A 112,177-nucleotide genomic window follows, 5' to 3' on the forward strand; every position below is an offset into this window, starting at 1 on the left:
AGCCCAGGGTGCCTTCAGCACCGATAAACAGCTGGCGCATGTCGTAGCCGGTGGCGTTCTTGATCAGGTCGCGGTTGAGCTCCAGCACATCACCCTTGCCGGTGACGACCTTCATGCCGGCCACCCAATTGCGGGTCATGCCGTAGCGAATGACCTTGATCCCGCCGGCATTGGTGCCGATATTGCCGCCAATCTGGCTGGAACCGGACGAAGCGAAGTCCACCGGGTAATACAGGCCGTTTTCTTCGGCGACGTTCTGCAATTGCTTGGTGACCACGCCCGGCTGGCACACGGCGGTGCGGTCGGTGAGGTTCACGTCGAGGATCTGGTTCATGTAGTCGAACGACACCACCACTTCGCCATTCGCGGCAACGGCCGCCGCCGACAAGCCGGTACGCCCACCGGATGGCACCAGCGCCACCTTGTGTTCATTGGCCCAACGGACAATGGCCTGTACCTGCTCAATGGTCTTGGGGAAGACGATAGCAGTCGGCGCGGGGGCGAAATGCTTGGTCCAATCCTTGCCGTAAGCCTCCAGGGAGTCTGCATCGGTCAGCACTTTGCCGGGCTCAACCAGGGTCTTTAGCTCATCAATCAGGGCAGGATGGGTCATCGACAGAACTCTCGAACAATTCATGGTCATCCTGAGAACGCTTCACGTCGCAGGAATGAGTGTTTAGCGGGGCGCGTATGCTAGCATACCGCCCCCGCAGGACAGAGCCCAAGGGCGTTTCTGCGGTGACGGCTTTCCTGCCGTCCGGGTCAGCTTAAGCGATCCGATTCCCTGCCATTTTTCTCCGGGATACAGGTTTACGCAGATGAGCAAGACTTCTCTCGATAAGAGCAAGATCAAGTTCCTTCTTCTGGAAGGCGTCCACCCATCGGCCGTCGACGTCCTAAAGGCCGCCGGGTACACCAGCATTGAGTACATCACCAGTTCTCTGCCGGAATCCCAGCTCAAGGAAAAGATCGCCGACGCGCACTTTATCGGCATTCGCTCCCGCACCCAGCTGACCGAAGAAATCTTCGACCACGCCAAGAAGCTGGTAGCTGTCGGCTGTTTCTGCATCGGCACCAACCAGGTTGACCTCAATGCAGCGCGCGAGCGCGGTATCGCAGTGTTCAACGCCCCGTACTCCAACACCCGTTCCGTGGCGGAGCTGGTATTGGCCGAGGCCATCCTGTTGCTGCGCGGCATCCCTGAGAAGAACGCTTCCTGCCACCGTGGCGGCTGGATCAAAAGCGCGGCCAACTCCTTCGAAATCCGCGGCAAGAAGCTGGGTATCGTCGGTTACGGTTCGATCGGCACGCAATTGTCGGTACTGGCCGAAGGCCTGGGCATGCAGGTGTTCTTCTATGACACCCTGACCAAGCTGCCATTGGGCAACGCCACCCAGGTGTCGAGCCTGACCGAGCTGCTGGGCATGTCCGATATCGTGACCCTGCACGTGCCGGAAACCGCTGAGACCCAGTGGATGATCGGCGAAAAGGAAATCCGCGCCATCAAGAAGGGCGGGATCCTGATCAACGCCGCTCGCGGCACCGTGGTCGAGCTGGATGCCCTGGCCGACGCGATCAAGGACAAGCACCTGATCGGCGCCGCCATCGACGTGTTCCCGGTGGAGCCGCGCTCCAACGACGACATTTTCGAAAGCCCGCTGCGTGGCCTGGACAACGTGATCCTGACCCCGCACATCGGCGGTTCCACCGCTGAAGCCCAGGCCAACATCGGTCTGGAAGTAGCGGAAAAGCTGGTCAAGTACAGCGACAACGGTACGTCGGTGTCCTCGGTCAACTTCCCGGAAGTGGCCCTGCCGGCTCACCCTGGCAAGCACCGCCTGCTGCACATCCACCAGAACATCCCGGGTGTGATGATGGAGATCAACAAGGTCTTCGCGGAAAACGGCATCAACATCTCCGGTCAGTTCCTGCAGACCAACGAGAAGGTTGGCTACGTGGTAATCGACGTCGACGCCGAGTACTCGGACCTGGCGCAAGAGAAGCTGCAGCACATCAGCGGTACTATCCGTAGCCGCGTGTTGTTCTAAGGTTTCAGACGCACCACGAAGAAGGGAGCCCTCTGAGGGCTCCCTTTTTTTCGTCTGAACAAATCTTACTTGACGGTAACGGTGATCACTTTTGAAGCTACAGTAGGTTCAAACTGACGGTGAACGTTATCGCCCGCCACCAGTTGCAGGGTGTGCTTGCCTGGGGCCAGGGTCAGTTCAGTCTTGGTTTGTGCCTTGCCGAAATGGATCACGGTATCGGTGGCGGGAATCGGCTGGCTTGGGTCGGGCAACTCCTTCTGATCAACCAGCAAGTGGTGATGGCCGGCACCCGGGACTTGCTTGTCGATAGGTTCCAGGTCCATGCCCTTGATGCCAAACTCAACGGTGAAGGTCTTGTCGACGGTAGCGCCATCCTTAGGCGAGACAATAAACACTTCAGCACCCTTGGGCGCAGGTGTACGTGGGACATCGGCGGCTGACGCCAGCATGGAAGCCCCCAGCAGCAGGCTGGCCAGGGTTGCACGAGACAAAATGGCTTTCATTAACTTCTCCAGTTTTTCTGTGAAATCTGTAGGGTTATGACAACTTAGTGACGAAACGTTGTCCAAGGCACTCGACACCATAGCAAAGCGAGCCTGAACCGCGTCTCGCACCTTCGAATTCTTTAGGAGTGACCATGCGTTTTTTGCCTGGCCTGTTACTTGTGCTGCCTTTTTTGAGCCCCTTGGCTCACGCCGAACTGTTTGACGACGTGTTTGACCGTGGGGAACTGCGCATTGCCCTGGAGGCCGACACGCCGCCCTTCAACTTCAAGGAAGGCGACAAACTCACCGGTTTTGAAGTGGAACTGGGTGAGTTGCTGGCTCGGGAAATGGACGTACGCGCCTCCTTTATCACCACCGACGAAGCAGACTTGCTGCCCGGCGTGGAAAGCGGCAAGTACGACGTGGCGATCAACCACATCGCTGTGACTGCGCAATTGCGCGATCGTTTCGATTTCAGCGCGCCATATAGCTATGCCAATGCCCAGATGCTTGCCAACAAGCAGCAGAAACCCCTGTTGAGTGGCCTGAATACCCTCACCAGCAGTCAATTTGCCGCCAAGCCCACCGAGGGCGTGGATCTGCGCAGCCGTGTCGATGCCAAGGCCACGTTGACCCTGGCCATCCCCTTCCAGAAGGGCAACCCGGCGTTCAAATCGAGCCTGGACATGGCGTTGGAACGGATCAAGGCCGATGGGCGGCTGACGGCGCTGTCGGAGAAGTGGTTCGAGGCTGACACCAGCAAACCCACCAAATAACCAATGTGGGGCCAGGTTTGTGTGGGAGCGGGCTTGCTCGCGAAAGCGGTGTGTCAGTCAACAAATCTGGCACTGATAAACCGCATTCGCGAGCAAGCCCGCTCCCACAAAAGGCTGGTCCTACATGGGATTTAAGCGGGGTTTGAGAGCTGGTCCAGGGCTACCACCGCCTCGGCCAACTCCAACTCGCTGAACACCTGCACCCCATGGCGCTTGAGCAACGCTGCCGTCACCCCTTCACCCGTGACTTTCACCCCACTGAACGTGCCGTCATAAGTCAGCAGGTTGCCGCATGACGGGCTGTTGGCCTTGAGCACCGCGATACGGATGCCGTGGCGCTGCACCAGAGCCAGGGCCTGGCGCGCCCCATCCAGGAAGGCTTCGCTGAAGTCCTGGCCATCGGCGGTCAACACTTGGGCGCGGCCTTCCCACACATCCATCCCCTGCCCGCCCGGAATCTCGGCGGATGGGCGTGGCGTAGGCAGGCCGCCAGCGACCTCTGGGCACACCGCAACCACTCGCCCTTCGGCCTGCCAGGCGGCCAGTTGGTCGAACGGCCCGCTGGCCCCACCGTCATAACGCACGCGATGCCCCAGCAGGCAGCGGCTGACCAGAATCTTTTGCATGCTCAAAACGGCTCGTTGCCCCGCCGGCGAAACCAGCCCGTCAGCGACAGGCGCTCGCGGTGGGCGGGCAGGACTTCATGGGGCACTTCCCCCGACAGGAACACCACCAGGCAACCGCCGGTGGGGTCCACATCGTGTTCAATGCCATCCTTGAGGTACATGCGCAACTGGCCGCCGTGCTCGGGCAGCCAGTCCTGGTTCAGGTAGACCACCGCCGAGACCATCCGCCGGTCATCATCGCGAAAACGGTCAAGGTGCTTGAGGTAGAACGCTCCCGGCGGGTACATGGCGAAGTGGCATTCAAACTCTTCCAGCCCCAGGAACAGCCCCCGGTTCATCGCCAGCCGCAGGCTATCCATCAACACCAGGTAGCGGTCGCAGATAGCCGCCTGGCCGGGCTCCAGCCATTGGATATGATCGCCACGAATCCCCTCGCGAATCTCCTGGGCCGGTCCGCGTCCGACAGCGGCCGGTGCCAATTCACCTTCAGCGGCACGTTTATGGCACTCAGCCGCCAGTTCCAGGGTCAGAGCCTCTGGCAGGAAGATGTTCTGCTGCGACCAGCCTTTCACGGCCAGGTCGTCGACGATGCGTAGCAGCAGCGGGTCATCAGGGGATATTTGCATGGCGCGCATAGTATCCATACGCCTGGCAAACCGACAGCGCCGCCTAGCGCCTAAATACACTTTAGTCAGGCGATTGATAGGACTTCTCGACAAATCCTACGCCCGACACGGACAATAGTGGCCGACTGACAGGAGTCCCTATGCGTCGTTTGTTTTTATCCTTGCTGATGTTCTGCGTGTTGCCCGCCTGGGCAGACAGCCATGACCAGTTGTACGCGGTCGCCGGCTGGCCGGAACAACGTGCGCATTTTAATGACGCCTTGAGTGCCGCCCAGCAGCGCTACCGCAACAGCTTGCCGCCGGCGGTGTACCAGGCGCTGGTGGACAACAGCAATAAACGCTTCGCCCCCAAGGCCATGGATCAGCGCGCCGAAGCCCAGTTGCGCCAGAACCTGGCCGATCCAAAACCCGCGCTGGCGTTTTTCCAGTCGCCGCTGGGGCGCAAGATTGTCGCCGCCGAGTTGCTGGCGACCCGCCGCGACCAATTGGCCAAGAACGCCCAGGGCTTGCCGCAGATCCAGGCCGACGCCACCCGTAGCCTGATCATCGGCCACCTGGCCCAGGCGTTGCCCGCCCGCGAAGCCGGGGCCGAGGTCAGCCTGGCGATTGCCGGCGTGGCAGCAGACAGCCTGAGCCAGATGATCCCCGGCCTGTTGGGCGGCGGTCAGGCGCAAGGCATGCTCAACGGCCAGCGCGAGCGGTTGATGCAGCAGATCGGCAATGACCTGAACAACACCTTGCTGTACGTGTATCGGGACCTGTCAGACCCGGAGCTGGAAGAGTTCGCCACGTTTGCCGAATCGCCGGAAGGCAAGGCGTATTATCAAGCGGCGCTGGCAGCGATCCGCGCCGGCCTGGCGGTTGGCCAAAGCACCTCCAGCCTGGCCCCCTGACGCCCCTCCCCCTGTAGGAGCGAGCTTGCTCGCGAAGAACGTCAACGATAACGCGTGCTGCCTGGTTAGACGCGGCGTCCTTGAGTTCTTCGCGAGCAAGCTCGCTCCTACAGGGGGGAGGGTTATTTCAGGTGATCGGTGAGGAACTTGAAGTATTGCTCGCGGATTTCAGGCAGCTCATTGGCCATGTGATGCCGCCCACGCGGCACCATCAGGACCTGCGGCTGATCGAACTTGCCGCGTAGCACCTGCAAGTTGTGCTGCCAATCCACCGTCATATCCTCCTCGCCCTGCACGATCAGTGGCCGCCGCGTGCTGCGCGGGGCGGCTTCGATGCGCTTGATCCAGCGCGCCAGCGCACCCACCCAAGCGGTAGGCAGTTGCCGGGGCTGCAAGGGGTCGGCTTCGAGGAACGGACGAAACGCCGGGTCGTTGCTGTTATCGCTGAAGCGCCGGGCGATGCCTTTGACGAACGGCTTGAGCAGGTAATAACTGAGCTGCGACCAGCCCCAGGCTCGCGGCCGCACCAGCGGCGACAACAGGAAGGTCTGGCCTTGCGCCGGGCTGTCCGGGCCATGGTGGAGCAGATGGTCCACCACAATCGCCCCGCCGGTGCTTTGCCCGAACAGATGCCAGGGCTTGGGCAGTTGCAGCGCGTCGGCCTGTTCGAACAAGCCGTTCACCACCTGCTGGTACACCGCGAAATCATCGATGCTGGCCCGCGCGCCACTGGACAGGCCATGGCCCGGCAAGTCGCAGGCAATCACCACGAAGCCCTGGTCCAGACCCCACTCCACCACGCTGCGGTACAGCCCCATGTGGTCGTAGAAACCGTGGAACATAAACAGTGTGGCCACCGGTTTCGCCGGCCACCAGACCTGGCTGACCACCGCGAACCCGTCCACCTCGAAGCGCCCCAGGCGACTGATCACAGGCTCTTTGCGCGCAGCCAGGTCCAGCCCATAGAAGCGCTGGTAGACCCTGGCCTCGGCCGAAAGCGGTTGCGCGTCCACCAGGGGCCGCAAGCTTTCGCGCAGATGATCGGGGTCAAAGGTAACGGGCATAAGAACTTCCAGACTAGGGCTTCACAGCATTGAACAGATGAATATCGAGTCGCGATATTCATCTGTCAGGGCAAGCATGGCAAGCTACGCCACCGTCGAGGATTGTTCTGAATGCGAAAACCCTACCGCACTGCCCTGCTCGCCAGCCTGATCATGCTGATCTGCGCCGCCGTGCTGTGGGCCGCGTATGACTGGTTCCAGGGTCGCTATCTGCGGGCATTCAGCGAGCATACGGCGGTGTTTTCCGGCGACCTGCTGCGCCTGCCGGACGACCTGGCAGGCCCCGGCCCGATCCGCCTGGTGCACTTCTGGGACCCGGCCTGCCCGTGCAATGTCGGCAACCAACAGCACCTGAGTGAACTGATCGAGCAATACGCGCCCCAGGGCGTGGAATTCTATGCCCTGCAAAAAACCGGCAGCCACGGCCAATTGCCCGCAACCCTTGGCGCCATGAAAATCCTCACCACCTTGCCCGGCGCCGACCAAGTGCCCGCCAGCCCGGCGGTGGGCATCTGGGACAGCAATGGCAAACTGGCGTACTTCGGCCCTTACAGTGAGGGCCTGACCTGTAATTCGAGCAACAGCTTTATCGAACCGATCCTGCAGGCGCTCAAGAGCGGGCGGGCGGTGAATGCGACCCACACCCTGGCGGTGGGCTGCTATTGTTCCTGGCCACAAGGCTAAAAGTCCCACTTCTAATAATAAGGATTGTTCATGAAGCGCGTCTTGTCGGGTCTCGCGGCCCTGCTGGTGTTGATCGCCCTCGGGGCCGGCTGGTATGTCTACAGCAAGCAACCCACCCGCCAGGGCACGGTGGAGCTGGCCAACCTGCAGGGCTCGGTCACGGTGCGCTACGACGACCGGGGCGTGCCGCACATCCGCGCCGAGAACGAGGCCGACCTGTATCGCGCCCTGGGTTATGTGCACGCCCAGGACCGTCTGTTCCAGATGGAGATCATGCGGCGCTTGGCCCAAGGCGAGTTGGCCGAAGTGCTCGGCGTCAAGTTGCTGGATACCGACAAACTGTTCCGCAGCCTGCGCATCCGCGAGCGCGCCACGACCTATGCAGCGCAGATGGACCGCCAGTCGCCGCACTGGAAGGCCCTGCAAGCCTATCTGGACGGGATCAACCAGTATCAGGACAGCCACGCCAGCCCCATGGAGTTCGACGTGCTGGGCATCCCCAAGCGGCCATTCACCGCCGAAGACACCATCAGCATCGCTGGCTACCTGGCCTACAGCTTTGCCGCAGCCTTTCGGACCGAGCCGTTGCTGACTTATGTGCGCGACCAACTGGGCAGCGACTACCTGAAGGTGTTTGACCTCGACTGGAAGCCCAAGGGCGACCTCGGCCTGGCCGCCGCCGACTGGCAAGGCCTGAGTGCCATCGCCCGCCTCAGCGAGCAGGCCCTGGCCGACAACGGCCTGCCGCAGTTCGAGGGCAGCAACGCCTGGGCCATCAGTGGCAACCGTACCAAGAGCGGCAAGCCGTTGCTGGCGGGCGACCCGCATATCCGCTTCTCGGTGCCGTCGGTGTGGTACGAGGCGCACTTGTCGGCGCCCGGCTTCGAACTCTACGGTTATCACAACGCTCTGGTCCCGGTGGCGTTCCTGGGCCACAACAAAGCGTTTGGCTGGAGCCTGACGATGTTCCAGAACGATGACCTCGACCTGATCGCCGAGAAGGTCAACCCGGACAACCCCAACCAGGTGCGCTACCACGACCAGTGGGTCGACATGACCACCAGCGAGCAACAGATCGCGGTCAAGGGCCAGGCACCGGTGACGCTGACGCTACGCCAGTCGCCCCACGGCCCGATCATCAACGACGTGCTCGGCGCCAATGCCGGCACCACGCCGATTGCCATGTGGTGGGCGTTCCTCGACACCGAAAACCCGATCCTCGACGGGTTCTACCAACTCAACCGCGCCGACACCCTGGCCAAGGCCCGTCAGGCCGTGGCCAAGGTACATGCACCGGGGCTGAATATCGTGTGGGCCAATGCCAAGGGCGATATCGGCTGGTGGGCCGCAGCGCAGCTGCCGATCCGCCCGGCCGGGGCCAATGCCGGGTTTATCCTCGACGGCAGCACGTCTCAGGCTGACAAGCTGGGCTTCTACCCGTTCAGCGCCAACCCCCAGGAAGAAAACCCGGCGCGGGGTTATGTGGTCTCGGCCAATGCCCAGCCGGTATCGCCTACTGGCATGCAGATCCCCGGCTATTACAACCTGGCGGACCGCGGCCAACAGTTGAACGCGCAGTTGAGCGACAACCAGGTCAAATGGGACCTGGACAACAGCCAGGCCCTGCAGCTGGGCACCACTACCGCCTACGGGCCCCGCCTGTTGGCGCCGCTGTTGCCGGTGCTGCGTGAGGTGGTCAAGGAGCCGTCCGAGCTCAAACTGGTGGAGCAGTTGGCAGGATGGAAAGGTGATTACCCGGTGGAGTCGATCCCGGCCACGTTGTTCAACCAGTTGCTGTATGACCTGACGGACGCCGCCTTCCGCCCCAAGCTGGGCGACGACATGTTCAAGACCCTGATCACCACCCGCGTGGTCGACGCCGCCCTGCCACGCCTGGCCGCCGCCGCCGATTCGCCGTGGTGGAACGGGCAGCGTGCCGAGACGGTCAAGCGCGCCTGGGACAAGAGCCTGGCCCACCTGAAAACCACCTTCGGCGACGACCCGGCGCAATGGCAATGGGGCAAGGCCCATACCCTGACCCATGGCCATCCGCTGGGCATCAAGAAGCCGCTGGACCAAATCGTCAATGTCGGCCCGTTTGCCTCACCGGGCAGCCACGAAGTGCCGAACAACCTGTCCGCAATCATTGGCCCGGCGCCATGGCCGGTGACTTATGGCCCGTCCACCCGACGCCTGGTCGACTTCGCCGACGCCGCCCACGCCCTGACCATCAACCCGGTGGGACAGAGCGGCGTGCCGTTCGACAAGCACTATGCCGACCAGGCCGAGACCTACATCGAAGGCGGGTACGAGCAGGCGCATTTTGATGAAGAGGAAGTCCAGGCCAATACTCGCGGCACCCTCAAGCTATTGCCGGCCCGCCCCCCACAACAGCCCTGACGAAACACGGCTTAAAAAATGTGGGAGGGGCGGTGCGACGATTCGACTTGCTCGCGAATGCGTAGTGTCAGTCACCACATGTATAGACTGATCCACCGCATTCGCGAGCAAGCCCGCTCCCACACTTTAATCTCCCACAGTTTTAATCTGCGTTGCGCATTCGACCGGGGGCCTGGCCATACGCCTCCTTGAATTTCTTGCTGAACGCCGCCTGGGATTGATAACCCACCCGGGCGGCGATATCCGTCAGGCTCAACCGCGACTGCTGCAACAGGTTGAACGCCAGCTCCATGCGCAACTGGGTCAGCAGCACCCACGGCGATACGCCCGCCACTTTGACAAACGCGCGCATGAACGTGGCCCGGGACATCGACGCCGCGCCGGCCAGGCTGTCGATGGTCCAGTCATGCCCGGGCTCGGCCAGCATCGCCTGCCAGGCGCGGCCCAGGCGTTTGTCGGTGAGCAAGGCAAACGTCCCCGCCAGCGGGGCCTGTTGTGCCAGCCAGGTGCGCACCAGCAAGGTGAACAGGGCCACCGACAGCGCATCAATGAACGACCGCGCACCGAGCCGTTCGCCATCCGCTTCGCTGCGCATCAGGGCAATCAGGGCCGCCAGTTGCCCATCGGCCTGCCATTGCCGGCTGGACACCACCAGATACGTCGGCAAGGCCGCGAACAGCAACGACTGGCGGTTGTAGTGAAAGCTGCCACAGAGCATCTCCACCTCCGGCTGATCGCCACCCAGGCGATGCACCGTGAGGACACCGTCGTCGATCACCCTGGGCAACATCGCCGGCACCGTCGCGCCCTGGCTACGCAACAGGTGAGTCGCGCCGCCGGGCAACAGCAGGATGTCGCCCTCCTCCAGGGTCACTCGTTGCCCAGCCGAAAGTTCGGCGCGGCAAGTGCCACTGAGCACAATGTGGTACGGCGCCACGCCCAGGGCCTCGGGCGCATGGTCCAGGGCCCAGTCGCCCTGGAACTGGCAACGTACATCGAGGTTGCCGCGCAGGTTGGCCAGGGTGATCAGGGTGTCGATAGCGTTCATTTGCGAATATCGGTCAAAAAGTTGAGCGGATCGAACAATACCGCCAAACCCGAACGGCACACACTGGCTTCACACCCAACCCGTTCAGGAGTCATCGCAATGTTCAATAACTGGTCCGACTTGCTGCCTACCGTGAAGAAAGCCTTTGGCACACTGGGCAAGAGCAACCCGAAGATGGTCAAAGCCTACATGGCGCTTGGCGAAGCCGCCGAGGAAAACAACGTCCTGGATGCCAAGACCCGCGAACTGATCTCGATTGCAGTGGCGATCACCACGCGCTGCGACGGTTGTATCGGCGTACATGCCGACGCCGCGATCAAGGCCGGTGCCACCCGCGAAGAAGTCGCCGCAACGCTGGCCACTGCCATCTCACTGAATGCCGGCGCCGCCTACATCTACTCGCTGCGCGCGCTGGAAGCCTACGACACGCTTAAACCGGCGCCGCAAAGTTGAGCCGAAACTGCTGCGGCGTCACGCCCAGCCGGCGGTTGAACACACTGCGCAGGTGCTGGGCGTCACGAAAGCGGCATTGATAGGCCACGGTCTTGAGCGGCGCGCTGCTGCTTTCGAGCATCACCCGCGCCGCATCCACCCGCGCCCGCTCGACAAATTCCGCCGGGGTGATCCGCGCCTCCCGGGCAAATACCCGCGAAAAGTTGCGCGCACTCATGTTGGCCGCGCGGGCCAGGTCGGCAATGCCCAGGTCACCGGTCAGGTTCGCCAGCACGTACAACTGCACCTGCGCCACGGCCGAGGAAGATTCGGCATGGGGCGTCAGGAACGGGCTGAACTGGGACTGCCCGCCGCTGCGCTGGGTAAACACCACCAGGCGCTTGGCCACGCTCAAGGCCACTTCCGGGCCGTGGTCCTGGGCCAGCAGGTACAACGACAGATCGATGCCCGCCGTGACCCCGGCCGAGGTGTAGAGGTTGGCGTCTTGCACGTACAGGCGGTCGGCGTCGACCCGGGTCGAGGGGCACAGTCGCGCCAGATCCGCCGCGTCGCCCCAGTGCGTGGTGACCGTGCGCCCCTCCAGCAAACCGGCACGCGCGAGCATGAACGCGCCATTGCAGATCGAGCCGAAACGCCGAGCCCTGGCACTGGCGCCCTGCAGCCACTGATTGAACCCCGGGCCGAAATCCTCGAAGGGCAACTGCGGGCCACCGGCTACCAGCAACAGGTCATAGGCTTGCAATGCCTCGCTGTAGTGGATGTGGGCCTGCAATGACAGGCCGTTGGAACAGGCGATCTGGCCCTGGACCTGGCCGATGACTTCGAGCTGGTAATGATCCGCAGGCGCCAGGAAGCGATTGGCCTCGCAGAACACGTCCATGGGACCGGTCACATCCAGTGACTGGACGCCGGGGAAGATCAGGATCGCGACGGTCTTGTGCATGGATGGCACACCTTTCTACCGGAATAAACGAAGAAACAAATGTGGGAGCGGGCTTGCTCGCGAAAGCGGTGGATCAGTCTATACATCTGGTGACTGACACTGCGCATTCGCGAGCAAGCCCGCTCCCACATTTGGATTGTTGCAGGCTTCAAGGGATAGCAGTGCCTGCTACACCCTAGCCGATTTCACGTGGCACGATGTGACCGCACATTGGCCGGGATCGCATCCTCACCCCGATGGCCCTCGCGCACAGGCGCGTCCAGACTGCACTCACCAGCGCCAACCCGGCGCCCTCGTGAGGAGCATGACCATGAGCACCACCATCGCCGGCATCAAAATCCCCGACAGTGCCCTGGCCAAGGCTACCACCGAATACATCCGCGACATTGAATCCGACCTGCTCTACCACCACTCCCGTCGCGTCTTCCTGTTTGGCGCCCTGAGCGGCGAGCGCAAGCAATTGACCTACAACTCGGAGCTGCTCTACGTCGGCGCAATGTTCCATGACCTGGGCCTGGTGGCAGGCCATCGCAGCGACAACGAGCGTTTTGAAGTGGACGGCGCCAACGCTGCCGCCGCCTTTCTCAAGCCCTATGGTTTAAGCGACGACGATATCGAGCAAGTGTGGCTGTCCATTGCCCTGCACACCACGCCGGGGGTACCTCAGCACCTGCGCCCTACCGTCGCCCTGGTGACCGCTGGCGTGGAGATGGATGTGCTGGGCATGGACTACGCCGCGTTTACCCACGTGCAGCGCGAGGCAGTGGTGCATGCGCATCCACGGGGCGAAGGGTTCAAGGAATGCATCATCTGCGCGTTTGCCGACGGCTTGCGCCATCGCCCGCAGACCACGTTTGGCAACGTGAAGACCGATGTGTTGGTGGATCAGGAGCCGGGGTTCAAGCCGCTGAACTTTGTCGAGGTGATTCGCCAGTCGCCGTGGACTGCCTAATCAACTTGAAATGCAATCAAATGTGGGAGCTGGCTTGCCTGCGATAGCGATGGATCAGTCACATCTTCAGTGACTGACGCACCGCTATCGCAGGCAAGCCAGCTCCCACATTTTGACCGAGTACCGGGCTTTAGACCGGTACGGGCGCGCGGCGTACATCCGGCTGTTTCCAGCCATCCGCTGCCGCTTCTTCGATGGCTTGCTGGATCGCCTTCTTGCGCCGCTCTTCAGCGCGACGGCTGAAGTACCACACCAGGAATGTCACCAGCGACACCGCCAGCAGGATCAGGCTGGCCACGGCGTTGATCTCGGGTTTGACCCCAAGGCGCACCGCCGAGAACACTTCCATCGGCAAGGTGGTGGAGCCCGGGCCCGAGACGAAGCTGGCCAGTACCAGGTCATCCAGGGACAACGCGAACGACATCATGCCGCCCGCCGCCAACGACGGCGCGATCATCGGGATGGTGATCAGGAAGAACACCTTCCACGGCCGCGCACCGAGGTCCATGGCCGCTTCTTCGATCGACAGGTCCAACTCACGCAGGCGCGCCGACACCACCACCGCCACATACGCCGCACAGAACGTGGTGTGGGCGATCCAGATGGTGACAATGCCACGCTCCTGGGGCCAACCGATCATCTGCGCCATGGCCACGAACAGCAGCAACAGCGACAGACCGGTGATCACTTCCGGCATCACCAGCGGCGCCGTCACCAGGCCGCCGAACAGCGTGCGGCCCTTGAACTGGCTGATACGGGTCAGCACAAACGCCGCCAACGTACCCAGCGCCACCGCCGCCACCGCCGTGTAGCAGGCGATTTCCAGGGAGCGCGCCACCGAGCCCATCAACTGGGTGTTGTCCAGCAGGCCCACGTACCACTTGATCGACCAACCGCCCCACACCGTCACCAGTTTCGATTCGTTGAACGAATAGATCACCAGGATCAGCATCGGCAGGTAGATGAACAGCAGCCCTACGACCAGCATGAAGCTGGAGAAACTGAAGCGCTTCATACCTTGCCCTCCATCTCTTTGGCTTGGCTGCGGTTAAACAGAATGATGGGCACGATCAGGATCGCCAGCATCACCACCGCCAGGGCAGAGGCTACCGGCCAGTCGCGGTTGTTGAAGAACTCTTGCCACAACACTTTACCGATCATCAGGGTTTCCGGGCCGCCCAGCAGTTCCGGGATCACGAACTCGCCCACCACCGGGATGAACACCAGCATGCAGCCGGCGATGATGCCGTTCTTGGACAGCGGCACGGTGATTTTCCAGAAGCTGTTGAAGGTGCTTGAACCCAGGTCCGATGCCGCTTCCAGCAGGCTCTGGTCATGTTTGACCAGGTTGGCGTACAGCGGCAGGATCATGAACGGCAGGTACGAATAGACCACGCCGATATACACCGCAATGTTGGTGTTGAGGATCTGCAACGGTTCGTTGATCAGCCCCATGGACATCAGGAAGCCATTGAGCAAGCCGTTGTTGCTGAGGATGCCCATCCACGCATACACGCGGATCAGGATCGCGGTCCAGGTCGGCATCATGATCAGCAGCACCAGCACGGTCTGCATCTCTTTGCGCGCACTGGCGATGGCGTAGGCCATCGGGTAGCCGATCAGCAGGCACAAGGCCGTGCTGAAAAACGCCATCTTCAACGAGCCCAGGTAGGCGGCGATGTACAGCTCGTCGCCGGCCAGCAGGCTGTAGTTGGCCAGGTTGAGCACCACCTCCAGCTTCTGCTCGATGTAGGTGTAGATCTCGGTGTAGGGCGGGATCGCCACGTCGGCTTCGGCAAAGCTGATCTTCAGGACGATGAAGAACGGCAGCATGAAGAACAGGAACAGCCACAGGAACGGAATCCCGATGACCACCTGCTTGCCGCTGGGAATTATTCGGTGCAGTCGCCGTTTGAATTTCTTCATGTTCATGAGCGAAGTACCACGCCGCTGTCGTCTTCCCACCACACGTAGACCTGGTCACCCCAGGTCGGCCGCGCGCCACGGCGTTCGGCGTTGGCAACGAAGGACTGCACCAGCTTGCCGCTCGGCAGTTCGACGTAGAACACCGAGTGGCCGCCCAGGTAGGCAATGTCATGCACCTTGCCGCTGGACCAGTTGTGCTCGCAGGTCGGCATTTCGGTGGTGACCAGCAGTTTTTCCGGGCGGATGGCGTAGGTCACCGACTTGTCTTCCACCGACGTGGCGATGCCATAGCCCACGTAGATATCGCGGTCCAGGTCGGCACACTTGAGCACCGCATGGCCTTCGGCGTCATCCACCACCACGGTGTCGAAGATGTTGACGTTGCCGATGAACTCGCACACCAGGCGGCTGGTGGGGGTTTCGTAGATATCGATCGGGCTGCCGATCTGCGCGATCCAGCCCAGGTGCATGATCGCGATGCGCTCGGCCATGGTCATGGCCTCTTCCTGGTCGTGGGTCACCATCACGCAGGTCACGCCGACGCGCTCGATGATCTCCACCAACTCCAGTTGCATCTGCGAACGCAGCTTCTTGTCCAGGGCGCCCATCGGCTCATCGAGCAACAGCAGTTTCGGGCGTTTGGCCAAGGACCGGGCCAGGGCCACGCGCTGACGCTGGCCGCCCGACAGCTGGTGCGGCTTGCGCTTGGCGTACTGGCTCATCTGCACCAGCTTGAGCATCTCGGCCACGCGGGCCTCGACCTCGGCCTTGGGGATCTTGTCCTGTTGCAGGCCGAAGGCGATGTTCTGCGCCACGGTCATGTGTGGGAACAAGGCGTAGGACTGGAACATCATGTTGATCGGCCGCTCGTAGGGCGGCATGTCGGTGATATCCACACCGTCGAGGAAAATCCGCCCTTCGGTCGGGCGCTCGAAACCTGCGAGCATGCGCAGCAAGGTGGACTTGCCCGAACCCGAACCGCCGAGCAAGGCAAAGATCTCGCCTTTCTTGATTTCCAGGGACACATCGTCCACGGCAATCGTCTCGTCGAACTTCTTCGTGACCCGGTCGATTTTGACCAACACCTTTTTCGGTGTCTGGTCGCCCTCGAGGGCTTTCTTATAGGCGCCGGAGGCAACTGCCATTTACGAAACTCCCAGAAAAAAAGAGTGCAGAACGTCCAATACGGACGAACGTTGGATAGTTTGAGCCTTACTTGCCCGTCTTGACCTTGGTCCAGCTACGGGTCATCAAGCGTTGCACTTTCGGGGGTAGCTCGAAGTTGACAAACGTCCGGTCGAGAACCGCCTGCGGTGGATAAACCGCTTCGTCGGTGCGTATCGATTGCTCCATCAGCGTGTCCGCCCCTGGGTTAGGGTTGGCGTAGCCGACGTAATCACTGACCTGAGCGATCACTTCAGGTTGCAGTAGATAGTTGATGAAGGCGTGGGCCTCTTTGACGTTGGTCGAGTCCTTGGGGATCGCCAGCACGTCAAACCACAGGTTGCCGCCTTCCTTGGGAATCGCGTAGGCGATGTTCACGCCCTTGCCAGCCTCGGCCGCCCGGGCCTTGGCCTGGAACACATCGCCGGAGAAGCCCGCGGCCACGCAGATATTGCCGTTGGCCAGGTCCGAGATGTATTTGGAGGAGTGGAAGTAGGTCACGTAGGGCCGCACTTTCAGGAGTTTTTCCTCGGCCTTTTTATAGTCAGCCGGGTTGGTGCTGTTCGGGTCCAGGCCCATGTAGTTGAGCACCGCCGGCAGCATTTCATCGGCCGAGTCCATGAAGGACACACCGCAGCTGGCCAGCTTCTTCATGTTTTGTGGCTCGAACAGCACGGCCCAGGAGTCGATCTTGTCGACGCCCAGCACTTCCTTCACTTTATCGACGTTGTAGCCAATGCCGTTGGTGCCCCACAAATAAGGCACGGCGTATTGGTTGCCCGGGTCGTTCTTTTCCAGGCGCTTGAGCAGCGCCGGGTCGAGATTGGCGTAGTTGCCGAGCAACGACTTGTCGATCTTCTGGAACGCGCCCGCCTTGATCTGCTTGCCCAGGAAGTGGTTGGACGGCACGACCACGTCATACCCGGTGCGCCCGGCCAGCAACTTGCCTTCCAGGGTTTCGTTGGAATCGAACACGTCGTAGACCGGCTTGATGCCGGTGGCCTTTTCAAAGTTGGCCAGGGTGTCGGGGCCGATATAGTCCGACCAGTTATAAACATGCACGGTGGAAGCTGCCTGCACGCTGACTGCCAACGTGAGGCCCGCCCCTACCAGCAAGGCTTTGCGAAATAAAGAAATTGGCAAGTGGAGGTCCTCTTAAATAGTTGGGCCCGAAGTTGTTGCCCGGCAACAAAACCGGCGCGCAACTTACCCTCGATAAACCGATCCGGCAAAACTTTCTGTCATTTAATTTGTGGGAGCGGGCCTGGGTGGGAGCGGGCTTGCTCGCGAAGGGGGCGTGTCAGCCAGCATTTATATCTACTGATACACCGCTTTCGCGAGCAAGCCCGCTCCCACACAAGCTCGCTCCTACAGGTTCGTGCTTATTTACCCGATTTGATTTTGGTCCAGCTGCGCGTCAGCAGACGCTGGGTCGCGGCTGGCAGATCGCTGATTGCATACAGCTTGGCCTTCACATCATCCGACGGATAGATGCTCGGATCGCCCGAGATATCCTTGTTCACCAGCGGCGTGGCGGCCTTGTTACCGTTCGGGAAACGTACGCTGTTAGTGATTGCCGCCATGACTTCAGGCTTCATCAGGTAGTTCATGAACTGGTAGGCGGCGTCCAGGTTCTCGGCATCTTTAGGGATAGCGACCATGTCGTAGAAGCTGCCTGCGCCTTCCTTGGGAATGGCATAGGAAACCTTGACCTTGCCGCCGGCTTCAGCCGCGCGGGACTTGGATTGTTCCAGGTCACCCGAATAACCCACGGCTACGCAGATGTTGCCGTTGGCCAGGTCCGAGATGTACTTGGAGGAGTGGAAGTAGCCCACCGAAGGACGGATCTTGAGGAACAGTGCTTCGGCTTCAGCCAGTTGCTTCTTGTCCTGGCTGTCGGTCGGGTAACCCAGGTAGTGCAGGGCCACCGGGATCATTTCGGTTGGCGAGTCGAGGAAGCTCACGCCACAGCTTTTGAGTTTCTCGATGTTCTCGGGCTTGAACAGCACGTCCCAAGAGTCGATCTTGTCTACGCCCAGCGCAGCCTTGACCTTGTCCGGGTTGTAGCCGATGCCGATGGTGCCCCACATGTACGGGAATGCGTGCAGGTTGCCTTTGTCACTGGCATCGCCCACGGCCTTGAGCAGGTCGGTATCGAGGTTTTTCCAGTTTGGCAGCTTGGACTTGTCCAGCTCCTGGTACACACCGGCCTTGATCTGCTTGGCCAGGAAGTTGTTCGACGGCACAACCACGTCGTAACCGGACTTGCCCGCCAACAGCTTGGCTTCCAGGGTTTCGTTGCTGTCGAAAACGTCGTACACCACTTTGATGCCGGACTCTTTCTCAAAGTTGGCAATGGTGTCCGGTGCAATGTAGTCGGACCAGTTATAGACATGCAGTACTTTGCTGTCCGCCTGGGCCGCGCCCGCCATCACGCCCATGAGGGACAAGGCCAGGAGGGTCTTGCCAGCGTTCTTCAAACCTAATGCCTTCATTCGGTCATGCTCCAATTTTTTCTTTTTTGGGCCACATTTTTCTACGTTTCATGGCCCGTCGAAGGGCAACAAAACAGGGCGACAGTCTGGCAAGTTCAGGGGCCGGCTTTCAACCAAAGCCCCGCATTTATCATTGCCCGAATGCAACAGCCGCAAGCCGCTGCATTCTGAGCCTAGCACTTAGCCCTGCAATGCCGCCAAAGTCAGGTCCAGGCACTGGCGAGCCTTGGTCACCAGCTCGTCAATCTCGGCCTTGCTGATCACCAGCGGCGGCGAAATGATCATGGTGTCGCCCACGGCGCGCATGATCAGGCCATTCTCGAAGCAGAAGGTGCGGCAGATCATGCCCACGCCCTTGCCTTCGTAACGCTTGCGCGTGGCCTTGTCCTGCACCAGCTCGATCGCACCCAACATACCGACACCACGGACTTCGCCCACCAACGGATGATCCGCCAGCTCGCGTAGACGCTTTTGCAAATACGGTGCCGTTTCGTCATGTACACGGCTGACAATTTTCTCATCGCGCATGATGCGGATGTTTTCCAGGGCCACCGCAGCCGCCACCGGGTGCCCGGAGTAGGTGAAGCCGTGGTTGAAATCGCCACCTTCGTTGAGCACTGCCACCACTTCGTCGCGCACGATCAGGCCGCCCATGGGGATGTAGCCCGAGGTCAGGCCCTTGGCGATGGTCATCATGTCCGGCTTGAGATCGTAGAAATCGCTACCGAACCACTCACCGGTACGGCCAAAGCCGCAGATCACTTCGTCGGCGACAAACAGGATGTCGTACTTGGCGAGGATTTCCTTGATGCGCGGCCAGTAGGTCGCTGGCGGCACAATCACGCCACCGGCGCCCTGGATCGGCTCGGCAATAAAGGCACCGACGTTGTCCACGCCGACTTCCAGAATTTTCTCTTCCAGTTGGTTGGCCGCCCAGATCCCGAACTCTTCGGGGCTCATGTCGCCGCCTTCGCCGAACCAGTAAGGCTGCGCGATATGCACGATGCCCGGGATCGGCAAGTCGCCCTGCTCGTGCATATAGGTCATGCCGCCCAGGCTCGCGCCGGCCACGGTAGAGCCGTGGTAGCCATTCTTGCGGCTGATGATGGTTTTCTTGTTTGGCTGGCCCTTGATCGCCCAGTAGTGGCGGACCATGCGCAACATGGTGTCGTTGCCTTCGGAGCCGGAACCGGTGAAGAACACATGGTTCATGCCGGCGGGGGCGATATCGGCGATGGCCTTGGCCAGTTCCAGCACCGGCGGGTGGGCGGTCTGGAAGAACAGGTTGTAGTAAGGCAGTTGTTTCATCTGCTTGGCGGCGGCGTCAGCCAGCTCGTCGCGGCCATAACCGATGGCCACGCACCACAGGCCGGCCATGCCGTCGAGGATCTTGTTGCCTTCGCTGTCCCACAGGTACACGCCCTTGGCGTTGGTGATGATGCGCGGGCCTTTCTCTTTCAACTGCTTGAAGTCGCTGAACGGTGCCAGGTGATGCTCGTTGCTCAGGGCTTGCCATTCACGGGTTTGCGGGTTGTTGCTGGACATACCAATCTCCAATAGGTAGGTGAAGGTGCGGCGTATCCCGGCCGCACCCGGCGCATCAGACGGCGAAGAGCAGGAATTCCCGCTCCCACGAACTGATCACGCGCTTGAAGTTTTCATGCTCGGCCCGCTTGACCGCGACGTAGCCAGTGATGAATTTGTGACCCAGGTATTTCTCGATGGTCTTGCTGTTTTCCATGCGTTCCAGCGCGTCTTCGATGGTCAACGGCAGGCGCAGGTTGCGCCGCTCGTAACCACGCCCCACAACAGGCGCGCTTGGGCTGATGCCTTCGACCATGCCGATATAGCCACACAGCAGGCTGGCGGCGATCGCCAGGTACGGGTTGGCATCGGCGCCCGGCAGGCGGTTTTCCACGCGACGGTTCTGCGGGCCGGCATCCGGTACGCGCAGGCCGACGGTGCGGTTTTCTTCGCCCCATTCCACGTTCACCGGCGCCGAGGTGTCGGGCAGGAAGCGGCGGAACGAGTTGACGTTGGGCGCGAACAGCGGCAGCAGCTCGGGGATGAACTTCTGCAGGCCGCCGATGTGGTGCAGGAACAGCTCGCTCTTGGAACCGTCCTCATTGGAGAACACGTTCTTGCCGGTGGCGATGTCGATGATGCTCTGGTGCAGGTGCATGGCGCTGCCCGGCTCACCGGTCATGGGCTTGGCCATGAAGGTGGCGGCCACGTTGTGCTTGAGCGCGGCTTCACGCATGGTGCGCTTGAACACCAGGATCTGGTCGGCCAGGGACAGGGCATCGCCGTGACGGAAGTTGATTTCCATCTGCGCCGTGCCGTCCTCGTGGATCAGGGTGTCGAGGTCCAGCTCTTGCAACTCGCACCAGTCATAGACGTCTTCGAACAACGGGTCGAATTCGTTGGCCGCTTCTATAGAGAAGGACTGGCGACCGGTTTCCGGGCGGCCAGAGCGGCCAATCGGCGGTTGCAGCGGGAAGTCCGGGTCTTCGCAGCGCTTGGTCAGGTAGAACTCCATCTCCGGCGCCACGATGGGCTGCCAGCCTTTGTCGGCGTAGAGCTTGAGGACTTTCTTGAGCACGTTGCGCGGCGACAGCTCGATCGGGTTGCCTTGCTTGTCGTAGGTGTCGTGGATCACCTGGGCGGTGGGCTCAATGGCCCAGGGCACGAGGAACACGGCGTTCTGGTCGGGGCGGCAGATCATGTCGATGTCGGCCGGGTCGAGCAGTTCGTAATAGATGTCGTCTTCGACATAGTCGCCGGTCACGGTCTGCAACAGAACGCTCTCGGGCAGGCGCATGCCTTTTTCGGCGATGAACTTGTTGGTCGGCGAGATCTTGCCCCGGGTGATCCCCGTGAGGTCGCCAATCATGCATTCGACTTCTGTGATCTTGTGGTCTTTCAACCAATCGGTGAGCTGGTCGAGGTTGTTACTCATAAATGCCTCTGGGCTGGGTTTCCTGACATCCATTAAAGGTCAGGCGTTGTTTGACGCGTGCGCGTCTCTTTGTTTCGCCCGCGTTCGGCAGGCATCGCCAAATGCCTGGAAGATCGCGAGGTAGTACGGGTTGGAGCTTACCTGCCATTCAGGGTGCCATTGCACTCCTAATGCAAAAGCGTCTGCAAAAGCCTTGCCCTGTTTGAGCGAAAAAGCCTCGATCAGGCCGTCCGGCGCGCTCGCTTCGACCTGCAGGCCGGGCGCCAGGCGGTCAACGCCCTGGCTGTGGATCGAGTTGACCTGGATCGTGTCCGGCAAGCCCAGGCTCGCCAGCACACCGCCCGGGGTGATCGCCACGGCATGCGCCGGGCCGTACTGGACGTCCAGCGGCTGGGTGTCGTCTTCGCGGTGATCCATCATGCCCGGCAGTTCATGAACCTTCTGGTGCAGGCTGCCGCCCAGGGCCACATTCATTTCCTGGAAGCCCCGGCAGATCCCTAGCACTGGGACGCCCGCGGCGATCGCGGCGCGAATCAGCGGCAGGGTGCTCTGGTCACGGGCAGGATCATGAGCAGTCCCAGGCGCGCTGGCCGGACCGTCATAATGAAAGGGTTCGATATTGGAAGGTGAGCCGGTAAAGAGAATGCCGTCCAGACCGTCAAGAATATTGGCCGGTTCGAACAGGTCCGCCAGGGACGGAATAATCAATGGCAGGCCCTTGGCAGCGATGGCCACGGCGCGGACGTATTTGTCGCCACTGATGTGATAAGCATGCAGACCAACCTGTTTGGAGCAGGCGGTGACGCCGATTAACGGCAGGCCAGACATGAAGCACCCCGGTATTATTGCTGTTATGGGTTTGAATCGAGCTTAGCCTTGTTCATTTTTTTACACAACACCCCCGTAAAAAATACAACACGGCCCGCTCAAGCCTGCTAGTCCCAAGCCGGGCAAACCGATAAAACTGCCCAAAAAAGCCGCAAAAAAGCCCTCAAGGCGCTTTTTTAGGGCAAAAAAGGCCTCGCTTGACTTCGGCATGCCGTTCGGGTTGACTGAAACCAGAAAAGATCAATGATTGATATTTTTAACAACAAAGGTGTTGCATCATGTCGGTACCCCCGCGTGCCGTTCAGCTTAACGAAGCGAACGCGTTCCTTAAGGATCATCCTGAGGTTCTGTACGTAGACCTTCTAATTGCGGATATGAATGGTGTGGTGCGCGGTAAGCGCATCGAACGCACCAGCCTCCACAAGGTTTACGAGAAAGGCATCAACTTGCCTGCCTCTTTATTTGCCCTGGATATCAATGGCTCGACGGTGGAAAGCACCGGCCTGGGTCTGGACATCGGTGATGCTGACCGAATCTGTTATCCAATCCCCGATACCCTGTGCAATGAACCCTGGCAAAAGCGCCCTACCGCGCAACTGCTGATGACCATGCACGAACTTGAAGGTGAACCTTTCTTCGCCGATCCGCGCGAAGTGCTCCGCCAAGTTGTAACCAAGTTTGACGATATGGGCCTGACCATCTGCGCAGCCTTCGAGCTTGAGTTCTACCTGATCGACCAGGAGAACGTGAACGGCCGCCCACAACCTCCCCGCTCGCCGATTTCCGGCAAACGCCCGCACTCGACACAGGTCTACCTGATCGACGACCTCGACGAATACGTCGACTGCCTCCAGGACATTCTGGAAGGTGCCAAAGAGCAAGGCATCCCTGCCGACGCCATCGTCAAGGAAAGTGCCCCGGCGCAGTTCGAAGTGAACCTGCACCACGTCGCCGACCCGATCAAGGCATGCGACTACGCGGTACTGCTCAAGCGTTTGATCAAGAACATTGCCTACGACCATGAGATGGACACCACCTTCATGGCCAAGCCTTACCCGGGCCAGGCAGGCAACGGTTTGCACGTGCATATTTCGATCCTGGACAAAGACGGCAAGAACATCTTTGCCAGCGAGGATCCCGAGCAGAACGCCGCATTGCGTCACGCGATCGGCGGTGTGCTGGAGACCCTGCCTGCACAAATGGCTTTCCTGTGCCCCAACGTCAACTCCTACCGTCGTTTCGGCGCACAGTTCTACGTGCCGAACTCGCCGTGCTGGGGCCTGGACAACCGCACCGTGGCGATTCGCGTACCTACGGGTTCGTCCGACGCGGTACGTATCGAACACCGCGTGGCCGGCGCCGATGCCAACCCTTACCTGCTGATGGCTTCGGTCCTGGCGGGCGTGCACCACGGTCTGACCAACAAGATCGAACCTGGCGCACCGGTGGAAGGCAACAGCTACGAGCAGAACGAGCAAAGCCTGCCGAACAACCTGCGTGATGCCCTGCGCGAGTTGGACGACAGCGAGGTGATGGCCAAGTACATCGATCCGAAATACATCGATATCTTCGTCGCCTGCAAGGAAAGCGAGCTGGAGGAGTTCGAACACTCCATCTCCGACCTTGAGTACAACTGGTACCTGCATACCGTGTAAGCGGATTGTGGTGAGCGGGCTTGCTTGTGGTGAGCAGGCTTGTCTGTGGCGAGCGGGCTTGTCTGTGGCGAGCGGGCTTGCCCCGCGCTGGGCTGCGAAGCAGCCCTCATTCAAAAACACCGCGATGCATCTGATGCATCGCGGTGTTTGTTTTGGGGCCGCTTCGCAGCCCAGCGCGGGGCAAGCCCGCTCGCCACAGACAAGCCTGCTCACCACAACAAGCCCGCTCGCCACAAACAAGCCCTAGCCACAACAGGCCCACTCACCACAAACAAACCTGCTCCCCACAACAAGCCCTATCTGTACCGATATGGATCTCTGCGTACAATGCGCTCTGCCTTGTAGGAGACTTCCATGACCACCCGCCCCGCCGCCCCTCGCAAACCCCGCGCCCGCAGCCAGGCCCGGATCGACGCGATCCTCGACGCCGCCCGCACCTTGCTGGCAGCCGAAGGCGTGGCCAGCCTGTCGATCTACAGCGTGGCCGAACGGGCGCAGATTCCGCCGTCATCGGTGTATCACTTTTTCGCCAGCGTACCGGCCTTGCTCGAAGCACTGACGGCTGACGTACACGCCGCATTCCGCGCCGCGCTACAAGCCCCCATCGACCACGACAGCCTGCATCACTGGCGCGACCTGTCGCGCGTGGTGGAGCTGCGCATGCTGACCATCTACAGCAACGACGCCGCCGCCCGGCAATTGATCCTCGCCCAGCACGGCCTCACCGAAGTGACCCAGGCCGACCGCCAGCATGACCTGGAGTTGGGGGACTTGATGCTGCAAGTGTTCAACCGCCACTTTGAAGTGCCGGTGCTGCCGGCAGATGTGGACGTGTTTGCCCTGGCGCTGGAGCTAAGCGACCGCGTTTACGCGCGCTCGGTGCATCAGCATGGGCAGATCACCCCGCGCATGGCGGAGGAAGGGATGCGGGTGTTTGATGCGTATGTGGGGCTTTATTTGCCGGTGTTTTTGCCTAAGCGATAAGGGTTGTGGTGACTGGGCCGGCCTCTTCGCGGGCAAGCCCGCTCCCACACTTTAAATGCATTCGCAGATCGAAATGTGGGAGCTGGCTTGCCTGCGATAGCGGTCGAAAGCCGATCACAGCTTGGCGATCGACACCTCGGTGGACTTCACAAACGCAATCACTTCACTGCCAATCACCAACTCCAGTTCTTTCACCGAGCGGGTGGTGATCACGGAGGTGACGATGCCGGACGCGGTCTGCACGTCGATTTCCGACAGTACGTCGCCTTCGACGATTTCCTTGATGGTGCCTTTGAACTGGTTACGCACGTTGATCGCTTTGATAGTCATGGTGTTACTCCTTAAGGGACAAGTGAGTTATTGCGCCCAACGCAATTGCGTAGGCAACGGTGAAACAGGTTCCGGCTCCGGCGGCGTGCCGGGCAGTGACAGCACACGGTTGAGGACTTCGGTTTCCAGGGCCGCCAGGCGATGGGAGCCACGGACCCGCGGGCGTGGCAGTTCCACATGCAGGTCGAGGCCGATTTCGCCGTCTTCGATCAGGATTACCCGGTCGGCAATGGCCACGGCTTCGCTGACGTCATGGGTCACCAGCAACACGGTAAAACCGTGCTTGCGCCACAGGTTTTCGATCAGTTGCTGCATCTCGATGCGGGTCAGGGCATCCAGCGCACCCAAGGGTTCATCCAGCAGCAACAGGCGCGGCTGGTGAATCAGGGCGCGGGCCAGGGCCACCCGTTGTTTCTGGCCACCGGACAACGCCGCCGGCCATTCATCGGCACGCTCGGCCAGGCCGACCGCTTCCAGCGCCTCAAGCGCCTGGGGGCGCCAGTTGCCTTTTAGGCCCAGGCCGACGTTATCGATGATCTTTTTCCACGGCAGCAGGCGCGCTTCCTGGAACATCAGCCGCGTGTCTTCGAGCGCTTCGCTCAGGGGTGCAGAGCCTGCAAGCAACTCGCCACTGCTGGCGCTATCAAGGCCGGCCAGCAGGCGCAGCAAGGTACTTTTGCCACAGCCACTGCGGCCCACTACAGCCACGAACTGGCCCGCCGGGATGTGCAGGTCAATCTCGCGCAGGACTTCCCGCGCGCCGAACGCCTTGCGCAGCTTGCGCACCGCTAACGGAATGCCCCGCAGCAGGCGTGGAGGTTGTTGAGCGGTCATGCCGCACCTCCTTTGTGTACTTGATAGGCCGGATGCCAGCGCAGCCACACCCGCTCCAGGCCACGCGCCGCGAGGTCCGCCAATTTGCCGAGCACCGCGTACAGCACAATCGCCAGTACCACCACGTCGGTTTGCAGGAACTCCCGGGCATTCATCGCCAGGTAGCCGATACCGGAGCTGGCGGAAATGGTTTCCGCGACGATCAGCGTCAGCCACATAAAGCCCAGGGCAAAACGCACCCCCACCAGAATCGATGGCAACGCGCCCGGCAGGATCACCTGGCGAAACAGGCTGAAACCCGACAAGCCATAACTGCGCGCCATCTCCACCAGTGCCGGGTCGACGTTGCGGATGCCGTGATAGGTGTTGAGGTAGATGGGGAACAGCGTGCCGAGGGCGACCAGGAAAATCTTCGCCGTCTCATCAATGCCGAACCACAGAATCACCAGCGGGATCAGCGCCAAGTGCGGCACGTTACGAATCATCTGCACCGAGCTGTCCAGCAGGCGCTCGCCCCATTTCGACAGGCCGGTGATAAAACCCAGGGCCAGGCCAATGCCGCCGCCGATCACAAAACCCAGGCCCGCGCGCCAGCCGCTGATGGCCAGGTGGGTCCAGATCTCACCGCTACTGACCAGGTGCACGCCGGCCGCAATCACTGCGCTGGGGGCCGGCAAAATCCGCGTCGACAGCCAGCCCGCCGACACCGACAACTGCCACACCGCCAGCAACAGGACCGGCAGTGCCCAAGGCGCCAGCCGATGCAGAATCCGTTGACTATTCATGACGGCGCCTCAGCTCTGCGACGCGGCTTTGGGAAGAATGTCGTTGGCCACCATCTCGCCAAACGGGCTGACGTAACCGGCACTTTTCGGCAGCTCGGGACGTTCGATATCCAGGTGCGGGAACAGCAACTCTGCAACCCGGTACGACTCTTCCAGGTGTGGATAACCGGAGAAAATAAAGGTGTCGATGCCCAGGTCCGCGTACTCCTTGACCCGAGCCGCCACGGTCGGCCCATCGCCCACCAGTGCCGTGCCGGCGCCGCCGCGTACCAGGCCGACGCCAGCCCACAGGTTGGGGCTGACTTCGAGGTTGTCGCGACTGCCACCATGCAAGGCGGCCATGCGCTGCTGGCCAACCGAATCAAAGCGCGACAGCGAGGCCTGGGCGCGTGCGATGGTGTCGTCGTCCAGATGGGAGATCAGTTTGTCGGCGGCTTTCCATGCCTCCTCGTTGGTTTCACGCACGATCACATGCAAGCGAATACCGAAGCGCACGGTGCGCCCAAGCTTGGCCGCCTTGACCCGCACCTGCTGGATTTTTTCCGCAACTGCCGCTGGTGGTTCGCCCCAGGTCAGGACCATTTCCACTTGTTCGGCTGCCAGGTCCTGGGCCGCTTCGGAAGAACCGCCGAAATACAACGGCGGGCGTGGCTGCTGGATCGGTGGGTAGAGCAACTTGGCGCCTTTGACGCTGATGTGCTGGCCGTCGTAGTCCACGGTTTCGCCTTCCAGCACGCGCCGCCAGATACGGGTGAATTCCACCGAGGCCTGGTAGCGCTCCTCATGGCTGAGGAACAGGCCATCACCGGCCAGTTCTTCTGGATCACCACCGGTCACCAGGTTGAACAGCGCCCGTCCACCAGACAGCCGGTCCAGGGTCGCTGCCTGACGCGCCGCCACCGTCGGGGAAATGATCCCGGGGCGCAGGGCAACCAGAAATTTCAGACGCTGGGTCACCGGGATCAGTGAAGCGGCCACCAGCCACGAGTCTTCGCAAGAGCGACCGGTGGGGATCAGTACCCCGCCAAAGCCCAGGCGATCAGCGGCCTGGGCCACCTGCTGCAGATAACCGTGGTCTACGGCGCGAGCGCCTTCGGCGGTGCCAAGGTAATGGCCGTCGCCGTGGGTAGGCAGGAACCAGAAAATATTGAGGCTCATGGAGTTGTCTCCTGAAGAAGTCGGATTACGGCGCTTTGGCAACGGTCGCAGGTGGCGTCCAGATCACGTCCTTGATGCTCAAGGGCTTGGGAATCAATTTGAGCTGGTAGAAGGTGTCAGCGATTTTCTGCTGCGCGGCGACCACTTCCGGGGTCAGGAACAGCGCGCCGTAGCCCTGGCGTTTGACCGAGGTCAGGGTGATGTCAGCCGGCAGGCCGAGCAGCGGCGCAACTTGTTGGGTGACTTCCTGGGGGTTGGCCTTGGACCATTCGCCTACGGCCCGTACTTCTTCCACCAGCGCCTTGATCACCTCCGGATGTTTTTCGGTATAGGGCTTGGTGGCCAGGTAGAACTGGTGGTTGTCGGCAATGCCGGTGGCGTCACGTAGGGTGCGGGCTTGCAGTTGTTGCTCGGCGGCCGCCTGGTACGGGTCCCAGATGACCCAGGCGTCGACACTGCCACGTTCGAAGGCGGCACGGGCGTCGGCGGGCGGCAGGAACACGGTCTGTACGTCGGTGTATTTCAGGCCGGCGTCTTCCAGGGCGCGCACCAGCAGGTAATGCACGTTGGAGCCTTTGTTGAGCACGACTTTCTTGCCCTTGAGCTCGGCCACCGATTTGATCGGCGAGTCCTTGGGTACCAGGATGGCCTCGCTGGTCGGCGCTGGCGGTTCGTAGGCGACGTAGAGCAGATCGGCACCGGCGGCCTGGGCGAACACCGGTGGGGTTTCGCCGGTGACGCCAAAGTCGATGGAGCCGACATTCAGCCCTTCGAGCAACTGCGGGCCACCGGGAAACTCGGTCCACTGCACGTTCACGCCCTGGTCGGCCAGGCGTTTTTCCAGGGTGCCCTTGGCTTTGAGCAGCACCAGGGTGCCGTATTTCTGATAACCGATCCGCAGGGTTTCAGCGGCCTGGGCTTGAACAATGGCGCCGAAGGACACAGCCGCAGCAAACAGTGCGACCAGGCCCCGACGCAAGATGATAGTGCGCATGGCGCTCTCCAAATTGACGATTAGGGTTGTGGCTGCACCTGCTTGGCCGTTGGCGGCTGAGTAAGGTGAGGGTTTTGTATTCGGGTGTGGCTTATATCCGGGTGTGGCTTAGATGCTCCAGCGAGCACTCAACAAACGTTCATTCAACACATGGGGGTCCAGCGGTTGCGGGCGGCGGGCCATGGCGCTGTAGAACTGCTCCAGGGCTTCGCTCAAGCGTTGTTCAAGGATCGGCACCAGCTGCGCCTGGGCACTGCCTTCGCCATAGGCGATCTGGCTGTCCTCGGCAAAAATCCCGTGCAGCAGCTCCTGGGCTTTGAGCGCCGACAGCACAGGCTTCAAGGCGTAATCCACCGCCAGCATGTGGGCAATGCTGCCGCCGGTGGCCATGGGCAATACCACTTTGTGGGCCAGGGCGCGTTCCGGCAGCAGGTCGAGGACGGTTTTCAGCGCGCCGGAAAACGACGCCTTGTACACCGGCGTGGCGATCAGCAAACCATCGGCATTGGCCACCTGGGCCAGCAGGTCGAGGACCTTCGGGCTGTCGAAGCGGGCATACAACAAATCTTCGGCCGGGAAGTCCCGTACCTGATAACTCACCACTTCCACGCCTTGCTGCTGCAACCAGCGCCGGGAGTGATCCAGCAAGACCCCGGAGCGGGAACGCTGACTGGGACTGCCACCAAGTGTTACGACCAGCATCGGGAGTTTCCTTGAGCAAGTGTCGGCGGTTCGCGGTGCGGCGATGGCGCCAAGATGGAACAGACCTTATCAGCAGATTTATATATCTATAAATCTTATTTTTTCATTTGTTTATTCTTAAATTGCATATAAGAAAAATCATTTATCAGGCGAAAAAAAAGGCCGTCGAGACGGCCTGAAAACCCCTGCTATGTGAGCACTGAAATGCGATCAACCTGTGGGAGCGGGCTTGCTCGCGAATGCGGCGTATCAGTCAGCACATTTCTTGCTGATCCACCGCATTCGCGAGCAAGCCCGCACACACATTGGATTCAGGTTAACGATTAGGCTGTGGGGTCAGCCGCAGATACGGCTTGACCGCGCGATAGCCCTTGGGAAAGCGCTGCTTGATCTCATCCTCATCCTTGAGCGACGGCACGATCACCACTTCATCACCGTCCTGCCAGTTGGCCGGAGTGGCAACTTTGTAGTTGTCGGTCAGTTGCAAGGAGTCGATCACCCGCAGGATTTCGTGGAAGTTGCGCCCGGTGCTGGCCGGGTAGGTGATGGTCAGGCGAATCTTTTTGTTCGGGTCGATCACGAACAGCGAACGCACGGTGAGTGTGTCGTTGGCATTGGGGTGGATCAGGTCGTACAGGTCCGAGACCTTGCGGTCGGCATCGGCCAGGATCGGGAAATTGACGAGGGTGTTCTGGGTTTCGTTGATGTCTTCGATCCACTTGTGGTGGGAGTCCACCGGGTCCACCGACAGGGCAATGGCCTTGACCCCACGCTTGGCGAACTCATCCTTGAGCTTGGCGGTGAAGCCCAGCTCGGTGGTGCACACCGGGGTGAAGTCCGCCGGGTGGGAAAACAGCACGCCCCAGCTATCGCCCAGCCACTCGTGGAAACGAATCTTGCCGGCGCTGGAATCCTGTTCAAAGTCGGGGGCGATATCGCCCAGTCTGAGGCTCATGGTGTGGCTCCTGATGAGTGCTTATGGAACCCACTGTGCCTGCGCCGATGAGATTTTAAAAAGAATAAATATCGATTTATTTAGACGATATAGGAATATTAAAAATCTGTTCACTGGACCCTGCAAAAGGCGCACGCCAACATGCCGCCCAAGGTTCGAGAAGGCCTTGAGACGCTGTAAAAAGAGGGATTCAGGAAGGGCTTGCGGGGGTTGAGCCCGACTTGAAAGCAACAGCACCTTGCCCGGCGTTGCGCCGGGCAAGGTTTTTAGCGTGTCTTACAGCAGTGGCAGCGAGTAGCTCAGGATCAGACGGTTTTCGTCCTGGTTACGCGTGCTTGCGATGTCGCTACGCCACATGGCGTTTTTCCAGGTCACACCAAGGTTTTTCAGCGGACCTTCTTGCACTACGTACGCAACAGTGATGTCACGTTCCCACTCGGACTGACCGGTGAACTCGGCACGGGTGCCGGAAACAGTGTCGATATCGTCACCCTTCAGGTAGATAACACCAGCGGTCAGACCAGCCAGGCCCACCTTGGCAAAATCGTAGGAGTAACGAGCTTGCCAGGTACGCTCGCCAGCGCGGGCGAACTTCTGGATTTGCATATCCGTAGTCAGGTAGGCCGACGAACCATCACCCTGGTTCAACCAAGGGAAGTCGCTGCTGCCATTGCTGACCTGGTAACCACCACCAAAGGTATGACCGGCAACGGAGTACAAGAACAGGCCGCTGTACAGGTTGTTATCAACCTTGCCGCGACCGGAGTTGACACCGCTGTAGTTACCCGACGAGAAGTAGGCGGCCTGATTGCCGTTGTTACCGTCATCGGAGCTGTTGAAGTAACGCAGGTCAGACTTCAGTACGCCTGGGCCGATGGACCAGTTATGGGTCAGACCCAGGAAGTGTTGCTTGTAGAAATCTTCCAGGTTGCCGTAGTAGTACTGGGCAGTCAGGTCCTTGGTGAGCTTGTAGTCACCACCGGCATAGATGAATTTGTTGCTGTCGCGCCAGCTAGCGCCACGGCTGTTAGCGCCGGAGATCGACAGGTTTTCGTTGTTGCTGGAGTTACGACCCTTGGCTTTTTCGATCTGACCGCCAACCAGCGTCAGGTCGGTGATTTCGTTAGTGGTGATCTGACCACCTTGGAAAGTCTGCGGCAGCAGACGACCATCGTTGGTGACGATAACCGGCAGCTTGGGCTGCAAAGTCCCCAGTTTCAGCTCGGTTTGGGAGATCTTGGCTTTGGCTGTCAGGCCCAGGCTCGAGTAGTTATCAACAGCTTTGCCGTTGGACTCGCTTGGGAAGATAGTGCCGCCGTAAGCGCTGCCGCTATTGCCGTTGGTGCCGCCGCCCGAATCAAGACGGATGCCCAACAGGCCGATAGCATCAACACCGAAACCTACAGTGCCTTGGGTGTAACCGGAGGTGAAGCGCAGATCGAAGCCTTGGCCCCACTCTTCGTTCTTGTTCGCGCCAGCGCCTTCACGGTTGTCGGAGTTGATGTAAAAGTTACGCAGACCCAGTGTGGCCTTGCTGTCTTCAACAAAACCAGCGGCGCCAGCTTGCTGAGCCAAAACCCCAGCCGCGACGGCGAACGCCAATGTGGACTTCTTCATGTACCGCTCCTCTCGTTTCTAATTTTTGTAGTTCTTTGGTCTCGGGTCTGACGCCCTCGATCCACAGATGCGCGATTAGCGCCAGATCGTGACTGACAAGTCAATCGTAACCTTGTGTGTCTACTACCTTCGTCTAACCGCAGTTGATTTGGTCCCTGCAGGGTAATGAGTTTTTCATACACCCAAAAAGAATTATTTCATCCTTTTTCATACTATTCAGGAATAACACTTTCCATGATGCGACGATCCCGCAGCGGGATATCGCTCCATAAGCTAATTCCTAAAGGGTATTTATTGGCCATTTTTTAGATCGTTTAGTGTGAGCAAAATCTCGCACACGTCACTCACGATCAAAAAGGCGACGCCATCATGGCCAAACGCGCATCCTCTAGTCAATTTGTTACAGTTTTACTATCGCTTACACTTTCTTTTGGCGTGCAAGCGGCCAATCTCACCATCGGTTACCAAACCGGGATTGACCCCAGCAAAGTGCCCCAGGCCGACGGTGTTTATGAGCAAGTCATCGGCCAGCAGATCGACTGGCGCCGCTTCAACAGCGGCCCGCAAGTGGTCACCGCGATTGCCTCCGGCGATGTGCAGATCGGCAACCTCGGCTCCAGCCCGTTGGCGGCCGCCGCATCCCGTAACCTACCCATCGTAGCGTTCATCGTATCGGCCCAGATCAATAGTTCTGAAGCTTTGGTAGTGCGCAACGACAGTCACATTGACGCACCCAAGGACCTGATCGGCAAAACCATCGCCACGCCCTTTGTCTCCACATCCCACTACAGCCTGCTCGGGGCCTTGAAACACTGGGGCCTGGACACAAAGCAGGTCAAAGTGGTGAACCTGCAACCAGGCGAAATTGCCGCAGCCTGGAAACGCGGGGATATCGACGGCGCGTTTGTCTGGTCGCCGGCCCTGGGGGAAATCCGCAAGACCGGCAGGATCCTCACCGATGCTGCCCAGGTCGGCCAATGGGGCGCGCCGACGTTCGAGGTGTGGGTGGCGCGCAAGGATTTTGCCGAGAAGCATCCTGAGGTGGTGGCCAAGTTTGCCAAGGTCACCCTGGATTCGTTTGCAGAGTATGCGGCGCACAAAGCCGAGTGGACGGTGGATTCGGTACCGGTGCAGAAAATCGCCAGATTGACGGGCGCAAATGCCGCAGATATCCCCGAATTGCTGGAGGGCAGCACCTTCCCGGACGCCCAGGCACAACAGACGGACGCCTTGCTCAATGGCGGAACGGCCAAGGCCATTGGCGAGACGGCGAAGTTTCTCAAGGAACAAGGGAAAGTAGAGACAGTGCTACCGGACTATTCAGCCTACGTGACCGGAAAATTCATCAAAGAATAAACACGAACAAAGAATGTGGGAGCGGGCTTGCTCGCGAAGGCGGTGTGCCAGTCAATAAATGTGCTGACTGACACACTGCCTTCGCGAGCAAGCCCGCTCCAACATTAGGTATTGGGTGTACCGAATACCGTGTTTACAGGGTCTTCTCGAAGATCTTCGAATTACGCTGGAAGTTGTACAGCGAAGCCCGCGCCGACGGCAGGCGATCCACGCTGCTTGGCACGAAGCCGCGCTCGCGGAACCAGTGGGCGGTACGGGTCGTCAGCACGAACAGGGTCTTCAAGCCTTGGGTGCGGGCGCGGGTTTCGATGCGCTCGAGCAGCTCATCACCACGGCCGCCATGGCGATATTCCGGATTGACCGCCAGGCACGCCAGCTCACCCGCCTCCGAGTCGGCAATGGGGTACAGCGCGGCGCACGCGATGATCATGCCTTCGCGCTCCACCACGCTGAACTGTTCGATTTCCCGCTCCAGCACTTCCCGCGAGCGGCGCACCAAAATGCCCTGCTCTTCCAGTGGGCTGATCAGGTCCAGCAGGCCGCCGACGTCTTCAATCGCCGCCTCCCGCACCAGTTCGAATTGCTCCTGGGCCACCAGCGTACCGCCGCCGTCCCGGGTAAAGAGTTCGGTCAACAGCGCACCGTCTTCGACATAACTGACGATATGGCTGCGCCCCACGCCCCCACGACAGGCCTCGGCCGCCGCATCCAGCAGTTCGGCCTGGTAGTTGTTGCCCAGGCGTTGCAGGTGCGCCGGTACTTGCTGCGGACGCAGCTCGCGCACCAGTCGGCCGTTTTCGTCGATCAGGCCCAGGTCGGCGCCAAACAACAGCAGCTTGTCGGCGCCCAGGTCGATGGCGGCGCGGGTGGCGACGTCTTCACAGGCCAGGTTGAAAATCTCCCCGGTCGGCGAATAGCCCAATGGCGACAGTACGACAATGGAGCGTTCGTCCAGCAGGCGGTTGATGCCCTTGCGGTCGACCCGGCGCACTTCGCCGGTATGGTGGTAATCGATACCGTCCAGCACGCCGATCGGCCGTGCGGTCACCAGGTTGCCACTGGCTACCCGCAGGCGCGAGCCCTGCATTGGCGAAGACGCCATGTCCATGGACAGTCGTGCTTCGATAGCAATACGCAAGTGGCCGACCGCGTCGATCACGCACTCCAGGGTCGCGGCATCGGTGATGCGCATGCCATCGTGGTAATGCGGGGTCAGGCCGCGAGCGGCGAGGCGGGTTTCGATTTGCGGGCGCGAACCATGTACCAGCACCAGGCGCACGCCGAGGCTGTGCAGCAGCACCAGATCGTGGACGATGTTGCCGAAGTTGGGATGATCCACACCGTCGCCCGGCAGCATGACCACAAAGGTGCAGTCACGGTGGGCATTGATGTAAGGCGAAGCGTGACGAAGCCAATTGACGTATTCGGGCATAAACCTGGGCCTGTTATAAAAAGCAGCCAAAAAAGGATGAATCGCTAAACGCACAGCGGGCTGATGGTTATCGTCGGAACAGGCTTGGCGACACGCTCGCTCTCCTTCTAAGTACGGGATGCAATGGGGTTAATTTATGCAGGTTTGAGGCAGTAGTGTTCAATCAATTCCCGCAATAGACGCACTGTAGGCGTCAAGCGTGACATTTCAAGGTACTCGCCCGGCTGGTGGGCGCAGGCAATATCCCCAGGGCCGAGCACCAGGGTTTCACAACCAAGGCGCTGAAGATAAGGCGCTTCAGTGCCGAACGCTACTGCTTCGGCACGATGGCCGGTCAATCGTTCCGCGACCCGCACCAGCTCGGCATCTTCAGGCTGCTCGAAAGGCGGCACTTCGGGGAACAGCGGCGCATAGTCGATCTGCACCTGATGGCGTTCGGCGATGGGCCGCAGTTTCTGCTGGATGGCGTCGCGCAGCACCTGCGGATCCATGCCGGGCAAGGGCCGCAGGTCGAATTCCAGGGAGCATTGGCCGCAAATGCGGTTGGGGTTGTCGCCGCCGTGGATGCAGCCAAAATTCAAGGTGGGCTGGGGCACGCTGAACTGTGGGTTGCGATACTCCCGCTGCCATGCCAGGCGCAGGCCGCGCAGTTCGCCCATGGCGTCATGCATGGCTTCGAGGGCGCTGTGGCCCAGGCTTGGGTCTGACGAGTGACCACTGCGCCCGAGGATGTCGATACGTTCCATCATCACGCCCTTGTGCAAGCGGATCGGTTTGAGGCCCGTGGGCTCGCCAATCACCGCAGCCCGCCCCAGCGGGCGACCGGCCGCAGCCAGCGCGCGGGCGCCGGCCATGGAGCTTTCTTCATCACAGGTGGCAAGGATCAACAGCGGCTGCTTGAACGGTTGGTCGAGCAGCGGCAGGACCGCTTCGATGGCCAGCGCGAAAAAGCCTTTCATGTCGCAGCTACCCAGTCCTACCCAGCGCCCGTCCACTTCCGTCAACTTCAAAGGATCGGTCTGCCATAGCGCTTCATCGTACGGCACGGTATCGCTATGCCCTGCCAGCACCAGGCCGCCGGGCCCGCTGCCGAAGCTGGCCAGCAGGTTGAACTTGCCAGGGCTGACCTGCTGGATCTCGCAGGCAAAGCCCAGGTCGCCAAGCCAGGTGGCGAGCAGATCGATCACCGGGCGGTTGGTCTGGTCGAGAGACGCTTGGGTACAACTGACAGAGGGCGCGGCAATCAGAGCGGCAAATTGTTCTTTCATGGACGGTAAAGGCATGCGCTGTCTCTCAACTTCCACAGATGAAACCCATCATAGAACCATCTGCGCTGCACAATAAACCCGTTGCGGCACGTTGCAGGGCTCAGTCCTGTACACTGCACGACCTTGGCAGCCACATTTTCCCCCGGCTGCACTCCCGATCCTGGATGTTCCGGCCATGCAAAAAGAAACCGAAATCAAGCTCCGCGTCAGCCGCGAGACCCTCGCTGCGCTGCGTGAGCACCCGCTCCTGAAAAAACGCAACAAAAGTGGCTGGGAACGCCGTGAGTTGATGAATCAGTACTTCGACACCCCCGAGCGCGACCTGGCCCAGGCCAAGGTTGCCCTGCGCCTGCGCAAGGATGGCGACGAAGTGATCCAGACCCTCAAGACCCGCGGCCACAGCGTTGCCGGCTTGTCGGAACGTAATGAATACGACTGGAAACTGCCCAAAGCCAAGCTCGACGTGAAGAAACTCGACGGCGAATGCTGGCCCGAGCAATTGGCCGAGCTGGACAAAAAGACCCTCAAGCCAATTTTCACCACCGACTTCGTGCGCGAACGTGCCGAGATCGCCTGGGGCCGTGGCAAGGCCAAGGTGGTGATCGAAGCCGCCCTGGACCTGGGCCATGTGATTGCCGGCAAGCAGAAGGAAGAAATCTGCGAGCTGGAACTGGAATTGCGCGAAGGCGAACCCGCCGCCCTGCTGGAACTGGCTGCCGAACTGGCCCAGACCCTGGCGCTGATGCCGTGCGATATCAGCAAGGCCGAGCGCGGCTACCGCCTGTTCGACGCCAGCAGCTACTCCCTGAGCCTGCCGGCCCCACAACTGCAACCACAAATGCCTTTGGATGACGTCTTCGCCGCGCTGACCTGGCACCTGCTGGGCAGCAGCCAGCGCCTGGCCGAGCAGTACCGTTTCAACGGCCACTGGCGCCTGTTGCAGGACTGGGTGGAAAACCTCGCCGAAATGCGCGCCCTGATCGGTAGCCTCGGCCAGGCCGCACCACGTCAATCCACCAGCGAACTGCGCAGCGCGCTCGACGCCCTGCTGGAAGACTGGCGCCCACTGGTCCAGGCCGGTGAAGACGATGAAGACGTGCGCAAGGCCGCGCCGGAACAGTTCCTCGAAGAATTGACCGACGTGCGCTGGGGCCTGTTCTCACTGAACACTTCGCGCTGGTTGCTGGCCCGCACCTGGACCCAGGACCGCAACGTGCGCGGCAACCGCCAGGGCGCCGCCCAGGTCGCCAACTGGCTGCCGCGCCTGCTGGCCGACGAAGCCGTCGCCCTGCGCCTGCCGCGCTACCAGCAACAGCCCGAAGACCTCGCCGAGCAACTGCCGCGCATCGAGCGTCTGCAGGCTTGGCTGCACCATGCCCGGCACCTGCTGGAAATCCCGGAGCTGGATCGTTTGTACGGTGAGCTGAACAAGTTGGCGGCCCTGGCCAACCTGCCAATCACCGACGAATCGCTGGATGCGCGGATGCATCAGGTGATTGCGGTGTATCAGAATCGTGCGTGGAAGACTTTGCTGCGTCTGTAAGCGCCCTCTGGCTTGCTGTGGAGAGCCGACTTCTTGTGGAACAGGCTTGTCGTGGCGAGCGGGCTTGCCCCGCGCTGGGCTGCGTAGCAGCCCCAACCAAGACCAACTTATTTTTCAGGTGGACCGAGGCGATAGGTTTTGGGGCTGCTACGCAGCCCAGCGCGGGGCAAGCCCGCTCGCCACGACAAGCCCGGTTGCCACAAGCCGCCGCTCAGCGCAACACTGGCAGGCTGGTGGTCGACTTGATTTCCGACAACGCCACAATCGAGTTGACCTCCTGTATCCCCGGCACCATCGACAACTTCTCAAAGAAAAACCGCTCATACGCCTCGATATCCGAGGTGACAATGCGCAACAGAAAATCCACCGCCCCCATCAGCACATAACACTCCAGCACCTCCGGGAACCCGCGGATCGCCTCGGTGAACTCCGTGAAGTTGGACCGCCCGTGGGCATTGAGTTTGACCTCGGCAAAGATCTGCGTGTTGAGGCCAATCTTCTTGCGGTCGAGCAACGTCACCTGGGCGCGAATCACCCCTTCTTCCTTGAGCCGCTGGATCCGCCGCCAGCAAGGCGACTGCGACAGACCGACCTGTTCGGCAATCTGCGCGCTGGAGAGTGACGCGTCTTCCTGCATCAGTGCCAGGATCCGGCGGTCGTAAACGTCCAACTCACTGCGCATAAAAATACCCTTTAATCCCGCATGCTCGAATTGTGCTATTCATTTATAAGGCATATCACTCAAACATAGATAAGAAATACCCCACAGGTCATGTAAAAATTTCTCCAGTCAAATTTGGAGAACGGCCATGCATTCAGTCCCAGCCAGCCCCACCCGCGTCGATGCCTGGGCAGTCAGCAATAGCCATTGCCAGGCGCGCTACCAGATCCTCGCCGAAGCCGAGCCCGATGTGCTGTGCCGGATCCTGAACTACTTCGCTTTGCAGTTCCTCGTGCCGCAACAGGTGAACGTGACACGCGACGATGACCTGCTGAACATCGACGTAGTGATGGACGGCCTGAGCTGGCACCGCGCCCAGGTGATCGGTGAAAAACTTCGTAACCTGATCAGCGTGTGCTCGCTGGAGCTGCAACCTGTTGAATCCACAAGGTTGCAGACCGTACAAGCGATGGCTCAGTAAAAACCGGCAATAACCCTCTGGGCGACAGCGACCAGGATGGAACTAGCCTTGGCGCTACCGCATGAAACCGCCCAGGAAACCGCCATGCCCGTTGCGCCACAACGCCAGGATCGCAGGCTTTGCCTCGACGAACTGCTGCCCGCCCTCACCGCCCATGGCTTGATCGACACTGCCCTGGCCGAAAGCCTGCGGCGCACTCCGGCCAATGGCCTGCACCCGCTGGAGTTTCTCGCCGGCCAGTCACTGCCCGACCCCGCGCGGCCCGGCCTGGCGCTATCACTGGAACGGCTGACCCAATGGCTCGCCAGTCATGTAGACCAGCCCTATCTGCGCATCGACCCACTGAAAATCGATGTGGCGAGCGTGGTGCCGCTGATGTCCCACGCCTTCGCCCAGCGCCACCATATCCTCGCCGTCGCCCTGGATCGCGACAGCGTGACGGTGGCCAGCGCCGAACCCTACCTGCGCGAGTGGGAAGCGGGGCTAGCTCATGTGTTGAAGCGCTCGATCAAGCGCGTGGTCGCCAACCCCCAGGCGATCCGCAGTTGTACCCAGGAGTTCTTCCGGCTGGCCAGGTCGGTCAGCGGGGCCGACCAGACCAACCCCACGGCGCCCCCTGCCGAGCAGTTGCTCAACCTCGGGGCCGGCGATCAGGAGCCCGACGCCAACGACGCGCATATCGTCAATATTGTCGACTGGCTGCTGCAATTTGCCTTCGGCCAGCGCGCCAGCGATATCCATATCGAACCGGGCGGCGACCAGGGCCGCGTGCGCTTCCGTATCGACGGTTTGCTGCACGATGTCTATCAGTTTCCGCCCCAGGTCACGACCGCCGTGGTCAGCCGCCTGAAAAGCCTCGGGCGGATGAATGTCGCCGAGAAGCGCAAGCCCCAGGATGGCCGGGTCAAGACCAAGACGCCCACGGGTATCGAAGTGGAATTGCGTCTTTCGACCCTGCCCACGGCCTTCGGCGAGAAGCTGGTGATGCGGATTTTCGATCCCCAGGTGCTGCTCCAGGATTTCCAGCAACTGGGGCTGTCGGCCGATGACCTGCAGCGCTGGCAGCACATGACCGCCCAGGCCAACGGTATCATCCTGGTCACCGGCCCCACCGGGTCAGGCAAGACCAGCACCCTCTATACCACCCTGCGGCAACTGGCTTCCCGCACGGTGAACCTGTGCACGGTGGAAGACCCCATCGAGATGGTGGAGCCGGCCTTCAACCAGATGCAGGTCCAGCACAATATCGACCTGACCTTCGCCAGCGGCATCCGCGCGCTTATGCGCCAAGACCCGGACATCATCATGATCGGCGAGATCCGCGACCTGGAAACCGCTGAAATGGCGATCCAGGCGGCCTTGACCGGTCATCTGGTACTGTCGACCCTGCACACCAACGACGCCCCCAGCGCGATAAGCCGCCTGCTGGAACTGGGCATTCCCCATTACTTGATCAAGGCCACTCTGCTTGGGGTCATGGCCCAGCGCCTGGTGCGGCGGTTGTGCCCACACTGTAAAAGCCCGACGGCGTTGAACCAGGACGCTTGGCACAGCGCTACCCAGTCTTGCGTGGCACCACCCGCCAGCGTCTACCGCGCCAATGGCTGCGTAGAGTGCCGCGAAAGTGGCTATCGCGGGCGTATCGGGGTCTACGAAATCATGCTGATGAATGACGGGGCCAGGGCCCTGGTCAGTGCCGACACCGACTTGCAGGCACTGCGCCGCGAAGCGCTCAACGGCGGCATGCACAGCCTGCGTCTGGCAGGTGCGCACAAGGTGGCTGCGGGGCTGACCACACTGGAGGAAGTGCTACGGGTTACACCAGCGAACGAGTAAACCGTTCTTATCTGCGGCAAGCCCGTTACAATCGACAGACTTCGCGTCACCGCCACCACCAGACAAGGAATCGTTATGCAGATCGGAACAGTGCTTCTCCTCTTCGTAGGCTTGGCCATCGCCATCCTGTTCATGGGTTTCAAGGTCGTGCCCCAGGGCTACCAGTGGACCGTGGAACGCTTCGGCCGCTACACCAACACGCTCAAGCCTGGCCTGAATATCATCATTCCTGTGATGGACCGCATCGGGCGCAAGATCAACGTGATGGAAAGCGTGCTGGATATTCCGCCCCAGGAAGTGATCACCGCCGATAACGCCACAGTGCAGATCGACGCGGTGTGTTTCTTCCAGGTGGTGAACACCGCCCAGGCGGCCTATGAGGTCAACAACCTCGAACATGCGATCCGCAATCTGCTGCAAACCAACATCCGTACGGTGCTCGGCTCGATGGAACTGGATGCCATGCTCAGCCAGCGCGACGGCATCAACGAGAAGCTGCTGCGCACGGTCGATGAAGCCACCGCACCTTGGGGCATCAAGATCACCCGTATCGAGATCAAGGACATCAGCCCGCCCGCCGACCTGATGGCCGCCATGTCCGGCCAGATGAAAGCCGAGCGTATCAAGCGTGCCCAGATCCTCGAAGCCGAAGGCCTGCGCGCCTCCGCCATCCTGACCGCCGAAGGCAAGAAGCAGGCGCAGATCCTCGAGGCTGAAGGTGGTCGCCAGGCCGCATTCCTTGAATCCGAGGCCCGTGAACGTCAGGCCGAGGCAGAGGCCCGTGCCACGCAGGTGGTATCGGAAGCGATCGCCACCGGTAACGTGCAAGCCATCAACTACTTTGTCGCACAGAAGTACATCGACGCCCTTGGCAAGCTGGCCTCGGCCAACAACAGCAAAGTCATCCTGATGCCGCTGGAAGCCAGCCAGGTCATTGGCGCAGTGGGAGGCATCGGCGAAATCGTCAAGGCCACCTTCGACAACAAGAAAGCCTGAGGCCCGCACCATGTGGGAATTCCTGCAACACCTGTCGTTCTGGGATTGGCTGGCGCTGGGCACGGTGCTGCTGATTCTTGAAGTGTTTGGTGCCGGCGGTTATCTGCTGTGGATGGGGATCGCGGCGGCGGCCGTTGGTGTGCTCAAGTTCCTGATCCCGGGGCTTGGGCTGGAGCTGCAACTGCTGCTGTTTGCGGTGCTGTCCATCCTGACGGCGGTGTACTGGTGGAAGCGCCAGCGCAGCAGCGCCAAGGCCAGCGACCAGCCGGGCCTGAACATGCGCGGTTCGGAGCTGATTGGCCGCACCTTTGTGGTGCATCAGGCGATTATCGACGGGCGGGGCAAAATCAAGGTCGGCGATGGCGTATGGATGGTCACCGGGCCTGACGCACCTGTAGGGGCTCAAGTACGGGTGATTGGCCAGGATGGCGTGATTATGCGCATTGAAACTGTTTAGTCAGCCATGGAACTCGACCGGGTTATCTACAATCAAACTGTTCAGATAACCCAGTCGGAGTCACCCATCATGCGTCTCAAATATGCTGTCGCCACCCTCGCCGTGCTTTCCCTCCCAGTTGGATCGGCCATGGCCGACAGCTTCTGGCGTAATGTCATCTCATCGGGCGCCACCACCGGCTCGACGTACCTGACCTTCAAGGACCACAAGCTGGTCGTCGCCGCCCAGGACGACGCCGGCAGCTTCGTCGCCAGTGACGGCGGTATCCGTGGCCCATACCTGGAAGCCGCCATGCAGAAAGTGCGGGCAGACAATCCAGGCCTGAAAGCCACCGACATGGAGTTGGCCAACGCCATCCTGGCGAAAAACGCAGTTGCTGCCGAGTAAATCCGGTGCGTGAAAAAGCCGCTTTAGAGCGGCTTTTTTTTGCCTGTTTTTCGACGATACGTTTACAGGCGACAGGCTATATTCAGTTGCCCCGTGCGACGATGCCGGGGTTGATTTGAGTTTTTATTCTTGGTCTTTCTCCTGCGGGTACCTTCAACATCATGAGCCAACTGCCTTTCCTGCCGTTTTCAAAACCCAGCATTGACGAAGCCACCATTGCGGCGGTCGGTGATGTGTTGCGCTCGGGCTGGATCACCAGCGGGCCAAGGGTGCAGGCGTTCGAAGCACAGCTATCGGAGTACTTTGGTGGACGGCCGGTGCGCACCTTCAACTCCGGCACCTGCACCATGGAAATTGCCCTGCGCATCGCCGGGGTTGGTCCAGGGGATGAAGTGATCACCACACCGATTTCCTGGGTGGCGACCGCCAACGTGATTCTGGAGGTGGGCGCCACGCCGGTGTTTGCCGATATCGACCCCGTGACCCGCAATATTGACCTGGTCCAACTGGAAGCCGCTATCACACCGCGTACCAAGGCGATTATCCCGGTGTACCTGGCCGGCCTGCCGCTGGACATGCCGATGCTCTACGCCCTGGCCAACAAGTACGGGCTGCGTGTCGTCGAGGATGCCGCACAGGCGCTCGGGGCCAGCTGGGATGGCCAGAGGATCGGCGCCACCGGGGATTTTGTCTCGTTCAGCTTCCAGGCAAACAAGAACATCACCTCTTGCGAAGGCGGCTGCCTGGTGTTGAACAACGCCGAAGAAGCACGCCTGGCGGAAAAGTACCGGCTGCAAGGCGTGACTCGCAGCGGCTTCGATGGCCTGGATGTGGATGTGCTGGGCGGCAAGTTCAACATGACCGATGTCGCCGCAGCGGTTGGCCTGGGCCAATTTGCCAACATCGAGCAGATCACTGCCCATCGACAGGCCCTGGCCCGGCATTACTTCGAGTGTTTTGGCAGCGATTTCGAGGCGACATACGGTGCGCAGTTGCCACCTGCCGACTTCGAAAACAGCAACTGGCACTTGTTCCAGCTGGTACTGCCCGAGCGCCAGGATGGCCTGCCAGCCCGCGCCACGTTCATGGAGCAGATGCAGACCCAGGGCGTGGGCATTGGCTATCACTACCCGCCGATCCATCTGCTGAGTTTGTACCGGGCACAGGGGTTCAAGGAAGGCATGTTCCCGGTGGCAGAACGAGTCGGGCGTTTGATTGTGTCGTTGCCGATGTTTACGGCGATGACCAAGGCGGATGTAGAGCGCGCGGTTGCGGCGGTGAAGCAGGTGCTCAAGCCCTGACCTTTGTTGTAGGAGCCGGCTTGCCGGCTCCTACACAGGGGAGGGTGTTATTCGCCGATGGCGGCCTTGTAGCCGGCGGCATCCAGCAGTTTTTCCAGTTCGGCGGTATTGCTAGGCTTGACCTTGAAGATCCACGCCTCATACGGCTTTTCGTTGAGCGACTCAGGGGCATCGGTCAGATCCTCGTTGACCGCAATCACTTCACCCGACACTGGCGAGTAAATATCCGAAGCAGCCTTCACTGATTCCACGACGCCCGCTGCGTCGCCTGCAGCAAATACCTTGCCCACTTCAGCCAACTCAACGAAGACCACATCACCCAGTGCTTCCTGGGCGTGATCGGAGATCCCGACGGTCACCGAGCCATCAGCTTCCAGGCGAGCCCATTCGTGGCTTTCGGCAAAACGCAGTTCGGCAGGGATATTGCTCATAGTCTGTGTCCTCAAAAGAAATGTCAGCGGCCATTGGCCTGCCGGAAAAGGTTAGATCAAGGTTTTGCCATGGCGTACGAAGGTCGGTTTGACCACTCGCACCGGGTACCATTTGCCGCGAATCTCTACCTCGGCGCGGTCGGCGGTTGCCATCGGTACACGCGCCAGGGCAATGGATTTACTCAGCGTAGGAGAGAAACTACCACTGGTGATCTCTCCTTCGCCAACATCGGCGATACGAACCACCTGGTGAGCGCGTAAAACCCCACGCTCCTCCAGCACCAGACCCACCAGTTTGAGCTGAACCCCAGCCTCACGCTCGGCTTCCAGAGCCGCACGCCCGATGAACGCGCGGCTGGCGGGTTCCCAGGCGATGCTCCAGGCCATATTGGCGGCCAGAGGGGACACCTTCAGGTGGATATCCTGGCCGTAAAGGTTCATGCCGGCCTCCAGGCGCAGGGTGTCGCGCGCGCCCAGGCCGATGGGCGAGATGCCTGCCCCGACCAGGTCGTTGAAAAAACCCGGGGCCTGGTCGGCGGGCAGGACGATTTCCAGGCCATCTTCGCCGGTATAGCCCGTGCGCGCGATGAACCAGTCGCCGTCGGCACGGCCCTCGAAGGGCTTGAGCTGGTGGATCAACACGCCACGAGACTGGGTGACCAGCTCGGCAATCTTGTGTCGGGCCTGGGGCCCCTGGATAGCCAGCATGGCCAGGTCCGGGCGCTCACGCATCATCACCTGGTAGCTGCCCAGCTGGGCCTGCATCCAGGCGATATCCTGGTCGCGGGTGGCCGCGTTGACCACCAGCCGGTAACCGTCTTCGGTGCGGTAGACAATCATGTCGTCCACCACCCCGCCCTGCTCGTTGAGCATGGCGCTGTACAGCGCATGGCCGCAGCCATGCAAACGACCGACATCATTGGCCAGCAGGTACTGTAGCCACTCCCTGGCCTGATGGCCCGAGATGTCGATCACGGTCATGTGGGAAACATCAAACACCCCACAGTCACGGCGCACCTGATGGTGCTCCTCGACTTGCGAGCCGTAGTGCAGAGGCATATCCCAACCGCCAAAATCGACCATTTTCGCGCCGAGGGCGAGATGCAGGTCATACAGAGGCGTACGCTGTCCCATGGGTTTCTCCTTCCGGGCGTGGCGAAGGTGCGGACGGTCGCCGTTCGGGCTACACACCTTGAAATACAAGGCCTGCAGCCACAATCAGCCACCCTGCCCGAAAGACGGGCCGCACCGAATGCCGCGCATTGTAGCCTCAAGCCGTAGGACTGGCACCTAACCGATTCGTCGCGCCGAACGTCGGATCAAGCCGATGACCGGCAACAGGCCGACCAATACCAGGGTCAGTGCAGGCAAGGAGGCACGCGCCCACTCGCCTTCGCTGGTCATCTCGAAGATGCGCACGGCCAGGGTATCCCAGCCGAATGGGCGCATCAGCAGGGTCGCGGGCATTTCCTTGAGCACATCGACAAATACCAGCAAGGCTGCACTCAAGGTGCCTGGTAGCAAGAGCGGCAGATACACTTTGCAAAACAGTCGTGGCCCACTGACCCCCAGGCTACGCGCTGCTTCCGGCAAGGATGGGCGGATGCGCGCCAGGCTGTTTTCCAGCGGGCCATAGGCCACGGCCAGGAAGCGCACCAGATAAGCCATCACCAGGGCCGACAGGCTGCCCAGCAGCAAAGGCTTGCCCGCGCCTCCCAACCAGCTGGAAAGCGGAATCACTAACTCGCGATCCAGATAGCTGAACGCCAACATGATCGACACCGCCAATACCGAACCCGGCAAGGCGTAGCCCAGGTTACCCAGGCTCACCCCGGAGCGGATGGCCCGGGTCGGCGCCAGGCGATTGGCAAACGCCAGCAGCAGCGCCACGCTGACGGTGATCAGCGCGGCCATGCCGCCCAGGTAAAGGGTATGTACGATCAGCCCGGTGTAACGCTCGTCGAGGTCGAAACGCCCGCGCTGCCAGAACCAGGCCAGCAGTTGGATCATCGGAATGACAAACGCGCAGGCAAACACCAGGGCGCACCAGCCAGTCGCGGCGGCGGCTTTGAACCCATGCAGGTGATACAGCGCCTTGCCCCGTGGCCGCTCGTTGCTCGGGCGGCTGGCGCCACGGGCCCGGCGCTCGCCGTAGAGCACCAGCATCACCACCAACAGCAACAGGCTTGCCAGTTGCGCGGCGCTGGACAGGCTGAAAAAGCCGTACCAGGTCTTGTAGATGGCGGTGGTAAAGGTGTCGAAGTTAAACACCGACACCGCGCCGAAATCCGCCAGGGTTTCCATCAGCGCCAGGGCCACGCCGGCGCCGATGGCCGGCCGCGCCATGGGCAGGGCCACCCGCCAGAATGCCTGCCAGGGTGATTGGCCCAGCACCCGCGCCGCTTCCATCAAGCCTTTGCCCTGCGCCAGAAAGGCGGTGCGCGCCAGCAGGTAGACGTAGGGATAGAACACCAGCACCAACACGATGATCACGCCACTGGTGGAGCGCACGCGCGGCAAGCGCAGGCCTGTGCCGAACCACTCACGCAGCAGGGTCTGCACCGGCCCGGAGAAATCCAGCAGGCCCACGAAGACAAACGCCAGGACATACGCCGGGATGGCAAACGGCAGCATCAACGCCCAGTCCAGCCAGCGCCGGCCGGGGAATTCACAGAGGCTGGTCAGCCAGGCCAGGCTCACGCCCAACACCGTTACGCCAACCCCGACCCCCAACACCAGGGTCAAGGTGTTGCCCAGCAGGCGCGGCATCTGGGTGTCCCACAGGTGCGACCAGATTTGCGTGTCAATGCTTTGCCAGGACAGCAGCAGGACACTCAGCGGCAGCAGCACCAGGGCAGCGACAGTGAAGACCGGCAGGTACCAGCGGCGTTGGGCGGGGTGGGCCAAAAGAAATTCCCAAGCAGTGGATGATTTGGAGACATACACAAACCACTGTGGGAGCGGGCTTGTGTAGGAGCTGGCTTGCCTGCGATGCAGACACCTCGGTGTATCAGCGATACCGGGGTGATGCTATCGCAGGCAAGCCAGCTCCTACACAAGCCAGCTCCCACATTAGATTTGTGAAGCCTTACAAATTGTACTCAGTTCCAGCCTGCGCGATCCATCAGGCGAATCGCCTCGGCCTGGCGCTTGCCCGCGACTTCCACCGGCAAGGTGTCAGCCTTGAACTTGCCCCAGCTCGCCACTTCAGCCGAAGGCTCGACCGCCGGGTTGGCCGGGAACTCCTGGTTGACGTCGGCAAAGATCTTCTGCGCTTCAGGCGTAGTCATCCATTCCACCAGGGCCTTGGCGGCGTCCGGGTGCGGGGCGTATTTGGTCAGGCCAATGCCCGACAGGTTGACGTGCACGCCACGGTCGCCCTGGTTAGGCCAGAACAGTTTCACGGCCAGCTTCGGATCCTGCTTGTGCAGGCGCCCGTAGTAGTAGGTATTGACGATGCCCACATCGCACTGCCCGGCATTGATTGCCTGCAATACGGCGATGTCATCGGAGAACACGTCGGTGGACAGGTTGTTGACCCAGCCCTTGATGATCTCCTCGGTCTTGTCCGCGCCATGGGTCTCGATCAGGGTGGCGGTCAGCGACTGGTTATAAACCTTCTTCGCGGTGCGTAGGCACAGGCGGCCTTCCCATTGCTTGTCGGCCAGGGCTTCGTAGGTGGTCAACTCACCCGGTTTCACACGGTCGGTGGAGTAGGCGATGGTCCGCGCCCGCAGGCTCAAGCCGGTCCAGGCATGGCTTGAAGCGCGATATTGCGCAGGGATGTTGGCGTCGATCACCTTGGAGGTGAACGGCTGCAAAATGCCCATCTGCTCGGCTTGCCAGAGGTTGCCGCCATCGACGGTCAACAGCAGGTCGGCGGTGGCGTTCTGGCCTTCGGCCTTGATGCGCTGCATCAGCGGCGCTTCCTTGTCGGTGATGAACTTCACCTGTACACCGGTTTTCTTGGTGTAGGCATCGAACACCGGCTTGATCAACTCGTCGATACGAGAGGAGTAGACCACCACTTCGTCAGCCGCCTGGACGGTGGTGCTGGCGATAAGGGTGAGTGCCAGGGCAGTCAGGAGGCGCTTGGGTGCCAACATAGGTGCGGTCTCTCGTAGGAAAAGTGAGCGCAAATGATAAGGACTCACATTTAGCATCTCAACCGAACACTGGGTGGAGGCGTTACGAGATGTTGCGTGATTGGCTTCCGGGGTGCGGCAACTGGCCTCAGGCTTTGGCCAGTTCCGGTAGATCCCCAGTCAATCCCAATGCCTGGCGCACAAATACCGCCTTGGCCTCGGGCATCTGGTCGACCATCTTCAACCCGGCATTGCGCAACCAGCGCAACGGCAGTTGGTCAGCCTGGAACAACCGTTCAAAGCCCTCCATCGCCGCCATCAGCGCCAGGTTGTGGGGCATACGCCGGCGCTCGTAGCGACTGAGCACCTTCACATCCGCCAAGCGCTCACCGCGCTCGGACGCCTGCAGCAGCACCTCGGCCAACACCGCCGCGTCGAGGAATCCCAGGTTCACGCCCTGCCCCGCCAACGGGTGGATGACATGGGCGGCATCGCCAATCAGGGCCAGGCCTTCGGCGACGTAACGCTTGGCGTGGCGCTGGCGCAACGGTACACACAGGCGTGGATCGGCGCTGATCACACTGCCCAGGCGGCCTTCAAAGGCGCGCTCCAGTTCGCGGCAGAAGCTTTCGTCGTCCAGGGCCATCAAGCGTTCGGACTCGCTCGGTGTGGTCGACCAGACGATCGAACACCAATCTTCCTGGCCATCGCGCACCAGCGGCAGGAATGCCAGCGGACCATGGTCGGTAAAGCGCTGCCAGGCCGTGCGCTGGTGCGGTTGGCTGCTGCGCACGCTGGTGACAATGGCGTTGTGCAGGTAATCCCATTCGCGGGTGGCAGTGCCCGTCAGGCGGCGCACCGCCGAATTGGCGCCGTCGGCCGCAATCACCAACGGCGCGCGCAGGGTGCGGCCATCAGCGAGGGTCAGCAGCCAGTCATCGCCGGAGCGGCGCATCTGTTCCAGGCGCGCATTGGCCAGCAGGCCCAGGTCGCAGTCGTGCAGGCGGTCGAGCAAGGCGTCCTGGACCACGCGGTTTTCGACGATATGCCCCAACACCTCGGCATGCACACTGGCCGCCGAAAAGTGGATCTGCCCGGTGCCGCTGCCATCCCACACCTGCATCTCGCCGTAGGGACTGGCGCGGCGGCTGGCGATGCCGTCCCACACGCCCAGGCGTTCGAGGATGCGCTGGCTGGCAGCCGACAAGGCGCTCACCCGTGGTTCAAACGGAGCGTCGGCATCAAATGGCTTGACGCTCAACGGGCTACCGTCGAGCAGCAGCACTTGCAGGCCACTGCCTTGCAACGCCAGCGCCAAGGCGCTTCCGACCATTCCGGCCCCGACAATCAGCACATCTGCGCGCATGTCCATGCTTTATGCCTGCTTCGCTGGCGGCTTGCGCCGCACGTAAAGGGTTTTGTCGACTCGCGCCACCAGGGTGCCGGAGCCGTCGTGAATCTGCACTTGGAGGCGCGGCAAGTATTTATCGCCGCCCTCGGTCTGCCGCAGCACCTCATCCAGCAAGGCCTGGTCGATGGAGAACTCGGCAAATACCGGGCCTTTGCCCGGCGAGATGAAATCGATGCTCGCCGCTTTGTCCCAGACGATGTAGTCGCGCCCCAGGTTCTCCATCAGCATCAGCATGTAGAACGGGTCGACCATCGAATACAGGCTGCCGCCAAACTGCGTACCGACATAGTTGCGGTTGTACCAGCCCAGCCCCATCCGCACCTTCACATGACGAAAGTCCGCGCTCATATGCTGCACGCTGATCCCTGCGCCCAGATACGGCGGGTACAAGGTCATGACCCAACGCAGTAACCGCGCCTTGCCCAGGCGCTCGATCAGCCACTTACGCATCAGGACGCGTACCCAGGCCCATGGCCTGCCGGGCGAACCAGCGCTTGGCCGGCGGCAACAGGTCCAGGCCCAGCAGGCCGAGGTTACGGCCCATGGCGACCAGCGGCTGGCCGCTGCCGAACAGGCGGGTGACCTGATCAGAGAAGCCCACGGTCATCTGCTGATCCAGGCGCTGGCGTTCGCGGTAAGCCTGCAAGGTCGCCAGGTCGCCCGGCACCGCCGGCCCGGCCAGCAAGGCCTCGGCCAACGCATAGGCATCACGCAGGGACAGGTTGAAGCCCTGGCCGGCAATCGGGTGCAGGCTGTGGGCCGCGTTGCCGAGGATCACCAGGTGCGAGCGCACCTGCTCCTCGGCCTCCACCAGCGTCAGCGGATACAAGTGACGCGCGCCGACCTGTTTCAAGGTGCCCAGGCGGTAGCCGAACACACCCTGCAATTCACTGAGGAAGCTGCGCTCATCCAACTGCGCCAAGCGCTGGGCATCCATGCCGACGCGGGTCCAGACCAGCGCGCAACGGTTGTCCGCCAGTGGCAGCAAGGCCATCGGGCCTTCGTCGGTGAAACGCTCGAACGCCTCGCCGTTGTGGGCTTCGCTGGGGGTGATGTTGGCGATCAGGGCGCTCTGGTTGTAAGGCCGTTGCTTGACGCCAATGCCCAACTGCTCGCGCAGCCCGGAGCGGCCGCCATCGGCCAATACCGCCAGGTCGCATTCGATGACGGTTTCATCGTTGAGGGTCAGGCGGTAGCCGTCGGCCAGCGGCTCCATGCGGCTGACTTCTGCCGGGCAGCGCCAACTGATCACGTCTTTGTCCAGGCCTTGCCACAGGCACTGCCCGAGCCAGGCGTTTTCCACCACATAGCCCAGGGCCGGCACGCCTTCTTCCAGCGCCGACAAGCGTGCGGTAGAGAAGCGGCCACGATCGGAAACATGGATTTGCTTGATCGGCTCGGCACGCCGGGAAATGTCCTGCCATACGCCCAGGCGTTGGTAGATCTGCCGCGCACCAAAGGACAGCGCCGAAGAGCGGGCGTCGTAGCTCGGCTGATAGCTGTCGCCGGGAGCAAAGGGTTCGATCAGCACGATCTTCCAGCCCCGGGCCTTGGCCCCGGCCTGCAACGCCAGCGCCAGGCTGGCGCCCACCAGGCCGCCGCCGATAATGGCCAGGTTGACCCGGCTCATCGGGCTGCTGCCATCAGTGCTTCGATCTCGGCCACGCCCTTGGGCACGCCACCGGTCAGAATTTCACAGCCTTGCTTGGTCACCACCACGTCATCCTCGATGCGCACGCCTATGCCACGCCATTTCTTTGCCACGTTCTGGTTGTCCGGGGCAATGTAGATGCCCGGCTCCACGGTCAGGGCCATGCCCACTTCCAGCACCCGCCATTCGCCGCCGACCTTGTACTCGCCGACATCGTGCACATCCATGCCCAGCCAATGCCCGGCGCGGTGCATATAGAACGCCTTGTAGGCTTCGCTGGCGATCAGCTCATCCACATCACCCTGCAACAAACCCAACTTCACCAGCCCGGCGGTGATGACTTGCACCGTCGCCTCGTGGGCCTGGTTCCAATGCTTGTTCGGCGCGATCTGCGCAAAGGCGGCTTCCTGGGAGGCCAGCACAATGTCGTAGATCGCCTTCTGCTCGGCGGAAAACTTGCCATTGACCGGCCAGGTGCGGGTGATATCGCTGGCATAGCAGTCGATTTCACAACCGGCGTCGATCAATACCAGGTCGCCGTCCTTGAGCAGCGCGTCATTCTGCTGGTAGTGCAGGATGCAACTGTTGCGCCCCGACGCGACGATGGAGCCATAGGCCGGCATCTTCGCCCCGCCCCGGCGGAACTCGTAGTCCAGCTCGGCTTCCAGGCTGAACTCATGCAACCCTGCACGGCTGGCCTGCATCGCCCGGATGTGAGCGGCGCAGGAAATCCGCGCGGCTTCGCGCATCACCTTCACTTCTGCGGCGGATTTATACAGGCGCATGTCGTGCAGCAGATGATCCAGGGCAACGAATTCGTTCGGCGGCTGCGCACCGAGGTGCGCCTTGGAGCGGATCACGTTGATCCATTCCATCAGGTGCCGGTCGAATTCGGCATTGCTGCCCATGGCCGAGTACACCCGGTCCCGGCCTTCGATGAGGCCGGGCAGGATGTCGTCGATATCGGTGATCGGGAAGGCATCGTCGGCACCGTATTCGCGAATCGCGCCTTCGGTGCCGGCGCGCAGGCCGTCCCATAATTCGCGCTCGGCATTGCGTTCGCGGCAGAACAGCACGTATTCGCCGTGAATGCGCCCAGGCATCAGCACAATCACCGCTTCGGGCTCGGGGAAGCCGCTCAGGTACTGGAAGTCGCTGTCCTGGCGGTACACGTGCTCGACATCACGATTGCGGATCGCCACGGCGGCGGCGGGCAGGATCGCGATGCTGTTGGGTTCCATCTGCGCCATGAGCGCCTTGCGGCGGCGGGTGTATTCCGCTTTGGGGATATGGATCATGGGCAGGTGGGTTCCCTCTCTTAGTGCAGCGACGGCTTGGGCGCTGCGGGCTCAGCAGACTTTTTGGTCTCGGTGAACAGCAGCAGCGGCGCGACGCGCAGGTATTCCATGACTTCCATATAGGCGCCTTCGCCGTCTTCGGACTCTTCCAGGGCATCTTGCACCTGGGAGATGGCGGCCAGGTCTTGCAACACTTCCTTGGCGTCGGTGCTCAGTTCCAGGCCGCCGGCGTTCACGCCAAAGCCATGGAGGAAACCCTGGCACCATTGGCCCAGAGCAGCAGCACGCTCGGTGAGCGGCGCATCGTCGGTTGGCAGCAGCAGGACTACGGTGACGTCATCACCGGTCAGTTCGCCTTTAACCATTTCTTGCAAACCGATCAACGCATTGCGCACGTTTTCGGTAGGCTCGGTTTCCAGCAGTTCGGCCACGTCGGCCAGCCAGTTATCGGCGTCAAAACCGACGCCGGTGCAGCTGCGGCCCAACAGCACGCCATGCAGTTCGGCGGGCGAGCAAGGGTGGCCGCTGGTGCTCAGCAGTTTGGAAAAAGCGTCGTACGGGGAATTCTGAATAGGCATGATGAGCTAGGCGCCAGGCGGCGCGATGTCTAGAATGAAGCGCTGTATCCTAGCACCGGCAGACGCACCCGACTATCAAGGGCGTCAGATCGTTTATCCTGCAGTTGCCATTCATCAGACAAATCCAGTGGAACCCAATGGAAGACACCGACTTGCAAGCGCTGATGGCCAGACTCGAATTGCTAATTACCCGGGTCGAGCAACTAAAGAGTCAAAACGGACTCCTATTAGCTCAGGAAAAGACCTGGCGCGAGGAACGCGCGCACCTCATTGAAAAAAACGAAATCGCCCGGCGTAAGGTCGAATCGATGATTTCGCGCCTGAAGGCCCTGGAGCAAGACTCATGAGTTCAAGCAATAGCGTCACCGTGCAGATTCTCGACAAAGAGTATTCAATCATCTGCCCCCAGGAAGAACGCAGCAACCTGGTGAGCGCTGCCCGCTACCTGGACGGCAAGATGCGCGAGATCCGCAGCAGCGGCAAAGTCATTGGCGCCGACCGTATCGCCGTGATGGCCGCACTGAACATTACCCACGATTTATTGCATAAGCAGGAACGCCCGGACGTACAGGCCAGCGGCTCGACACGCGAGCAAGTGCGTGACCTGCTTGAGCGTGTCGACCTGGTACTTTCTACCGATCAGGAACCACCCAAGGGCTGATTGCCGCGTCTATTTGGGGTATACTCGCCTCACTCCCTGGCGTGCTTGCCAGTCGGCGATGTCCCTGAGCCGATTCGCACTACCCTGGAAGTTGCACGTTGGGCTGGTGTGCATGTCCGCTAGACGGAAAGCCTTAAAGCCTACTGCATCTTCCACCTTGAACTTTCGGGTTCAAGGGCTAAGTCGACAGCGGTTCTGTCGGGGAGCCTGATTCCCAAACTCAATGCCAGTCCCCGGACTGGCATTGTTGTATGAGCCGACCACCATGACCGAACCTGCGCCGCTTTCCCGTCCGCAACTTCGACGCATGTTGCGCAATGCCCGTCGCGCCCTGACGCCGAGCGAGCAGCGCCGGGCCGCCATTGGCCTGTATCGGCAACTGGCACAGCACCCGCTGTTTCGCCGGGCCAAACATATTTCCCTGTACCTGCCGACGGATGGCGAAATCGATCCGCGCCTGCTGCTGCGCGCTGCCCAGCGCCGGGGCAAGGCCACCTACCTGCCGGTGCTCAGCGCCTGGCCACGGACCAAGATGGTGTTCCAACGCGTGGGCCCCAGGGAAAAGCTTGCGCCCAATCGCTTTGGCATTCTTGAGCCACGGGTCAATGTCGGGCGCCAGCGCAAGGTCTGGGCCCTGGACCTGGTGCTGCTGCCATTGGTGGGGTTCGATGATGCGGGCGGGCGACTGGGCATGGGCGGCGGTTTTTACGATCGCAGCCTGGCGTACCTGGCGCGCCGTTCGTCGTGGCGCAAGCCAACGCTGCTGGGGCTGGCCCATGAGTGCCAGAAGGTCGAACGACTGGCGCAGGCAAGCTGGGACGTGCCGTTGAATGGCACCGTTACCGATAAAAGATGGTATGTCGCAGAGGGGACGCCGCTGGAATCAACGGCGCCGAAATAGCGTCAACGCTTGAAGGTTTGTTGCTGCTGCTGTGCAAATTCAACGGGCGCTTCGGTCTTGTTCGACCACAGGCTTTGCGCATACCCGGTGGTCACGACGCCCAGACCGAACAAAATAACCAAAATCCATAGTAAATCCGGTTTGCGTTTCATCGATTGCCCCCCTTCAGGCATATCACACACGATGACAGCAACGTTCCAAAGTAGTCCGTTCCAGCTGCGTCAAGCTTAAAATCCCGGCATTCTGCGTTAACGTGAACCAACACGCAAACCTTGGCGTCAACCGACCGTCGGTTTGTCATGAAATTGACAGACAACCTGCCCAATCCCCTGCAAAGGAGCAAAACCATGGCCTATTGGCTGATGAAATCCGAGCCCGATGAGCTGTCCATCAAGGGCCTGGAAAAACTCGGCGAGGCGCGCTGGGATGGCGTGCGCAATTACCAGGCGCGCAACTTCCTGCGGGCCATGGCGGTCGGCGATGAGTTCTTCTTCTACCACTCCAGTTGCCCGGAGCCGGGGATTGCCGGCGTAGGGAAAATCATCGAAGCGGCTTACCCCGACCCGACCGCGCTGGAACCTGACAGCCATTACTTCGATGCCAAGGCCACACCCGAGAAAAATCCGTGGAGCGCCATCACCGTTGCCCACGTCAAGACCTTCCCCAAAGTCCTCGGACTGGGCTACCTCAAGCAACAGACCGCCCTGGCCGAAATGCCCCTGGTGCAAAAAGGCAGTCGCCTGTCCGTGATGCCGGTGACAGCCGAGCAATGGGCGGCGGTAATGGCCCTGCGCTAACCCCCCTGGCCAAAGAAGCCCCCATCAACACCTCAACACCGCATCATAAAGAGCGGGTCAGGGATTCATTTGACCGGTATCAACGGCTATCGGTTACGATCCCGGCAAACTAGGACGCTAACACCGCAGGATGCACCCATGTCGACGTCACATCGCAGTTCGCAATTCTTCGCCTTTCTCCTGATATTGCTGTTGGTCGCCGCCGGCGGCTTCGGCTACTGGAAGTCCACCCTCGACCGCCTGCCAGAAGGCTTGAGCATGGGCAACGGCCGGCTGGAATCCACCGAAGTGCAGATTGCCACCAAAATCCCCGGCCGCCTGGCCGAGGTGCGGGTCGATGAAGGCGACAAGGTGCTCAAGGGCCAACTGCTGGCGCGTATCGACACCCGCACCCTGGAAGCCCAGCGTTCCCAGGCTGAAGCCGAAGTGCTGCGCGCCAAGGAAAATTTCGCCGCCGCCGAAGCCAACGTGCAACTGCGCCAAAGCGAAAACCTGCTGGCCAGCCAGGAACTCAAGCGCACCCAGGAACTGTACCGACGCGGTTTTGCCAGCGCGCAGTTGATCGATCAGCAACAGGCCCGCCAGAACACCGGCAACGCGGCAGTGGTCGCGGCCCAGGCCCAGGTGAATGCGGTCAAGGCCGCCATTGGTGCCGCCCAGGCCCAGGTGGCGCAACTGACCAGCGAGATCGACGACAGTAGCCTGCGTGCGCCCATCGACGGCATCATCCAGTTGCGCCTGGCCGAACCCGGTGAAGTGCTCGGGGCCGGCGGGCGGGTGTTGTTGTTGATCGACCCGAATGACCAGTACATGAACCTCTACCTGCCCGCCTCGGTCACCGGTCGCCTGACCGTGGGCAGCGAAGCGCGGATCGTGCTCGATGCCCTGCCGGATCAGCCGTTGCCGGCAAAAATCAGCTTTGTCGCGGCCAAATCCCAGTTCACCCCCAAAGAAGTGGAAACCCGCGACGAGCGCCAGAAACTGGTGTTTCGCGTCAAGCTGCGCCTGACTCAACCCAGCGCCGTGCCCCAGGCCAAGCCCGGCATGCCCGGCGCCGGCTACGTGCGCACTGCCGACCTGGACTGGCCGGCCAACCTGCAATGAACGGCCTGGCGCTGCACGCCACGGGTATCAACCACCGCTACGGCAAGCAACAGGCACTGATCGACATCGCCTTCAGCCTGCCGGCCGGCACCCGCTGCGGGCTGATCGGCCCGGATGGCGCGGGCAAGTCGAGCCTGTTGGGGTTGATCGCCGGGGTTAAAAAGCTGCAGGCCGGAGACTTGCAGGTGCTGGGCGGTTCCATCGAAGACCGCCGCCACCGCAACAGCCTGTACCCGTTGATCGCCTTTATGCCCCAGGGCCTGGGCGGCAACCTGTACCCCGAGCTGTCCATCAGCGAAAACATCCGCTTTTTCGCCACCCTGTTTGGCCTGTCCAAAGCCGACTGCGACCAGCGCATGCACAACCTGCTGCTGGCCACTGACCTGGCGCGCTTCGCCGACCGCCCGGCGGGCAAACTGTCGGGCGGGATGAAGCAAAAACTGGGGCTGTGCTGCGCGCTGATCCACGATCCGGATCTGTTGATCCTTGATGAGCCCACCACCGGCGTCGACCCATTGTCCCGCCGCCGCTTCTGGGAGCTGGTGGAAACCGTACGCAGTGAACGCCCACAACTGACGCTGCTGGTGGCCACGGCCTACATGGAGGAAGCCGAGCAGTTCGAACATTGCCTGATGCTCGACCGCGGCAAGCTGATCGCCGATGGCCTGAGCCGCGACCTGGCGGCTGTCACGCCCAGCGGCAAGCTGGACGAAGCCTTTACCCATTTCCAGGGCGACAGCGCGCACAACAACCAGCCGCTGGTGATCCCACCTCGGGCGAACGACAACACTGATATCGCCATCGAAGCCCACGACCTGACCCTGCGTTTTGGCGACTTTACGGCGGTGAACAAAGTCAGCTTCGCCATCGGCCGTGGTGAGATCTTTGGTTTTCTCGGCTCCAACGGCTGTGGCAAGACCACCACCATGAAAGTCCTCACCGGGCTGATGCCGGCCAGCGAAGGCAGCGCCACACTGCTGGGCAACCCGGTGAACGCCAAGGACCTAGCGACACGCAAGCGCGTGGGCTTCATGTCCCAGAGCTTCTCGTTGTACGGCGAGCTCAGCGTGCGCCAGAACCTGGTGCTGCACGCACAACTGTTCGACCTGCCCAAGGCCGACAGCGGCCCGCGTATCGAAGAATTGATCCAGCGTTTTGACCTGGGCAGCGTTGCCGAACAACCCTCCGGTGAGTTGCCCCTGGGTTTGCGCCAGCGCCTGTCCCTGGCCGTGGCGGTACTGCATCGCCCGGAAGTGCTGATCCTCGACGAACCCACGTCCGGTGTGGATCCCGCCGCACGTGACGATTTCTGGCGCCTGCTGGTGGAGCTGTCCCGCGAGCAAGGGGTGACGATTTTCCTCTCCACCCACTTTATGAACGAAGCCCAGCGCTGCGACCGTATTTCCTTGATGCACGCCGGCAAGGTGCTGGCCTGCGACACGCCGCACGCACTGCAACAACAATTCCACGGCGAGACCCTGGAAGCCGCGTTCGTCACCTGCCTAGAGCAAGCCCAGCAAGCCCCGCAAGCCGACGCCCCCAGCGCGACCGTCAGCACGCCGACTACGCCGCCCGTCAGCAAGCGCGGCTTCAGCCTGGCGCGCCTGCTGGCGGTGGCCAGCCGTGAAGGCAAGGAACTGCTGCGCGACAAAGTGCGCATGGCCTTTGCCCTGCTCGGGGCGATTTTCATGATGGTGATCTTCGGCTACGGCATTTCCCTGGACGTGGAGAAGCTTGCCTTCGCCGTGTATGACCAGGACCAGACACCCCAAAGCCGGGCCTACCTGGAAGCCTTTCGCAGTTCACGCTACTTCGCCGAACAGCCGCCGATCACCGATTCGACCGAGTTGCACCGGCGCCTGCAGCGCTCGGAGATCAAACTGGCCATGGAAATTCCACCCGGGTTTGGCCGTGACCTGTACGCCGGACGCCAACCGGCGGTGGCCGCCTGGCTTGATGGCGGCATGCCGTTTCGCGCCGAGACCAGCCGCAATTATGTAGAAGCCGTGCACCAGGCCAACCTCCAGCAATTGGCCGAACTCAACAGCACACCACGGGCCCAGCCGCCTGCGGCCAAACTGGAAACGCGCTTTCGCTACAACCAGGACGTGGTCAGCGTCAATGCCATCGGCCCCGGCGTGATGGCCCTGATCCTGGCCTTTATCCCGGCAATGCTCACTGCCCTGGGCATCGTGCGTGAGAAGGAGCTGGGTTCGATTACCAACTTCTACGCCACGCCGCTGACCCGCCTGGAATTCCTCCTCGGCAAACAGGCGCCGTATCTGGTCATCAGCCTGATCAACCTGGCCTTGCTGGTGGCAATGAATCGCTGGCTGTTCGGCGTGCCGTTCAAGGGCAGCGCTCTGACCCTGGCCTTTGGCGGGCTGCTGTACGTGCTGGCGACCACCAGCATGGGCCTCCTGATTTCCGCGTTCACCCGCACCCAGATCGCCGCGATCCTCGGCACCATGATCATCACCAGCCTGCCGACCATCCAATTCTCCGGGCTGATCGTGCCGCGCTCGTCTCTGGAAGGGGCGGCCGCGCTGATGGGCATGCTGTTTCCTGCCGGTTACTTCCTGGATGTGGCCGTCGGCACCTTCACCAAAGCCCTGGACTTGCGCCAGTTGTGGCCGCAGTGCCTGGCGCTGTTCGGGTTTTTCCTGGGGTTCACCGGGCTGAGCCTGGTCATGCTTAAGAAGCAGGAGGCCTGATGCACAAGTTCGCCCATATCCTGCGCCTGGGAATCAAGGAACTCACCAGCCTGCGCCACGACAGTGTATTGCTGTTGTTTCTGTTCTACGCCTTCACCGTCGCCATCTATATGCCAGCGGCCGGCTCGGTGATTGGCGTGCACAACGCCAGCGTGGCCTTTGTCGATGAGGACCACGGCCAATTGTCGCGCCAGTTGGCCGAAGCCCTGCAGCCACCGGAATTCCAACCCGCCGTGCCACTGGCCTACGACCAGTTGGACAAGGTCATGGACAGCGGCCAGTACACCTTCGTGATCAACGTGCCGGCCAATTTCCAGGCAGACCTGTTGGCCGGGCGCCAACCAAGCGTACAGGTCAACGTGGATGCCACGGCGATGAGCCAGGCCTTTATGGGTGCGGGTTATATCGGGCGGATTTTCCAGCGCGAACTGCTGACCTACAGTGGCCAGCCTGACGCCAGCCAGCGGGCGCCGGCGGCCCTCACCACCCGGGCATTGTTCAACACCAACCTGGAAGGTGGCTGGTTCCTGGCGGTGATCCAGATCGTCAACAACATCACCATCCTCGCTATCGTACTGACCGGCACGGCGCTGCTGCGCGAGCGCGAACACGGCACCCTCGACCATCTGCTGGTGCTGCCGCTGACAGCGCTGGAGATCATGCTGGCGAAAATCTGGAGCAACATGCTGGTGGTGGTGCTGTGCACCTGGCTGTCGCTGGAAGTGGTGGTCAAGGGCATGCTCGGCGTGCCGCTGGCCGGGTCGTTGAGCTTGTTCCTGCTGGTGACGGCGCTGTACCTGTTTGCCAGCACCGCCCTGGGCATCTTCCTTGCCACCCTCGCCCGCTCGACGCCACAGTTCGGTTTGCTGGCAATCCCGGTGATCATTCCGATGCTGCTTCTGTCAGGCGGCAGTACGCCGCTGGACAGCATGCCCGAATGGTTGCAATGGGTGATGCAGGGCTCGCCGTCGACGCATTTTGTGAGCTTGAGTGCAGCGATTCTGTTCCGCGATGCGGGAGTAAGCGTGGTGTGGCCGGACTTGCTGGCGCTAGCGGCGATTGGGTTGTTGTTTTTTGCGGTGGCGTTGGCCAGGTTCAGGAAAAGCCTGGCGTCTTGAGGGGCCCGCAAGGCCGTCATCGCAGGCAAGCCAGCTCCCACATTTTGAGGGTGAGCACCGTCAAATGTGGGCACCGGCTTTTCAGCGCGGGCTTTACTGGATGATCAAGTTATTGAACAACAGGTCCTCGACCACCGGCTTGCCGGTTTCGTCGTTCATCACTTGTTGGGTCTGCTTCAACGCTTCCTGGCGCAACTTCTCTTTGCCTTCGACACTGCCCATGCTCTCGACAGTCTGCTGGGTAAACAATGCCACCAGTTGGTTGCGAATCAACGGTTCATTGGCCTTGATCGCCGCCGCCGCTTCCGGGCCGGTCACGCGCAGGGCCACATCGGCCTTGTACACCCTCAGTTTCGGGCCGCCATCCAAGGCGTAGTTGCCCACAAAAGGCGGCGTCAGGCTGTAATAGCTGACCTTCGGCGCTTCGCCTTCCTTGGCTTCTTCGGCATGGGCCGCCATCGGCAACGTCAGGGCCAGCATCAACAGGATCCACGCTTTCACAGTTCATTCCTCACATTCGGTTGCCAGTAGCATAACGCTAGCAAGGCAGAGCACAAGCTTATGGCGACTTATCAGGCCGGGGCATGCTCGTTGACCCGTGACCTTACCCACCTACACTTATCGGCCAATACGCCAAAAGGAATAGTCCGATGAAAGCCGTGCTGTGCAAAGCCTTCGGCCCTGCCGAAACCCTGGTGTTGGAAGACGTCGCCAGCCCCGCGATCAAGAAGAACGAGATCCTGCTGGATGTGCATGCCGCCGGGGTGAATTTCCCGGACACGCTGATCATCGAGGGCAAGTATCAGTTCAAGCCGCCCTTCCCGTTCTCGCCGGGTGGCGAAGCGGCGGGCGTGGTCAGCGAAGTCGGGGAAAAGGTCAGCCACATCAAGGTCGGTGACCGGGTCATGGCGTTGACCGGCTGGGGCAGCTTTGCCGAACAGGTCGCGGTACCGGGCTATAACGTACTGCCGATCCCGCCGAGCATGGACTTCAACACCGCCGCCGCCTTCAGCATGACCTACGGCACCTCGATGCATGCGCTCAAGCAGCGTGGCCACCTGGCGGCCGGCGAGACCCTGCTGGTACTGGGTGCGTCCGGTGGCGTGGGGCTGGCCGCTGTGGAAATCGGCAAGGCCATGGGCGCCCGGGTGATCGCTGCCGCCAGCAGCGCCGACAAGCTGGCTGTGGCCAAGGCGGCGGGTGCCGATGAGTTGATCAACTACAGCGAAACCAACCTCAAGGATGAAATCAAGCGCCTGACCGATGGCAACGGCGCCGACGTGATCTACGACCCGGTAGGTGGCGACCTGTTTGACCAGGCCATCCGCGCCATCGCCTGGAACGGGCGCCTGTTGGTGGTGGGCTTTGCCAGCGGGCGTATTCCTGAGTTGCCAGTAAACCTGGCGCTGCTCAAGGGCGCGGCGGTGGTCGGGGTGTTCTGGGGCTCGTTCGCCCAGCGCCAGCCCCAGGATAATGCGGCGAATTTCCAGCAACTGTTCAGTTGGTATGCCGAGGGGAAGCTGAAGCCACTGGTTTCGCAGGTGTACCCGCTGGATAACGCCGCCCAGGCGATCAATGACCTGGGGCAGCGCAAGGCGGTGGGCAAGGTGGTCGTCCAGGTCCGCCACTGATTGGTGGAGGAGCTGGCAAGCCAGCTCCCACATTTGACCTGCGGTGTTCTGAGGAGCCTGATCACGCCTTCTATTTATCTATTAGCGACATGTTCGTAAAAGAACATGCAATTACTCCAGTTTCCTGTGTTTGCAGATAAGAGGCGATGCTATTTTCGGTAACGAAACTGTAACATTCGCATCCGCAGTCAAAACAAGAAATTTGGAGCTCTTGAATGTTTGCTTTCTTTCGTCCTGCCCCTCATCAGGCACCCCTGCCTGAAGAAAAGATCGACAGTACCTACCGACGACTGCGCTGGCAGATCTTCGCCGGTATTTTCTTTGGCTACGCGGGTTACTACCTGCTGCGCAAGAACTTCTCCCTGGCCATGCCGTATTTGATCGACGAGGGTTACACCCGTGGTCAACTGGGCCTGGCCATGTCGGCGATCGCCATTGCCTATGGCCTGTCCAAGTTCCTCATGGGCCTGGTGTCCGACCGCTCCAACCCGCGCTACTTCCTGCCTTTTGGCTTGCTGGTGTCGGCGGGGGTGATGTTCATTTTCGGTTTCGCGCCTTGGGCCACCTCCAGCGTGACCATGATGTTCATTTTGCTGTTCATCAACGGCTGGGCCCAGGGCATGGGCTGGCCGCCGAGCGGACGGACCATGGTGCACTGGTGGTCGCAGAAAGAACGCGGCGGCGTGGTGTCGGTGTGGAACGTGGCGCATAACGTCGGTGGCGGCCTGATCGGCCCGCTGTTCCTGCTGGGCATGGCCTGGTTCAACGACTGGCACGCGGCGTTCTATGTACCGGCCACTGTCGCCCTGGCGGTAGCGGCGTTTGCCTTCATCACCATGCGCGACACCCCACAGTCGGTGGGCCTGCCGCCTATCGAGAAGTACAAGAACGACTACCCGGAAGGTTACGACGACAGCCACGAAGACGAATTCAGCGCCAAGGAAATCTTCGTCAAGTACGTGCTGCGCAACAAAATGCTCTGGTACATCGCCTTCGCCAACGTGTTCGTGTACCTGCTGCGCTACGGCGTGCTGGACTGGGCACCGACCTACCTCAAGGAAGCCAAGCACTTCACGGTCGACAAGTCGTCCTGGGCGTACTTCTTCTATGAGTGGGCAGGGATTCCGGGCACGCTGCTGTGCGGCTGGATGTCAGACAAGATCTTCCGTGGCAACCGAGGCCTGACCGGCATTGTGTTCATGGCGTTGGTCACCGTGGCGACCCTGGTTTACTGGCTCAACCCGCCAGGCAACCCGATGGTCGACATGATCGCGCTGTTCTCCATTGGCTTCCTGATCTACGGCCCGGTGATGCTGATCGGCCTGCAGGCACTGGAGCTGGCGCCGAAGAAAGCCGCCGGTACAGCCGCAGGTTTTACCGGCCTGTTCGGTTACCTGGGCGGTTCGGTAGCGGCCAGTGCGGCCATGGGCTACACCGTGGACCACTTCGGCTGGGATGGCGGCTTTGTGCTGCTGATCGGCGCGTGCCTGTTGGCTATCGCGTTCCTGATTCCTACGCTGTGGCACACCAATAGCGTCAGCTCGGCGCGTTAATCGCCGCGACGCCTTTGGCACATCGCTTGAGCCGCGCCTCCAGATTCTTGTCTGGCATGGCGTGGCTACGCAGGGCGTTGACGGTCTGCTCGACATAATCGCGAGTAGTGCCGTAGCGCCCGCAAGCGCTGGCGAATACCTGGTTCAGCACGCTGTCGGGCAAGTTGCCGGCGTAGCTGGGCAAGTGCCGCTCCAGCACAAAACCCAACGCCTGCACCTGACTACCGTCTTCAAGCCGGCAACTGAGCCAGTGTGGCCGATACGAAGGGTAAGGCATCTCCCGCTGCCACAAGGCATAGAGCGAAGCCTCCAGCTGCTCCTCCGGCAGGCGATAGGCAAAGCCACTGCACGAGCCGCCGCGATCCAGGCCAAACACCAGCCCCGGCAACTCCGGCGTACCCCGATGCTCGTGGGACCACAGGTACAGGCCCCGGTGATAACCGTGGACCCGTGCCCGCAGGCGCTGGGTGGCCGAACACTCGGGACGCCAGATCAGCGAGCCGTAGGCAAACAACCAGACCGGCCCACCCTTGTGCAGGCCCATGGTGGCCTGCATCGAGCTCATCAATTGTTCGTGAGTGAGTTGCGGCCCCAGATCGAGCCGCGGAGGGTAAGCCAATTGCAGAAGTTCGGATTCAATAACGGTCATGGCGGATCGCTTAGGTCTCCTTTCTGGGAAATGAAGAGCTACTACCAGTTATAGGCGACTTTACCGTAATAGAACGCGCCGCTGTAACCGTAAGGCGAAAAAGTGCTATAGGCCAGGTTGCCGCCACTGCTGGCGTAGGCATTGAGCTTTTCCGGGTACTTATCGGTCACGTTGTCGCCGCCCACGGTGAAGGTCCAGTTGTGTAATGTGTAGTCAGCCGACAAATCCAGCACCCAGGCGGCCTTGAAGGTCTGGTCATTGACCTTGTCCGCCTGGTAGCTGGTGAATTCGCCATAGCGCACCAGATTGCTGTGCAGCGCCCAATTGCCGAAGGTGAAATCGTTGCCCAGGCTCAGCTTGTGCTGGGGCGTGGTGTCGCCCAGCAGACCGATGCGCTCGCGCCGGTCGACCCGCACCAGGTTGGCGCCCAGGCTATCGAGAATGGCCGGGTTGGCCTTCACGTCCGTGACCTTGGTGTGGTTGTAGTTGTAGCCCACGGTGCTGTTCCAGCGGATGCCGTTGTCCAGTTGGTAGCGGTAGTTGGCCACCAGGTCGACGCCGTCGGTGCTGGTGTCCGTGGCATTGGTGAAGTAGCGGGCGGTGGTGTAGTCGATATTGCCGACGCCATTGGCTTGCAGATAGGCGCGTGTCGCCGCATTAAGGGCAAGGTTGGACGACAGGCTTATGCGGTCGCGAATGTCGATGCGGTAGACGTCCGCCGTCACCGTCAGGTTATCTGCGGGCTCCAGCACCAGGCCCAGGCTGTAGTTGCGTGACTTCTCGGCCTTGAGGTCTTCGGCGCCGAGCAAACGCGCCACCTGACTGTTGGCCGGGAAGGTGCCGGCTTCCTGGATGGTGTTGCCGATCAACTGCGACGAGGTGTAGGCAAAGTTCTGCTGGGCCAGGGACGGTGCGCGAAAGCCATTGGAAATACTGCCGCGCAGGGCCACTTGCGGGGTGAAGTCATAGCGCGCCGACAGCGAGCCGCTGACGTTGGAGCCGAAGTCGCTGTAGTCCTCATGGCGCACCGCCGCCGAAACCCCGAGCTTCTCGGTGAAGTTGGTTTCCAGGTCCAGGTACTGCGCCCAGTTGTGGCGCGAGGTGCTGCCGGCGTCGGCATCGCGGAAACCGCCGAGGCCTGAACTGCCGGTCTGGTAGTAGGAGGCCGGCTCACCGGCTTCAATCTCATAGCCCTGGTGCAGGTATTCGCCGCCGAATGCCACCGATACCGGGTACGGCAGCCAGCCCAGGTCAAACTCACGGGACAGGTCCAGGCTGAGCTGCTTCTGCTCGTTGCTCAGGGTGCCGTTGTCGAATTTGCGCGGCGTCGCCAGGCCCAGGGAGGTGTTGATGGTTTCGGTGCGCAGTTCGTACTGGTTCTTGCCGTAGTTGGCCGACAGGTCGTAGTGCCAGTCATACGCCAACTGCCCGCGCAGGCCGGCCACCAGCGAGGTGTCTTCGAGGCTGCCACGGATCAGCGGCAGGTAGCCATTGGGGTTGAGCGCCGGGAGGTTGTTGGACGCATTGCTCGCCCGGTAGAACGCCGCCGTCTCGCCACGCCGCTTGCTGTAGCCGCCAAAAGTGTAGAACTCGGCAGCCTCGTTAAAGGCATAGCCGGCGTTCAGCCACAGCTTGCCTTCGTTGGTCGAAGGTTCGCCCTGGCGGAACACCCTCTGGCCGTACGTGGTGGAGCCGATGCTGGCCGGGCGGTAATCGTGGCCGGCGCGGTTGGTGTAGTCATTGTCGGCACCTTCGGCCGAAAGGTTGATAAACCCGTTCTCGCCCAAGGCCAGGCCGGTGTTGCCGCTGATGTTGCGCTGAATCCCGTCGCCTTTCTTGTATTGGCCGAACTTGCTCGAAACCGAGCCGCCGTGGTCGGTCTGCTTGAGGATCACGTTGATCACCCCGGCAATTGCATCGGACCCGTAGCGAGCCGACGCGCCATCACGCAGCACTTCAATATGGTCGACCGCCGACAACGGGATAGCATTCAAATCCGCCGGGGCCGAACCGCGGCCGACCGCACCACCCAGGTTGACGAAAGCGCTGGTGTGGCGCCGCTTGCCATTGACCAGCACCAGCACTTGATCCGGCGACAGGCCGCGCAGTTGCGCCGGGCGCACCAGTTCGGCGCCGTCCACCAGGCTAGGGCGGGGGAAGTTGATAGAAGGAATCAGCCGCGCCAGTACCGCGCCCAGCTCATCGGAACCGGTGCTGCGCAGGCTTTCGCCGGAGATCACATCAATAGGTGATAGTGACGCGCTGGCCGTGCGCTCTTGGGCGCGGGTACCCGTGACGATCACGGTGTCGAGTTTTGGCGTTTCGGCCGTCGCCGCTTCAGCGGCGATCACTGGATTGAATCCCACGGTGGCCAGCAAATTGGCTGACAAAATCGCCGTGTACAGCGCGTGCCTGTTATAGCTCCCCATACCGCTCCCCTTGGAATCAAAAGTCAGAACGTCAATGCCCTGAGTTCATACGATCGATCCGTGTGGCGGACGGTGGCGGTCATTTACTGGTTAGTGGCAGATAGTCGGTAGCCCGATGACATATAGCTTAATGATATTCATCTTGACGAATAAATATCTTTTAAGAATAAGCGAAAGCATAAGCAACAGGCCCCGTTCATCAGGATTGCTCCAGAAAATCCCGCTACTTTCAGCGCCCGTTCAGCCTTTGGGCAGAGCGAGCCCTCAAAATAGGCCCGCGTCACGACCCACTTAGCCGTGCATCCACCGACTATCGAGGTCGCCCCATGAAAAACCGACTTTCCGGCCTGCTGCTCCTGGCACAGGCCACCACCGCCCTGGCCGCCGAAGCGCCGGCCAACGACGACAAAGGCTTCTGGTACGCCCAGACCAGCGTCTACACCCGGCACTTTGCGCCGGATCCCGAGCACAACAACAACCAGGACCTGATCGGCCTGGAGCGTAATGACGCTTCGGGGTGGGTGTATGGCGGTGCGACCTTTCGCAACTCGTTTCGCCAGCGCTCGTACTACGCATACGCAGGCAAGCGCTACGACATGAGCGACTATCCGGTGTATCTGAAGCTCACTGGCGGGGCGATCCAGGGCTATCGCGGCAAGTATCGCGACAAGATTCCGCTGAACCGCTACGGCGTGGCGCCGGTGATCATTCCGTCGGTGGGAACCCACTATGGGCCGGTAGCGGCGGAATTCGTATTGCTGGGGTTCAATGCGGCGATGGTGACCACAGGTGTGCGGTTCTGACACCGACAGACGTGAATAGACACAATCCCCTGTGGGAACCGGGCCTATGTGGGAGCGGGCTTGCCCGCGAATGCGGTGTGTCAGTCAACACATCCAGCGACTGATTCACCGCTTTCGCAGGCAAGCCCACACACCGTTTGAAGTCAGGAGCGTGGTGCGTAGGCAAACACGTCGGCGCGCATCTGGTGTGCATCCATGCCGGCGTTGACCAGCGCATCCAACGTGCCATAGATCATCGCTGGCGAACCGCTGGCGTAGACATGCACGCCCTTGAGGTCGCTGATGTCTTCACACACCGCCTCATGCAACAAGCCACAGCGCCCTTCCCAACCGCACAGGTCACTGACCACTTTGTGCAGGAACAGATTGGGCAATTGCTGCCATTGCTCCCAATGCTCCACCTGATAGAAATCATCCGGTTGGCGCACGCCCCAATACAGGTGCACAGGGTGCTTGAAACCGCTGGCCCGGCAGTGCTCGATCAGGCTGTGCATCTGGGCCATGCCGGTGCCGGCCGCGATCAGCACCAGCGGCCCGTCGGGCAACTCGGCCAGGTGGGTATCGCCAAACGGCAGTTCGACCCGCGCCATCTGGTTACGCTGCAACTGCTCGATCAGGCTGTGGGCGCTGTCTTCGCGCACCAGCACATGCAGTTCCAAATCGCGCCCGGCATGGGGCGCCGAAGCCAGGGAAAACGCCGACTTCTCGCCGTTTTCGCGCTCGATCATCAGGTACTGCCCCGCGTGATAGCGCACCGCCTTGCCGGCCGGTGCCCGCAGGCGCACGCGCCACACGTCGCCCCCCAGGTCCACGCATTCGCTCAACTGGCAGGCAAGTTTGCGCACCGGCAACTCTCCCGGCGCCAGCACGCCATCCCATAGCACGATGCAATCCTCCAAGGGCTCGGCGATGCAGGTATAGAACTCGCCATGATCGCGCACCTCACCGGCTTGTTGCACCCGGCCCTCGACCAACAGGGCCGCACAGACGTGGCACACCCCATTACGGCACGCCTGCGGGCATTCATAGCCCAGGCGCCGCGCGCCTTCAAGAATCCGCTCGCCGGGCTGTAAGTCGAGGACCGCACCGGAAGGTTGCAGGGTTACACGCATCAATCTATTCCCAATTCTTTCCACATCGCATCGACACGTGCCGTCACCGCTTCATCCTTGACGATCACCCGGCCCCACTCCCGGGTGGTTTCACCCGGCCACTTGTGAGTGGCATCCAGGCCCATCTTCGATCCCAGGCCCGACACCGGCGAGGCAAAGTCCAGGTAGTCGATCGGCGTGTTATCGATCATCACCGTGTCGCGCTTGGGGTCCATGCGCGTGGTGATGGCCCAGATCACGTCGTTCCAGTCCCGGGCATTGATGTCGTCGTCGGTGACAATAACGAACTTGGTATACATGAACTGTCGCAAAAACGACCACACACCGAGCATGACGCGCTTGGCATGGCCCGGGTACGACTTCTTCATGGTCACGATGGCCATGCGGTACGAGCAGCCTTCCGGCGGCAGGTAGAAGTCGGTGATTTCCGGGAACTGCTTCTGCAGGATCGGCACGAACACTTCGTTCAGCGCCACACCGAGGATCGCCGGCTCATCAGGCGGCCGGCCCGTGTAGGTGCTGTGGTAGATCGGTTTGACCCGGTGGGTGATGCGCTCGACGGTGAACACCGGGAAGCTGTCGACTTCATTGTAGTAGCCGGTGTGGTCGCCATACGGGCCTTCATCGGCCATCTCGCCCGGATGAATCACGCCTTCAAGGATGATTTCGGCGGTGGCCGGTACTTGCAGGTCGTTGCCACGGCACTTCACCAGCTCGGTGCGGTTGCCGCGCAGCAGGCCGGCAAAGGCGTATTCGGACAGGCTGTCGGGCACCGGCGTCACGGCGCCGAGGATCGTCGCCGGGTCGGCCCCCAGGGCCACGGAAACCGGGAACGGCTGGCCCGGGTGCTTCTCGCACCACTCACGGAAATCCAGCGCCCCACCACGGTGGCTCAACCAACGCATGATCACCTTGTTGCGGCCGATCACTTGCTGGCGGTAGATGCCCAGGTTCTGGCGGTCCTTGTTCGGGCCCTTGGTGACGGTCAGGCCCCAGGTGATCAGCGGGCCGACGTCGCCGGGCCAGCAGGTCTGCACCGGGAGCATCGCCAGGTCGACATCATCGCCTTCGATGACCACTTCCTGGCATACCGCGTCCTTGACCACCTTGGGCGCCATGGCAATGATCTTGCGAAAGATCGGCAGCTTCGACCACGCGTCCTTCAGGCCCTTGGGCGGCTCGGGCTCCTTGAGGAACGCCAGCAGCTTGCCGATTTCGCGCAGTTCGCTGACCGACTCGGCGCCCATGCCAAACGCCACCCGGTCGGGCGTGCCGAACAGGTTGCCGAGCACCGGGATATCAAAGCCTGTGGGGTTCTCGAACAGCAGCGCCGGGCCCTTGTTGCGCAAGGTGCGGTCGCAAATCTCAGTCATTTCCAGGACCGGGGACACCGGCACCTGAATACGTTTCAACTCTCCGCGCTGCTCAAGTTGCTGCACGAAATCCCGAAGATCCTTGAATTTCATTAACCATGCCACCCGTAAAATAGGCGTACATCCTACCTGCTCTGAGGGCGGCTGGCAGCCCTATCGGCGGCGCAATTGCCGGCCAGGTGTCGTTAAAACCCCAGGCAAAAAAAATGGCGCCCCTGGGGGCGCCATTCTTTCGGACCTGAAACGCAGTATTACTTGCGTTTCATCGACAGGAAGAACTCGTCGTTGGTCTTGGTGGTTTTCAGCTTGTCGATCAGGAACTCGATGGCAGCGACTTCGTCCATCGGGTGCAGCAGCTTGCGCAGGATCCACATGCGCTGCAGTTCGTCGTCGGCCGTCAGCAACTCTTCGCGGCGGGTGCCGGAGCGGTTGATGTTGATGGCCGGGAACACACGCTTTTCAGCGATGCGACGGTCCAGAGGCAGTTCCATGTTGCCGGTACCCTTGAACTCTTCGTAGATCACTTCGTCCATCTTCGAGCCGGTTTCAACCAGCGCGGTGGCGATAATGGTCAGCGAGCCGCCTTCTTCGATGTTACGCGCGGCGCCGAAGAAACGTTTCGGCTTCTCCAGGGCGTGGGCATCGACACCACCGGTGAGCACTTTGCCGGAGCTCGGGATCACGGTGTTGTAGGCACGGGCCAGACGGGTGATGGAGTCGAGCAGGATCACCACGTCCTTCTTGTGTTCGACCAGGCGCTTGGCCTTCTCGATCACCATTTCGGCAACCTGCACGTGACGGGTTGGCGGCTCATCGAACGTCGAGGCAACCACTTCGCCGCGCACGGTGCGCTGCATTTCGGTCACTTCTTCCGGACGCTCATCGATCAGCAGCACGATCAGGTGAACTTCAGGATTGTTACGCGCGATGTTCGCTGCAATGTTCTGCAGCATGATGGTCTTACCGGCTTTCGGCGGCGCGACGATCAGGCCACGCTGGCCTTTGCCGATCGGGGCGCACAGGTCGATCACACGACCGGTCAAGTCTTCGGTGGAACCGTTGCCGGCTTCCATCTTCATGCGCACGGTTGGGAACAGCGGCGTCAGGTTCTCGAAGAGAATCTTGTTCTTCGCGTTCTCCGGGCGATCGAAGTTGATCGTGTCGACCTTGAGCAGGGCGAAATAACGCTCGCCTTCCTTTGGAGGGCGGATCTTGCCAACGATGGTGTCACCGGTGCGCAAGTTGAAGCGACGGATCTGGCTCGGCGAGACGTAGATATCGTCTGGGCCGGCGAGATAGGAGGCGTCTGCAGAGCGGAGAAAGCCGAAGCCGTCCTGGAGAATCTCCAGCACGCCATCACCGGAGATTTCCTCGCCGCTTTTCGCGTGCTTTTTCAGCAGGGAGAAAATCACGTCCTGCTTGCGCGAACGGGCCATATTTTCTATGCCCATTTCTTCGGCCAGTTGGAGCAGGTCGGTAATCGGCTTTTGCTTGAGTTCAGTCAGATTCATATAGGAATGACGTAATCATTTATAGAGGGGGGGAATTAAGCTTTTGGCTTAATGAGGCCGCGCCGCAGAGAAGGCGACAGGATCGCGTACTAATCGAAAGGAATGCGTCGGCGACGGCTTGCAGGGGGCAGTGGAGAAACCAGTGCGGGGCCGAATGTACCACCTGAATTTCAGAGCGTCTAGCCCTGCTTTACGAAAAAGCCCCGCAATTTGCGGGGCTTTTTTTACGACGCTTAGATGTTGGCGTCGAGGAATGCGGCCAGTTGCGACTTCGACAGTGCGCCAACCTTGGTGGCTTCGACGTTACCGTTCTTGAACAGCATCAGGGTCGGGATACCACGTACGCCGTGCTTGGCCGGGGTTTCCTGGTTCTCGTCGATGTTCAGCTTGGCAATGGTCAGTTTGCCTTCGTAGGTGGTTGCGATGTCGTCCAGGACCGGAGCGATCATTTTGCAAGGACCGCACCACTCAGCCCAGTAGTCAACCAGCACCGGGCCCTGGGCCTGCAGTACTTCGGCCTCAAAGGTCGCGTCGGTGACGTGCTTGATAAGATCGTTGCTCATGGATGTCTCCGGGTTGTAAGCAAAAAAAACGTTGCCCATCATAGCTGCCCTTCCTTCGTTCAGGAAGCCGCCGCTGATTGACTCTTGCTATCGAATGCCATCATTTTGGGTATTACCGATTCAGGATGTTACCGGTGTGACAAAGGCGATGCCCGTGCGCAAGGCGGCGTTACGCACGTGCTCCTGCATGGCTTTTTGCGCCGCCGCGCTGCTGCGCCGGGCCAGCGCACGGAGGATCTTGCGGTGCTCCTGCCAGGTTTCCATCGCCCGCTCCGGTCGGATGAACGGTAGTTTCTGGCTTTCCAGGAACACCTCGGCACTGGCGCTGAGGATGCTCACCATCGCCTGATTGCCACTGGCCAACAGGATGCGCTGGTGAAAAGCGAAGTCCAGCCGCGCGGCGGCCTCGAAATCACCGGCCTTGAGCTCCCGGCGCATGGCCTGGACATTGTCTTCGAGCCAATCCAGTTCCCCAGTGGTCAGCGTCATGGCCGCCAGCCCCGCCGCAAACCCCTCCAGGGCATAGCGCAACTGGAAGATATCCAGCGGGCTGGCCTGGGCCGTAAACGGCCAGGCCACGCCGTTTATCTCGGCCGCCGGCGGCGCCTGCACAAATACGCCCTTGCCCGGTTGCACGCTGACCAGCCCCAGTGCGCTGAGCGACGACAAGGCCTCGCGCAAGGAAGCACGACTGACCCCCAATTGCATCGCCAGGTCCCGCTGCGAAGGCAAGGCATCGCCGGGGCCGAAGCCCTGCTCCTTGATCAGTTTGCGGATAGCTTGCAAGGCCGCTTCCGGTACGGCTTGGGCGATGGAATTCATGGAAAACCCGAGGTTTCAGTCAACAGTGGGCCTAGTTGTAAAGCTATTCTCGGCAGCCGGCAAGCCACGCCCCAAAGGGGCTCGCGCGGTTTTGCCGACGCTCGAAAAGGGTGCGAAACCAGACCTGACTGTTCAGACCAGTCAGACCGCCGCACGCCTCGTAAAACCTGCCTTGCAGGCGTTTCAAAGCACCATGGCACGGGCTGTGCACTGGCAACACTCAGAAAATCCCTTCGCCCTTTTCGGAGAGTTGCCATGACCAAGCGTTGCAGCGTCCTGCTCACTGCCTTGTTTGCCAGCCTGATGCTCAGCCAGGCACCTGCCCAGGCCAACGGCCTGGACGATATCGTCGCCCGTGGCACCCTCAAGGTCGCCGTACCCCAGGATTTCCCACCATTCGGTTCGGTGGGCCCGGACATGAAACCACGCGGCCTGGACATCGACACCGCCAAACTGCTGGCCGAGCAACTCAAGGTCAAACTGGAGCTGACCCCGGTCAACAGCACCAACCGCATCCCGTTCCTCACCACCGGCAAAGTGGACCTGGTGATTTCCAGCCTGGGCAAGAACCCGGATCGCGAAAAGGTCATCGACTTTTCCAAGGCCTACGCGCCGTTCTATCTCGCAGTGTTCGGCCCGCCTGACGCGGCCATTGCAAGCCTCGATGACCTCAAGGGCAAGACCATCAGCGTGACCCGCGGCGCCATTGAAGATATCGAGTTGAGCGCGGTCGCCCCCAAAGAAGCCACGATCAAGCGCTTCGAAGACAACAACTCGACCATCGCCGCCTACCTCGCCGGCCAGGTGGACCTGATCGCCAGTGGCAACGTGGTGATGGTGGCGATCAGCGAGCGCAACCCCAAGCGTGTGCCGGCGCTGAAGGTCAAGCTCAAGGATTCGCCGGTGTATGTCGGGGTGAACAAAAACGAGCCGGCACTGCTGGAGAAGGTCAACCAGATCCTGGTCAGCGCCAAGGCTGATGGCAGCCTGGAAAAAAACGCGATGCAGTGGCTGAAAGAACCATTGCCTGCAGATCTCTGAAGCGGAGCTGATTGATGGCCTATCAATTCGACTTTGCGCCGGTGCTGGCCAATACCGACCTCCTGTTGCGCGGCGCGTTGTTCACCCTGGAACTGACCGCCATCGGCGCCATCCTGGGGGTGGCGCTGGGGATTGTCGGCGCCGTGGTGCGCGCATGGAAAATCCAGCCGTTTTGCTGGTTCTTCGGGGTGTATGTCGAGTTGATTCGCAACACACCGTTCCTGGTGCAGTTGTTTTTTATCTTCTTCGGCCTGCCGTCCCTGGGCCTGCAGATTTCCGAATGGCAAGCGGCGGTGTTGGCGATGGTGATCAACCTGGGCGCCTATTCCACGGAGATCATCCGGGCCGGCATCCAGGCGATTCCCCGCGGGCAACTGGAAGCGGCGGCAGCGCTGGCAATGACACGTTTTGAAGCGTTCCGCCACGTGGTGCTACTGCCGGCGCTGGGCAAGGTCTGGCCGGCCCTGAGCAGCCAGATCATCATCGTGATGCTCGGTTCGGCGGTGTGCTCGCAGATCGCCACTGAAGAACTGAGCTTTGCCGCCAACTTTATCCAGTCGCGCAACTTCCGCGCCTTTGAAACCTACGCACTGACCACGCTGGTGTACCTGTGCATGGCGCTGATGATCCGCCAGTTGCTCAATTGGATCGGCCGTCGCTATGTGATGAGGAACAGCCATGAGTGATTTTTCGTTCTGGGACATCGTGCGCAACCTGCTGACCGGCCTGCAGTGGACATTGCTGTTGTCGCTGGTGGCGTTTATCGGTGGTGGGCTGATCGGTCTGCTGGTAATGACCCTGCGCATCAGCAAAAAAGCGTTGCCGCGCAATATTGCCCGCACCTATATAGAACTGTTCCAGGGCACGCCGCTGCTGATGCAGCTGTTCCTGGTGTTCTTCGGCATCGCCTTGCTGGGGATCGATATCTCGCCGTGGCTGGCCGCGGCGATTGCCTTGACCCTGTTTACCAGCGCCTACCTGGCCGAGATCTGGCGCGGTTGTGTCGACTCCATTGCCCATGGCCAATGGGAAGCCTCCGCCAGCCTGGCCCTCAACCCTTATGAGCAACTGCGCTATGTGATCCTGCCCCAGGCCCTGCGTATTGCCGTGGCGCCAACGGTGGGTTTCTCGGTGCAGGTGGTCAAGGGCACGGCGGTGACGTCGATCATCGGTTTCACCGAACTGACCAAGACCGGCGGCATGCTCGCCAATGCCACCTTCGAGCCCTTCATGGTCTACGGCCTGGTTGCACTCGGTTACTTCCTGCTCTGCTACCCCTTGTCCCTCAGTGCCCGCTACCTGGAAAGGAGACTGCATGCCTCTGCTTAGAATATCCGCGCTGCATAAGTATTACGGCGATCACCATGTGCTCAAGGGCATCGATCTGACGGTCGAGGAAGGCCAGGTGGTGGCGATCATTGGCCGCAGTGGCTCGGGAAAGTCCACCTTGCTGCGCACCCTCAATGGCCTGGAGTCAATCAACGACGGGGTGATTGAAGTCGATGGCGAATACCTCGACGCGGCCCGAGCCGACCTGCGCAGCCTGCGGCAGAAAGTCGGCATGGTGTTCCAGCAGTTCAATCTGTTCCCCCATTTGACCGTGGGTGAAAACGTCATGCTCGCGCCCCAGGTCGTGCAAAAAGTACCCAAGGCCAAGGCCACGCAACTGGCGCGGCAGATGCTAGACCGTGTCGGCCTCGGGGAAAAGTTCGATGCATTTCCCGATCGCCTGTCTGGCGGTCAACAGCAGCGGGTGGCCATTGCCCGCGCCCTGGCAATGTCGCCCAAGGTATTGCTGTGCGATGAAATCACCTCGGCGCTGGACCCGGAGTTGGTCAATGAAGTGCTCAGCGTAGTGCGCCAACTGGCCAAGGACGGCATGACGCTGATCATGGTGACCCATGAGATGCGCTTTGCCCGGGAAGTGGGCGACAAACTGGTGTTTATGCACCAGGGCAAAGTGCACGAGGTGGGCGACCCGAAAACCCTGTTCGCCCAACCGCGCACCGCCGAACTGGCCAACTTCATTGGCTCGGTGGAACAGCCGGGCTGATACTCACCCCCAGTGGCATCCACTCAACCTGCACCCGCCCTTCGAGGGTGGTTTCGCGGCGCACAGAGAAAGCCTCCACCGGCAAGTAAGGGTCGATCTCAAGGTGGGCCGATAGCCGTCGGCCTGCCACCGGGACACCCGCCGCGCGCGCGATCAGGACCTGCCCGGGCATAAGGTGTTCGCTGACAGCCACGGACGGCGCACCCTCGGCGATCAGATCCACGGATCGCCCATCAACATGGGCGTGCCTGATACCCAGGGCAAAGGCGCCGTCGCCGCCAAACCGAAAGCCCAGCCCTCCCGCAGGCGAGCCGCTGAACCGCAGTGCCATGGGAGCAGGATCGACACAGACCACGTTCAACAACACCGTCCGCCGGCCCAACGACTGCGCGCCTGCGTGCCCATCCAGCCCTTGCCCATGGCGCAAGACGCCGTAGTCCACCCGAGGCTGGCTCAGCGCTACCTGACACGTCGCGACGCTGGCCTCACTGGCCAGTAACGCCATCACAAACAACAAGCACCGAGAGAGGCTGCCCATCGACTTACAATCCACGGCAGGTAACCGAGGCGGTTTCATACAATTTGTCATTGGAAGGCTCTGACTCAAGGTTCAGTTGCAACAGGCAGGGCGTCGTCGAGTCAGGCAACTCGACACTCAGGATTTGCTGGGGCTCGCTGTCATTCAGGAAGATCAGCCCTTCGCCCACCACGCTGGTCAGGAAAGCCTTGTCCGCTCCAAACACCGCAGCCCCCTGGGGTAACGCACGCCCTCGCTGGTCATGAGCGGTCAACAGCACGCGGCGTGCACTGACCACCTTGAACTCCACGGTATTGAACGACCCGCGTGCGGCAGCGAGGGTGTGGGTGCCGTTCTTGAGGTCGACATGCTTGGGCAGGGATTGGGTCTGCACCTCCAAGTGGGTGTTGCTGTAGGCCGGCAACCCTGGGATGACCGCATGACCACGATAGTCGGTCCAGACCGGGCCCTGGGGCGTGGAGACCTTGGCGCCCGCGATATTCCCCACCGACAGCAGGCCGAACGTGTCCTGTACCGCATAGGGTGAAAAGGACACCCCCTGCCCATGGGCGACCACGGCGCCCTGCAGTTGCCCGGTGTAGCTGGTGCCTGATGCTTCCCGGCTCATTCCGGCGCCGATGCGGGTGTAGCGCGGCATGACGTCGACCCGCCCGTAGACCGATTGCTGGCGCTCACTCAGGTCGCGTTCGGCGCCGACCTCATAGTCCACATACTCGTTGACCCGTTCCGACAGCGCGGTGCCGACATCGGAGCGACCGTTGCGCCGACTCGCAAAAGAGGTGAGGCGACGACTCTCGCCGAAGGGCACGCTGACTTGCAGGCGCAGTGACACGCCTTGCGAGGGGAGCTCCTCATTGGCCGCATAACGGCGCTTGCGCCGACGGGAGGGGCCTGTCTGGGAATCGGCGACCAGGGCGACATCAACCTCATTGAAGCGCTTGTTCCACGACGCAAATACATGCTCGGCGCCCTGCCCATCAAACTGGCGGTTGCGCGAATAGCTGAGGGAGAACGCGCCCAAAACCGGCTCGGCCCAACTTATGCCGGCGGTGTACTGATGTTGGAACCTTGCGCCCAGGGCATCCCGAGTCGATGCCATGCCGGCCTCCAGCACATCACGGTAACCCTGGCTCTGGGTGGTGACGCTCAGGTTGACTTCAACCCCCGCGCCCAAAGGGCTGCCCAACGACACGGCGCTGCGCGTCCCGCCCACTGCGTAGACTTTGTCTCGCGAGCGGTTGTGCCGTGCCGCAACCGTGACCCGCTGGAAAAAGACACGGCTCAATGTACCGCCAGCCGCGTGATAGTCATCGGTCCCCAGCACACCGAGCCCCAGGGAGGTGCCTGCGCCCAGGCCCCAAGTGCCACTGCCCATCGCCACCACCGGCGACTCCCGGCCGTTGGCGAGGGTTTCCCGCACTTTGCCCAGGGCAAAGTCGAAGCCCGGCGCCACCGGCACTTGAGCACCAAAAGACGCGGCGGGCACCACGAAGTTGCGCTTGCCACCCCGCGTACCGATGACACTCACGTCCAGGTCACTGGTGCCATTGAGCAGGGGCAGGCCTGTCAGGCTGAAGGGCCCTTCGGGCACCAGGGTCGAATAAATCAGCACGCCGGACTGGCGCACCTCGACCCTCGCCTGGCTGTGGGCCAAGCCTTCAACCACGACGCCGTTGGAACTCCCCAGGCGCGCAACACCATCCGGGAAGAGCTGCAGGCCCGAGAGTTGGAGGCCGCCAAACACCGGGCTGCGGCTGGAAATCTGGCCCACCTGGAAGGTCGACTGCAAGGCCGCGAAATCGCGCTGGGCATAGGCATATACGTGTTCACTACGGCCCCTGCCGTTATCGGAAATATAGAACTGTCGGCTGCGCACCACCCAGTTGCCCAGGTTGAATCCCGCCTCGGTGTAGGCCGAGACAAAACGACTGGAGCCATCGCGCGCATGGCTGTCGAAGCCCAGCACATCGTAGTTGAGCATGGCGGCCGTCCCGCCCTGGCTGAAGCTGCCCACCTCCCACTCTGGCTCGCGCAACGATTGCGTAGGCACCACCAGGGACACTTCGTCACTGCCGGGGCGCAACCTGACGAGCGTTGCCGGGAACTCGCCAAGAAAGTCGTGACACGCCTGCTCAGCCGTCACGCCAGCCTGCAGGACCGCCGACGGCACCCGCAAACCCGCCTTGTCCAGCAGCCCGCGGGTAAAACACAGCTGCCCTTGATAGTCGAAACGCGCATCGACCAGCCCCAATGCCGTGCCATTGACCCGCAGCCCGACCACCTGTACGCCCTCGCGAAAGCGCGCGGCGCTGCGAAAGTACTCCGAGACTTTTGGATCAATGCCGTGCGTGGTCAGGGCGGCCAGATCAAACCCGTCGCCCAACTGGATGGCCTGCGCGTCCCCCTGGACCCCGAATAGGGTTGCCAGGCCCATGAACAGCCCCGAGCAACACGCACCGCCGGCCCCTTTGCCCACCGCCCGCTCAAACCCCATGGTCGGTGACATCTGCTTGATAGCTGTCGACACTGAACCCGTACACCGTCGCGGGCTGCAGAACCACCGAGGTGACATCGGACTGCGGCCCGTGGGTATCGACCACCAATACTTCACCCGGCAGGACATAGCTGCGCGGCAGGGTCGCCAGTTGCTTGCCGGGCAACAGTTGCAACTCCAGCGCCAGGCGCACCACATACGCGCTGTCGTTATGCACAACCAAGCCGCCGCCCTGGCGTTTCCACTTCAACAACTCCCAGGGTGCCTGGTGCCTGGCCAACCCCCTGGGGTGCAGGATCAGTGGCAGGTTCTGCCGCAAGGTAATGCCAATGGTCGTACCACCGGGGCTACGTGCCTGGGGAATCCCTTCAAAGGACACACGTTTCAACCGCTGGGTCTTGAGCGGCGCCCCAGCCGTGCTGATAAAACGCACGAGCTGGGTTTCACCTGCCTCGACCCGGGTAATCGGCGGCGTGACTATCAACAGTGGCTCTTGATCTTCAGGAATGTTTTCAATCACCGAGTGAAGTAACGCGGGCCCCGGGTCGGTGTTCTTGATATTGATCGTCGCTTCACCGTCTTCTTCATATAACACCACGACCGTTGTTTCGGGCTGCATGCCATCGGCGACCGTAATGCCACTTGCGCATAACAACAGACCGGCACACCACAACAGCGTCACACTTGCTTTCAAAAAACAACTCACCGTGGTTTCTCCGCAACAACCCAGACAAACAGCAAGAAAATAAACAGCCATGCAAAAGCAGCCGACAAGTCACGAAAGCGTTATGAAAACTTCCGTTTCAATATCGGCTGCTTTTATAAGTCCTTAGATGTAACTAAGTACTAAAGTAGCGCGGCCATCCAGCGTGACATCACGGGTCAGGTCCAAATCCTGCGCCCTGTTGATGACCGCCTTCACCGCAATCACCCCTGTCAGTTGGGAGATTGACGCGGGGGTAACGGTCGAACCGTTACGCCACGAATACTGGCTGGGTGCCTGCGCGACTTTCCCGTCGCTGTTCTGCCAGGCGCCGGTGCTGACCCGCATGATCGGGTTCAACACGACACCTGAAGATCTCAGGTCCCTGAGCGTGACCGAGTACCCTCCGGTACGCCGGGACGATACAGCGCCCAGCCCGAAGTTCTGCGCCTCGGTATAGCCAGCACCGAGGATCCCGGTGACCTTGCTGCCTGCCTGCAGGTCAGTCACGGCCAGGGCGAACTTGGCCGGGGTAGTGCCGCAGTTGACGGCCACCGACGTGGTTTTCTCTTCACGGGGGTTGAAGGCGGTCTGGGACAGTTCACCGGAGCGAATGGTCCCGTAGTCGATGATGCCACCGCCGCCCAGGCTCAGATTGCAGGCTGCGGGTGTGATCGTCCCGCGTACGACCAGTTGCGCAACGTTTGTTGCTTGAGCGCCAATACTGGCTGCCAGACAAATAATGCCTACTGTCAAACCTACTGCTTTTTTCATGATCGACCTGTCGTTGAAAAGTGTCAGGCATTATTTATTCGAGCGGAGATTCTGTTCTCCATTATTAGTTCATCCTTGAAACACAAAGCATAGATAAATAACACCACGGCTTGATTGCCGAATGACAGTTTCACCCCTGGGCCCACTCAATAAATATAAGACAACACCTTAAACCCTGTGAGACTCATAAAAAACAACTGTCCCTTTTACTAACCCCCCAAGTAGTCCGGAACAAGTTATGGTCCAGCACAATTACGCGAATAATGTAGGAAATAACATAAAACGCCCAAGTCGCAAAAAATCGTGCAACTTCCTTCACGGACCAAGAGTGATGTCATCGGCCATACGGAAATTTGCCCTACATTTCCTACAAAATTTGATCGAGAGCAGGGGTAGGACAAATCACCAAGCACTACGCGTTGGCGTCAGCGTTTGATCGTGGCACGATGGCGAGGTTATCGACCGAGATCCCCTAACCATGCCGCAATCCCAAGCCAAGAATCTGTCCTTGATCGCCGCCATCGACCTGGGCTCCAACAGCTTTCACATGGTCGTGGCCAAGGCCCAGAACGGTGAGATCCGCATCCTTGAGCGACTCGGCGAAAAGGTACAACTGGCTGCCGGCATCGACGACGAGCGCAAGCTCAACGAAGAGTCCATGCAACGCGGGCTCGATTGCCTCAAGCGCTTTGCCCAACTGATCAATGGCATGCCCCAGGGCGCCGTGCGTATCGTCGGCACCAACGCATTGCGCGAAGCGCGCAACCGTGGCGAATTCATCCGCCGCGCCGAGGAGATCCTCGGGCACCCGGTGGAAGTCATCTCCGGCCGTGAAGAAGCGCGCCTGATCTACCTCGGCGTTTCCCACACGCTGGCCGACACCCCTGGCAAGCGTCTGGTAGCGGACATTGGCGGCGGCAGCACCGAGTTCATCATCGGCCAGCGCTTCGAACCGTTGCTGCGTGAGAGCCTGCAAATGGGCTGCGTCAGCTACACCCAGCGTTATTTCAAGGACGGCAAGATCACCCCGGCCCGCTACGCCCAGGCGTATACGGCGGCGCGGCTGGAGATCATGAGCATCGAGCATGCCTTGCATCGCCTGACCTGGGATGAAGCCATCGGCTCATCCGGTACCATCCGCGCCATCGGCCTGGCCCTGAAGGCTGGCGGCCATGGCACTGGTGAGGTGAATGCCGAAGGCCTGGCGTGGCTCAAGCGCAAGCTGTTCAAGCTCGGTGATGCCGATAAAATCGACTTCGAGGGCATCAAGCCTGATCGCCGGACTATCTTCCCGGCCGGCCTGGCGATCCTTGAAGCCATCTTCGACGCCCTCGAACTGCAGCGTATGGACCATTGCGATGGTGCGCTGCGTGAAGGCGTGCTCTATGACCTGCTGGGCCGTCATCATCATGAAGACGTGCGTGAGCGCACCCTGGGCTCGCTGATGGAGCGCTACCACGTCGACCTGGAACAAGCGGCACGGGTCGAGCGCAAGGCGCTGCATGCCTTTGACCAGGTCGCCGAGGATTGGGAGCTTGAAGAAGGGGTCTGGCGGGAGCTGCTGGGCTGGGCGGCCAAGGTCCATGAGGTGGGGCTGGATATCGCCCACTACCATTACCACAAGCACGGCGCCTACCTGATCGAGCACTCTGACCTGGCGGGTTTTTCCCGGGAAGACCAGCAGATGCTGGCGTTGTTGGTGCGCGGTCATCGCCGCAATATTCCCAGGGACAAGTTCGCCGAATTCGGCGCCGAGGGCATCAAGCTGATTCGCCTGTGTGCCCTGCTGCGCTTTGCGATTCTGTTCCATCACATTCGCGGCACCCACCAGATGCCGCAGGTTACCCTGCACGCCCGTGGCGACAGCCTGGATGTGGTGTTCCCCGAAAGTTGGCTGGATGAACACCCCTTGACCCAGGCGGATTTTGCCCAGGAGGCCGAATGGCTGACACGGGTAGGCTTTACCCTGAACGTCCACTGACCTGGCAACGCACCGGATGCCTGGCTGGCGTCCGGTGCGCGACTTCACGACGCCCCTAAACGCTCGAGGTCTGTGGCACACCCGGCTTGAAGGCCGGCTCCTGGATAGCCTGGGAAGCCTGTTCATAGCCATAGGCGATCGAAAGCAACGTGGCTTCGCTGTTGCCCGTGCCGCACAAGTGAATCGCGGTCGGCATCCCCTCCTCATCCATACCCGAAGGCACCGATATACCGGGGTAACCGGCCGCGGCGGCGCCGTAGTAACTGTGTGATTGGAAGTTCGACACAATGGCATCGAGCTTGTGTTCATTGAGCGGCTTGTCGAGAGCGTTCCTGAACGTGGGGATAACGGAAGCCCACAGGCTCTCACGCTGCTCATCCGTCAGCTGCAGGCCGTTGATAAGGGCCAGCAGATCCTGATCAGGCTCCCCCGGCCGCCTGTCGCGTTCATTGAATGCAATCAGCTCAGACAACGACTTCACGGGCAACCCTTCCCGTGTGGCCAGGTACGCTTCCAGTCTTGGCTTGATGCCGGCCATAAGCGCGGCGTTGTATTGATGGTAGGTTTGCCGCGATACATCAGCATCCGGCGCGGTGATCGGCACCATGACGGCACCCTTGGACGCCAGGAGTTGGATAGCGTCCTCAAAATGCTTTTTGTCCGCGCGTATGGCCGGATCCCTGGCTTCTTCTTGCGTCAACTCGGGCACTGGGGTGTAGCCGATCCGCTTGCCCTGCAAGGCATCCGGCTTCAGCCCGGCGGTGTAGACGGTTGTTTGTGTCATGGCGTTCAGCGCTTCGGCGGCATCGCGTATGTTGCGCGTGAACGTGCCCACCGCGTCCAGCCTCGAACTGGTCATCACGCCCTCGGTGCTCACCAGCCCGGCCGTTGTTTTCACCCCGAACACACCGTTGTAGGCCGCCGGGGCAATGATCGAACCATTGGTCTCGACCCCCAATGCCAGCGGGACATGCCCCTGGGCAACCGCCACCGCCGAACCGGAACTCGAACCCGCCACCTGCCCTCCCAGCCGATGCGGGTTGAGGGTTTGCCCGCCGCGGGAACTCCATCCGTCAACCGGCACGTCGGAGCGAAAGTTGGACAGCTCGCTCATGTTGGTTTTGCCCACGATGACCGCACCCGCGTTGAGCAAGTTATCCACAACCTTGGCGTTTTTTTTCGTCGGTAATCCCACCAACGCACGGGAACCCGCGCTGGTCTGCATTTTCCCACTGGTTTCAAAGACATCCTTCAGAGCGATCGGAACGCCATGCAAAAAACCGCGCACGTTACCGTTGGCACGCTCCAGGTCACGCGCCCTTGCCTGCTCACGGGCATCAGGATTGACTTCAAGAAACGCATTGCCGCCCTGCAACCCCTGGTCGATATTGGCGATGCTTTTCAGCGAATCCTTTACCAGGGCCTCTGAAGTGACCGTCGCCTGGCTCATGCCCGACGCCATCACGTGCGCGCTGCGATAATCCTTTGGCGGCGAAGTGAACGCATCAAGTAGCCCCGTACCTCCCACTCCCATTCCTACGACTGGCCCCATCATTGAAACTCCTCAGCTGTCACCGGCTATCGTCTGATAGCCCGGTGTCAGTCTAGGAATGGAAAGAGGCGGCTCCCAACCTGGCATATCTGAAGCGCCTGTCCGACCGGTCAGAGGTGGACGTAGGCTCAGGCCAGTATCAGCGTACGGCCAGCAGCGGGCTGCCCAGCCGCTCCAGCAAGGTCGCCTGCGCACTGCGCGGGTTCTGGTTGCCGGTCGGGGTGTTGCGCACGTAGCGCCCATCCGACTGCAGGCTCCAGCTGTGGGTGTTATCGGTGAGATAACTCTCCAGCTCTTTCTTGACCCGCATGATCAGCTTCTTGCCTTCTACCGGGAAGCAAGTCTCTACCCGCTTGTCGAGGTTGCGCTCCATCCAGTCGGCACTGGAAAGGAACATCTGCTCTTCACCACCGTTGAGGAAGTAGAACACCCGCGTGTGCTCCAGGAAGCGGCCGATGATCGAACGCACGTGGATATTGTGCGACACCCCGGCAATACCCGGACGCAGGCAGCACATGCCGCGCACCACCAGGTCGATGCGCACGCCGGACTGGCTGGCCTTGTACAGCGCACGGATGATCTTCGGGTCGGTCAGCGAGTTGAACTTGGCGATGATATGCGCCGGCTTGCCGTCGAGGGCGAACTGGGTTTCGCGGGCAATCATGTCAAGCATGCCCTTCTTCAGGGTGAACGGCGCATGCAGGAGCTTTTTCATGCGCAGCGTCTTACCCATGCCGATCAACTGGCTGAACAGTTTGCCGACGTCTTCGCACAGTGCGTCGTCGGAGGTCAGCAGGCTGTAGTCGGTATAGAGCTTGGCGTTGCCGGCGTGATAGTTACCGGTGCCCAGGTGTGCGTAACGCACGATTTCCCCGGCTTCGCGGCGCAGGATCAACATCATCTTGGCGTGGGTCTTGAAGCCGACCACGCCATAGATCACCACCGCGCCGGCTGCTTGCAGGCGGCTGGCCAGTTGCAGGTTGGACTCTTCGTCGAACCGCGCACGCAACTCGATCACCGCCGTGACTTCCTTGCCGTTACGCGCGGCGTCCACCAGCGCATCGACGATTTCCGAGTTGGCGCCGCTGCGGTACAGGGTCTGGCGCACGGCCAGTACATGGGGGTCCTTGGCGGCCTGGCGCAGCAGGTCGACCACCGGGGTGAACGACTCGAAGGGGTGCAGCAGCAAGATGTCCTGCTTGCTGACCACGCTGAAGATGTTCTCGCTGTTTTGCAGCAGTTTCGGGATCTGCGGAGTGAACGGCGTGTATTGCAGCTCCGGATGGCTGTCCAGGCTGGTGATGCTGAACAGGCGCGTCAGGTTCACCGGGCCATTGACCTGGTACAGCTCGGTCTCGGCCAGGTTGAACTGCTTGAGCAGGTAGTCCGAGAGATGTTTGGGGCAGGTATCCGCCACTTCCAGGCGCACCGCGTCGCCGTAGCGCCGCGAGAACAGCTCGCCGCGCAGGGCGCGGGCCAGGTCTTCGACGTCTTCGGTGTCGACCGCAAGGTCAGCGTTACGGGTCAGGCGGAACTGATAGCAGCCCTTGACCTTCATGCCCTGGAACAGGTCATCGGCATGGGCGTGGATCATCGACGAAAGAAATACATAGTTATCGCCAGCCCCCCCGACCTCTTCCGGTACCTTGATGATGCGTGGCAACAGGCGCGGTGCCGGGATGATCGCCAGGCCCGAGTCACGGCCAAAGGCATCGATCCCTTCGAGCTCGACGATAAAGTTCAGGCTCTTGTTCACCAGCAGCGGGAACGGGTGCGTCGGGTCCAGGCCAATCGGGGTGATGATCGGCGCGATCTCGTCACGGAAGTAGCGACGCACCCAGGTCTTGAGCTTGACGGTCCAGTTGCGCCGACGGATGAACCGCACCTGATGCTTTTCCAGCTCCGGCAACAGGATGTCGTTGAGGATGGCGTATTGACGGTCCACATGGCCGTGTACCAGCTCGCTGATGCGGGCCAGGGCCTGGTGCGGCTGCAGGCCATCGGCGCCAGCCTGTTCACGGGCAAAGGTGATCTGTTTCTTGAGGCCGGCGACACGGATCTCGAAGAACTCGTCCAGGTTGCTGGAGAAGATCAGCAGGAACTTCAGGCGCTCGAGCAGCGGGTAGGACTCATCCAGCGCCTGTTCCAGTACGCGGATGTTGAATTGCAGTTGGGACAGCTCGCGATGGATATAAAGGCTGCTGTCATCCAGGTTCGGAATCACGATAGGCGGTGCCGCCACCACCGGCTCAGTAATCACGGCAGGCTGCTCAGGCACAAGCTCCGGCGGGGTTTCGGCCACCTGTTCAACCACCGGGTGAGCGTCTTTTACGGCAACGTCTGTGAGTCCTTCGGTATTCATCGAGTGTTCCTGTGAGGGCTATTGTTGCTCTCTAAGCAATTGGGCGGCACGGGCGGCAAAGTAAGTCAGGATGCCATCGGCACCCGCACGTTTAAAGGCAGTCAGGGACTCGAGGATCACTCCTTCACCCAACCAGCCATTTTGAATCGCAGCCATGTGCATGGCGTATTCACCACTGACCTGATAGACAAAGGTCGGCACCTTGAATTCCTCCTTGACCCTATAAAGGATGTCCAGGTACGGCATGCCGGGCTTGACCATCACCATATCGGCGCCTTCGGCCAGGTCCGCCGCCACTTCGTGCAAGGCTTCGTGGCTGTTGGCCGGGTCCATCTGGTACGAGGCCTTGTTGGCCTTGCCCAGGTTCAACGCCGAGCCGACCGCATCGCGGAACGGCCCGTAGTAGGCGCTGGCGTACTTGGCCGAATAGGCCATGATCCGCACATTGACGTGGCCGGCCAGCTCCAGCGCCTCACGGATTGCCTGGATACGACCGTCCATCATGTCCGACGGGGCCACCACCTGAGCGCCCGCGGCGGCATGGGACAGCGCCTGCTTGACCAGGGCATCCACGGTGATGTCGTTCTGCACGTAGCCTTCTTCATCCAGGATCCCATCCTGCCCGTGGGTGGTGAACGGGTCCAGCGCCACGTCAGTGATCACCCCCAGCTCCGGAAAGCACTCGCGCAAGGCGCGGGTCGCGCGCTGGGCAATCCCTTCGGGGTTCCAGGCCTCGGCGGCGTCCAGGGACTTGAGCCCGGCCGGCGTGACCGGGAACAGCGCCAGCGCCGGAATCCCCAGCTCGACCCACTGCGCGGCTTCTTCGAGCAGCAGATCAATGGTCAAGCGCTCGACGCCCGGCATCGACGCCACCGCTTCCCGACGATTTTCACCGTCCAGCACAAACACCGGCAGGATCAGATCATCCACCGTCAGTACGTTTTCACGCACCAGGCGGCGAGAAAAATCATCACGACGGTTGCGGCGCAGGCGGGTAGCGGGAAACAGGCGTTGGGCGGGGGTAAAGCTCACGGCAGACTCCTGAGCCCGGCTTGACGGGCGAGCGTGACAGTTATAAGCGGTCATTATGACGAAGGAATGACAGTTGTGCTTACTCATGCGACCTGTCGCCGCATTCACGGTTTCTGTAGGAAATGTTCACTTCATGACACATCTCGATACTTTCATGAATGTCCACGAAGGCGTAGGCTGCGCGTTCATTTCGCCAGCACCCAGACAATGCTCCAACAATTTCTGAATGACTTTGGCTACTTTGCCCTCTTCCTGGGGACGTTCTTTGAAGGTGAGACCATTCTGGTTCTCGCAGGCTTCCTTGCGTTCCGCGGATACATGGATATCAACGTAGTGGTGGTGGTCGCGTTCTTCGGCAGCTACGCCGGCGATCAGCTCTGGTACTTCATGGGCCGCAAGCATGGGCGCAAATTGTTGGCACGCAAGCCACGCTGGCAGTTGATGGGTGATCGGGCGTTGGAGCACATCCGCCGGCATCCGGATATCTGGGTGCTGAGTTTCCGTTTCGTCTATGGCCTGCGCACGGTCATGCCCGTGGCCATCGGCCTGTCAGGCTACCCGCCGGGACGCTACCTGTTGCTCAACGGCATTGGCGCGGCGATCTGGGCGGCTGCGCTGGGGGCGGCGGCCTACCACTTCGGCGCCGTGCTCGAAGGCATGCTGGGCAGCGTCAAGAAGTACGAGCTCTGGGTGCTGGGCGCCTTGCTCGTGCTCGGCCTGGGCTTGTGGCTGCGCCGGCGCATCCGCAACGCCCGCCTGGCCCGGGAAACCTGCGCCGCCGAGAAGGCCCAATTGGCGCAGGAACAACTGGCCGAGAAAAAGCCCGAGCCTACGACGCCAATCGAGTAAGCCGCGCCTCACTCCATCGTTGCGCATAGAACTGCCAGTTGGCCCACAGCGGCTTCCAACTGGCAAAGGCGTGGTCACGCCAAAGATCACCGGCTCTTTTTCGTCTTCTTCCGGGAACGAGCCAAACGAACGCCCCCAAATAATGAACACCCCGCCTTGGTTGCGATCCATGTAGAGAGCGTTCTGTGCATGGCGGCCCAGCCGTTCGAGCACAATCAGGGCAATGAACAACGGTACCGCGCAAGGAACGAAGTCCAAGGGCCAGTCCGGTCGACTATTGTCATATCAAGATTAGGGCGAATGGCCGGATGCCCCATTGGCAATGACCGAAAAATAAGTAGACATTTAACGCCATAAATCAGGAGAAATGCCCATGAGCAAAAAGATTGCAGTGATCCTTTCCGGCTGTGGCGTGTACGACGGCGCTGAAATCCATGAAAGTGTGATCACCTTGCTGCGCCTGGACCAGCGCGGCGCAGAGGTTCAGTGCTTCGCGCCGGATATTGCGCAAATGCATGTGATCAACCACCTCACGGGCGAAGAAATGCCCGAGTCGCGCAATGTTCTGGTGGAGTCTGCGCGCATCGCCCGGGGCGAGGTGAAGGACATTCGCGAGGCCCGCGTGGAGGAGTTCGACGCATTGATCGTGCCCGGCGGTTTTGGTGCGGCGAAGAACCTATCGACCTTTGCTGTCGAAGGCGCCGGCTGCAGCGTCAACCCGGATGTACTGGCACTGGCCGAAGCCTTCGCCGAAGCAGCCAAGCCCGTGGGGCTGATCTGCATCTCGCCAGCCTTGGCGGCAAAAATCTACGGCCCCGGCGTGACCTGCACCATCGGCAACGACACCGACACGGCGGCGGCCCTGGACAAGATGGGCGCCACCCACCAGGAATGCGCGGTAGACGAGATCGTCGAAGACAAGGCGCGCAAACTGGTGAGCACGCCGGCCTACATGTTGGGCAAGAACATCAGCGAAGTGGCATCGGGCATCAACAAGCTGGTGGACCGGGTGCTGGAACTGACCCACGAGAACGACTGAGTCATCTCTGACTATTCACAGCAGCGATGTGGGAGCTGGCTTGCCTGCGATAGCATCACCTCGGTTTAACTGACACACCGAGGCGCCTGCATCGCGGGCAAGCCCGCTCCCACTTTTCACCGCTGGCGTGCTTAAGAAGCCGCGACCCGGCGCTTTTCGGCCAGGCGGCTGCGGCTGTACAACACCACAATCGCAATGATCGCCACCGCCTGGGCGCTCAATGAATACGCATCGGCGTGGATGCCCAGCCAGTCGAAGTCAAAGAACGCCACCGGCCGGGTGCCGAAGATGCCCGCTTCCTGCAATGCCTTGACGCCATGCCCGGCGAACACCACCGACAGCGCGCACAGCAGCGCGGCGTTGATTCCGAAGAACAGCGCCAGCGGCAATTTCGCCGAGCCACGCAGAATGATCCACGCCAGGCCCATCAGCAACACCAGCGCCGTGGCACCACCGGCCAACACGGCGTTATGCCCGGCAGGACCGGCCTGCAGCCACAGGGTTTCGTAGAACAGGATCACTTCGAACAGTTCACGGTACACCGAGAAGAACGCCAGGATCGCAAACCCAAAACGCCCACCACCGCCGACCAGGCTGCTCTTGATGTAGTCCTGCCAGGCGGCCGCGTGGCGGCGGTCATGCATCCACACGCCCAGCCACAGCACCATCACGCTGGCGAACAGCGCCGTACAACCTTCCAGCAACTCGCGCTGGGCGCCACTGACGTCAATGACATACGCCGCCAGCGCCCAGGTCGCCGCGCCGGCTACCAGGGCCAGGGCCCAACCGACGTTGACGCTGCGCACCGCCGATTGCTGGCCGGTGTTGCGCAGGAAGGCGAGGATCGCCGCCAGCACCAGGATCGCTTCCAGCCCTTCACGCAACAGGATCAGCAAGCCCGAGATGTAGCTCAAGGACCAGCTCAAGCCGTCGCCGCCCAACAGGCCGGCCGACTCAGTGAGTTTGCCCTTGGCCACGTCCAGGCGCTGTTGGACTTGCTCGATCGGCAGCCCGTCCTGCAACGACTGCCGATAGGCCATCAAGGCCTTCTCAGTGTCCTTGCGCACATTGGCGTCGACGTTATCCAGGGAGCTTTCCACCAGCTCGAAGCCTTCCAAGTACGCCGCTACCGACAAGTCGTAGGCCTGTTCATGCTCGCCACTGCGGAACGCCGCCAGGCTCTTGTCCAGCGTGGCAGCGGTGTACTCCAGCAACTGCGCCGGGCCACGCTGGACCTGCGGCGGCTGCGCACGCTGGGCGCGGAACACCCGGACCGCCTCCGGCCCTTCGGCGGCCAGCACTTCTTCCGGGGTCTGGCGGGCAAGGTCGGCCAGGTTGAAGGATTTTTCGCTTTTTGCTGCGGCCGGGTCGGCGGTGAAGCCGGCGATATAGGTCGCCAGGTCCCAGCGCTGACGGTCATCCAACTGGTCGGCGAACGACGGCATATCGGTGCCTTCGACGCCCAGGCCCAGGGTGTTGTAGATGCCATACAGGCTCAGGCGGTCCAGGCGCTGTGCATCGCGCAGGTTGGCCGGCGGCGGGGTCATGCCGACACCGGCCGGGCCATCGCCCGCCCCGGCGTCACCGTGGCACACCGAGCAATGCTGGGCGTACAGCGGCGCACCCCGTGTCGGGTCTGGGGTAATGGCCGGTGCCTGGCTGACTTCATAGGCCGCCGCCAATTGCGCACCCAGTTGCCGTGCCTGGCGTGCGACCGCGTTGCCGTCCTGATGGGTGGTGACGGCGCCCAGCAGCTCATCGACGCCTTTGACCAGGGCCGCACGCTCGGGCTTGTCGGGCAGGTCTGCCACCAGCCCCTGCAGCACACCGAGAAACTCCACCTGCTCACGGTATTCGGACTCATCGACCACCTTGCCCGCCTCCACCGTCGGCGGATAGTCAGCGCCAATGTAGTCCAGCAAATGCAGGGCCTGGGGCGCACCTTCTGCGGTGGCAGCCAACAGATTGAAGCTGCACGACACCAACGCCGGCAACAACAGCCAGGCGAGAAAACGGGAGGGGGCAGTCATGAATGAATCTCAGATGGAAACAAGAAGTAACATATTGTCGAATGTTAATGGGTTTGACTCAAGGCGTTAGTGCTTTGTCCGCCGAAATGACCCGCCCAGGTCTTCAATACACCCACGCAAAAGCCATTGTTTTGCCAGTAACGAAGCCTATAATGCGCCGCCTTCGTTATCGCGAATCGGCATTTCAGCTCCTCGTTTTATGAGGAATGTGTAGGAAAGGCTTTTCCTGCGATTGGTTATTCGGCCCGACCAGCACCTTCGGCCGACTACGCTCAGGGAAGCAGCATTCCAATGGCATCTCGCGTCTTCATCTCCCTTGCCCTCGCTGCGGTCACGCTGCTGTCGGGCTGTTCGATGTTCCGCAGTTACGACTCGGAACTGCAAGCCACTAACCAGCAATTGGCCAGCGGCAATGTCGACGGTGCGCTGACCCTGCTGGAGAAAAACAACAGCAGCGAAGACAAAGACCTTCTCTACTATTTCGAAAAAGGCGAGTTGCTGCGCGCCAAGGGTGACCTGGCCGGCAGCCAGGCGGCCTGGCACCGCGCAGACCTGGTGGTGTACAAGTGGGAAGAGTCGGTCAAGTTCGACACCGAGCGCTATCTGGCGCAGTTCGGCAGCTTCCTGGTCAATGACAAGGTGCGGCGCTACGAAGGGTATGACTATGAAAAAGTCATGCTCACCACCCAGATGGCGTTGAATCTGCTGGCGGTCAACGACTTCGACGGCGCCCGTACCGAAATCAAGAAAACCCACGAACGCGAAGCGGTGATCGCCGAACTGCGGGACAAGGAATACCTCAAGCGCGAAAACGCAGCCGAACGCCAGGGCGTCGCCACCCAGTTCAAGGACTTGCGCGGCTACCCGGTAGAAAGCCTCGACGCGCCGGACGTGGTGGGCCTGAAGAACAGCTACCAGAGCGCTTTCAGTCATTACCTGGCCGGTTTCGTCTACGAAGCCCTGGGTGAAAAAGACCTGGCCGCGCCGGGCTATCGCAAGGCCGCCGAACTGCGCCCCAACACACCGCTGCTGGAACAGGCCCTGCTCGATCTGGACGCGCCCAGCGTGGCGGCTGACGAAAGCGACGTGCTGATCGTAGTCCAGAGCGGCCTGGCGCCGGCTCGCGACTCGATCCGCCTGCCACTGCCGATCCCTATCGACGGGCATTGGGTAATCACACCGCTGTCGTTCCCGGTGATCAAGCCAGACACCTCGACGGCCACCTTTGCGCAGATCGGCGTCGATGGCCGGCAGCAGAACCTCACGGCCCTCAACAGCACCACCGCCATGTCCCGCCGCGCCCTGCGCGACGACATGCCAGGGATCATCCTGCGCACCACCGTGCGCGCCATCAGCCGTGGTGTGACGCAAAAGAACCTGAACCAGACCAACCCCATGGCCGGCCTGGTGTTGGGCATCGCCTCCGCCGTCACCGAGGGCGCCGACACCCGCACCTGGCGCACCCTGCCGGACGTCACCCAGGTCACGCGCCTGCGCCTCAAGCATGGCGAGCACCAAGTGAGCCTGCCCAATGCCCTGGGTGGCGCGCTGGTGACGGTCAAGGCCGAACAACGCCACCAGGTGATTACCTTGCGCGTGGTCGGCAACCAGGTATTCGCCAGCGGCCTGGCGGCCCATGTGGTCGCGAGCAACCCGGGCCAGGCCGTGGCCAGCCTCAAACAACCTTAAGGAGCACGCTATGCGTCATTTTATCCTCGGCGCCCTGGCGCTGATCTTCCTCGCCGGTTGCGCCACCCCGCCGCCGGAACCTGGCAGCGCGGCGAGCAAAGTCGTGGTAATGGGCAAGTTCAAGGGGATTGCCGTGGGCGCGATTCGCGTGGCCCGCGAAAACGGCTTCCTGACCGCCAAGGTGCAGTTGAGCAACATCACCAGCAGCAACCAGATGATGTATTACCGCTTCGCCTGGCTGGGTGCCGATGGCTTCCCGGTGGGCGACGAAGAAACCTGGAAAGTGCTGAACCTCTACGCCAACCAGGCCACCTTCCTGCCGGCCATCGCCAACCTGCCCCAGGCCGCCGACTTCCGCCTTGAAGTCAAGACGCCTTGAACCTGCCCCCTATTCAGTTTTCGAGAGACCTTCCCATGTTTGCACGCTTTTCGTTCCTCGCCGTGATCGCCGCCCTGGCCAGCGGCTGCGCTAATACCTCGCCGGTCATCGGCGGCAAAAACATCAGCTACGGCGATACCAAGGCCGTGGAGTTGGTGACCAACGAGTTCGGTTCCACCGACCTGCAGATGATCGCCGAAAGCATGACCCGCTCCCTGGCGCAGTCCGGCATTCTCCAGGGCCGCCCGGTGGTGCAGGTGTATGACGTGAAGAACAAGACCAGCGAATACATCGATACCCGCGAGATCACCACCTCGATCAAGACCCAACTGATGAAGACCGGCACCGCCCGCTTCGCCAGCGACAACACCGACATGCAAAGCCAGGTCGACCAGCTCAAGCTGCAAAACCAGAGCGGCCTGTACAAGAAATCCACGGTCAGCAAGACCGGCAACATGGTCGCGGCCAAGTACCGCCTGGAAGGCTCCATCAGCTCCATCGTCAAGCGCAGTGCCGACTACAAGGACGTGTTCTACAAGTTCAGCCTGCAACTGGTCGACGTCGAAAGCGGCCTGGCCGAATGGATGGATGAAAAAGAAATCCGCAAGACCACGGAGCGCTAAGCCATGCGCCTATGGATCGGCATCATCGGCTTGCTTTGCACGTTTGGCGCCTGGGCGGCACCGAAAATTGCCGTCACAGACCTGGCCTACGAGGCGCGCGTAGAGGAATACATCCACGCAGTCTCGGCCAGCAACAACTTCCAGGCCAGTGCCTATAACGCCAGTGGCGCGTCCAGCTACAGCGAGTTTGAAAGCCGCAGCAGCTACATCGAACAGGGCGAGCTGCGCAAATTCAGCGGCGATATCAAGGGCGAGATCCTCAAGTCGCGCCAGTTCCAACTCGTCCAGGGCACGCCCTACACCAGCGAAGCCAAGGGCGATGTGTACGACGTGATCAAGCGGATCAAGGCCGGCCACTTCAAGGGCGCGGACTATGTACTGTTCGGCACCCTATCGGACATCGACTTCACCCGGGACATCAACGCCCTGGATCACACCAGCAGCTATTCGGCGGTGCTGGGGCTGAGCGTGGTGGCGGATTTCAGTCTGATCAACACCCGCACCTATGAAATCACCTCGGCGTTTACCGCCATGGGCGAAGGCCAGGACACCAAGCTGGTGAGCAGTCGTGATGTGCGCGTGAACCTGAACCGGCCACGGGTGGTGAGGGAAGTGTCGAAAGCCTTGGGTGAGGACGTGGCACGCCAGCTACAAGAGCAGTTGGGCGGCGGCTATCAAGAGCCCGGCCAGCCTGCGTTGCGCAATAACCTGCCAAGGGACGAAGCGCCGAAAATCCTGCGCTGAACCTCAATGGCTCGGCTAGCACACATCAATGTGGGAGCTGGCTTGCCGGCGATCGCATCAGCGCGGTGTATCAGTGACACCGCGGCGCGTGTATCGCAGGCAAGCCAGCTCCCACAGTTTTGATTGGGTTTATTCCGTCAGGCCGTGGCGCGGTGCAGGCTGGCGAGGAAACCCGCAGCGCCCACGAACAATCCGGCAAACGTGCGGTTCACGCGCTTCTGCTGCTTGGGCGTGCGCAACAGGCGCAACACTTTGGACGCAAGCCCCGTGTAGCCGGCCATTACGATCATATCCACGCCGATCATCGTCGCGCCGAGGATCAGGTACTGGATCAGCAGCGGCGCCTGCGGGTTCACGAACTGCGGCAGCACCGCCAGCATGAACACCAGCGCCTTGGGGTTGCTGGCGTTCACCAGAAAACCACGGAACATCATCGCCATGGGCTTGCCGATGGGGCGCACGGCAGCGTCATCGGTCAGGTCCATGGGCAAGGCACGCCATTGCTTGACGGCCAGGTACACAAGGTAGGCCACGCCGAACCATTTGATCGCGTAGAAGGCGGTAGACGACGCCGCAAGCACCGCCCCAAGGCCGCCGGCCACCACGGCAATCTGCATCGCCAGGCCCAGTTGCAGGCCGATGGCATTCCAGTAGCCGCGCACAAAACCGTATTGCAGGCCGCTGGACATCGAGGCGATGGCGCCCGCGCCGGGAGAGAGACTGATGATCCAGCTGGCCAGGAAGAAGGCCAGCCATGTGTCGAGCGCCATTACACACCTCGTAGCAAATTCGTCGTGAGCACTAAGCTAACTCCGAGGGCCGAGGGCTGGCTAGAGTTTTTTCAGGATATGGGGCTGACGTCGCTACCGCGCCAGCGGCGTACCGAACGCTGGAAGAACAGGCTGTTGGGCACTTGCACCACAGCGCTGTCGGTGCCCGCCTCGGCCACTTCGATCAGTGTGGTGTAAAGCAGGTTGATCGCGATCACCCGACCTTTGACGCCAGGCTTGTCGACGGTATCCACCAACTCCACCACATCACCCAGGCGAAACGGCCCGACGGTGAAGATCAGGATCGCGCACAGCAGGTTGGACAACACCGACCACATGGCAAAGAACGCCACCGCTGCCACGGCCACAAAGCCCGACAACGCGGTCCACAGCACGGTGGCCGACACCCCCAGGCGCTCAAGGACGAAGATCAGCGCACTGCCCATGATCAGCCAGCGCAGGCCACCGCGCAGGGGCATCAGCAGTTGCGGCGGGAACGGGTAGCGCTCGCCCAGGCGCGTCAGGCCCTTGGCGACGAAGCGCTGGGCCAGGTAACCGGCCAGCAGGATCAGCAGGATTTGCACGCCGACCCACACCGGTTCGATCCATTGCGCGGGCAGCGGCAGTTGCAAGGCTTCCATCAGGACAGTGCCTCCAGCTCCGCTTGCAGGCCTTCCAGCAGTTCGAGGGCTTCCATCCAGGCTTCCTCCAATTGCCCTTCGCGCACCTTCAGCTTGGCCTGTTCGGCCAGCAGGTCGCGCAGTTCATCCTTGCGGGCCGCTTCGTACACGGCGCTGTCGCCGAGGCTGGCTTCGATCTTGGCCAGGCGTTCGTGGACCTTGCCCAGTTCGGCCTCGAGCTTGTCGGCTTCGCGTTTGTGCGGTGCCAACTGCTGGCGCAGGGCCGCGGCAGCCTGGCGCTGGGCTTTCTTGTCGGTCTTGTCCGGGTTGACCGGGGTGTTGCTGACCGGCGCGTTGCGCAGTCGATAGTCAGTCAGCCAACGGGCGTAGTCGTCCAGGTCGCCATCGAACTCTTCGACTTTTCCATCAGCTACCAGCAGGAAGTTATCAGTGGTGCTCTTGAGCAAGTGGCGGTCGTGAGACACCACCAGTACTGCACCGCTGAATTCCTGCAGGGCCATGGTCAGCGCCAGGCGCATTTCCAGGTCCAGGTGGTTGGTCGGTTCGTCGAGCAGCAGCAGGTTTGGCCGGTCCCAGGCGATCAACGCCAGGGCCAAACGGGCTTTTTCGCCGCCCGAGAAATTCAACACCGGCTCATCGATGCGCGCGCCACGGAAGTCGAAACCACCCAGGAAGTCGCGCAGGGTCTGCTCGCGCTCGGTTGGCGCCAGGCGCTGCAAATGCAGGAGCGGGCTGGCCTTGGAGTCGAGGGAGTCCAGCTGATGCTGGGCGAAGTAGCCCACCACCAGGTTCTCGCCACGGGTCAGGCGCCCGGCCAGGGGTTGCAGCTCACCGGAAAGGTTCTTGATCAGCGTCGATTTGCCCGCGCCGTTGGGCCCGAGCAAACCGATGCGCGCACCCGGGGTGAGCTGCAGCTTGACCTTCTCCAGGATGGTTTTGTCGCCATAGCCCAGGCGTGCATCCGAGAGGTCCAGCAAGGGGCTGGAGATTTTCACCGATTCGCGGAACACAAAGTCGAATGGCGAATCGACGTGGGCCGCCGACAGCTCTTCCATGCGCTCCAACGCCTTGATCCGGCTCTGGGCCTGACGGGCCTTGGTGGCCTGGGCCTTGAACCGGGCGATGTAGCTTTCCATGTGCGCACGCTGCGCCTGTTGCTTCTCGAAAGCCTGTTGCTGCTGGGCCAGGCGTTCGGCGCGGGCCCGCTCGAACGCGGTGTAGCCGCCGCGATAGAGGGTGATTTTTTTCTGTTCGACATGGGCGATGTTATCGACCACAGCGTCGAGGAAATCCCGGTCGTGGGAAATCAGCAGCAAGGTGCCTGGGTAGCTCTTGAGGAAATCCTCCAGCCACAGGATCGCATCGAGATCCAAGTGGTTGGTGGGTTCGTCGAGCAGCAACAGGTCCGAGGGGCACATCAATGCCTGGGCCAGGTTCAGGCGCATGCGCCAGCCACCGGAGAAGTCGGCGACCGGGCGATCCATCTGTTCGTTGGTGAACCCCAGGCCGGCGAGCATCTTGCGCGCTCGGGCGTCGGCGGTGTAACCGTCGGCACTGTCGAGTTCCGAGTGCAGGCGGGCCTGGGCGGCACCGTCCTGGGCTTTCTCGGCCTCGGCCAGGTCGTGTTGCACCTGGCGCAGGCGCAGGTCGCCATCGAGCACGTAGTCGATCGCGATGCGGTCCAGGGTGTCGATCTCCTGGCGCATATGGGCGATACGCCAGTCGGCTGGCAGCAGGCAGTCCCCGGAATCCGGGGTCAGCTCACCGAGCAACAGGGCGAACAACGTGGATTTGCCGGCGCCATTGGCACCGATCAGGCCGGCTTTGTGACCGGCGTGCAGGGTCAGCTCGGCGTCTTCAAGAAGACGTTGCGGGCCACGCTGTAATGTTAGGCTTTGAAGTCGGATCATAATGGCGGCGGAGTCTACCAGCTTCGTTAGCCGCTGGCTTGGGTGTGAACATGTGCGCTGACCTGTGGAGCTTTGCCCTCTCGACCTACGCCCGTGCGGGTGCTGAAGATGCCTGCCTGCGCTTGCAGGAGCAAGGGGCCGATGTGTGTCTGTTGTTGTGTGGGTTGTGGCTGGAACAGCGCGGGGTCGCGCTGGAGCCCGGACGCGTACAGGCGCTGCGAACAATCGCCGAGCCCTGGCAGGCAGATGTCGTGCAGCCCTTGCGCAGGGTGCGCAAACAATGGCGTTGCATGGCACAGCAGGATGTGGAGCTGGGGGCGTTGCGCGAGCAGGTCAAAGCCCTGGAACTGGAGGCCGAACGGCAGTTGCTATTGCGTCTGGAGGCACTGGCACAGCGTTGGCCAGCGGGGGAGCACGCCACAGATCAGGCATGGCTTGAAGCACTGGCGACCGAAGCCGCCCACTTCGACCACGACGCGCTGCATCAGCTGCGCGTCGCGGCCACCGGCACTTAGGAAGCGCTGGTTGGGGTGGTACCTGGCACTACCGGAGCAGGCGTGCTGCTGGCCGGTGCCGGGGTAGCCGCTGGAGCTGCCGGTGCAGCGGGCTTTGCAGCAGCAGGTTTGGCGGCCGGCTTGGCAGCTGGTTTTGCAGCAGCCGGTTTGGCAGCTGGCTTGACGGCTGGTTTTGCAGCAGCAGGTTTGGCAGCTGGCTTGGCGGCTGGTTTCGCAGCAGCGGTTTTAGCAACTGGCTTAGCGGCTGGTTTTGCAGCAGCAGGTTTGGCAGCTGGCTTAGCGGCTGGTTTCGCAGCAGCAGGTTTAGCTGCTGGCTTGGCGGCTGGTTTCGCAGCAGCGGTTTTAGCAGTTGGCTTGGCGGCTGGTTTTGCAGCAGCAGGTTTAGCAACTGGCTTGGCGGCTGGTTTCGCAGCAACAGTTTTAGCAGCTGGCTTGGCGGCTGGTTTTGCAGCAGCGGTTTTAGCGGCTGGCTTGGCGGCTGGTTTTGCAGCAGCGGTTTTAGCAGCTGGCTTGGCGGCTGGTTTCGCAGCAGCAGTTTTAGCAGCTGGCTTGGCGGCTGGTTTTGCAGCAGCGGTTTTAGCAGCTGGCTTGGCGGCTGGTTTTGCAGCAGCGGTTTTGGCCACTGGCTTGGCGACCGATTTTGCAGGCGCTTTTTTAGCAGCAGGCTTGGCCGCAACTTTAGCCGAAGCCTTGGCAGCAACTGCCTTGGCCGGTGTACGAGTGCTCAACACTTTAGCCACTGCTTCTTTCACACGACCAACGCCCTGGGCCAGTTTCAGGCTCTCTTGGGCATCACGCTTGAGTTGAAGGATGTAGGTGCGGGTTTCGGATTGACGATCCTTCAGGGCATCGAGCAAGTCCTCAAGTTCTTTGACAGCGCCCTTGGCTTTGGTTTGCGCCTTGGCTTTGCCGGCAGTCGCGGCGTCTTGCAGTTTGGTGCGGGATTTATGCAGTTTTTCTTGAGCCTTACCGCGTTGCTTTTCCAGCTTGGCGAGCAATTTCTCTGCATCAGCCAAGGCTTGGGAGCAAGCACTTTCCAAATGTTCGAGCAGGCTGCCCGAGAGTTGTTGGAGCAAGTGCAACGGGGTATTAACAGGCTTCTGTTTGGCCGACATGGTTTACCTCCTGGCTGACGTGGGTGCGGCTCATACTAGCCCTCTGCTCTTACCGCCGCTAGGGCATGTTGACAGTATCGAATGCGTTGCGTTGCACCGCACAAAAATTCTTATCGATATAACGAAAAACCACTCCATTCTTTACCCCTCCACACTGGCATAATCCACCGCACTTTCGGCTGGAGAATACCCATGTCGCGTTACCTTTTTTTCATCCTGGGTTTGTCGTTTTCAGTGGCCAACGCGAGTGAGCCAGCAGCGTCCAAAGACAGCCACGACCTGGCCTACAGCCTGGGCGCCAGCCTTGGCGAACGCCTGCGCCAGGAAGTCCCCGACCTGCAGATCCAGGCCTTGCTCGACGGCCTCAAGCAAGCCTATCAAGGCAAGCCCCTGGCCCTGGATGACGCACGCATCGCTCAGATCCTCGCCCAACACGAAGCGCAAGCCAGCAGCGAGGCACAAGTGCCGCAAAGCGAAAAGGCTCTCGCCGCCGAACAACAATTTCTGAGCACGGAAAAAGCCAGGAGCGGTGCGCGCGAATTGGCAGACGGTATCTTGTTCACGGAGTTGGCCCCTGGAAGCGGGAAAAAGCCAGGCGCCAATGATCGGGTGCAGGTGAAGTACGTGGGGCGATTGCCGGATGGGACGGTTTTCGACCAGAGCACGCAGCCCCAATGGTTTCGCCTGGACAGCGTGATCAGCGGCTGGCAAAGCGCGCTGCAACAGATGCCGGTAGGCGCAAAATGGCGCCTGGTGATTCCTTCTGCACAGGCCTATGGCGCAGACGGTGCCGGCCAGTTGATCGCACCTTACACACCGCTGGTTTTCGAGATCGAGCTGCTCGCAACCGGTGCCTGACCCCAACGAAAAACGGTGCGCCATGCGCACCGTTTTTTTGTCTTACCGCTGAGTTTCAGGCCTGGGTTGCAGGCTCTTCCTTGTGGGCGTTGTGCAGCACTTCGATCAAGCAGTCTTCCAGCTCGAAACGCTCATGGAGCAGGGCACCCAGCTCTTTGAATTTCGCGGCAACGCACTTGCCCTCGTCGCAAAGGTCGTTAAACGCCAGGAGCTTTTCGGTGATGACATCAATGCGCGGGTAAATAGTCTCGGCCAAATCCAGGCCACGCTGGTCATCGAAGGCCTCGGCCTCCTTGGTCAGTTGCTCATAGACCCCGAAGTGCCCTGCCGAGACGTAGTCCACCAAGACACTACAGAACTCCTGCAACAGCTTGTGGTTCTCGGCCAGCGCTTCAGGCTTCTCACCCAGAGCATCAAAGGCCCGAACCAATTCGTGACGTGCCTTCAACCAGCTGTCGATCAGCTTATGCACACCACCCCAGCGTTCCTGAGCATTCTGACAACTATCCAACATGATGATCTCTTCCCTTATGGGCGGTGCCGCTTTCACCCGCGCGATGCGTCGAGGATAAAGCGGCAAGCGGACAACGCCGCATCGAACAAACTGTTTCAATAACGCGTGCGGGCCAGATTATGCCCCCACGACTATGGCTTCAAGGTACGCAGACCAGAAAGTTCATACAAGTGTTTAATCCCATCCTACAAACCAACCCAGCCAGTCAGTGCTTCACAAACCGTAGATTCTGACCGGGTAACAGTCGGGAAAACTGCGTCACCCCCAGTAGGAGCATGGCCACGAAGAACAGCAGGCTCCACTCCGGGATGCTCAGGTCAAACAACGTCCAGTTGATTTCCACACAGTCGACAGTGCCCTTGAACGCCAACTGCAGGGCTTGCCCCAGCGACAGGTTTTCGATCATGTATTCCAGGCTTGGCCAGCAGTTGGGAACCTGGTCAGGCGGGATGTTCTGCAATAGCACCTGGCGCACCGCTGTCACTGCGCCGAGCAACGCACAGCCCATGCTCGCCGCCCAGTACAGGTAGATGCCCACGCGCCTGGGGCCGTGGATCGCCGCTATGAAGTTGATCAGGGTGAACACCGCCAGCAGGGTGCGCTGGATCAGGCATAGGAAACAAGGCCGCAAAAGAGCCCCGTATTCCAGGTAAAACGACGCGCCCAACGTCAGCACACCGGCCATGAACGCCAGGAAGAACAAGGAGCGTGAGGGGGCCAAAGACATTGTTTATCCGTAACGCAAGAGATAGGTCGTTACGGTAGAGGAAAGACCTTACCCCTTTCAATACGCGCTGGAGCAGACACTTCCGCGAGATCGCAGGGATATCCCGTCAGAGGGCAGGTAACTTTACGTGGTGCCCTGTGGGAAACCACCTCAAGCCCCTGAATCCGCAAAACTGAGGGATTTTGAAGGACTGGTTGCCAGATGCTTCTGAGCCAGCCCTTCAAAACATCCTACGTCAGACCCGTGCAGGCACCGGTAGCGGTGAAGCCAGCAGGCGGCTGTCCAACAGCCCCAGGCCCTCCTGGAACAGTTGATTACTGCGCTCGGTATCACCCAGCTGCGCGAGCAATCGCGCCAACTCGGCACAGGCCTCGGGGTTGCGTTGAACCTGCAGGCTGCTTTCCAGATAGTCCCGTGCCTTGCCCCACAAACTGTTTTGCAGGCAGAGCCGACCCAGCGTCAGCAACAAACTGGCATCGCCCGGATGGTCCTTGAGCCAGCCTTCGGCGAACTTCAACTGCCGTGCCGGATCGCCACCGCGCAGCAGGCCATACAACCGGATCAGGTGACTGTCGTAGCCGCGCTTGAGCGCAACACGCAAAGCCTCTTCGGCCTTGGCATCGGCGCCCAGTTGGCGCAACTGTTCGGCATAGGCCAGTACCAGTTGGGGCTCCTGGCGCTGGGCCGAGGTCAATTGCTGCCAGGCCCGCTCAAGGGACTGCAGGCCGGCCTCACCATGCTCTTCACGCTGGACGGCCAGGCTCAGGTTTTCACCCCAGGCCCGGCGCTCCAGATCCGCCAGCTCGGTGGCTGGCAGCACTTTATCCTTGCGCAGCTCCGGCAAGAGCCGGATCACCGAGGACCAGTCACCACGCTGCTGGTGCAGGCGCTGCAGCTGGCGCAATACCTGGGCGTTGTGCGGATGGCGCTCATGCATGGCCTGCAGCGTAACGAGGGCTGCGTCCGTGTCGCCACGGTCCATCTGCAACTGTGCGTGGCTCAAGGCAATCGCCAGCTCGGCCTGGGGCTGACGCTCCAGGGCACGCTCCAACAGGCTGTCGGACTCTTCATAGCGCCCCTGCTCGTTGGCCGCCCGGGCCGCGCCGAGGTAGTACAGCAATGGCTGGCGTTCGGCTTCTGCCGCACGGTGCAGGTGCCGCTCGGCACTGGCCCAGCGGCCTTCCGCCAAGTCCATCTGCCCCTGCTCGATAGCCACCTGCACCCGCCGGCTGCGATTGCGCCGCGACCAGGGATTGACCACGCCATCCGAAGTCGTCACCAGGCCCAGCAGCACCCGCAGCAGATAGATCGCCAGGCCGACGACAAACACTGCCACCAGGGTCGACCACAGGCCGGACTCATAATGCAGCACATGGGGATAGCTGATCAGCACATAACCGGTGTGTTTCGAGATGCCCACCGCCAGCGCCAGAGCGAGGGCAATGGCCAGCACCAGGACCACATAGAAACGCTTCATCGGCTTTACTCCTGGGTCGCCGGCTTACCGGCGGAAGCCTTGGCTTCGTCGGCAGACAGATGGCGGCGTTCAAGGTAAGCCTGCACCGCAGACAAACTCGCGGCGAGGTCCGGGGTCACCACCGACACGGCCTTGGGCTCAAGTTCGGCAATACGCGCCAGCATGGCCTGGCTTTGCGGGTTGTCCTGGTTGAAGTTGCCCTGCAATACGCTGCGCGCCTCGCCCAGCGCCCGAGCGTACACCGCCGGTTCGCCATTGAGTGCGGCCCATTGCGCCTGCTCCAGCGCCAGGCTCAGGGCCAGGCGCACCTGGTTCAGGCCTTGGCCTGCCAGCAATGGGCGGATGTTGTCATCAGGGTTGAAATCGATACGGAAGTAGCGCGAGATCTGCTCCCACCATTGGCTCCAGCGACTGTCAGTGTCGGTGCTCGGACGGCCCTGGGGGCTCTCTTGCAACTGATATTCCGGGGACACGGCGGCCAGTTGCACCACCTGGTCACGCAGCGCCGCCAGTTGCAGGTACAGCCCGGTGCGGTCTGGTTGCTCAACGCTGCGCAAGGCCGCCAGGCTCTTGGCCAACTGCTCGCGGGCGGCGTAGGAACCCGGATCGCTCTGCTCACGCAGGATCTCATCGGCGCCCTGCACCAGCGCCTGGGCACTGTTGATGTCCTGCAACGCTGACAAGCGCAGGCTGGCCAGGCGCAGCAGATGCTCGGCCTCGGCCAGGCGCCAGTCCTTGCGGCTGGCCCCCAGGACGGTTTCCAGACGCTGGTTCAGGCGCTGCTGGTCGCCCTGCAGTTGCGCCACCAGGCGCCGGCGTTCTTCCAGTTCATCAGCACCCGGCAATTGCGCCAGGCGTGCGGCCAATTGCTGCTGCGCCTGCTGGATGCCCTGGGATTGTTCATCCAGGGTGCGCACCTGCACCAACTGTTGCTGGCTGCTCGTTTGCAGGGCCCGGACCTGCCAGAGCCCCCAACCGCCAGCCGCAACACCCGCGGCGCCAAGCAGCAAAGCAAAGACCGCCAGGCCGTTGCCACGGCGAGGCGTAGTGACCGGGGTCTCAACAGGCGCATCAAGCGCGGGCTGAGCTTCATCTTTAGGCAAGGCTGTTTCGCTCACATGTCCATCCTTTGCGTTATTAGAGAGTGGGAACGGGCTGGCTCCGTAACGCCACTAGCAAAGCCGCGGCACTGGCACCGCGGCAATCCACAACTTTTTTCGCGCCTGCAGCCCGGGCCATTTCGGCAACGCGTGGGCTGGGCACGAACAACGGCAACTGTGCCACGCGTGGCCAATCGGCACCGGCGAGGCCATGCAGATGCAAAAAACCCTGCCCACTGCTGACCACCAGGCCGTTCAAGCGTTCCACATCAATGCGCTGGGTGAGCACATCCGGGTCGTAGGTCGGCAAAAACCGACGATACAACTCCAGATAATCGACACTAGCACCTTGGCCGCGTAAACGCTCAGCCAGCAACTCTCGCCCCCCTTGCCCACGCAGGATCAATACGCGCGCACCGTCAACAGCGACAGCCTCGCGCAACCTGGGCAATTCAAGCAAGGCCTCGCTGTCGTCCCCAACCTCGGGGTAGCTCACATCCAGGCCATGGTCAGCCAGAACCCGGGCCGTTGCCGCGCCGACGCTGAACCACGGCAGGGTCGGCACCGCTGGGGCGAACTGATCGAGCAACTGCAGCGCCCGGCGCGCGGCCGGCTTGCTCACCACGATCACCGCGCAATAGCAGTTCAGCCGCTGAAAAACCGCCTGGTGCTCGGCGGTGATGGGCAATGGTTGGGTTTCCAGCAACGCCAGGCTGCTGCTGAAGATACCGGCTTCGGACAACGAGGCCGCCAGGGCTGCCGATTCCTCGGCAGGCCGCGTCAGCAGCACACGCCAACCGGTCACTGCGGACCGGCCTCGCCATAGACTTTTTGCAGAATGGCGCCGGCGCCTTTTGCCAAGAGTTCTTCGGCAACCTGCACGCCCAGGCTCGCAGCCTCGGTTTGTGGCCCGCGGGTTTCAGCCGTGAGCAGCAAACCGCCGTCGGGATCACCCACCAGGCCGCGCAGCCAGAGGTTGTCACCCTCAAGGACCGCGTAGCAGGCAATCGGCACCTGGCAGCCACCGTTGAGGTGCTTGTTCAGGGCACGCTCGGCGGTGACCCGCACTTCGGTTGGCTGGTGATCGAGGGGCTTGAGCAGCGCCTGGATTTCCAGGTCTGCGGTGCGGCATTCGATACCGACGGCACCCTGGCCTCCAGCCGGCAGGCTGTCTTCGACGCTGATGGCAGAGGTGATGCGCTCTTCAAAGCCCAGGCGAATCAGGCCAGCGGCCGCCAGGATAATCGCGTCGTACTCGCCGGCATCCAGCTTGGCCAGGCGGGTATTGACGTTGCCCCGCAGGAAGCGGATCTGCAAGTCCGGGCGACGGGTCAGCAACTGGGCCTGGCGACGCAGGCTGGAGGTGCCGACGATGCTGCCCTGCGGCAGTTCATCAAGGGAGGCGTAGGTATTGGACACGAAGGCATCGCGCGGGTCTTCACGCTCGCAGATGCAATACAGGCCCAGACCCTGGGGAAAATCCATCGGCACGTCTTTCATCGAGTGCACGGCGATGTCGGCTTCATTCTCCAGCAGAGCGGTTTCCAGCTCCTTGACGAACAAGCCCTTGCCACCGATTTTCGACAGCGGCGAGTCGAGCAGCTTGTCGCCACGACTGACCATGGGCACCAGGGACACCGTGAGCCCCGGATGGGCTTGCTCAAGGCGGGCTTTGACGTATTCGGCCTGCCACAAGGCCAGGGCGCTTTTACGGGTGGCGATGCGGATTTCGCGAGAGGACATGGATCAATCCGTACTGAATAGATACGGCAGATAATAACAGCTCAGGCAGAACCGCCTTGATTTGAATCAGCAAGTGCGGGGCCTCCCTGGCCGCTGCGCACCGGGATTCGGGGCATGCAGGTCGCTACAGCCCTCGGGCTAAAGCTGCTGCATCATCTTGCGTACGCCTGCGACATGGCGCCGGCTGACGATCAACGCGTCGCCGTTGAGCCCTTTGAGGAACAACTGAAAATGCCCCAGAGGCGTGCGTTGCAGGCGTTCGATACGCTCGCGGGCCACCAGCGCGTTGCGGTGGATACGCACGAAGCGCTCGCCAAATTCGTCTTCCAGGGCCTTGAGTGGCTCATCGAGCAGCACTTCACCGTGCTCGTGACGCAAGGTCACGTACTTGTGATCGGCAATGAAATAAATCACCTGGTCCACGGGAATCAGCTCGATCCCCTTGCGGGTCCTCGCGCTGATATGGCTGCGGGGGCCATTGCCACTTTGCGCCGCAGGCTGGGTCAGGGCTGCAAGCTGCACGCGATTGGGCCGCTCGGCCTTCTTCAACGCCTTGAGCAGCGCTTCGGCAGATACCGGCTTGGCCAGGAAGCTGACGCCGCTTGCCTCCAGGGTCTCGGAGGAGAACTCCTCGTCGGTTGCGCATAACACCAGCGCCGGCGGCGACTCGCGCTCGCTCAAGCGGGCGGCGACCTGCAACCCATCAAGGCCAGGCATACGGATATCAAGGAGCACCACGTCCGGCTTGAGGCTTTCGATCAAGGCCAATGCCTCGTCGCCACTGGACGCGCTCGGTTCAAGGGCAGTGTATCCCTCGAGCTCACTGACCATACGGCTCAGTCGCTCGCGGGCTTGGGGTTCGTCATCAACGATCAGGACATTCATATTGCGCTGGATTCCTGCGTGAGTCTCGCACAAGGATAGCGTAGACAGGTGCGGTGACTTCCGTCACGGCGATCCACGCTAAGACTAGCGTGAGCGGCAAAAAGTGCCCCGAGAGCGACACCAATATTTACCCGGACCTGTTCAATACCGCCCAAAACCCGATACCGCAGGGCATCGTCATAGGGTTTGCTGATACTCAATATGAACACCCCCTCTACTTTAAGGTTAGCCTGGAGTTCGACCTCATCGCCTGGCATTGGTGCACTGCACCCCTGTCAGTGCAACTGTAGACGCTCACGAAGACGACATTGCTCAATCGTCAAATATCGTTTCAATAAACATCCTTTGTTTACCTCAGGATCCGGTCGGGTGAAACCCCCGCTTTCACTCCCGCCTCCAGTCTCATCCCGGACGCGGCCAACGGCAAGGCACTTTGCCATCCATCAAACAAATAAAAATGCCGACGCGGCGTATCAACGCCTCCACGGGCAACCCTGTTATTATCGGCGGCACACTTTCATGCCTCTTTTAAGCAGATCACGAGCGAATCCATGAGCACCGACAAGACCAATCAGTCCTGGGGCGGCCGCTTCAGTGAGCCCGTCGACGCCTTCGTCGCGCGCTTCACCGCCTCCGTCAATTTCGACCAGCGCCTCTATCGCCACGACATCATGGGCTCGATCGCCCACGCCACCATGCTGGCCAAGGTCGGCGTGCTGACCGATGCCGAGCGCGACAGCATCATCGATGGCCTGACCACCATCCGTGGCGAAATCGAGGCCGGCACCTTCGACTGGCGCGTGGACCTTGAAGATGTGCACATGAATATCGAGGCGCGCCTGACCGACCGCATCGGCGTGACCGGCAAGAAACTGCACACCGGGCGTAGCCGCAACGACCAGGTCGCTACCGATATCCGCCTGTGGCTGCGTGATGAAATCGACCTGATCCTGGGCGAAATCACCCGCCTGCAAAAAGGCCTGCTGGAGCAGGCCGAGCGTGAATCAGACACCATCATGCCCGGCTTCACCCACCTGCAGACCGCGCAGCCCGTGACCTTCGGCCACCACCTGCTGGCCTGGTTCGAAATGCTCAGCCGCGACTACGAGCGCCTGGTCGATTGCCGCAAGCGCGCCAACCGCATGCCCCTGGGCAGCGCTGCGCTGGCCGGCACCACCTACCCGATCGACCGCGAATACACTGCGCAACTGCTGGGCTTTGACGCCGTGGGCGGCAACTCCCTGGACGGCGTGTCGGATCGTGACTTCGCCATCGAATTCTGTGCAGCGGCCAGCATTGCGATGATGCACCTGTCGCGCTTCTCCGAAGAACTGGTGTTGTGGACCAGCGCGCAGTTCCAGTTCATCGACCTGCCGGATCGCTTCTGCACCGGCAGTTCGATCATGCCGCAAAAGAAAAACCCCGACGTGCCGGAACTGGTGCGCGGTAAAAGTGGCCGTGTATTCGGCGCGCTGATGGGCCTGCTGACCCTGATGAAAGGCCAGCCCCTGGCCTACAACAAGGACAACCAGGAAGACAAGGAACCGCTGTTCGACGCCGCCGACACCCTGCGCGACTCGCTGCGCGCATTTGCCGACATGATCCCGGCGATCAAGCCCAAGCACGCGATCATGCGTGAAGCGGCCCTGCGCGGTTTCTCCACCGCCACTGACCTTGCGGACTACCTGGTGCGCCGTGGTCTGCCGTTCCGTGACTGCCATGAAATCGTCGGGCATGCGGTGAAATACGGCGTGGATACCGGCAAGGACCTGGCGGAAATGAGCCTGGAAGAACTGCGCCAGTTCAGTGACCAGATCGAACAGGATGTGTTTGCGGTGCTGACCCTGGAAGGGTCGGTCAATGCCCGTAACCACATCGGCGGCACCGCACCGGCCCAGGTCAAGGCGGCAGTCGCACGCGGCCAGGCGCTGCTCGCCAGCCGCTGAAAGTATCGCAGGCAAGCTAGCTGCCACCTTTGACCGGGGCCTTCAATTCAACTCGGTCAACTGTGGAAGCACGCTTGTGTGGGAGCTGGCTTGCCTGCGATAGCATCACCTTAGTGTCACTGACACACCGAGGTGCCTGCATCGCGGGCAAGCCCAGCTCCCACACAAGCCCGCCCCCCATTTACTACTTCTTCGCCGCGATCATCGCCATGAAGGCTGGCATCGCCGCCTCCTTGTCCGCCGCCACTCGCTGGGCGTTGGGCATGTCTTGCAGCCTCTTCAGCAAGGCCTTGGCCTTCGGAAGCTCAGCCAGCAAATCCAGGCCAAACAGCTTCCCACCGACGGCACACGCCAAGTCCACGCTGTACAGGAAGTACAAGTCGGCCAGCGTAAAACTCTCCCCCGCGACATACGGCGCAAACTTGCCGTGTCGCCCCAACGCCGCAATCCCCAACAGCAACTCGGCCCTGGCCTTGTCCTTGATCGCCTCTGGCACCGACATGCCAAAAAACGCCTCGGCATAACACGCGCGGGCTGGCAGTTCGATGTACAGCTCGATTTCCCGGCACAACGCCAGCACCTGGGCGCGCTGGAATGCATCGCCCGGCAGCAGGGCCGGGCCCGACTGTGTCTGTTCGAGGTATTCGAGAATCACGCTGGTTTCGTTGATGAAGCCTTTCTCGACCTTCAGCACCGGCACCTTGCCGCGCGGGCTGACTGCCAGGGCTTCAGCGGTTTGCCCGGCATAAAACGGCACTTCTTCAAAGGGCAGGCCCTTTTCCAGGAGCGCCAGCTTGACCATGTTGTAGTAGTTACTGACCGAAAATCCGTAGAGCTTGAGCATCACAAAGCCTCCAGGCCGTGCAGGGGGTTGGCTGGGTAGGTTATAGATCGTGACGCGCCGCCTGACCAGCAGCATCACCTGGCTGAATGGGGGTAGACTGGCGCCCTTTCCTGACAGGAGGCTGCCATGAGCGAGCCAACCGATATCGATAACGACGAAGAAGAGTTCGCCGAGTCCACCTTGACCCAGGCGATCGAAAACCAGATCGAAAGCGACAACCCGCCGGCGGCCAAGGCCACGTTCAACAAGCTGACCCTGGTCGGTTACGAGCGTGAAGACATCCTCAACCTGATGGCCCACGTGCTGGCCGTGGAAATCGACGCGATGCTGGAAACAGACCGCCCGTTCGATACCGATTGGTATGAAACGGCGCTGCGCGCACTGCCTGAGCTGCCGCCGGAAAAACAGTAGGTCCCTGGAACCGCCATCGCCGGCAAGCCGGCTCCTACAGGAGTGCGGCTTGCCTCCCCTGCGCCCATATCGCACTGGACAGTTCGCTCAAGTGCGTTCACCTTAGGCTCTGCTAGCGTCTGACAATTCCTAGAACGTCTGGAGTCCTTATGTCGTATACCCCTGAGTTGGTTGCCGAACTGGAAATCCTTGTACTTTTCCCCCTGGATAGCACCCATGAAGGTCTGAAAGTCCATCAGACTGCTGCTCCCACTGCCATTGCTGCTGCCAAACGCCTGCACACCAAAGGGCTGATCGACCAGCCAGATGGCGGCTACCTGACCAGCCTGGGCCGGGATGCTGCAGAGCAAGCGCAAACCTTGCTGACGATTCTGACCACCGCGACCACCAAAGAAGCTGCCTGACACTCCGTATCGCCCTCGGGATCCTCTGTTCACGGATTCCGCGGGCATTCCTGTGTGCGCGATAAAATTCTGACGCCAAAAACAAATTCCCCTTAAACCTCCTACGATTCTGTCTGTAAACTCCTACACGGCTGCCCACGCCGGGCCCTGCGAGCCGCTGAGTTCGACATGACCAGTACCCATGAAATCCGCCCTGACTTGGATGAAGGCATTGACCGCAAGGTACTGGCCCAACTGCGCTCGCGCTTCCTGACCCTCAATGCCGGCCGCATGGCCCGGGCCGTCGAAGGCCTGACGCCACGCCAGCAAAGCGTGTTGGCGCTGCTGCCGCTGTTTTTCCACGTCAATCATCCGCTGCTGCCGGGCTATGTCTCGGGCAGTACCCCGGCCGGGCTGGCGAATTTTGAACCCGAGGCCCAGGTCCTGGCCGAAGCCCAGCGCCTGACCCGCTCGTTTTCCTACAAACCACGCCACGGCAACCCGCCTACCCCGATCCACGGCCTGTTCCTGATGGGTAGCCTCGGCACGCTGGCCCAGGCCGACCAAAGCGATATGGACGTCTGGGTATGCCACGCCGACGACCTGAACGAGGCCGAGCTGGGTGAGTTGCGCAAAAAATGCCAACTGCTGGAGGCCTGGGCCGTAAGCATGGGCGCCGAAGCGCATTTTTTCCTGGTCGAGCCGAACCGCTTTGCACAAGGTGGCCGCGATACCCAGCTCAGTTCGGATGACTGTGGCACCAGCCAGCACTATCTGTTGCTCGACGAGTTCTACCGCACCGCCATCTGGCTGGCCGGGCGCACGCCGATCTGGTGGCTGGTGCCGGTCTACGAAGAGGCTCGGTACGCCGAATTTACCCACACGCTGATTTCCAAACGCTTTATCCGCGCCGACGAAACCCTCGACCTCGGGCACTTGGCCCATATCCCGCCGGGAGAATTTATCGGCGCCGGCCTGTGGCAGTTGTTCAAGGGTATCGAGTCACCTTACAAGTCAGTACTCAAGCTGTTGCTCACCGAGGTGTATGCCAGCGAACACCCCAAGGTGCAGTGCCTGAGCCTGCGCTTCAAACGCGCGGTGTTCGCCAACCAGCTGGATCTGGATGAGCTGGACCCCTATGTCGTGGTCTACCGCCGC

Annotated in this window: 108 protein-coding genes, 1 other RNA gene and 1 pseudogene (2 of these 110 cut by a window edge); 45 read left to right on the plus strand and 65 right to left on the minus strand. The window is 61.2% G+C overall.

The features are described 5' to 3' along the window. Nucleotides 1-613 carry the start of an FAD-binding oxidoreductase gene (locus GDV60_RS25875; RefSeq protein WP_029289417.1) on the minus strand. The gene continues 782 nt to the left of window position 1, outside the view, so 613 of the gene's 1,395 nt are visible here — the first part of the coding sequence; the start codon lies at nt 611-613; its stop codon lies beyond the left edge, outside the window. A gap of 205 nt (nt 614-818) precedes the next feature. On the opposite strand from GDV60_RS25875, the gene serA reads away from it, so the two are divergent. Continuing rightward, nucleotides 819-2,048, plus strand: a complete 1,230-nt coding sequence (serA, locus tag GDV60_RS25880) for a phosphoglycerate dehydrogenase (protein ID WP_029289418.1) — start codon at nt 819-821, stop codon at nt 2,046-2,048. Between the two features lie 65 nt (nt 2,049-2,113). Here the strand turns inward: serA and GDV60_RS25885 are convergent, their stop codons facing one another. Next, nucleotides 2,114-2,551 carry a DUF4399 domain-containing protein gene (locus GDV60_RS25885; protein WP_029289419.1) on the minus strand — a complete coding sequence of 146 codons (438 nt, stop codon included), beginning with the start codon at nt 2,549-2,551 and terminating at the stop codon, nt 2,114-2,116. Nucleotides 2,552-2,685: 134 nt separating this feature from the next. Between GDV60_RS25885 and GDV60_RS25890 the strand changes: the two genes are divergently transcribed. Continuing rightward, entirely contained in the window at nt 2,686-3,309 is a 624-nt protein-coding gene (locus tag GDV60_RS25890; protein WP_133715276.1) for a transporter substrate-binding domain-containing protein, read from the plus strand. 131 nt (nt 3,310-3,440) lie between these two features. Here the strand turns inward: GDV60_RS25890 and GDV60_RS25895 are convergent, their stop codons facing one another. Both GDV60_RS25895 and GDV60_RS25900 read right to left on the minus strand, forming a co-directional pair. Further along, nucleotides 3,441-3,935 carry a DUF523 domain-containing protein gene (locus GDV60_RS25895; RefSeq protein ID WP_159909102.1) on the minus strand — a complete coding sequence of 165 codons (495 nt, stop codon included), beginning with the start codon at nt 3,933-3,935 and terminating at the stop codon, nt 3,441-3,443. Nucleotides 3,936-3,937: 2 nt separating this feature from the next. After that, the gene (locus GDV60_RS25900; protein WP_070993998.1) at nt 3,938-4,570 is read right to left on the minus strand and encodes a 2OG-Fe(II) oxygenase; all 633 of its coding nucleotides are present in this window, start codon (nt 4,568-4,570) and stop codon (nt 3,938-3,940) included. A 131-nt stretch (nt 4,571-4,701) separates the two neighbouring features. Between GDV60_RS25900 and GDV60_RS25905 the strand changes: the two genes are divergently transcribed. Continuing rightward, the gene (locus GDV60_RS25905) at nt 4,702-5,454 is read left to right on the plus strand and encodes a DUF2059 domain-containing protein (protein ID WP_029289427.1); all 753 of its coding nucleotides are present in this window, start codon (nt 4,702-4,704) and stop codon (nt 5,452-5,454) included. Between the two features lie 122 nt (nt 5,455-5,576). On the opposite strand, the gene GDV60_RS25910 is transcribed toward GDV60_RS25905, so the two are convergent. Further along, nucleotides 5,577-6,518, minus strand: a complete 942-nt coding sequence (locus tag GDV60_RS25910) for an alpha/beta hydrolase (RefSeq protein ID WP_159909104.1) — start codon at nt 6,516-6,518, stop codon at nt 5,577-5,579. A 111-nt stretch (nt 6,519-6,629) separates the two neighbouring features. On the opposite strand from GDV60_RS25910, the gene GDV60_RS25915 reads away from it, so the two are divergent. Together GDV60_RS25915 and GDV60_RS25920 are read left to right on the plus strand one after the other, a co-directional pair. Then, the gene (locus GDV60_RS25915; RefSeq protein WP_070994000.1) at nt 6,630-7,202 is read left to right on the plus strand and encodes a DUF6436 domain-containing protein; all 573 of its coding nucleotides are present in this window, start codon (nt 6,630-6,632) and stop codon (nt 7,200-7,202) included. Nucleotides 7,203-7,232: 30 nt separating this feature from the next. After that, nucleotides 7,233-9,602, plus strand: a complete 2,370-nt coding sequence (locus GDV60_RS25920; RefSeq protein WP_159909106.1) for a penicillin acylase family protein — start codon at nt 7,233-7,235, stop codon at nt 9,600-9,602. A gap of 142 nt (nt 9,603-9,744) precedes the next feature. Here GDV60_RS25920 and GDV60_RS25925 read toward each other — a convergent pair whose 3' ends face one another. After that, on the minus strand, nt 9,745-10,650 hold the full coding sequence (locus GDV60_RS25925; RefSeq protein WP_159909108.1) for an AraC family transcriptional regulator: 906 nt from the start codon (nt 10,648-10,650) through the stop codon (nt 9,745-9,747). 99 nt (nt 10,651-10,749) lie between these two features. On the opposite strand from GDV60_RS25925, the gene GDV60_RS25930 reads away from it, so the two are divergent. Beyond that, a complete protein-coding gene (locus GDV60_RS25930) occupies nt 10,750-11,103 on the plus strand; it encodes a carboxymuconolactone decarboxylase family protein (protein WP_028618364.1) in 354 nt (117 codons plus the stop codon). Here the strand turns inward: GDV60_RS25930 and GDV60_RS25935 are convergent. Continuing rightward, entirely contained in the window at nt 11,081-12,046 is a 966-nt protein-coding gene (locus tag GDV60_RS25935; protein ID WP_159909110.1) for a GlxA family transcriptional regulator, read from the minus strand. The two genes, GDV60_RS25930 and GDV60_RS25935, sit on opposite strands and share 23 nt — an antisense overlap. A gap of 310 nt (nt 12,047-12,356) precedes the next feature. Between GDV60_RS25935 and GDV60_RS25940 the strand changes: the two genes are divergently transcribed. Next, the gene (locus GDV60_RS25940; RefSeq protein WP_104911150.1) at nt 12,357-12,998 is read left to right on the plus strand and encodes an HD domain-containing protein; all 642 of its coding nucleotides are present in this window, start codon (nt 12,357-12,359) and stop codon (nt 12,996-12,998) included. Between the two features lie 130 nt (nt 12,999-13,128). Here the strand turns inward: GDV60_RS25940 and GDV60_RS25945 are convergent, their stop codons facing one another. The 8 genes from GDV60_RS25945 to GDV60_RS25980 form a co-directional block, all read right to left on the minus strand. After that, nucleotides 13,129-14,013 carry an ABC transporter permease subunit gene (locus GDV60_RS25945; RefSeq protein ID WP_159909112.1) on the minus strand — a complete coding sequence of 295 codons (885 nt, stop codon included), beginning with the start codon at nt 14,011-14,013 and terminating at the stop codon, nt 13,129-13,131. Continuing rightward, on the minus strand, nt 14,010-14,930 hold the full coding sequence (locus tag GDV60_RS25950; RefSeq protein WP_029289447.1) for an ABC transporter permease subunit: 921 nt from the start codon (nt 14,928-14,930) through the stop codon (nt 14,010-14,012). Before GDV60_RS25950 ends, GDV60_RS25945 begins: the two co-directional genes overlap by 4 nt. Continuing rightward, nucleotides 14,927-16,069, minus strand: coding sequence for an ABC transporter ATP-binding protein (locus GDV60_RS25955; protein WP_029289449.1), 1,143 nt, complete (start codon nt 16,067-16,069; stop codon nt 14,927-14,929). Before GDV60_RS25955 ends, GDV60_RS25950 begins: the two co-directional genes overlap by 4 nt. 67 nt (nt 16,070-16,136) lie before the next feature. After that, nucleotides 16,137-17,231, minus strand: coding sequence for a polyamine ABC transporter substrate-binding protein (locus GDV60_RS25960; RefSeq protein ID WP_029289451.1), 1,095 nt, complete (start codon nt 17,229-17,231; stop codon nt 16,137-16,139). Between the two features lie 239 nt (nt 17,232-17,470). Continuing rightward, the gene (locus tag GDV60_RS25965) at nt 17,471-18,568 is read right to left on the minus strand and encodes a polyamine ABC transporter substrate-binding protein (protein WP_029289453.1); all 1,098 of its coding nucleotides are present in this window, start codon (nt 18,566-18,568) and stop codon (nt 17,471-17,473) included. A 195-nt stretch (nt 18,569-18,763) separates the two neighbouring features. After that, a complete protein-coding gene (locus GDV60_RS25970) occupies nt 18,764-20,128 on the minus strand; it encodes an aspartate aminotransferase family protein (RefSeq protein WP_029289455.1) in 1,365 nt (454 codons plus the stop codon). A 55-nt stretch (nt 20,129-20,183) separates the two neighbouring features. Then, entirely contained in the window at nt 20,184-21,542 is a 1,359-nt protein-coding gene (locus GDV60_RS25975) for a glutamine synthetase family protein (protein ID WP_029289457.1), read from the minus strand. 39 nt (nt 21,543-21,581) lie between these two features. Then, nucleotides 21,582-22,370: a gamma-glutamyl-gamma-aminobutyrate hydrolase family protein gene (locus tag GDV60_RS25980; RefSeq protein ID WP_159909114.1), complete on the minus strand. Its 789-nt coding sequence runs from the start codon at nt 22,368-22,370 to the stop codon at nt 21,582-21,584. Nucleotides 22,371-22,648: 278 nt separating this feature from the next. Between GDV60_RS25980 and GDV60_RS25985 the strand changes: the two genes are divergently transcribed. After that, complete coding sequence (locus GDV60_RS25985) at nt 22,649-24,025, plus strand: glutamine synthetase family protein (protein WP_057440427.1); 1,377 nt, start codon at nt 22,649-22,651, stop codon at nt 24,023-24,025. Between the two features lie 354 nt (nt 24,026-24,379). Next, complete coding sequence (locus tag GDV60_RS25990) at nt 24,380-25,009, plus strand: TetR/AcrR family transcriptional regulator (protein ID WP_029289463.1); 630 nt, start codon at nt 24,380-24,382, stop codon at nt 25,007-25,009. Nucleotides 25,010-25,123: 114 nt separating this feature from the next. On the opposite strand, the gene GDV60_RS25995 is transcribed toward GDV60_RS25990, so the two are convergent. The 8 genes from GDV60_RS25995 to GDV60_RS26030 form a co-directional block, all read right to left on the minus strand. Next, nucleotides 25,124-25,339, minus strand: a complete 216-nt coding sequence (locus GDV60_RS25995) for a molybdopterin-binding protein (protein ID WP_003213899.1) — start codon at nt 25,337-25,339, stop codon at nt 25,124-25,126. 27 nt (nt 25,340-25,366) lie between these two features. Continuing rightward, nucleotides 25,367-26,173 (minus strand): aliphatic sulfonates ABC transporter ATP-binding protein, encoded by an 807-nt coding sequence (ssuB, locus tag GDV60_RS26000; RefSeq protein WP_032858910.1) that lies wholly within the window; start codon nt 26,171-26,173, stop codon nt 25,367-25,369. Further along, nucleotides 26,170-26,958, minus strand: coding sequence for an aliphatic sulfonate ABC transporter permease SsuC (gene ssuC, locus GDV60_RS26005; RefSeq protein ID WP_092231234.1), 789 nt, complete (start codon nt 26,956-26,958; stop codon nt 26,170-26,172). The genes ssuB and ssuC overlap by 4 nt, the downstream gene beginning before the upstream one ends. Before the next feature lie 9 nt (nt 26,959-26,967). Continuing rightward, on the minus strand, nt 26,968-28,116 hold the full coding sequence (gene ssuD / locus GDV60_RS26010) for an FMNH2-dependent alkanesulfonate monooxygenase (protein ID WP_029289471.1): 1,149 nt from the start codon (nt 28,114-28,116) through the stop codon (nt 26,968-26,970). 25 nt (nt 28,117-28,141) lie between these two features. Continuing rightward, entirely contained in the window at nt 28,142-29,110 is a 969-nt protein-coding gene (locus tag GDV60_RS26015; RefSeq protein ID WP_159909116.1) for a sulfonate ABC transporter substrate-binding protein, read from the minus strand. A gap of 108 nt (nt 29,111-29,218) precedes the next feature. Further along, the gene (gene ssuE, locus GDV60_RS26020; RefSeq protein WP_038444301.1) at nt 29,219-29,812 is read right to left on the minus strand and encodes an NADPH-dependent FMN reductase; all 594 of its coding nucleotides are present in this window, start codon (nt 29,810-29,812) and stop codon (nt 29,219-29,221) included. Between the two features lie 316 nt (nt 29,813-30,128). Further along, nucleotides 30,129-30,767, minus strand: coding sequence for a peroxiredoxin (locus GDV60_RS26025; protein WP_159909118.1), 639 nt, complete (start codon nt 30,765-30,767; stop codon nt 30,129-30,131). A gap of 276 nt (nt 30,768-31,043) precedes the next feature. After that, complete coding sequence (locus GDV60_RS26030; protein WP_133715270.1) at nt 31,044-32,384, minus strand: OprD family porin; 1,341 nt, start codon at nt 32,382-32,384, stop codon at nt 31,044-31,046. 369 nt (nt 32,385-32,753) lie between these two features. On the opposite strand from GDV60_RS26030, the gene tauA reads away from it, so the two are divergent. Then, nucleotides 32,754-33,740, plus strand: a complete 987-nt coding sequence (tauA, locus tag GDV60_RS26035) for a taurine ABC transporter substrate-binding protein (RefSeq protein WP_159909120.1) — start codon at nt 32,754-32,756, stop codon at nt 33,738-33,740. A 133-nt stretch (nt 33,741-33,873) separates the two neighbouring features. Here the strand turns inward: tauA and argA are convergent, their stop codons facing one another. Further along, entirely contained in the window at nt 33,874-35,172 is a 1,299-nt protein-coding gene (gene argA, locus GDV60_RS26040; RefSeq protein WP_029289484.1) for an amino-acid N-acetyltransferase, read from the minus strand. 134 nt (nt 35,173-35,306) lie between these two features. Beyond that, on the minus strand, nt 35,307-36,455 hold the full coding sequence (argE, locus tag GDV60_RS26045) for an acetylornithine deacetylase (protein WP_029289486.1): 1,149 nt from the start codon (nt 36,453-36,455) through the stop codon (nt 35,307-35,309). A gap of 160 nt (nt 36,456-36,615) precedes the next feature. Between argE and GDV60_RS26050 the strand changes: the two genes are divergently transcribed. Beyond that, on the plus strand, nt 36,616-37,983 hold the full coding sequence (locus GDV60_RS26050; RefSeq protein ID WP_070994010.1) for an inorganic triphosphatase: 1,368 nt from the start codon (nt 36,616-36,618) through the stop codon (nt 37,981-37,983). Between the two features lie 211 nt (nt 37,984-38,194). Here the strand turns inward: GDV60_RS26050 and GDV60_RS26055 are convergent, their stop codons facing one another. After that, nucleotides 38,195-38,665 (minus strand): Lrp/AsnC family transcriptional regulator, encoded by a 471-nt coding sequence (locus GDV60_RS26055; RefSeq protein WP_133715268.1) that lies wholly within the window; start codon nt 38,663-38,665, stop codon nt 38,195-38,197. 127 nt (nt 38,666-38,792) lie between these two features. Between GDV60_RS26055 and GDV60_RS26060 the strand changes: the two genes are divergently transcribed. From GDV60_RS26060 to GDV60_RS26085, 6 genes are all read left to right on the plus strand, one after another. Next, nucleotides 38,793-39,125 (plus strand): hypothetical protein, encoded by a 333-nt coding sequence (locus GDV60_RS26060; protein WP_029289492.1) that lies wholly within the window; start codon nt 38,793-38,795, stop codon nt 39,123-39,125. 84 nt (nt 39,126-39,209) lie between these two features. Continuing rightward, complete coding sequence (locus tag GDV60_RS26065; RefSeq protein WP_159909319.1) at nt 39,210-40,961, plus strand: GspE/PulE family protein; 1,752 nt, start codon at nt 39,210-39,212, stop codon at nt 40,959-40,961. 75 nt (nt 40,962-41,036) lie between these two features. Next, nucleotides 41,037-41,957, plus strand: coding sequence for an SPFH domain-containing protein (locus GDV60_RS26070; protein WP_027608388.1), 921 nt, complete (start codon nt 41,037-41,039; stop codon nt 41,955-41,957). A 10-nt stretch (nt 41,958-41,967) separates the two neighbouring features. Next, on the plus strand, nt 41,968-42,414 hold the full coding sequence (locus GDV60_RS26075; RefSeq protein WP_029289497.1) for an NfeD family protein: 447 nt from the start codon (nt 41,968-41,970) through the stop codon (nt 42,412-42,414). Between the two features lie 69 nt (nt 42,415-42,483). After that, on the plus strand, nt 42,484-42,801 hold the full coding sequence (locus GDV60_RS26080) for a DUF2388 domain-containing protein (protein ID WP_029289499.1): 318 nt from the start codon (nt 42,484-42,486) through the stop codon (nt 42,799-42,801). 161 nt (nt 42,802-42,962) lie between these two features. Beyond that, the gene (locus GDV60_RS26085) at nt 42,963-44,102 is read left to right on the plus strand and encodes a DegT/DnrJ/EryC1/StrS aminotransferase family protein (protein ID WP_159909122.1); all 1,140 of its coding nucleotides are present in this window, start codon (nt 42,963-42,965) and stop codon (nt 44,100-44,102) included. Nucleotides 44,103-44,149: 47 nt separating this feature from the next. Here the strand turns inward: GDV60_RS26085 and gcvH are convergent, their stop codons facing one another. The 9 genes from gcvH to GDV60_RS26130 all read right to left on the minus strand — a co-directional run bounded on the left by gcvH (nt 44,150) and on the right by GDV60_RS26130 (nt 53,556). After that, nucleotides 44,150-44,533: a glycine cleavage system protein GcvH gene (gene gcvH, locus GDV60_RS26090; RefSeq protein ID WP_029289503.1), complete on the minus strand. Its 384-nt coding sequence runs from the start codon at nt 44,531-44,533 to the stop codon at nt 44,150-44,152. Nucleotides 44,534-44,584: 51 nt separating this feature from the next. Further along, complete coding sequence (gene gcvT / locus GDV60_RS26095) at nt 44,585-45,667, minus strand: glycine cleavage system aminomethyltransferase GcvT (RefSeq protein WP_029289505.1); 1,083 nt, start codon at nt 45,665-45,667, stop codon at nt 44,585-44,587. A 156-nt stretch (nt 45,668-45,823) separates the two neighbouring features. Next, nucleotides 45,824-47,440, minus strand: coding sequence for an iron ABC transporter permease (locus GDV60_RS26100; RefSeq protein WP_070994014.1), 1,617 nt, complete (start codon nt 47,438-47,440; stop codon nt 45,824-45,826). A 194-nt stretch (nt 47,441-47,634) separates the two neighbouring features. Next, nucleotides 47,635-48,639, minus strand: coding sequence for an extracellular solute-binding protein (locus tag GDV60_RS26105; RefSeq protein ID WP_029289509.1), 1,005 nt, complete (start codon nt 48,637-48,639; stop codon nt 47,635-47,637). A gap of 127 nt (nt 48,640-48,766) precedes the next feature. Continuing rightward, the gene (locus tag GDV60_RS26110; RefSeq protein WP_169871364.1) at nt 48,767-49,984 is read right to left on the minus strand and encodes a 2-octaprenyl-3-methyl-6-methoxy-1,4-benzoquinol hydroxylase; all 1,218 of its coding nucleotides are present in this window, start codon (nt 49,982-49,984) and stop codon (nt 48,767-48,769) included. A 9-nt stretch (nt 49,985-49,993) separates the two neighbouring features. Then, on the minus strand, nt 49,994-50,479 hold the full coding sequence (locus GDV60_RS26115) for a DUF4442 domain-containing protein (protein WP_029289513.1): 486 nt from the start codon (nt 50,477-50,479) through the stop codon (nt 49,994-49,996). Beyond that, nucleotides 50,472-51,659 (minus strand): 2-octaprenyl-6-methoxyphenyl hydroxylase, encoded by a 1,188-nt coding sequence (ubiH, locus tag GDV60_RS26120; protein WP_029289515.1) that lies wholly within the window; start codon nt 51,657-51,659, stop codon nt 50,472-50,474. The genes GDV60_RS26115 and ubiH overlap by 8 nt, the downstream gene beginning before the upstream one ends. Further along, nucleotides 51,656-52,978, minus strand: coding sequence for a Xaa-Pro aminopeptidase (gene pepP, locus GDV60_RS26125; RefSeq protein WP_029289518.1), 1,323 nt, complete (start codon nt 52,976-52,978; stop codon nt 51,656-51,658). The genes ubiH and pepP overlap by 4 nt, the downstream gene beginning before the upstream one ends. 20 nt (nt 52,979-52,998) lie before the next feature. Continuing rightward, complete coding sequence (locus GDV60_RS26130) at nt 52,999-53,556, minus strand: YecA family protein (protein ID WP_092231264.1); 558 nt, start codon at nt 53,554-53,556, stop codon at nt 52,999-53,001. Between the two features lie 137 nt (nt 53,557-53,693). On the opposite strand from GDV60_RS26130, the gene GDV60_RS26135 reads away from it, so the two are divergent. From GDV60_RS26135 to GDV60_RS26150, 4 genes are all read left to right on the plus strand, one after another. Continuing rightward, on the plus strand, nt 53,694-53,903 hold the full coding sequence (locus tag GDV60_RS26135; RefSeq protein WP_007982902.1) for a TIGR02449 family protein: 210 nt from the start codon (nt 53,694-53,696) through the stop codon (nt 53,901-53,903). Beyond that, nucleotides 53,900-54,217, plus strand: a complete 318-nt coding sequence (locus GDV60_RS26140; RefSeq protein WP_029289530.1) for a cell division protein ZapA — start codon at nt 53,900-53,902, stop codon at nt 54,215-54,217. Before GDV60_RS26135 ends, GDV60_RS26140 begins: the two co-directional genes overlap by 4 nt. Before the next feature lie 30 nt (nt 54,218-54,247). Further along, nucleotides 54,248-54,426, plus strand: a non-coding RNA gene (gene ssrS / locus GDV60_RS26145) — 6S RNA. A 56-nt stretch (nt 54,427-54,482) separates the two neighbouring features. Continuing rightward, complete coding sequence (locus GDV60_RS26150) at nt 54,483-55,118, plus strand: 5-formyltetrahydrofolate cyclo-ligase (protein ID WP_159909124.1); 636 nt, start codon at nt 54,483-54,485, stop codon at nt 55,116-55,118. A 2-nt stretch (nt 55,119-55,120) separates the two neighbouring features. On the opposite strand, the gene GDV60_RS26615 is transcribed toward GDV60_RS26150, so the two are convergent. Then, complete coding sequence (locus GDV60_RS26615; protein ID WP_092231272.1) at nt 55,121-55,270, minus strand: hypothetical protein; 150 nt, start codon at nt 55,268-55,270, stop codon at nt 55,121-55,123. Nucleotides 55,271-55,465: 195 nt separating this feature from the next. Between GDV60_RS26615 and GDV60_RS26155 the strand changes: the two genes are divergently transcribed. From GDV60_RS26155 to GDV60_RS26170, 4 genes are all read left to right on the plus strand, one after another. Continuing rightward, complete coding sequence (locus GDV60_RS26155; protein ID WP_029289534.1) at nt 55,466-55,915, plus strand: EVE domain-containing protein; 450 nt, start codon at nt 55,466-55,468, stop codon at nt 55,913-55,915. A gap of 138 nt (nt 55,916-56,053) precedes the next feature. Then, nucleotides 56,054-57,019, plus strand: coding sequence for an HlyD family secretion protein (locus tag GDV60_RS26160; RefSeq protein WP_029289536.1), 966 nt, complete (start codon nt 56,054-56,056; stop codon nt 57,017-57,019). Beyond that, nucleotides 57,016-59,733: a ribosome-associated ATPase/putative transporter RbbA gene (gene rbbA, locus GDV60_RS26165; RefSeq protein WP_159909126.1), complete on the plus strand. Its 2,718-nt coding sequence runs from the start codon at nt 57,016-57,018 to the stop codon at nt 59,731-59,733. The genes GDV60_RS26160 and rbbA overlap by 4 nt, the downstream gene beginning before the upstream one ends. Next, nucleotides 59,733-60,851, plus strand: a complete 1,119-nt coding sequence (locus tag GDV60_RS26170; RefSeq protein WP_070994018.1) for an ABC transporter permease — start codon at nt 59,733-59,735, stop codon at nt 60,849-60,851. The genes rbbA and GDV60_RS26170 overlap by 1 nt, the downstream gene beginning before the upstream one ends. Before the next feature lie 93 nt (nt 60,852-60,944). Here the strand turns inward: GDV60_RS26170 and GDV60_RS26175 are convergent, their stop codons facing one another. After that, entirely contained in the window at nt 60,945-61,352 is a 408-nt protein-coding gene (locus GDV60_RS26175) for a flagellar basal body-associated protein FliL (protein WP_029289542.1), read from the minus strand. A gap of 149 nt (nt 61,353-61,501) precedes the next feature. On the opposite strand from GDV60_RS26175, the gene GDV60_RS26180 reads away from it, so the two are divergent. Both GDV60_RS26180 and glpT read left to right on the plus strand, forming a co-directional pair. After that, entirely contained in the window at nt 61,502-62,482 is a 981-nt protein-coding gene (locus GDV60_RS26180; RefSeq protein WP_159909127.1) for an NADPH:quinone oxidoreductase family protein, read from the plus strand. 215 nt (nt 62,483-62,697) lie between these two features. Next, nucleotides 62,698-64,035: a glycerol-3-phosphate transporter gene (gene glpT, locus GDV60_RS26185; RefSeq protein WP_029289546.1), complete on the plus strand. Its 1,338-nt coding sequence runs from the start codon at nt 62,698-62,700 to the stop codon at nt 64,033-64,035. Here the strand turns inward: glpT and GDV60_RS26190 are convergent. Together GDV60_RS26190 and GDV60_RS26195 are read right to left on the minus strand one after the other, a co-directional pair. Beyond that, entirely contained in the window at nt 64,019-64,684 is a 666-nt protein-coding gene (locus tag GDV60_RS26190; protein WP_029289548.1) for a gamma-glutamylcyclotransferase, read from the minus strand. The two genes, glpT and GDV60_RS26190, sit on opposite strands and share 17 nt — an antisense overlap. 41 nt (nt 64,685-64,725) lie before the next feature. Continuing rightward, nucleotides 64,726-67,113 carry a TonB-dependent siderophore receptor gene (locus tag GDV60_RS26195; protein ID WP_133715261.1) on the minus strand — a complete coding sequence of 796 codons (2,388 nt, stop codon included), beginning with the start codon at nt 67,111-67,113 and terminating at the stop codon, nt 64,726-64,728. A gap of 326 nt (nt 67,114-67,439) precedes the next feature. Between GDV60_RS26195 and GDV60_RS26200 the strand changes: the two genes are divergently transcribed. Next, the gene (locus GDV60_RS26200; protein ID WP_070994021.1) at nt 67,440-67,916 is read left to right on the plus strand and encodes a sn-glycerol-3-phosphate transporter; all 477 of its coding nucleotides are present in this window, start codon (nt 67,440-67,442) and stop codon (nt 67,914-67,916) included. Nucleotides 67,917-68,059: 143 nt separating this feature from the next. Here the strand turns inward: GDV60_RS26200 and GDV60_RS26205 are convergent, their stop codons facing one another. The 5 genes from GDV60_RS26205 to GDV60_RS26225 all read right to left on the minus strand — a co-directional run bounded on the left by GDV60_RS26205 (nt 68,060) and on the right by GDV60_RS26225 (nt 73,297). Beyond that, nucleotides 68,060-69,028 (minus strand): CDP-6-deoxy-delta-3,4-glucoseen reductase, encoded by a 969-nt coding sequence (locus tag GDV60_RS26205; protein WP_133715260.1) that lies wholly within the window; start codon nt 69,026-69,028, stop codon nt 68,060-68,062. Continuing rightward, nucleotides 69,028-70,494, minus strand: a complete 1,467-nt coding sequence (gene ubiD / locus GDV60_RS26210) for a 4-hydroxy-3-polyprenylbenzoate decarboxylase (RefSeq protein WP_029289556.1) — start codon at nt 70,492-70,494, stop codon at nt 69,028-69,030. Before ubiD ends, GDV60_RS26205 begins: the two co-directional genes overlap by 1 nt. A 158-nt stretch (nt 70,495-70,652) precedes the next feature. After that, nucleotides 70,653-71,912 carry a transcription termination factor Rho gene (gene rho / locus GDV60_RS26215; protein ID WP_003176825.1) on the minus strand — a complete coding sequence of 420 codons (1,260 nt, stop codon included), beginning with the start codon at nt 71,910-71,912 and terminating at the stop codon, nt 70,653-70,655. Between the two features lie 233 nt (nt 71,913-72,145). Continuing rightward, nucleotides 72,146-72,475 carry a thioredoxin TrxA gene (gene trxA / locus GDV60_RS26220; protein ID WP_029289563.1) on the minus strand — a complete coding sequence of 110 codons (330 nt, stop codon included), beginning with the start codon at nt 72,473-72,475 and terminating at the stop codon, nt 72,146-72,148. Between the two features lie 120 nt (nt 72,476-72,595). Next, nucleotides 72,596-73,297 carry a FadR/GntR family transcriptional regulator gene (locus GDV60_RS26225; protein WP_029289565.1) on the minus strand — a complete coding sequence of 234 codons (702 nt, stop codon included), beginning with the start codon at nt 73,295-73,297 and terminating at the stop codon, nt 72,596-72,598. A gap of 255 nt (nt 73,298-73,552) precedes the next feature. Here GDV60_RS26225 and GDV60_RS26230 point away from each other — a divergent pair, with 255 nt between their 5' ends. The 4 genes from GDV60_RS26230 to GDV60_RS26245 are packed head-to-tail and all read left to right on the plus strand — an operon-like array spanning nt 73,553 to nt 76,391. Continuing rightward, nucleotides 73,553-74,338, plus strand: coding sequence for a transporter substrate-binding domain-containing protein (locus tag GDV60_RS26230; RefSeq protein ID WP_070994024.1), 786 nt, complete (start codon nt 73,553-73,555; stop codon nt 74,336-74,338). Between the two features lie 14 nt (nt 74,339-74,352). Then, a complete protein-coding gene (locus GDV60_RS26235) occupies nt 74,353-75,024 on the plus strand; it encodes an amino acid ABC transporter permease (protein WP_029289571.1) in 672 nt (223 codons plus the stop codon). Beyond that, a complete protein-coding gene (locus tag GDV60_RS26240; protein ID WP_029289573.1) occupies nt 75,017-75,667 on the plus strand; it encodes an amino acid ABC transporter permease in 651 nt (216 codons plus the stop codon). Before GDV60_RS26235 ends, GDV60_RS26240 begins: the two co-directional genes overlap by 8 nt. Beyond that, nucleotides 75,654-76,391 (plus strand): amino acid ABC transporter ATP-binding protein, encoded by a 738-nt coding sequence (locus tag GDV60_RS26245; RefSeq protein WP_029289575.1) that lies wholly within the window; start codon nt 75,654-75,656, stop codon nt 76,389-76,391. The genes GDV60_RS26240 and GDV60_RS26245 overlap by 14 nt, the downstream gene beginning before the upstream one ends. Here the strand turns inward: GDV60_RS26245 and GDV60_RS26250 are convergent. The 4 genes from GDV60_RS26250 to GDV60_RS26265 all read right to left on the minus strand — a co-directional run bounded on the left by GDV60_RS26250 (nt 76,363) and on the right by GDV60_RS26265 (nt 80,900). Beyond that, complete coding sequence (locus tag GDV60_RS26250) at nt 76,363-76,929, minus strand: hypothetical protein (RefSeq protein ID WP_159909129.1); 567 nt, start codon at nt 76,927-76,929, stop codon at nt 76,363-76,365. The genes GDV60_RS26245 and GDV60_RS26250 overlap by 29 nt on opposite strands. A 4-nt stretch (nt 76,930-76,933) precedes the next feature. Beyond that, the gene (locus GDV60_RS26255) at nt 76,934-79,363 is read right to left on the minus strand and encodes a fimbria/pilus outer membrane usher protein (protein ID WP_159909321.1); all 2,430 of its coding nucleotides are present in this window, start codon (nt 79,361-79,363) and stop codon (nt 76,934-76,936) included. A 49-nt stretch (nt 79,364-79,412) separates the two neighbouring features. Continuing rightward, nucleotides 79,413-80,180, minus strand: coding sequence for a fimbria/pilus chaperone family protein (locus tag GDV60_RS26260; RefSeq protein WP_081041693.1), 768 nt, complete (start codon nt 80,178-80,180; stop codon nt 79,413-79,415). 72 nt (nt 80,181-80,252) lie between these two features. Then, nucleotides 80,253-80,900 carry a DUF1120 domain-containing protein gene (locus tag GDV60_RS26265; RefSeq protein WP_092232029.1) on the minus strand — a complete coding sequence of 216 codons (648 nt, stop codon included), beginning with the start codon at nt 80,898-80,900 and terminating at the stop codon, nt 80,253-80,255. A gap of 478 nt (nt 80,901-81,378) precedes the next feature. On the opposite strand from GDV60_RS26265, the gene ppx reads away from it, so the two are divergent. Then, nucleotides 81,379-82,881 carry an exopolyphosphatase gene (ppx, locus tag GDV60_RS26270; RefSeq protein WP_092232032.1) on the plus strand — a complete coding sequence of 501 codons (1,503 nt, stop codon included), beginning with the start codon at nt 81,379-81,381 and terminating at the stop codon, nt 82,879-82,881. A gap of 55 nt (nt 82,882-82,936) precedes the next feature. On the opposite strand, the gene GDV60_RS26275 is transcribed toward ppx, so the two are convergent. The 3 genes from GDV60_RS26275 to hemB all read right to left on the minus strand — a co-directional run bounded on the left by GDV60_RS26275 (nt 82,937) and on the right by hemB (nt 87,827). Further along, complete coding sequence (locus GDV60_RS26275) at nt 82,937-84,331, minus strand: amidase family protein (protein ID WP_240160308.1); 1,395 nt, start codon at nt 84,329-84,331, stop codon at nt 82,937-82,939. 241 nt (nt 84,332-84,572) lie between these two features. Next, entirely contained in the window at nt 84,573-86,795 is a 2,223-nt protein-coding gene (ppk1, locus tag GDV60_RS26280) for a polyphosphate kinase 1 (RefSeq protein ID WP_029289586.1), read from the minus strand. Between the two features lie 18 nt (nt 86,796-86,813). After that, nucleotides 86,814-87,827 (minus strand): porphobilinogen synthase, encoded by a 1,014-nt coding sequence (hemB, locus tag GDV60_RS26285; protein WP_159909131.1) that lies wholly within the window; start codon nt 87,825-87,827, stop codon nt 86,814-86,816. A 207-nt stretch (nt 87,828-88,034) separates the two neighbouring features. Between hemB and GDV60_RS26290 the strand changes: the two genes are divergently transcribed. Then, nucleotides 88,035-88,676 (plus strand): DedA family protein, encoded by a 642-nt coding sequence (locus tag GDV60_RS26290; protein WP_029289590.1) that lies wholly within the window; start codon nt 88,035-88,037, stop codon nt 88,674-88,676. Here the strand turns inward: GDV60_RS26290 and GDV60_RS26295 are convergent. Then, nucleotides 88,672-88,868, minus strand: a pseudogene (locus tag GDV60_RS26295) (sterol desaturase family protein); the annotation flags it as partial. The gene GDV60_RS26290 and the pseudogene GDV60_RS26295 overlap by 5 nt on opposite strands. Before the next feature lie 181 nt (nt 88,869-89,049). Between GDV60_RS26295 and elbB the strand changes: the two are divergent. Further along, on the plus strand, nt 89,050-89,715 hold the full coding sequence (gene elbB, locus GDV60_RS26300) for an isoprenoid biosynthesis glyoxalase ElbB (protein ID WP_029289592.1): 666 nt from the start codon (nt 89,050-89,052) through the stop codon (nt 89,713-89,715). Nucleotides 89,716-89,846: 131 nt separating this feature from the next. Here elbB and GDV60_RS26305 read toward each other — a convergent pair whose 3' ends face one another. After that, complete coding sequence (locus GDV60_RS26305; protein WP_029289594.1) at nt 89,847-91,745, minus strand: FTR1 family protein; 1,899 nt, start codon at nt 91,743-91,745, stop codon at nt 89,847-89,849. A gap of 291 nt (nt 91,746-92,036) precedes the next feature. Here GDV60_RS26305 and GDV60_RS26310 point away from each other — a divergent pair, with 291 nt between their 5' ends. From GDV60_RS26310 to GDV60_RS26325, 4 genes are read left to right on the plus strand one after another with little or no spacing between them, the layout of a single operon-like run. Next, nucleotides 92,037-93,434 carry a COG3014 family protein gene (locus tag GDV60_RS26310; RefSeq protein WP_159909133.1) on the plus strand — a complete coding sequence of 466 codons (1,398 nt, stop codon included), beginning with the start codon at nt 92,037-92,039 and terminating at the stop codon, nt 93,432-93,434. 10 nt (nt 93,435-93,444) lie between these two features. Continuing rightward, entirely contained in the window at nt 93,445-93,813 is a 369-nt protein-coding gene (locus tag GDV60_RS26315; protein ID WP_029289599.1) for a YcfL family protein, read from the plus strand. A gap of 35 nt (nt 93,814-93,848) precedes the next feature. After that, the gene (gene lpoB, locus GDV60_RS26320; protein ID WP_029289601.1) at nt 93,849-94,436 is read left to right on the plus strand and encodes a penicillin-binding protein activator LpoB; all 588 of its coding nucleotides are present in this window, start codon (nt 93,849-93,851) and stop codon (nt 94,434-94,436) included. 3 nt (nt 94,437-94,439) lie between these two features. Beyond that, nucleotides 94,440-95,180, plus strand: a complete 741-nt coding sequence (locus tag GDV60_RS26325) for a hypothetical protein (protein WP_029289603.1) — start codon at nt 94,440-94,442, stop codon at nt 95,178-95,180. Between the two features lie 137 nt (nt 95,181-95,317). On the opposite strand, the gene GDV60_RS26330 is transcribed toward GDV60_RS26325, so the two are convergent. The 3 genes from GDV60_RS26330 to GDV60_RS26340 all read right to left on the minus strand — a co-directional run bounded on the left by GDV60_RS26330 (nt 95,318) and on the right by GDV60_RS26340 (nt 98,501). After that, nucleotides 95,318-95,950 (minus strand): LysE family transporter, encoded by a 633-nt coding sequence (locus tag GDV60_RS26330; RefSeq protein WP_029289605.1) that lies wholly within the window; start codon nt 95,948-95,950, stop codon nt 95,318-95,320. Between the two features lie 71 nt (nt 95,951-96,021). Further along, nucleotides 96,022-96,591 carry a mechanosensitive ion channel family protein gene (locus GDV60_RS26335; RefSeq protein WP_029289606.1) on the minus strand — a complete coding sequence of 190 codons (570 nt, stop codon included), beginning with the start codon at nt 96,589-96,591 and terminating at the stop codon, nt 96,022-96,024. Beyond that, nucleotides 96,591-98,501 carry an ATP-binding cassette domain-containing protein gene (locus GDV60_RS26340; RefSeq protein ID WP_159909135.1) on the minus strand — a complete coding sequence of 637 codons (1,911 nt, stop codon included), beginning with the start codon at nt 98,499-98,501 and terminating at the stop codon, nt 96,591-96,593. The genes GDV60_RS26335 and GDV60_RS26340 overlap by 1 nt, the downstream gene beginning before the upstream one ends. Nucleotides 98,502-98,551: 50 nt before the next feature. On the opposite strand from GDV60_RS26340, the gene GDV60_RS26345 reads away from it, so the two are divergent. Next, entirely contained in the window at nt 98,552-99,016 is a 465-nt protein-coding gene (locus tag GDV60_RS26345; RefSeq protein WP_154907097.1) for a TIGR02444 family protein, read from the plus strand. Here GDV60_RS26345 and GDV60_RS26350 read toward each other — a convergent pair. Beyond that, on the minus strand, nt 99,013-100,131 hold the full coding sequence (locus tag GDV60_RS26350; RefSeq protein ID WP_159909137.1) for an AlgP family protein: 1,119 nt from the start codon (nt 100,129-100,131) through the stop codon (nt 99,013-99,015). The genes GDV60_RS26345 and GDV60_RS26350 overlap by 4 nt on opposite strands. Before the next feature lie 192 nt (nt 100,132-100,323). On the opposite strand from GDV60_RS26350, the gene GDV60_RS26355 reads away from it, so the two are divergent. Continuing rightward, complete coding sequence (locus GDV60_RS26355; RefSeq protein ID WP_159909139.1) at nt 100,324-100,989, plus strand: FKBP-type peptidyl-prolyl cis-trans isomerase; 666 nt, start codon at nt 100,324-100,326, stop codon at nt 100,987-100,989. A gap of 55 nt (nt 100,990-101,044) precedes the next feature. Here the strand turns inward: GDV60_RS26355 and rsd are convergent, their stop codons facing one another. From rsd to GDV60_RS26390, 7 genes are all read right to left on the minus strand, one after another. After that, on the minus strand, nt 101,045-101,503 hold the full coding sequence (rsd, locus tag GDV60_RS26360) for a sigma D regulator (protein WP_159909141.1): 459 nt from the start codon (nt 101,501-101,503) through the stop codon (nt 101,045-101,047). A 205-nt stretch (nt 101,504-101,708) separates the two neighbouring features. Next, nucleotides 101,709-102,230 carry a disulfide bond formation protein B gene (locus GDV60_RS26365; protein ID WP_159909143.1) on the minus strand — a complete coding sequence of 174 codons (522 nt, stop codon included), beginning with the start codon at nt 102,228-102,230 and terminating at the stop codon, nt 101,709-101,711. A gap of 235 nt (nt 102,231-102,465) precedes the next feature. After that, the gene (locus tag GDV60_RS26370; protein ID WP_159909145.1) at nt 102,466-103,707 is read right to left on the minus strand and encodes a heme biosynthesis protein HemY; all 1,242 of its coding nucleotides are present in this window, start codon (nt 103,705-103,707) and stop codon (nt 102,466-102,468) included. A 5-nt stretch (nt 103,708-103,712) separates the two neighbouring features. Continuing rightward, nucleotides 103,713-104,825 (minus strand): uroporphyrinogen-III C-methyltransferase, encoded by a 1,113-nt coding sequence (locus tag GDV60_RS26375; protein ID WP_070994035.1) that lies wholly within the window; start codon nt 104,823-104,825, stop codon nt 103,713-103,715. Between the two features lie 19 nt (nt 104,826-104,844). Continuing rightward, nucleotides 104,845-105,612, minus strand: a complete 768-nt coding sequence (locus GDV60_RS26380; RefSeq protein ID WP_159909147.1) for a uroporphyrinogen-III synthase — start codon at nt 105,610-105,612, stop codon at nt 104,845-104,847. Beyond that, the gene (hemC, locus tag GDV60_RS26385) at nt 105,609-106,550 is read right to left on the minus strand and encodes a hydroxymethylbilane synthase (RefSeq protein ID WP_029289622.1); all 942 of its coding nucleotides are present in this window, start codon (nt 106,548-106,550) and stop codon (nt 105,609-105,611) included. The genes GDV60_RS26380 and hemC overlap by 4 nt, the downstream gene beginning before the upstream one ends. A 138-nt stretch (nt 106,551-106,688) precedes the next feature. Continuing rightward, nucleotides 106,689-107,435: a LytTR family DNA-binding domain-containing protein gene (locus tag GDV60_RS26390; protein ID WP_029289624.1), complete on the minus strand. Its 747-nt coding sequence runs from the start codon at nt 107,433-107,435 to the stop codon at nt 106,689-106,691. A gap of 551 nt (nt 107,436-107,986) precedes the next feature. On the opposite strand from GDV60_RS26390, the gene argH reads away from it, so the two are divergent. Further along, nucleotides 107,987-109,381: an argininosuccinate lyase gene (gene argH / locus GDV60_RS26395; RefSeq protein WP_029289628.1), complete on the plus strand. Its 1,395-nt coding sequence runs from the start codon at nt 107,987-107,989 to the stop codon at nt 109,379-109,381. Between the two features lie 184 nt (nt 109,382-109,565). Here the strand turns inward: argH and GDV60_RS26400 are convergent, their stop codons facing one another. Continuing rightward, entirely contained in the window at nt 109,566-110,225 is a 660-nt protein-coding gene (locus GDV60_RS26400) for a glutathione S-transferase family protein (protein ID WP_159909149.1), read from the minus strand. A 126-nt stretch (nt 110,226-110,351) separates the two neighbouring features. Between GDV60_RS26400 and GDV60_RS26405 the strand changes: the two genes are divergently transcribed. The 3 genes from GDV60_RS26405 to GDV60_RS26415 form a co-directional block, all read left to right on the plus strand. Beyond that, entirely contained in the window at nt 110,352-110,636 is a 285-nt protein-coding gene (locus GDV60_RS26405) for a hypothetical protein (RefSeq protein ID WP_029289632.1), read from the plus strand. Between the two features lie 149 nt (nt 110,637-110,785). Continuing rightward, nucleotides 110,786-111,040 carry a TIGR02647 family protein gene (locus tag GDV60_RS26410; protein WP_092232069.1) on the plus strand — a complete coding sequence of 85 codons (255 nt, stop codon included), beginning with the start codon at nt 110,786-110,788 and terminating at the stop codon, nt 111,038-111,040. A gap of 168 nt (nt 111,041-111,208) precedes the next feature. Next, on the plus strand, nt 111,209-112,177 hold the start of the coding sequence (locus GDV60_RS26415; protein ID WP_159909151.1) for a class I adenylate cyclase. Its footprint extends 1,872 nt past the window's final position; only the first 969 of its 2,841 coding nucleotides appear in the window; its start codon is at nt 111,209-111,211; the stop codon falls past the right edge of the window.

Source organism: Pseudomonas sp. DTU12.1 (assembly GCF_009873475.1).
In the GTDB taxonomy this organism is placed as follows: domain Bacteria; phylum Pseudomonadota; class Gammaproteobacteria; order Pseudomonadales; family Pseudomonadaceae; genus Aquipseudomonas; species Aquipseudomonas proteolytica.

Coding starts and splice junctions, on each gene's coding strand:
- serA (WP_029289418.1), top strand. CDS start 819: ATGAGCAAGACTTCTCTCGATAAGAGCAAGATCAAGTTCCTTCTTCTG.
- GDV60_RS25885 (WP_029289419.1), bottom strand. CDS start 2,551: ATGAAAGCCATTTTGTCTCGTGCAACCCTGGCCAGCCTGCTGCTGGGG.
- GDV60_RS25890 (WP_133715276.1), top strand. CDS start 2,686: ATGCGTTTTTTGCCTGGCCTGTTACTTGTGCTGCCTTTTTTGAGCCCC.
- GDV60_RS25895 (WP_159909102.1), bottom strand. CDS start 3,935: ATGCAAAAGATTCTGGTCAGCCGCTGCCTGCTGGGGCATCGCGTGCGT.
- GDV60_RS25900 (WP_070993998.1), bottom strand. CDS start 4,570: ATGCGCGCCATGCAAATATCCCCTGATGACCCGCTGCTGCTACGCATC.
- GDV60_RS25905 (WP_029289427.1), top strand. CDS start 4,702: ATGCGTCGTTTGTTTTTATCCTTGCTGATGTTCTGCGTGTTGCCCGCC.
- GDV60_RS25910 (WP_159909104.1), bottom strand. CDS start 6,518: ATGCCCGTTACCTTTGACCCCGATCATCTGCGCGAAAGCTTGCGGCCC.
- GDV60_RS25915 (WP_070994000.1), top strand. CDS start 6,630: ATGCGAAAACCCTACCGCACTGCCCTGCTCGCCAGCCTGATCATGCTG.
- GDV60_RS25920 (WP_159909106.1), top strand. CDS start 7,233: ATGAAGCGCGTCTTGTCGGGTCTCGCGGCCCTGCTGGTGTTGATCGCC.
- GDV60_RS25925 (WP_159909108.1), bottom strand. CDS start 10,650: ATGAACGCTATCGACACCCTGATCACCCTGGCCAACCTGCGCGGCAAC.
- GDV60_RS25930 (WP_028618364.1), top strand. CDS start 10,750: ATGTTCAATAACTGGTCCGACTTGCTGCCTACCGTGAAGAAAGCCTTT.
- GDV60_RS25935 (WP_159909110.1), bottom strand. CDS start 12,046: ATGCACAAGACCGTCGCGATCCTGATCTTCCCCGGCGTCCAGTCACTG.
- GDV60_RS25940 (WP_104911150.1), top strand. CDS start 12,357: ATGAGCACCACCATCGCCGGCATCAAAATCCCCGACAGTGCCCTGGCC.
- GDV60_RS25945 (WP_159909112.1), bottom strand. CDS start 14,013: ATGAAGCGCTTCAGTTTCTCCAGCTTCATGCTGGTCGTAGGGCTGCTG.
- GDV60_RS25950 (WP_029289447.1), bottom strand. CDS start 14,930: ATGAACATGAAGAAATTCAAACGGCGACTGCACCGAATAATTCCCAGC.
- GDV60_RS25955 (WP_029289449.1), bottom strand. CDS start 16,069: ATGGCAGTTGCCTCCGGCGCCTATAAGAAAGCCCTCGAGGGCGACCAG.
- GDV60_RS25970 (WP_029289455.1), bottom strand. CDS start 20,128: ATGTCCAGCAACAACCCGCAAACCCGTGAATGGCAAGCCCTGAGCAAC.
- GDV60_RS25975 (WP_029289457.1), bottom strand. CDS start 21,542: ATGAGTAACAACCTCGACCAGCTCACCGATTGGTTGAAAGACCACAAG.
- GDV60_RS25980 (WP_159909114.1), bottom strand. CDS start 22,370: ATGTCTGGCCTGCCGTTAATCGGCGTCACCGCCTGCTCCAAACAGGTT.
- GDV60_RS25985 (WP_057440427.1), top strand. CDS start 22,649: ATGTCGGTACCCCCGCGTGCCGTTCAGCTTAACGAAGCGAACGCGTTC.
- GDV60_RS25990 (WP_029289463.1), top strand. CDS start 24,380: ATGACCACCCGCCCCGCCGCCCCTCGCAAACCCCGCGCCCGCAGCCAG.
- GDV60_RS25995 (WP_003213899.1), bottom strand. CDS start 25,339: ATGACTATCAAAGCGATCAACGTGCGTAACCAGTTCAAAGGCACCATC.
- ssuB (WP_032858910.1), bottom strand. CDS start 26,173: ATGACCGCTCAACAACCTCCACGCCTGCTGCGGGGCATTCCGTTAGCG.
- ssuC (WP_092231234.1), bottom strand. CDS start 26,958: ATGAATAGTCAACGGATTCTGCATCGGCTGGCGCCTTGGGCACTGCCG.
- ssuD (WP_029289471.1), bottom strand. CDS start 28,116: ATGAGCCTCAATATTTTCTGGTTCCTGCCTACCCACGGCGACGGCCAT.
- GDV60_RS26015 (WP_159909116.1), bottom strand. CDS start 29,110: ATGCGCACTATCATCTTGCGTCGGGGCCTGGTCGCACTGTTTGCTGCG.
- ssuE (WP_038444301.1), bottom strand. CDS start 29,812: ATGCTGGTCGTAACACTTGGTGGCAGTCCCAGTCAGCGTTCCCGCTCC.
- GDV60_RS26025 (WP_159909118.1), bottom strand. CDS start 30,767: ATGAGCCTCAGACTGGGCGATATCGCCCCCGACTTTGAACAGGATTCC.
- GDV60_RS26030 (WP_133715270.1), bottom strand. CDS start 32,384: ATGAAGAAGTCCACATTGGCGTTCGCCGTCGCGGCTGGGGTTTTGGCT.
- tauA (WP_159909120.1), top strand. CDS start 32,754: ATGGCCAAACGCGCATCCTCTAGTCAATTTGTTACAGTTTTACTATCG.
- argA (WP_029289484.1), bottom strand. CDS start 35,172: ATGCCCGAATACGTCAATTGGCTTCGTCACGCTTCGCCTTACATCAAT.
- argE (WP_029289486.1), bottom strand. CDS start 36,455: ATGCCTTTACCGTCCATGAAAGAACAATTTGCCGCTCTGATTGCCGCG.
- GDV60_RS26050 (WP_070994010.1), top strand. CDS start 36,616: ATGCAAAAAGAAACCGAAATCAAGCTCCGCGTCAGCCGCGAGACCCTC.
- GDV60_RS26055 (WP_133715268.1), bottom strand. CDS start 38,665: ATGCGCAGTGAGTTGGACGTTTACGACCGCCGGATCCTGGCACTGATG.
- GDV60_RS26060 (WP_029289492.1), top strand. CDS start 38,793: ATGCATTCAGTCCCAGCCAGCCCCACCCGCGTCGATGCCTGGGCAGTC.
- GDV60_RS26065 (WP_159909319.1), top strand. CDS start 39,210: ATGCCCGTTGCGCCACAACGCCAGGATCGCAGGCTTTGCCTCGACGAA.
- GDV60_RS26070 (WP_027608388.1), top strand. CDS start 41,037: ATGCAGATCGGAACAGTGCTTCTCCTCTTCGTAGGCTTGGCCATCGCC.
- GDV60_RS26075 (WP_029289497.1), top strand. CDS start 41,968: ATGTGGGAATTCCTGCAACACCTGTCGTTCTGGGATTGGCTGGCGCTG.
- GDV60_RS26080 (WP_029289499.1), top strand. CDS start 42,484: ATGCGTCTCAAATATGCTGTCGCCACCCTCGCCGTGCTTTCCCTCCCA.
- GDV60_RS26085 (WP_159909122.1), top strand. CDS start 42,963: ATGAGCCAACTGCCTTTCCTGCCGTTTTCAAAACCCAGCATTGACGAA.
- gcvH (WP_029289503.1), bottom strand. CDS start 44,533: ATGAGCAATATCCCTGCCGAACTGCGTTTTGCCGAAAGCCACGAATGG.
- gcvT (WP_029289505.1), bottom strand. CDS start 45,667: ATGGGACAGCGTACGCCTCTGTATGACCTGCATCTCGCCCTCGGCGCG.
- GDV60_RS26105 (WP_029289509.1), bottom strand. CDS start 48,639: ATGTTGGCACCCAAGCGCCTCCTGACTGCCCTGGCACTCACCCTTATC.
- GDV60_RS26110 (WP_169871364.1), bottom strand. CDS start 49,984: ATGCGCGCAGATGTGCTGATTGTCGGGGCCGGAATGGTCGGAAGCGCC.
- GDV60_RS26115 (WP_029289513.1), bottom strand. CDS start 50,479: ATGCGTAAGTGGCTGATCGAGCGCCTGGGCAAGGCGCGGTTACTGCGT.
- ubiH (WP_029289515.1), bottom strand. CDS start 51,659: ATGAGCCGGGTCAACCTGGCCATTATCGGCGGCGGCCTGGTGGGCGCC.
- pepP (WP_029289518.1), bottom strand. CDS start 52,978: ATGATCCATATCCCCAAAGCGGAATACACCCGCCGCCGCAAGGCGCTC.
- GDV60_RS26130 (WP_092231264.1), bottom strand. CDS start 53,556: ATGCCTATTCAGAATTCCCCGTACGACGCTTTTTCCAAACTGCTGAGC.
- GDV60_RS26135 (WP_007982902.1), top strand. CDS start 53,694: ATGGAAGACACCGACTTGCAAGCGCTGATGGCCAGACTCGAATTGCTA.
- GDV60_RS26140 (WP_029289530.1), top strand. CDS start 53,900: ATGAGTTCAAGCAATAGCGTCACCGTGCAGATTCTCGACAAAGAGTAT.
- GDV60_RS26150 (WP_159909124.1), top strand. CDS start 54,483: ATGACCGAACCTGCGCCGCTTTCCCGTCCGCAACTTCGACGCATGTTG.
- GDV60_RS26615 (WP_092231272.1), bottom strand. CDS start 55,270: ATGAAACGCAAACCGGATTTACTATGGATTTTGGTTATTTTGTTCGGT.
- GDV60_RS26155 (WP_029289534.1), top strand. CDS start 55,466: ATGGCCTATTGGCTGATGAAATCCGAGCCCGATGAGCTGTCCATCAAG.
- GDV60_RS26160 (WP_029289536.1), top strand. CDS start 56,054: ATGTCGACGTCACATCGCAGTTCGCAATTCTTCGCCTTTCTCCTGATA.
- rbbA (WP_159909126.1), top strand. CDS start 57,016: ATGAACGGCCTGGCGCTGCACGCCACGGGTATCAACCACCGCTACGGC.
- GDV60_RS26170 (WP_070994018.1), top strand. CDS start 59,733: ATGCACAAGTTCGCCCATATCCTGCGCCTGGGAATCAAGGAACTCACC.
- GDV60_RS26180 (WP_159909127.1), top strand. CDS start 61,502: ATGAAAGCCGTGCTGTGCAAAGCCTTCGGCCCTGCCGAAACCCTGGTG.
- glpT (WP_029289546.1), top strand. CDS start 62,698: ATGTTTGCTTTCTTTCGTCCTGCCCCTCATCAGGCACCCCTGCCTGAA.
- GDV60_RS26190 (WP_029289548.1), bottom strand. CDS start 64,684: ATGACCGTTATTGAATCCGAACTTCTGCAATTGGCTTACCCTCCGCGG.
- GDV60_RS26195 (WP_133715261.1), bottom strand. CDS start 67,113: ATGGGGAGCTATAACAGGCACGCGCTGTACACGGCGATTTTGTCAGCC.
- GDV60_RS26200 (WP_070994021.1), top strand. CDS start 67,440: ATGAAAAACCGACTTTCCGGCCTGCTGCTCCTGGCACAGGCCACCACC.
- GDV60_RS26205 (WP_133715260.1), bottom strand. CDS start 69,028: ATGCGTGTAACCCTGCAACCTTCCGGTGCGGTCCTCGACTTACAGCCC.
- ubiD (WP_029289556.1), bottom strand. CDS start 70,494: ATGAAATTCAAGGATCTTCGGGATTTCGTGCAGCAACTTGAGCAGCGC.
- rho (WP_003176825.1), bottom strand. CDS start 71,912: ATGAATCTGACTGAACTCAAGCAAAAGCCGATTACCGACCTGCTCCAA.
- trxA (WP_029289563.1), bottom strand. CDS start 72,475: ATGAGCAACGATCTTATCAAGCACGTCACCGACGCGACCTTTGAGGCC.
- GDV60_RS26225 (WP_029289565.1), bottom strand. CDS start 73,297: ATGAATTCCATCGCCCAAGCCGTACCGGAAGCGGCCTTGCAAGCTATC.
- GDV60_RS26230 (WP_070994024.1), top strand. CDS start 73,553: ATGACCAAGCGTTGCAGCGTCCTGCTCACTGCCTTGTTTGCCAGCCTG.
- GDV60_RS26235 (WP_029289571.1), top strand. CDS start 74,353: ATGGCCTATCAATTCGACTTTGCGCCGGTGCTGGCCAATACCGACCTC.
- GDV60_RS26240 (WP_029289573.1), top strand. CDS start 75,017: ATGAGTGATTTTTCGTTCTGGGACATCGTGCGCAACCTGCTGACCGGC.
- GDV60_RS26245 (WP_029289575.1), top strand. CDS start 75,654: ATGCCTCTGCTTAGAATATCCGCGCTGCATAAGTATTACGGCGATCAC.
- GDV60_RS26250 (WP_159909129.1), bottom strand. CDS start 76,929: ATGGGCAGCCTCTCTCGGTGCTTGTTGTTTGTGATGGCGTTACTGGCC.
- GDV60_RS26255 (WP_159909321.1), bottom strand. CDS start 79,363: ATGGGCCTGGCAACCCTATTCGGGGTCCAGGGGGACGCGCAGGCCATC.
- GDV60_RS26260 (WP_081041693.1), bottom strand. CDS start 80,180: ATGGCTGTTTATTTTCTTGCTGTTTGTCTGGGTTGTTGCGGAGAAACC.
- GDV60_RS26265 (WP_092232029.1), bottom strand. CDS start 80,900: ATGAAAAAAGCAGTAGGTTTGACAGTAGGCATTATTTGTCTGGCAGCC.
- ppx (WP_092232032.1), top strand. CDS start 81,379: ATGCCGCAATCCCAAGCCAAGAATCTGTCCTTGATCGCCGCCATCGAC.
- GDV60_RS26275 (WP_240160308.1), bottom strand. CDS start 84,331: ATGAGCCAGGCGACGGTCACTTCAGAGGCCCTGGTAAAGGATTCGCTG.
- ppk1 (WP_029289586.1), bottom strand. CDS start 86,795: ATGAATACCGAAGGACTCACAGACGTTGCCGTAAAAGACGCTCACCCG.
- GDV60_RS26290 (WP_029289590.1), top strand. CDS start 88,035: ATGCTCCAACAATTTCTGAATGACTTTGGCTACTTTGCCCTCTTCCTG.
- elbB (WP_029289592.1), top strand. CDS start 89,050: ATGAGCAAAAAGATTGCAGTGATCCTTTCCGGCTGTGGCGTGTACGAC.
- GDV60_RS26305 (WP_029289594.1), bottom strand. CDS start 91,745: ATGACTGCCCCCTCCCGTTTTCTCGCCTGGCTGTTGTTGCCGGCGTTG.
- GDV60_RS26310 (WP_159909133.1), top strand. CDS start 92,037: ATGGCATCTCGCGTCTTCATCTCCCTTGCCCTCGCTGCGGTCACGCTG.
- GDV60_RS26315 (WP_029289599.1), top strand. CDS start 93,445: ATGCGTCATTTTATCCTCGGCGCCCTGGCGCTGATCTTCCTCGCCGGT.
- lpoB (WP_029289601.1), top strand. CDS start 93,849: ATGTTTGCACGCTTTTCGTTCCTCGCCGTGATCGCCGCCCTGGCCAGC.
- GDV60_RS26325 (WP_029289603.1), top strand. CDS start 94,440: ATGCGCCTATGGATCGGCATCATCGGCTTGCTTTGCACGTTTGGCGCC.
- GDV60_RS26330 (WP_029289605.1), bottom strand. CDS start 95,950: ATGGCGCTCGACACATGGCTGGCCTTCTTCCTGGCCAGCTGGATCATC.
- GDV60_RS26335 (WP_029289606.1), bottom strand. CDS start 96,591: ATGGAAGCCTTGCAACTGCCGCTGCCCGCGCAATGGATCGAACCGGTG.
- GDV60_RS26340 (WP_159909135.1), bottom strand. CDS start 98,501: ATGATCCGACTTCAAAGCCTAACATTACAGCGTGGCCCGCAACGTCTT.
- GDV60_RS26345 (WP_154907097.1), top strand. CDS start 98,552: ATGTGCGCTGACCTGTGGAGCTTTGCCCTCTCGACCTACGCCCGTGCG.
- GDV60_RS26350 (WP_159909137.1), bottom strand. CDS start 100,131: ATGTCGGCCAAACAGAAGCCTGTTAATACCCCGTTGCACTTGCTCCAA.
- GDV60_RS26355 (WP_159909139.1), top strand. CDS start 100,324: ATGTCGCGTTACCTTTTTTTCATCCTGGGTTTGTCGTTTTCAGTGGCC.
- rsd (WP_159909141.1), bottom strand. CDS start 101,503: ATGTTGGATAGTTGTCAGAATGCTCAGGAACGCTGGGGTGGTGTGCAT.
- GDV60_RS26365 (WP_159909143.1), bottom strand. CDS start 102,230: ATGTCTTTGGCCCCCTCACGCTCCTTGTTCTTCCTGGCGTTCATGGCC.
- GDV60_RS26370 (WP_159909145.1), bottom strand. CDS start 103,707: ATGAAGCGTTTCTATGTGGTCCTGGTGCTGGCCATTGCCCTCGCTCTG.
- hemC (WP_029289622.1), bottom strand. CDS start 106,550: ATGTCCTCTCGCGAAATCCGCATCGCCACCCGTAAAAGCGCCCTGGCC.
- GDV60_RS26390 (WP_029289624.1), bottom strand. CDS start 107,435: ATGAATGTCCTGATCGTTGATGACGAACCCCAAGCCCGCGAGCGACTG.
- argH (WP_029289628.1), top strand. CDS start 107,987: ATGAGCACCGACAAGACCAATCAGTCCTGGGGCGGCCGCTTCAGTGAG.
- GDV60_RS26400 (WP_159909149.1), bottom strand. CDS start 110,225: ATGCTCAAGCTCTACGGATTTTCGGTCAGTAACTACTACAACATGGTC.
- GDV60_RS26405 (WP_029289632.1), top strand. CDS start 110,352: ATGAGCGAGCCAACCGATATCGATAACGACGAAGAAGAGTTCGCCGAG.
- GDV60_RS26410 (WP_092232069.1), top strand. CDS start 110,786: ATGTCGTATACCCCTGAGTTGGTTGCCGAACTGGAAATCCTTGTACTT.